Origin of the sequence: Microbispora sp. H10885, from assembly GCF_014161415.1 — a bacterium.
GTDB lineage: Bacteria > Actinomycetota > Actinomycetes > Streptosporangiales > Streptosporangiaceae > Microbispora > Microbispora triticiradicis.
On sequence record NZ_JABBWY010000017.1, the window covers coordinates 1 to 115,343 of the forward strand.

At 71.0% G+C, this 115,343-nt stretch carries 98 protein-coding genes, 3 tRNA genes, 1 pseudogene and 2 riboswitches (1 of these 104 running past the window's edge); of the genes and pseudogenes, 36 read left to right on the forward strand and 66 right to left on the reverse strand.

Going from position 1 to position 115,343, the window contains the following annotated elements:
* The 4 genes from HHX37_RS33380 to HHX37_RS33395 form a co-directional block, all read right to left on the reverse strand.
* A partial coding sequence (locus HHX37_RS33380; RefSeq protein WP_279633920.1) for a Clp protease N-terminal domain-containing protein occupies positions 1–325 on the reverse strand: 325 nt, incomplete at its 3' end.
* A 488-nt stretch (positions 326–813) separates the two neighbouring features.
* A complete protein-coding gene (locus HHX37_RS33385) occupies positions 814–1,158 on the reverse strand; it encodes a histone-like nucleoid-structuring protein Lsr2 (RefSeq protein ID WP_111701811.1) in 345 nt (114 codons plus the stop codon).
* 1,363 nt (positions 1,159–2,521) lie between these two features.
* A complete protein-coding gene (locus HHX37_RS38025; protein ID WP_182887950.1) occupies positions 2,522–3,979 on the reverse strand; it encodes an RDD family protein in 1,458 nt (485 codons plus the stop codon).
* A 146-nt stretch (positions 3,980–4,125) separates the two neighbouring features.
* A complete protein-coding gene (locus HHX37_RS33395) occupies positions 4,126–4,677 on the reverse strand; it encodes an amino-acid N-acetyltransferase (protein ID WP_182887951.1) in 552 nt (183 codons plus the stop codon).
* Positions 4,678–5,102: 425 nt separating this feature from the next.
* A riboswitch (cyclic di-AMP (ydaO/yuaA leader) is annotated at positions 5,103–5,256 on the forward strand.
* A 67-nt stretch (positions 5,257–5,323) separates the two neighbouring features.
* Here HHX37_RS33395 and HHX37_RS33400 point away from each other — a divergent pair.
* A complete protein-coding gene (locus HHX37_RS33400; RefSeq protein WP_182882389.1) occupies positions 5,324–6,364 on the forward strand; it encodes an NlpC/P60 family protein in 1,041 nt (346 codons plus the stop codon).
* A gap of 78 nt (positions 6,365–6,442) precedes the next feature.
* On the opposite strand, the gene HHX37_RS33405 is transcribed toward HHX37_RS33400, so the two are convergent.
* Positions 6,443–6,691, reverse strand: a complete 249-nt coding sequence (locus HHX37_RS33405; RefSeq protein WP_111701819.1) for a LuxR C-terminal-related transcriptional regulator — start codon at positions 6,689–6,691, stop codon at positions 6,443–6,445.
* Positions 6,692–6,763: 72 nt separating this feature from the next.
* Entirely contained in the window at positions 6,764–7,054 is a 291-nt protein-coding gene (locus HHX37_RS33410; protein WP_310740657.1) for a helix-turn-helix domain-containing protein, read from the reverse strand.
* A gap of 13 nt (positions 7,055–7,067) precedes the next feature.
* On the opposite strand from HHX37_RS33410, the gene HHX37_RS33415 reads away from it, so the two are divergent.
* Entirely contained in the window at positions 7,068–8,018 is a 951-nt protein-coding gene (locus HHX37_RS33415) for an NADP-dependent oxidoreductase (protein ID WP_220503362.1), read from the forward strand.
* A 120-nt stretch (positions 8,019–8,138) separates the two neighbouring features.
* Here the strand turns inward: HHX37_RS33415 and lysS are convergent, their stop codons facing one another.
* The 4 genes from lysS to HHX37_RS33435 form a co-directional block, all read right to left on the reverse strand.
* Positions 8,139–9,833 carry a lysine--tRNA ligase gene (lysS, locus tag HHX37_RS33420; protein WP_182887952.1) on the reverse strand — a complete coding sequence of 565 codons (1,695 nt, stop codon included), beginning with the start codon at positions 9,831–9,833 and terminating at the stop codon, positions 8,139–8,141.
* 59 nt (positions 9,834–9,892) lie between these two features.
* A complete protein-coding gene (locus HHX37_RS33425) occupies positions 9,893–10,675 on the reverse strand; it encodes a type III pantothenate kinase (RefSeq protein WP_182882393.1) in 783 nt (260 codons plus the stop codon).
* 7 nt (positions 10,676–10,682) lie between these two features.
* Positions 10,683–13,187: an L-aspartate oxidase gene (locus tag HHX37_RS33430; RefSeq protein ID WP_182887953.1), complete on the reverse strand. Its 2,505-nt coding sequence runs from the start codon at positions 13,185–13,187 to the stop codon at positions 10,683–10,685.
* A 66-nt stretch (positions 13,188–13,253) separates the two neighbouring features.
* Positions 13,254–13,904, reverse strand: a complete 651-nt coding sequence (locus HHX37_RS33435) for a TetR/AcrR family transcriptional regulator (protein ID WP_182882395.1) — start codon at positions 13,902–13,904, stop codon at positions 13,254–13,256.
* 64 nt (positions 13,905–13,968) lie between these two features.
* Between HHX37_RS33435 and HHX37_RS33440 the strand changes: the two genes are divergently transcribed.
* On the forward strand, positions 13,969–14,622 hold the full coding sequence (locus HHX37_RS33440) for a class I SAM-dependent methyltransferase (RefSeq protein WP_182882396.1): 654 nt from the start codon (positions 13,969–13,971) through the stop codon (positions 14,620–14,622).
* Here HHX37_RS33440 and panC read toward each other — a convergent pair.
* The gene (gene panC / locus HHX37_RS33445) at positions 14,612–15,463 is read right to left on the reverse strand and encodes a pantoate--beta-alanine ligase (RefSeq protein WP_111701835.1); all 852 of its coding nucleotides are present in this window, start codon (positions 15,461–15,463) and stop codon (positions 14,612–14,614) included. The two genes, HHX37_RS33440 and panC, sit on opposite strands and share 11 nt — an antisense overlap.
* Positions 15,454–16,344 (reverse strand): Rossmann-like and DUF2520 domain-containing protein, encoded by an 891-nt coding sequence (locus HHX37_RS33450; RefSeq protein WP_111701837.1) that lies wholly within the window; start codon positions 16,342–16,344, stop codon positions 15,454–15,456. The genes panC and HHX37_RS33450 overlap by 10 nt, the downstream gene beginning before the upstream one ends.
* 206 nt (positions 16,345–16,550) lie before the next feature.
* On the opposite strand from HHX37_RS33450, the gene HHX37_RS33455 reads away from it, so the two are divergent.
* Positions 16,551–17,519: an SAM-dependent methyltransferase gene (locus tag HHX37_RS33455; protein ID WP_182887954.1), complete on the forward strand. Its 969-nt coding sequence runs from the start codon at positions 16,551–16,553 to the stop codon at positions 17,517–17,519.
* Positions 17,520–17,528: 9 nt separating this feature from the next.
* Positions 17,529–17,846, forward strand: a complete 318-nt coding sequence (locus HHX37_RS33460; protein ID WP_182887955.1) for an antibiotic biosynthesis monooxygenase family protein — start codon at positions 17,529–17,531, stop codon at positions 17,844–17,846.
* Here the strand turns inward: HHX37_RS33460 and HHX37_RS33465 are convergent.
* Positions 17,826–19,025: a cytochrome P450 gene (locus tag HHX37_RS33465; RefSeq protein WP_310740658.1), complete on the reverse strand. Its 1,200-nt coding sequence runs from the start codon at positions 19,023–19,025 to the stop codon at positions 17,826–17,828. The two genes, HHX37_RS33460 and HHX37_RS33465, sit on opposite strands and share 21 nt — an antisense overlap.
* A 78-nt stretch (positions 19,026–19,103) precedes the next feature.
* A riboswitch (SAM riboswitch) is annotated at positions 19,104–19,219 on the forward strand.
* A 49-nt stretch (positions 19,220–19,268) separates the two neighbouring features.
* On the opposite strand from HHX37_RS33465, the gene HHX37_RS33470 reads away from it, so the two are divergent.
* On the forward strand, positions 19,269–20,543 hold the full coding sequence (locus tag HHX37_RS33470; protein WP_182887957.1) for an aminotransferase class V-fold PLP-dependent enzyme: 1,275 nt from the start codon (positions 19,269–19,271) through the stop codon (positions 20,541–20,543).
* Between the two features lie 36 nt (positions 20,544–20,579).
* On the opposite strand, the gene HHX37_RS33475 is transcribed toward HHX37_RS33470, so the two are convergent.
* Both HHX37_RS33475 and HHX37_RS33480 read right to left on the reverse strand, forming a co-directional pair.
* Positions 20,580–20,927, reverse strand: a complete 348-nt coding sequence (locus HHX37_RS33475; protein WP_182882401.1) for a helix-turn-helix domain-containing protein — start codon at positions 20,925–20,927, stop codon at positions 20,580–20,582.
* A 2-nt stretch (positions 20,928–20,929) separates the two neighbouring features.
* Positions 20,930–21,280: a type II toxin-antitoxin system RelE/ParE family toxin gene (locus HHX37_RS33480; RefSeq protein ID WP_310738249.1), complete on the reverse strand. Its 351-nt coding sequence runs from the start codon at positions 21,278–21,280 to the stop codon at positions 20,930–20,932.
* Between the two features lie 224 nt (positions 21,281–21,504).
* Between HHX37_RS33480 and HHX37_RS33485 the strand changes: the two genes are divergently transcribed.
* Complete coding sequence (locus HHX37_RS33485; RefSeq protein WP_182887958.1) at positions 21,505–22,686, forward strand: NADH-quinone oxidoreductase subunit D; 1,182 nt, start codon at positions 21,505–21,507, stop codon at positions 22,684–22,686.
* Positions 22,687–22,712: 26 nt separating this feature from the next.
* Here HHX37_RS33485 and HHX37_RS33490 read toward each other — a convergent pair whose 3' ends face one another.
* From HHX37_RS33490 to dacB, 11 genes are all read right to left on the reverse strand, one after another.
* Positions 22,713–23,162: a DUF3180 domain-containing protein gene (locus HHX37_RS33490; protein WP_111701847.1), complete on the reverse strand. Its 450-nt coding sequence runs from the start codon at positions 23,160–23,162 to the stop codon at positions 22,713–22,715.
* A gap of 16 nt (positions 23,163–23,178) precedes the next feature.
* Positions 23,179–23,679 (reverse strand): 2-amino-4-hydroxy-6-hydroxymethyldihydropteridine diphosphokinase, encoded by a 501-nt coding sequence (folK, locus tag HHX37_RS33495; RefSeq protein ID WP_111701849.1) that lies wholly within the window; start codon positions 23,677–23,679, stop codon positions 23,179–23,181.
* Positions 23,676–24,041 carry a dihydroneopterin aldolase gene (folB, locus tag HHX37_RS33500; RefSeq protein WP_182887959.1) on the reverse strand — a complete coding sequence of 122 codons (366 nt, stop codon included), beginning with the start codon at positions 24,039–24,041 and terminating at the stop codon, positions 23,676–23,678. The genes folK and folB overlap by 4 nt, the downstream gene beginning before the upstream one ends.
* The gene (locus HHX37_RS33505; protein ID WP_111701853.1) at positions 24,038–24,469 is read right to left on the reverse strand and encodes a nuclear transport factor 2 family protein; all 432 of its coding nucleotides are present in this window, start codon (positions 24,467–24,469) and stop codon (positions 24,038–24,040) included. Before HHX37_RS33505 ends, folB begins: the two co-directional genes overlap by 4 nt.
* Positions 24,470–24,491: 22 nt before the next feature.
* A complete protein-coding gene (folP, locus tag HHX37_RS33510) occupies positions 24,492–25,415 on the reverse strand; it encodes a dihydropteroate synthase (RefSeq protein ID WP_259403085.1) in 924 nt (307 codons plus the stop codon).
* 59 nt (positions 25,416–25,474) lie between these two features.
* Positions 25,475–26,074 carry a GTP cyclohydrolase I FolE gene (folE, locus tag HHX37_RS33515; RefSeq protein WP_310738250.1) on the reverse strand — a complete coding sequence of 200 codons (600 nt, stop codon included), beginning with the start codon at positions 26,072–26,074 and terminating at the stop codon, positions 25,475–25,477.
* Between the two features lie 2 nt (positions 26,075–26,076).
* Positions 26,077–28,083: an ATP-dependent zinc metalloprotease FtsH gene (gene ftsH, locus HHX37_RS33520; RefSeq protein ID WP_111701856.1), complete on the reverse strand. Its 2,007-nt coding sequence runs from the start codon at positions 28,081–28,083 to the stop codon at positions 26,077–26,079.
* 266 nt (positions 28,084–28,349) lie between these two features.
* Positions 28,350–28,907 carry a hypoxanthine phosphoribosyltransferase gene (gene hpt, locus HHX37_RS33525; protein WP_244302458.1) on the reverse strand — a complete coding sequence of 186 codons (558 nt, stop codon included), beginning with the start codon at positions 28,905–28,907 and terminating at the stop codon, positions 28,350–28,352.
* Positions 28,908–28,919: 12 nt separating this feature from the next.
* Positions 28,920–29,930, reverse strand: coding sequence for a tRNA lysidine(34) synthetase TilS (tilS, locus tag HHX37_RS33530; protein ID WP_182887960.1), 1,011 nt, complete (start codon positions 29,928–29,930; stop codon positions 28,920–28,922).
* A 61-nt stretch (positions 29,931–29,991) separates the two neighbouring features.
* Positions 29,992–31,044, reverse strand: a complete 1,053-nt coding sequence (locus tag HHX37_RS33535; protein WP_182877855.1) for a zinc-dependent metalloprotease — start codon at positions 31,042–31,044, stop codon at positions 29,992–29,994.
* 61 nt (positions 31,045–31,105) lie between these two features.
* Positions 31,106–32,491 carry a D-alanyl-D-alanine carboxypeptidase/D-alanyl-D-alanine-endopeptidase gene (gene dacB / locus HHX37_RS33540; RefSeq protein ID WP_244302459.1) on the reverse strand — a complete coding sequence of 462 codons (1,386 nt, stop codon included), beginning with the start codon at positions 32,489–32,491 and terminating at the stop codon, positions 31,106–31,108.
* Positions 32,492–32,577: 86 nt separating this feature from the next.
* Between dacB and HHX37_RS33545 the strand changes: the two genes are divergently transcribed.
* Positions 32,578–33,081, forward strand: coding sequence for an inorganic diphosphatase (locus HHX37_RS33545; RefSeq protein ID WP_182887961.1), 504 nt, complete (start codon positions 32,578–32,580; stop codon positions 33,079–33,081).
* A 19-nt stretch (positions 33,082–33,100) separates the two neighbouring features.
* Here the strand turns inward: HHX37_RS33545 and HHX37_RS33550 are convergent, their stop codons facing one another.
* Both HHX37_RS33550 and HHX37_RS33555 read right to left on the reverse strand, forming a co-directional pair.
* Positions 33,101–34,267, reverse strand: a complete 1,167-nt coding sequence (locus tag HHX37_RS33550; RefSeq protein WP_182887962.1) for an NlpC/P60 family protein — start codon at positions 34,265–34,267, stop codon at positions 33,101–33,103.
* A gap of 81 nt (positions 34,268–34,348) precedes the next feature.
* Positions 34,349–36,004 (reverse strand): hypothetical protein, encoded by a 1,656-nt coding sequence (locus tag HHX37_RS33555; protein ID WP_182887963.1) that lies wholly within the window; start codon positions 36,002–36,004, stop codon positions 34,349–34,351.
* A 189-nt stretch (positions 36,005–36,193) separates the two neighbouring features.
* Between HHX37_RS33555 and HHX37_RS33560 the strand changes: the two genes are divergently transcribed.
* Entirely contained in the window at positions 36,194–38,257 is a 2,064-nt protein-coding gene (locus tag HHX37_RS33560; protein WP_182887964.1) for an NACHT domain-containing protein, read from the forward strand.
* Between the two features lie 6 nt (positions 38,258–38,263).
* Here the strand turns inward: HHX37_RS33560 and HHX37_RS33565 are convergent, their stop codons facing one another.
* From HHX37_RS33565 to HHX37_RS33575, 3 genes are all read right to left on the reverse strand, one after another.
* Positions 38,264–39,373: a saccharopine dehydrogenase gene (locus HHX37_RS33565; RefSeq protein ID WP_182887965.1), complete on the reverse strand. Its 1,110-nt coding sequence runs from the start codon at positions 39,371–39,373 to the stop codon at positions 38,264–38,266.
* Between the two features lie 47 nt (positions 39,374–39,420).
* Complete coding sequence (locus tag HHX37_RS33570) at positions 39,421–40,212, reverse strand: hypothetical protein (RefSeq protein WP_182887966.1); 792 nt, start codon at positions 40,210–40,212, stop codon at positions 39,421–39,423.
* Positions 40,213–40,286: 74 nt separating this feature from the next.
* Positions 40,287–41,897 (reverse strand): ABC-F family ATP-binding cassette domain-containing protein, encoded by a 1,611-nt coding sequence (locus HHX37_RS33575; protein ID WP_111697810.1) that lies wholly within the window; start codon positions 41,895–41,897, stop codon positions 40,287–40,289.
* Positions 41,898–42,073: 176 nt separating this feature from the next.
* On the opposite strand from HHX37_RS33575, the gene HHX37_RS33580 reads away from it, so the two are divergent.
* The 6 genes from HHX37_RS33580 (at position 42,074) to HHX37_RS33605 (ending at position 47,215) form a co-directional block, all read left to right on the forward strand.
* Positions 42,074–42,616, forward strand: coding sequence for a hypothetical protein (locus HHX37_RS33580; protein WP_220503363.1), 543 nt, complete (start codon positions 42,074–42,076; stop codon positions 42,614–42,616).
* Positions 42,613–43,077, forward strand: coding sequence for a hypothetical protein (locus HHX37_RS33585; RefSeq protein ID WP_220503364.1), 465 nt, complete (start codon positions 42,613–42,615; stop codon positions 43,075–43,077). Before HHX37_RS33580 ends, HHX37_RS33585 begins: the two co-directional genes overlap by 4 nt.
* Before the next feature lie 93 nt (positions 43,078–43,170).
* Positions 43,171–43,461, forward strand: coding sequence for a hypothetical protein (locus HHX37_RS33590; RefSeq protein WP_182887968.1), 291 nt, complete (start codon positions 43,171–43,173; stop codon positions 43,459–43,461).
* 136 nt (positions 43,462–43,597) lie between these two features.
* Positions 43,598–44,698: a phenazine antibiotic biosynthesis protein gene (locus tag HHX37_RS33595; RefSeq protein ID WP_182887969.1), complete on the forward strand. Its 1,101-nt coding sequence runs from the start codon at positions 43,598–43,600 to the stop codon at positions 44,696–44,698.
* Positions 44,698–46,068: an aldehyde dehydrogenase family protein gene (locus tag HHX37_RS33600; RefSeq protein WP_182882411.1), complete on the forward strand. Its 1,371-nt coding sequence runs from the start codon at positions 44,698–44,700 to the stop codon at positions 46,066–46,068. The genes HHX37_RS33595 and HHX37_RS33600 overlap by 1 nt, the downstream gene beginning before the upstream one ends.
* Positions 46,069–46,099: 31 nt before the next feature.
* Complete coding sequence (locus HHX37_RS33605; protein ID WP_182887970.1) at positions 46,100–47,215, forward strand: alpha/beta hydrolase family protein; 1,116 nt, start codon at positions 46,100–46,102, stop codon at positions 47,213–47,215.
* On the opposite strand, the gene HHX37_RS38030 is transcribed toward HHX37_RS33605, so the two are convergent.
* On the reverse strand, positions 47,202–47,936 hold the full coding sequence (locus HHX37_RS38030; RefSeq protein ID WP_182887971.1) for a GNAT family N-acetyltransferase: 735 nt from the start codon (positions 47,934–47,936) through the stop codon (positions 47,202–47,204). The genes HHX37_RS33605 and HHX37_RS38030 overlap by 14 nt on opposite strands.
* Positions 47,937–48,398: 462 nt before the next feature.
* Between HHX37_RS38030 and HHX37_RS33615 the strand changes: the two genes are divergently transcribed.
* Positions 48,399–49,052, forward strand: a complete 654-nt coding sequence (locus tag HHX37_RS33615) for a class I SAM-dependent methyltransferase (protein WP_182882414.1) — start codon at positions 48,399–48,401, stop codon at positions 49,050–49,052.
* Positions 49,053–49,300: 248 nt separating this feature from the next.
* A complete protein-coding gene (locus HHX37_RS33620) occupies positions 49,301–50,410 on the forward strand; it encodes a hypothetical protein (protein ID WP_182887972.1) in 1,110 nt (369 codons plus the stop codon).
* Positions 50,411–50,501: 91 nt separating this feature from the next.
* Here HHX37_RS33620 and HHX37_RS33625 read toward each other — a convergent pair whose 3' ends face one another.
* The 3 genes from HHX37_RS33625 to HHX37_RS33635 all read right to left on the reverse strand — a co-directional run bounded on the left by HHX37_RS33625 (position 50,502) and on the right by HHX37_RS33635 (position 54,958).
* Positions 50,502–50,885 carry a nuclear transport factor 2 family protein gene (locus tag HHX37_RS33625; RefSeq protein WP_182887973.1) on the reverse strand — a complete coding sequence of 128 codons (384 nt, stop codon included), beginning with the start codon at positions 50,883–50,885 and terminating at the stop codon, positions 50,502–50,504.
* Positions 50,886–50,956: 71 nt separating this feature from the next.
* The gene (locus HHX37_RS33630; protein ID WP_220503365.1) at positions 50,957–52,495 is read right to left on the reverse strand and encodes a DUF11 domain-containing protein; all 1,539 of its coding nucleotides are present in this window, start codon (positions 52,493–52,495) and stop codon (positions 50,957–50,959) included.
* A gap of 216 nt (positions 52,496–52,711) precedes the next feature.
* Positions 52,712–54,958: an ATP-binding protein gene (locus HHX37_RS33635; RefSeq protein WP_220503366.1), complete on the reverse strand. Its 2,247-nt coding sequence runs from the start codon at positions 54,956–54,958 to the stop codon at positions 52,712–52,714.
* Between the two features lie 164 nt (positions 54,959–55,122).
* Between HHX37_RS33635 and HHX37_RS33640 the strand changes: the two genes are divergently transcribed.
* A complete protein-coding gene (locus HHX37_RS33640; RefSeq protein ID WP_182882418.1) occupies positions 55,123–55,578 on the forward strand; it encodes a carboxymuconolactone decarboxylase family protein in 456 nt (151 codons plus the stop codon).
* Positions 55,579–55,634: 56 nt separating this feature from the next.
* Positions 55,635–56,093 carry an iron chaperone gene (locus HHX37_RS33645; RefSeq protein ID WP_182887975.1) on the forward strand — a complete coding sequence of 153 codons (459 nt, stop codon included), beginning with the start codon at positions 55,635–55,637 and terminating at the stop codon, positions 56,091–56,093.
* A gap of 15 nt (positions 56,094–56,108) precedes the next feature.
* Here HHX37_RS33645 and HHX37_RS33650 read toward each other — a convergent pair whose 3' ends face one another.
* Positions 56,109–57,161, reverse strand: a complete 1,053-nt coding sequence (locus HHX37_RS33650; protein WP_220503367.1) for a serine hydrolase domain-containing protein — start codon at positions 57,159–57,161, stop codon at positions 56,109–56,111.
* A gap of 241 nt (positions 57,162–57,402) precedes the next feature.
* Between HHX37_RS33650 and HHX37_RS33655 the strand changes: the two genes are divergently transcribed.
* Positions 57,403–57,672, forward strand: coding sequence for a hypothetical protein (locus tag HHX37_RS33655; protein WP_182882421.1), 270 nt, complete (start codon positions 57,403–57,405; stop codon positions 57,670–57,672).
* A gap of 98 nt (positions 57,673–57,770) precedes the next feature.
* Here the strand turns inward: HHX37_RS33655 and HHX37_RS33660 are convergent.
* Positions 57,771–57,849: transfer RNA gene (locus tag HHX37_RS33660), tRNA-OTHER, on the reverse strand.
* A gap of 403 nt (positions 57,850–58,252) precedes the next feature.
* On the opposite strand from HHX37_RS33660, the gene HHX37_RS33665 reads away from it, so the two are divergent.
* Entirely contained in the window at positions 58,253–60,334 is a 2,082-nt protein-coding gene (locus HHX37_RS33665; RefSeq protein WP_182887976.1) for a PQQ-dependent sugar dehydrogenase, read from the forward strand.
* A 184-nt stretch (positions 60,335–60,518) separates the two neighbouring features.
* Here the strand turns inward: HHX37_RS33665 and HHX37_RS33670 are convergent.
* Positions 60,519–60,595: transfer RNA gene (locus tag HHX37_RS33670), tRNA-Thr, on the reverse strand.
* A gap of 369 nt (positions 60,596–60,964) precedes the next feature.
* On the opposite strand from HHX37_RS33670, the gene HHX37_RS33675 reads away from it, so the two are divergent.
* A complete protein-coding gene (locus HHX37_RS33675; protein WP_182887977.1) occupies positions 60,965–62,566 on the forward strand; it encodes an alpha/beta hydrolase in 1,602 nt (533 codons plus the stop codon).
* A gap of 7 nt (positions 62,567–62,573) precedes the next feature.
* Here HHX37_RS33675 and HHX37_RS38035 read toward each other — a convergent pair whose 3' ends face one another.
* Positions 62,574–64,757 (reverse strand): helicase-associated domain-containing protein, encoded by a 2,184-nt coding sequence (locus HHX37_RS38035; protein ID WP_182887978.1) that lies wholly within the window; start codon positions 64,755–64,757, stop codon positions 62,574–62,576.
* 52 nt (positions 64,758–64,809) lie between these two features.
* Entirely contained in the window at positions 64,810–65,139 is a 330-nt protein-coding gene (locus tag HHX37_RS33685; protein ID WP_182887979.1) for a winged helix-turn-helix transcriptional regulator, read from the reverse strand.
* Positions 65,140–65,253: 114 nt separating this feature from the next.
* Between HHX37_RS33685 and HHX37_RS33690 the strand changes: the two genes are divergently transcribed.
* The gene (locus HHX37_RS33690) at positions 65,254–66,189 is read left to right on the forward strand and encodes an alpha/beta hydrolase (RefSeq protein ID WP_220503368.1); all 936 of its coding nucleotides are present in this window, start codon (positions 65,254–65,256) and stop codon (positions 66,187–66,189) included.
* Positions 66,190–66,196: 7 nt separating this feature from the next.
* On the opposite strand, the gene HHX37_RS33695 is transcribed toward HHX37_RS33690, so the two are convergent.
* The 4 genes from HHX37_RS33695 to HHX37_RS33710 form a co-directional block, all read right to left on the reverse strand.
* Entirely contained in the window at positions 66,197–67,045 is an 849-nt protein-coding gene (locus tag HHX37_RS33695; protein WP_111697829.1) for a PSP1 domain-containing protein, read from the reverse strand.
* Between the two features lie 86 nt (positions 67,046–67,131).
* Positions 67,132–68,325, reverse strand: coding sequence for a DNA polymerase III subunit delta' (locus tag HHX37_RS33700; RefSeq protein WP_111697830.1), 1,194 nt, complete (start codon positions 68,323–68,325; stop codon positions 67,132–67,134).
* 3 nt (positions 68,326–68,328) lie between these two features.
* Positions 68,329–70,392, reverse strand: coding sequence for a dTMP kinase (gene tmk / locus HHX37_RS33705; protein WP_111697831.1), 2,064 nt, complete (start codon positions 70,390–70,392; stop codon positions 68,329–68,331).
* A 158-nt stretch (positions 70,393–70,550) separates the two neighbouring features.
* Positions 70,551–71,921: a metallophosphoesterase gene (locus HHX37_RS33710; RefSeq protein WP_310740661.1), complete on the reverse strand. Its 1,371-nt coding sequence runs from the start codon at positions 71,919–71,921 to the stop codon at positions 70,551–70,553.
* Positions 71,922–72,200: 279 nt separating this feature from the next.
* Between HHX37_RS33710 and HHX37_RS33715 the strand changes: the two genes are divergently transcribed.
* On the forward strand, positions 72,201–73,352 hold the full coding sequence (locus HHX37_RS33715) for a cellulose binding domain-containing protein (RefSeq protein WP_182887980.1): 1,152 nt from the start codon (positions 72,201–72,203) through the stop codon (positions 73,350–73,352).
* A gap of 89 nt (positions 73,353–73,441) precedes the next feature.
* On the opposite strand, the gene topA is transcribed toward HHX37_RS33715, so the two are convergent.
* Entirely contained in the window at positions 73,442–76,153 is a 2,712-nt protein-coding gene (gene topA / locus HHX37_RS33720; RefSeq protein ID WP_182877917.1) for a type I DNA topoisomerase, read from the reverse strand.
* Between the two features lie 293 nt (positions 76,154–76,446).
* Here topA and HHX37_RS33725 point away from each other — a divergent pair, with 293 nt between their 5' ends.
* A complete protein-coding gene (locus HHX37_RS33725) occupies positions 76,447–76,638 on the forward strand; it encodes a DUF5703 family protein (protein ID WP_220499497.1) in 192 nt (63 codons plus the stop codon).
* A gap of 233 nt (positions 76,639–76,871) precedes the next feature.
* On the opposite strand, the gene HHX37_RS33730 is transcribed toward HHX37_RS33725, so the two are convergent.
* The 3 genes from HHX37_RS33730 to HHX37_RS33740 form a co-directional block, all read right to left on the reverse strand.
* Positions 76,872–78,932 (reverse strand): chaplin family protein, encoded by a 2,061-nt coding sequence (locus HHX37_RS33730; protein WP_182887981.1) that lies wholly within the window; start codon positions 78,930–78,932, stop codon positions 76,872–76,874.
* A 208-nt stretch (positions 78,933–79,140) separates the two neighbouring features.
* Complete coding sequence (locus HHX37_RS33735) at positions 79,141–79,776, reverse strand: hypothetical protein (RefSeq protein WP_310740662.1); 636 nt, start codon at positions 79,774–79,776, stop codon at positions 79,141–79,143.
* A gap of 109 nt (positions 79,777–79,885) precedes the next feature.
* Complete coding sequence (locus HHX37_RS33740; RefSeq protein ID WP_182877919.1) at positions 79,886–81,181, reverse strand: M20/M25/M40 family metallo-hydrolase; 1,296 nt, start codon at positions 81,179–81,181, stop codon at positions 79,886–79,888.
* A gap of 220 nt (positions 81,182–81,401) precedes the next feature.
* Between HHX37_RS33740 and HHX37_RS33745 the strand changes: the two genes are divergently transcribed.
* Positions 81,402–81,487: transfer RNA gene (locus HHX37_RS33745), tRNA-Leu, on the forward strand.
* Between the two features lie 57 nt (positions 81,488–81,544).
* Here HHX37_RS33745 and HHX37_RS38040 read toward each other — a convergent pair.
* From HHX37_RS38040 to HHX37_RS33785, 8 genes are all read right to left on the reverse strand, one after another.
* Positions 81,545–85,264, reverse strand: coding sequence for a CHAT domain-containing protein (locus HHX37_RS38040; RefSeq protein WP_182887982.1), 3,720 nt, complete (start codon positions 85,262–85,264; stop codon positions 81,545–81,547).
* 31 nt (positions 85,265–85,295) lie between these two features.
* Complete coding sequence (locus HHX37_RS33755; protein WP_182887983.1) at positions 85,296–86,060, reverse strand: hypothetical protein; 765 nt, start codon at positions 86,058–86,060, stop codon at positions 85,296–85,298.
* A gap of 30 nt (positions 86,061–86,090) precedes the next feature.
* Positions 86,091–86,243 (reverse strand): hypothetical protein, encoded by a 153-nt coding sequence (locus HHX37_RS33760; RefSeq protein ID WP_182887984.1) that lies wholly within the window; start codon positions 86,241–86,243, stop codon positions 86,091–86,093.
* Positions 86,240–86,635 carry a hypothetical protein gene (locus HHX37_RS33765; RefSeq protein ID WP_182882433.1) on the reverse strand — a complete coding sequence of 132 codons (396 nt, stop codon included), beginning with the start codon at positions 86,633–86,635 and terminating at the stop codon, positions 86,240–86,242. The genes HHX37_RS33760 and HHX37_RS33765 overlap by 4 nt, the downstream gene beginning before the upstream one ends.
* Positions 86,616–86,960: a DUF2637 domain-containing protein gene (locus tag HHX37_RS33770; protein WP_182882574.1), complete on the reverse strand. Its 345-nt coding sequence runs from the start codon at positions 86,958–86,960 to the stop codon at positions 86,616–86,618. Before HHX37_RS33770 ends, HHX37_RS33765 begins: the two co-directional genes overlap by 20 nt.
* Before the next feature lie 176 nt (positions 86,961–87,136).
* On the reverse strand, positions 87,137–88,051 hold the full coding sequence (locus tag HHX37_RS33775; RefSeq protein WP_182887985.1) for a sugar phosphate isomerase/epimerase family protein: 915 nt from the start codon (positions 88,049–88,051) through the stop codon (positions 87,137–87,139).
* On the reverse strand, positions 88,048–89,202 hold the full coding sequence (locus HHX37_RS33780; RefSeq protein ID WP_182887986.1) for a dihydrodipicolinate synthase family protein: 1,155 nt from the start codon (positions 89,200–89,202) through the stop codon (positions 88,048–88,050). Before HHX37_RS33780 ends, HHX37_RS33775 begins: the two co-directional genes overlap by 4 nt.
* Entirely contained in the window at positions 89,199–90,344 is a 1,146-nt protein-coding gene (locus tag HHX37_RS33785) for a Gfo/Idh/MocA family protein (RefSeq protein ID WP_259406946.1), read from the reverse strand. Before HHX37_RS33785 ends, HHX37_RS33780 begins: the two co-directional genes overlap by 4 nt.
* A gap of 155 nt (positions 90,345–90,499) precedes the next feature.
* Here HHX37_RS33785 and HHX37_RS33790 point away from each other — a divergent pair, with 155 nt between their 5' ends.
* On the forward strand, positions 90,500–91,588 hold the full coding sequence (locus HHX37_RS33790) for a LacI family DNA-binding transcriptional regulator (RefSeq protein WP_182887987.1): 1,089 nt from the start codon (positions 90,500–90,502) through the stop codon (positions 91,586–91,588).
* On the opposite strand, the gene HHX37_RS33795 is transcribed toward HHX37_RS33790, so the two are convergent.
* The 6 genes from HHX37_RS33795 to HHX37_RS33820 all read right to left on the reverse strand — a co-directional run bounded on the left by HHX37_RS33795 (position 91,528) and on the right by HHX37_RS33820 (position 97,342).
* On the reverse strand, positions 91,528–92,352 hold the full coding sequence (locus HHX37_RS33795; protein WP_182887988.1) for a sugar phosphate isomerase/epimerase family protein: 825 nt from the start codon (positions 92,350–92,352) through the stop codon (positions 91,528–91,530). The two genes, HHX37_RS33790 and HHX37_RS33795, sit on opposite strands and share 61 nt — an antisense overlap.
* The gene (locus HHX37_RS33800) at positions 92,349–93,107 is read right to left on the reverse strand and encodes a ferredoxin-NADPH reductase (protein ID WP_182882438.1); all 759 of its coding nucleotides are present in this window, start codon (positions 93,105–93,107) and stop codon (positions 92,349–92,351) included. Before HHX37_RS33800 ends, HHX37_RS33795 begins: the two co-directional genes overlap by 4 nt.
* On the reverse strand, positions 93,107–94,003 hold the full coding sequence (locus HHX37_RS33805; RefSeq protein WP_182887989.1) for a carbohydrate ABC transporter permease: 897 nt from the start codon (positions 94,001–94,003) through the stop codon (positions 93,107–93,109). The genes HHX37_RS33800 and HHX37_RS33805 overlap by 1 nt, the downstream gene beginning before the upstream one ends.
* Positions 94,000–94,920, reverse strand: coding sequence for a carbohydrate ABC transporter permease (locus HHX37_RS33810; protein ID WP_182882440.1), 921 nt, complete (start codon positions 94,918–94,920; stop codon positions 94,000–94,002). Before HHX37_RS33810 ends, HHX37_RS33805 begins: the two co-directional genes overlap by 4 nt.
* Before the next feature lie 77 nt (positions 94,921–94,997).
* Positions 94,998–96,212 (reverse strand): ABC transporter substrate-binding protein, encoded by a 1,215-nt coding sequence (locus tag HHX37_RS33815; RefSeq protein ID WP_220503369.1) that lies wholly within the window; start codon positions 96,210–96,212, stop codon positions 94,998–95,000.
* A gap of 113 nt (positions 96,213–96,325) precedes the next feature.
* Positions 96,326–97,342, reverse strand: a complete 1,017-nt coding sequence (locus HHX37_RS33820) for a hydroxyacid dehydrogenase (protein ID WP_310740663.1) — start codon at positions 97,340–97,342, stop codon at positions 96,326–96,328.
* Between the two features lie 264 nt (positions 97,343–97,606).
* On the opposite strand from HHX37_RS33820, the gene HHX37_RS33825 reads away from it, so the two are divergent.
* Positions 97,607–99,559 carry a DUF2264 domain-containing protein gene (locus HHX37_RS33825; RefSeq protein ID WP_182887991.1) on the forward strand — a complete coding sequence of 651 codons (1,953 nt, stop codon included), beginning with the start codon at positions 97,607–97,609 and terminating at the stop codon, positions 99,557–99,559.
* Here HHX37_RS33825 and HHX37_RS33830 read toward each other — a convergent pair.
* A complete protein-coding gene (locus HHX37_RS33830) occupies positions 99,519–100,454 on the reverse strand; it encodes a substrate-binding domain-containing protein (RefSeq protein WP_259406947.1) in 936 nt (311 codons plus the stop codon). The genes HHX37_RS33825 and HHX37_RS33830 overlap by 41 nt on opposite strands.
* A 24-nt stretch (positions 100,455–100,478) precedes the next feature.
* Positions 100,479–100,664, reverse strand: a pseudogene (locus tag HHX37_RS38330) (DeoR family transcriptional regulator); the annotation flags it as partial.
* 635 nt (positions 100,665–101,299) lie between these two features.
* Here HHX37_RS38330 and HHX37_RS33835 point away from each other — a divergent pair.
* On the forward strand, positions 101,300–102,781 hold the full coding sequence (locus HHX37_RS33835; RefSeq protein WP_220503370.1) for an RICIN domain-containing protein: 1,482 nt from the start codon (positions 101,300–101,302) through the stop codon (positions 102,779–102,781).
* 271 nt (positions 102,782–103,052) lie between these two features.
* On the opposite strand, the gene HHX37_RS33840 is transcribed toward HHX37_RS33835, so the two are convergent.
* Positions 103,053–103,787: a GbsR/MarR family transcriptional regulator gene (locus HHX37_RS33840; RefSeq protein WP_111697849.1), complete on the reverse strand. Its 735-nt coding sequence runs from the start codon at positions 103,785–103,787 to the stop codon at positions 103,053–103,055.
* A 222-nt stretch (positions 103,788–104,009) separates the two neighbouring features.
* Here HHX37_RS33840 and HHX37_RS33845 point away from each other — a divergent pair, with 222 nt between their 5' ends.
* The 3 genes from HHX37_RS33845 (at position 104,010) to HHX37_RS33855 (ending at position 107,790) form a co-directional block, all read left to right on the forward strand.
* Complete coding sequence (locus HHX37_RS33845) at positions 104,010–104,681, forward strand: DUF4097 family beta strand repeat-containing protein (protein WP_182887993.1); 672 nt, start codon at positions 104,010–104,012, stop codon at positions 104,679–104,681.
* Between the two features lie 75 nt (positions 104,682–104,756).
* Positions 104,757–105,869 carry a serine hydrolase domain-containing protein gene (locus HHX37_RS33850; RefSeq protein ID WP_182887994.1) on the forward strand — a complete coding sequence of 371 codons (1,113 nt, stop codon included), beginning with the start codon at positions 104,757–104,759 and terminating at the stop codon, positions 105,867–105,869.
* Between the two features lie 283 nt (positions 105,870–106,152).
* Complete coding sequence (locus HHX37_RS33855; protein WP_182887995.1) at positions 106,153–107,790, forward strand: hypothetical protein; 1,638 nt, start codon at positions 106,153–106,155, stop codon at positions 107,788–107,790.
* Between the two features lie 47 nt (positions 107,791–107,837).
* On the opposite strand, the gene HHX37_RS33860 is transcribed toward HHX37_RS33855, so the two are convergent.
* Positions 107,838–108,239 carry a hypothetical protein gene (locus tag HHX37_RS33860; RefSeq protein ID WP_182887996.1) on the reverse strand — a complete coding sequence of 134 codons (402 nt, stop codon included), beginning with the start codon at positions 108,237–108,239 and terminating at the stop codon, positions 107,838–107,840.
* Positions 108,240–108,686: 447 nt separating this feature from the next.
* On the opposite strand from HHX37_RS33860, the gene HHX37_RS37410 reads away from it, so the two are divergent.
* The 4 genes from HHX37_RS37410 to HHX37_RS33880 all read left to right on the forward strand — a co-directional run.
* Positions 108,687–110,147 carry an arabinofuranosidase catalytic domain-containing protein gene (locus HHX37_RS37410; RefSeq protein ID WP_182887997.1) on the forward strand — a complete coding sequence of 487 codons (1,461 nt, stop codon included), beginning with the start codon at positions 108,687–108,689 and terminating at the stop codon, positions 110,145–110,147.
* A gap of 153 nt (positions 110,148–110,300) precedes the next feature.
* Positions 110,301–113,192 carry a glycosyl hydrolase family 95 catalytic domain-containing protein gene (locus tag HHX37_RS33870; RefSeq protein ID WP_182887998.1) on the forward strand — a complete coding sequence of 964 codons (2,892 nt, stop codon included), beginning with the start codon at positions 110,301–110,303 and terminating at the stop codon, positions 113,190–113,192.
* Between the two features lie 246 nt (positions 113,193–113,438).
* Positions 113,439–113,759: an STAS domain-containing protein gene (locus tag HHX37_RS33875; protein WP_182887999.1), complete on the forward strand. Its 321-nt coding sequence runs from the start codon at positions 113,439–113,441 to the stop codon at positions 113,757–113,759.
* A gap of 418 nt (positions 113,760–114,177) precedes the next feature.
* Positions 114,178–115,343, forward strand: the 5' end (the start) of a protein-coding gene (locus HHX37_RS33880; RefSeq protein WP_220503371.1) for an RICIN domain-containing protein. The gene runs 1,471 nt beyond the window's last position; only the first 1,166 of its 2,637 coding nucleotides appear in the window; the start codon lies at positions 114,178–114,180; its stop codon lies beyond the right edge, outside the window.

Here is a 115,343-nt window from a genome sequence, read left to right on the forward strand (position 1 = left end):
GGATGTGCTCGGTGCCGATGTAGTTGTGCCCAAGCTGCAACGCCTCACGAAGCGACAGCTCGAGCACCTTCTTGGCACGCGGAGTGAAGGGAATGTGCCCCGACGGCGCCGACTGCCCCTGGCCGATGATCTCCTCGACCTGCTGGCGCACCCCCTCGAGGCTGATCCCCAGGCTCTCCAGAGCCTTGGCCGCCACACCTTCGCCTTCATGGATCAAGCCAAGAAGAATGTGCTCGGTACCAATGTAGTTGTGGTTGAGCATCCGGGCCTCTTCCTGGGCCAGGACCACAACCCGCCGCGCACGGTCGGTGAACCTCTCGAACATGTCGTCGCTCCTCACAGAGCGGTCAGGCGAATCCGGGAGATCCGGCACGCCGTCCCGCACGGTAGCCCCGACCCAGCGACCCGGTCCTCGGCGGAAGGGTTCCCCAAGCGCAGGGCGTTCACGCTCTATCCAACCCCCTGCCGGGGGTGACATGTTCCCGATACGCCGCAAGCGAACGAGGTTTTAGGGAGCGCAAACACAATCGCGCGGTTATGCGATCGTCAGGTCCTCCGACGAACCGGATAACCGCGCGATCGAAGATGCGGTTACGGACCATCCCGCGGATCACGCCACACCGAGGACCGGCCTGGCGGGATGCATCACAATGCGACGGAGGAGCCCAAAGCAGAGCAGAGGGCCACTCCGGTCCCGCGCGAACTCCGCGCTTCACCCGCGGCATTCGCCGTCGGCGCCTGGCGAGGCGCCACCCGGCCGGCCGCGACGGGTGAAGGTCCGGCAGGTGCGACCCGGATCGCACCCGACCCCGCCTAGTGCGCGTCCTCGTACGCCTGGACGATCGAGGCGGCGATACGGCCGCGCTCGCTCACGGGGTGTCCGTGCGACTTGGCCCACGCGCGGATCTCCGCGCTCTTCTCGCGGGTCATGGCTCGCTGACCCCCGCCGCCCGCACCGCGACGGCGGCCGCGGGCCTGCCCGCTGTCCGCGCGCCGCGCGCTGCCGACGAAAGGCGACAGCGCGTCGCGAAGCCGCTTCGCGTTGCCGTCGCTCAGGTCAATCTCATATGACGTGCCGTCAATCGCGAAGGTGACCGTCTCATTGGCCTCGCCGCCATCGAGATCGTCGATGAGAATCACCTGCGTGTGCTTGGCCATCCGGCAATCCTTTCGCAGCCCATAGTTTGATTCGCCAGCCAAACATATACCCGGTTTCCCCCGGCTGACAATTCAAGATTGCGGATTCTCAGGAACTCCTGAGTCCGGTGACTTCTCGCGTGGCTCCCGAGCCGGGCGGAGACCCGCCGCGTCGGAACGTACCAACTTTACGATGCCGTAGACGACCGCGCCGGCGACGACCACGGAAGGTATCAAGGCGGACAATACCTCTGACATTCTGCCTCGCTCGTGCCGGGGTGTCATTAGGTGCACCCGAGGAAATTCCGAGGACGCGCCGAGGTCCCGGGCCCTCTTGCCGGGCCGGTCGCCCTCATACGACCATAGCGCCGGGAGGGTCAGGCGCGCCTTCCGGGGTGCCCCGGGGGTGGCAGCCTAATCCTCGTCTCTCCAGCGGCCTTACCGGATGCTCCACGAAATCGTACCCAAATGTCGGGCCGGACGGTCACCGGAAGCCGTCCGGCCCGATGTTTCGGCCGCTCCCGGCCACTACTCAGGGTTGGACGGCAAGGGCTCCCACTCGGCCGGACGCTTGACTCATAGCGGCGAAGCCCCAGGTCAGAGCGTTGCCGACCAGCGCCACGAAGGCGCGGCGACAAGGCTGAACCGGCAATCCGCCACTCTGTCAGCCACTCTGTCCGCCTCTCCTTCCGGCTCTCCATCCGACTCTCACACAACTCTCACACAATAGGTCCGTCCCGGCACGCCGCACCGTTGATGAGCGTCACTGAAACGAGGGGACGCCGCGTCCCCCGGCACTCGGATCTTCATGACCACCGTGACCCTTCTGGTACGACCGGCGCACCCTTGACGGGATATACGCGCGTCTAAAACAGATCCTCGGTGCCGGGAAGGCTCGCAAAAAGAGAGGACCGCACCGCATCCCGACAAGATCCACTGCTCGGGCGGCCCGAAGATCGATTTAACCGGCCGCGCCACAAACGCATGGCCACCCCCGCCGGCCGGGCCCGCCTAAGGTTTCGCGCGGCCAAACGGCCCGCCGTTTCGGGCGTCGGCACCGGGGCTCGCGGGGGACGGGCGGGCGGAGGAGCCCATAAGGTCCGGTGCGCCGCCTTCGGGCCCATAAGAGCGTCGAGCGGGTTCCATAAGCCGCTCCGGCCGGATATGGCCCGGAGCGGGGTGACGGCGGTGGACCGGAAGGATTGACGCGGCGGTGTCGCGGTCATTGCCATCTCTCGGGCGGGTCCGCCGGTCCGCCAAGCATGGCATGTCCGGGTGGTCCCGTTACCGAATTTTCCGGAGTAGGCGCCGTCGACGCCCGGAACCGTCACGCCATACGAAAAACGGGGCCGATGGTCCACGCCATCGGCCCCGTCCGCGGTCATTACTTGACCTTGACCACCACGGTGTTGGCGACCTTGTCGTGCAAAGCCTGCTGCAGCGGCTTGTCCCACAGCAGCCAGAGCACGTTGAGAAGGGCGGCCAGGTTCGCGAGGTACTTGATGAAGGGAATCCACGACAGGAACTGGAAGGCGAAGAGCACTCCGGCGCGCTTCATCGCCGCGTCCTGGGGCAGCCCCGCCGCGGTCAGCGTTCCGCCGACCGGGACGACCTTGATGCCCATCGCCATCTTGCCGAGGGTCTGCCCGCGTGAGCGCAGCATGAAGAACTCGTAGACGGCCATCACGACGCCCCCCAGCACGGCGACGAGCAGCGCGGCCAGGAAGGCCCCGCTCTCCAGGGTCGTGACGCCGGTCGTCGGGTCGATGCTGGCGGCGGTGAACACCAGGCCCCCGATGACGGCGCTGAGGATCATGTAGGGGATCCCGACGACGACACCGTCGATCAGCCGGGCGACGAGGCGCTGCCACCACTCCGCCAGCGGGGCCGGCGCGCCGGGCGGGATCGCCCCCTGCGGCGCGTACGACTGCCCGTAGGCGGGCTGGCCGTACCCCGGCGTGGCCTGCCCGCCGCCGTAACCGGGCTGGCCGTACTGCTGCTGGCCGTACTGCTGCTGACCATAGCCCTGCTGCGGAGCCTGCTGGCCGTACCCCTGCTGCTCGTAGCCCTGCTGGCCGTACGCCTGCGAGCCGGATGCCTGGGGGCCGGGCTGCTGGCCGTACTGCTGGTAACCCCCCTGCGACTGCTGGCCGTAGCCGCCCGTCGGCTGGCCCTGCTGCTCGCCGTAACCCTGCTGCTGGCCGTACCCGCCCTGGGAGGACTGGCCGTACTGCTGCTGGCCGTAGCCCTGCTGCGGAGCCTGCTGACCATACTGCTGGCCATAGCCCTGCTGCGACGCCTGCTGCGGGGCCTGCTGGCCGTACTGCTGGCCATAGCCCTGCGGGCCCGTCTCCTGGCCATAGCCCTGCTGGCCGTACCCGCCCTGCGAAGACTGGCCGTACTGCTGCTGGCCGTAGCCCTGCTGCGGAGCCTGCTGGCCGTACCCCTGCGGGCCGGTGTCCTGGCCATAGCCCTGCTGGCCGTACCCGCCCTGCGAGGACTGGCCGTACTGCTGCTGACCATAGCCCTGCTGCGGAGCCTGCTGACCGTACTGCTGGCCATAGCCCTGCGGGCCCGTCTCCTGGCCATAACCCTGCTGGCCGTACCCGCCCTGCGAAGGCTGGCCGTACTGCTGCTGACCGTATCCACCCTGGCCCGAGTCCTGGCCGGGGGTCTGGCCGGGAGTCTGCTGCGGGCCCGTCTGCTGTGCCCGATAGCCGACGACCGTGGCCTCGGGGTCGTAGTCCTGGGAAGGTCTGTCCGGGTTGTACCCGTGGTTCGAAGGCGGCGGTGGCGACCCGTCCGACTCGTCCTGGGGGTACGGCGGCTGTCCGGTGCTCACCGTGTCACCTCGTTTCGAAGACGCATGCGCCGCATCTCAGTAGCACACGCTGATACCGCCAAAAGTAGCGACACGCGTATCAACAGTCACCTTTGCAGCGACTGACCATGACCGTCAAGATCAGCCACCAATGTCGGCATTATGACTCAATGGCGATCGAGATGCAGCAGCATTCGCGTGTTGCCCAGTGTGTTCGGCTTGACGTGCTCCAGGTCGAGGAACTCGGCGACGCCTTCGTCGTACGACGCGAGGAGTTCCGCGTACACCTCGGGCGACACGGGGGTGCCCTGAATCTCGATGAAACCATGGCGCGCGAAGAACTCCACGGCGAACGTGAGGCAGAAGACCCTGCGTACGCCGAGGCCGCGCGCGGCGTCGATGAGCGAGGCGACGATCCGGTAGCCGACGCCTCCACCGCGCACCGCCGGATCCACCGCGACGGTCCTGATCTCGGCCAGGTCTTCCCAGAGCACGTGCAGCGCGCCGCAGCCGACGACCTCTCCGCCGATCTCCGCGACCCAGAACTCCTGGACGTCCTCGTACAGCGTGACCGTGCTCTTCTTCAGCAGGCGCGGCCCGACGCCCGAGTACGCGTCGACGAGGCGGCGGATCGCCCTGACGTCCGGGGTCCTGGCCCGGCGCACCATAACGCCCCTGGCGCCGGATCCGCTCGGTGTCTGTGCGGCGACCTGCTCCATGAACGGCCAGCCTAGTGCCCCTCCCGCCGTCCCCCTCGCCCGTCGCGCGCGGATCGGCGAAGGCGGCTCCGATTTACGGTCAACCCCAAACAGTCCGTCCGACATCGCGCCTGACGTTCTGTAGCCACCGGAATACGGATCGACGCCGGATCGGACCCCGTGACGCACGTCTGGCCGCGTATCGATTTTCTCTGCTTCCGACCAGCACCTCATACGTCACCAAAGCACCACAAACCCAGGTAGACCAGCCGGTATCACTGATCAACCCGTGACCCTAGCGTGATCATTTGGTTGTCAAACGTAGACGGGTTTGCGAGTTCTGGTTGAGCAACAACTCAGGGTGCACTATCGTCCAGCGACGATGCCGATCGTCGTGAGCGATCTCGACGATCGGGCGCCGAATCCTCGAAGCGCCGGTGCCCGAACCCTGTCGGGGGCCGGGTGCGGAGAGGAGCCGGGGACCCAATCCATGGGATCAGGATCGGTTCAGGTTCAGATCGTCCAGGGGTGAATCCGCAAGGTAGGGCTGCTCCGGCCCGAACCCGTCAGCTAACCCGGCAGGCGCTCGGCAGTGCCCAGCCGCACGACCCGTCACGACGACGCCGGCCGGTGCGGGGGCACCTATGGGAGAGGAGCTCGGTTGCGCATGCGTGGAGGACGGCAGGCGGGCAGGCACGCCCGTCGCCGACGGCCCGGATCCGGCCCGGCCGGTCCGGGTGCCATCCGGCGGTTCACCTTCGTCGGAGTCGCGCTCGCCGCGGTCACATTCGGCGCTCCGGTGGTCCGCGCGACCGCCGACCCGAAGCCGAGCCTCAAGGAGCTCGCCGCGGAGGTGGAGGACCTCTACAGCGAAATCGAGACACTCACCGAGCAGTACAACGGCGAGCGGGTGCGTCTGAAGGCGGCCGAGCGGTCCGCCGATCTCGCCAAGAAGAACCTCGCCAAGAGCGAGGCCGAATTGGAGACCCGCCGGCAGAGGGCGAGCGCCCTCGCCCAGCACTCCTACATGACCAACGGGCTCGGCAACGCCCTGGTGCTCGTGAAGTCCACGGACCCGCGGCAGTATCTCGACCAGGCCTCCACGACGTACGCGCTGGAGTTACAGCAGAGCCAGGAGGTCGCGGAGGTCAGCAAGGCGATGGACGCCGCCGCGCGGGCCAAGTCCAGCGCCGCCGCCCGCCAGAGCGAGGTCAGGAAGCTGCTGGACGGCCTCGACTCGCGGCGCGACAAGATCACGAAGCTGATCAAGAAGACCGAGAGCAGCCTCTACCGGCAGGTCTCGCGAGAGGTCGGCACCGAGACGCGCAGGAAGATGTCGTTCCCCATCGTGGGGGGCGGCAAGGCCGCCCAGGCGGCGCGCTGGGCCCTCGCGCAGCAGCTCAAGCCGTACGTCTGGGGCGCGGAAGGGCCGCGCTCGTTCGACTGCTCCGGCCTGGTGATGGCCGCCTACCAGTCCGTCGGCATCAGCCTGCCCCACTACACGGGCGACCAGTGGACGGCCGGCACGCACATCTCCCGCGACCAGCTCCGCCCCGGCGACCTCGTGTTCTTCTACTCCGACCTGCACCACGTCGGCCTCTACATCGGCGGCGGCTACATGGTCCACGCGCCGCGCACCGGTGACGTCATCCACATCGCGAAGATCGCCGGACGGCCGTTCGCGGGCGGCGTGCGCGTCGCCGACTGATCACACGGATGGTCGGCGTGCACGACCGCCGTTCACCGGCCGCGCCCGCGTGCGCGGCCGGACGAGTTCGGGACGTGCTCAGATGAGACGGCGGCGGGCGGCCCAGGCGACGGCCTCGATGGCGGTCGCCACGCCGATCCGGTCGCAGATGCAGCGCAGCCGCCGCCGCACCGTACGGCCGCTGACGTCGAGGCTGCGGCCCACCCGGTCGGCGGTGACGCCCTTCGCGAGCTCGGCGAGCAGCAGTAGGTCCTCCTCGGTGAGACCGGCACGCTCAAGGTCCGAGGCGAGATCCTCACCCCGGTAGACGACCTCCGGATAACCCATCGTCCGCCCTCCCCACGACGATGATTCGTCGGCCCACCCTCCAGGGACGGTAAACGCCTTTGCTGAAGGCCGTCAAGGTGCGGCGGCGGGCCGCCGGTCATAGGCCTCCCTTGCGGCCTCCACGTCCTCCATGTGGATCTCCGCCCAATTCTTGATCGCTTCCAGTAGCGGCATCAGGTTCTCGCCCAGGGGAGTGAGCCGGTAGTCGACACGTACCGGCACCGACGGGGTGACCGTACGCGAGACCAGTCCGTCGCGTTCCATCGTCCGCAACGTCTGCGTGAGCATCTTCTGACTCACCCCGGCGATCGTCCTCGCCAGTTCGCTGTAGCGGAGGGACCCGCGGGCGAGCGCGGTCAGCACGAGACTCACCCACTTGTCACTGAGCGCGTCGAGCAACTGCCGGGACGGGGTCGTACGGGTGGCCGAGGTGCCCGAACCCGAGCCGGGGCCGGGACAGGTGCGGATCCGGGTGGAGGCGGCGGCCGTCAACCCGATCGACCTCTTCACGGTCTCCGGCGCCCTTCCCGATCACGGACTCACGCCCCGGCTCGACACGTACGCCATGGGCTGGGACGTGGCAGGGGTGGTCGACCGGGTGGGACCGGGGGCGACGGCGGCCGGCCCGGGTGATCGGGTCATCGGCCTGTCGGACCGGCTGACGGACCCGATCAAGGCCCAGGCCGAACTGGTCGTGCTGGACGAGCACGCCGTCGCGGCCGCGCCCGCGGGGATGCCCGCGATCGAGGCGGCGACGCTGCCGCTCAACACACTGACCGCCGTGCAGGCGCTCGACCTCGCCGGGCTCGCCGAAGGTGAGAGCCTGCTCGTGACGGGGGCGGCCGGGGGCCTCGGCGGTTATCTGGTGGAACTGGCGGCCCTGCGGGGCATCAGGGTCGTCGCCGTCGCCGCACCCGGAGACGAGGCGCTGGTCCGCGGCTTCGGCGCGGAGTGGTTCGTCGCGAGGGGCGCCGATCTGGCCGGCGCCGTACGGGCCGTCGTCCCGGGCGGCGTGGACGGAGTGGTGGACGCGGCCGTCGTCGGCCTGCCCGCGCTGGACGCGGTGCGGGGCGGTGGCGTGTTCGTCGCCGTCGGCGCGGGGCAGGCCCCGCTCCCGCTGCGCGGAATCCGCGCCTCCACGGTGTTCGTCCGGGCCGACGCGGCGCAGCTCAGGGACGTCGTCAAGCTGGCCGAGGCGGGCCGGCTCACGACACGGGTCGCCGGTGTCTACCGGCTGGACCGGGCGGCCGAGGCCCACGAGCGGCTCGTCCGGGGCGGCGTGCGCGGACGCCTGGTGCTGACCCCGCCCGGCACCAGATCGGGGTGAGGCGACGGGGGCGAGTGGCCGGGCCGGACGGGGATGCCGTCCGGCCCGGCCGCCCACCTCCGGAACACGTCCGGAACGGCGTTCAGCACAGCGAGCGAGCGCGCCCGGCCAGGCGGGAGGTCAGGAGGCGCGGCCCGCGTCGAGCAGCTCGCGGATCCGGTCGCGGCCCACCGCCAGCAGCAGCGTGGGCAGGCGCGGGCCGGTGTCGCGGCCGACGAGCAGCCGGTAGAGCAGGGCGAAGAACGCGCGCTGGGCGGCCTTCAGCTCCGGCGTGGCCGCCTTGGCGTCCATCTCCAGCCCGGCCAGCACCTTCGGCACGCCGTAGACGAGCGTGGTCAGGCCGTCGAGCGACCAGTGGTCGTCGAGACCGTCGAGCAGCAGGCGCAGCGACTCCCGCTCCGCCTCGCCGAGCGTGTCGAGAAGCTCCTTGTCGGGCGTCTCGCGCACCTGCGTGCGCTCCTCCGCGGGCAGGTAGGTGTTCACCCAGTGCCGGGCGCGGTCGAGCCGCGGCCGCAGCTCGTCCAGCCCGCCGATCTCCGGGTCGAAGGCGCGCAGGATGCGCAGCGTCTGCTCCTCGTGGCCGGTCGCGATGTCGACCACCGAGGCGAGCGTCCGGTACGGCAGCCGGCGCGGCGTGTCGGGCAGCGTCGCGGACGCGGTGCTCGACGCCCGGCGGTAGGCCGACTGGTCGGCCGGCAGCGCCGTCCCCTCCGTGACCTTCCTGGTGAGCGTGTCCCACTCGTCGTACATCCGCTGGATCTCCTGGTCGAAGGAGATCTTGAACGACTGGTTGGGACGGCGGCGGGCGTACAGCCAGCGCAGCAGCGCGGGCTCCATGATCGACAGAGCGTCGGCCGGGGTCGGCACGCCGCCCTTGGAGCTGCTCATCTTGGCCATGCCGCTGATGCCGACGAAGGCGTACATCGGCCCGATCGGCTGCTGCCCGCCGAACACCTCGCGGATGATCTGGCCGCCGACGACGAACGACGAGCCCGGCGAGCTGTGGTCGACGCCCGACGGCTCGAAGACCACGCCCTCGTACGCCCAGCGCATCGGCCAGTCGACCTTCCACACCAGCTTGCCGCGGGTGTGCTCGGACAGCAGGATGGTCTCGCCGTGCCCGCAGACGCAGGTGTACGACAACGCGGTGGTCTCGTCGTCGTACGACGTGACCGTGGTCAGGTCGCGGTCGCAGAACGAGCAGTACGGCTTGTAGGGGTAGTAGCCCCCCGCGCCGGAGCCGTCGTCCTCGCTCGCGGCCCCCGAGCCCTCCAGGGCCGCGGCCTCGTCGGCGTCCAGGACCTCCTTGGCCTTGGCCTTCTTGGTGCGGTACTGGTCGAGGATCGCGTCGATCCGCCGCCGCTCCCGCATGGCGAGCAGCACCTGCTCCCGGTAAGCCCCCGAGGTGTACATCTCGGTCTGGCTGATGCCGTGGAACTCCACGCCCATCTCCGCCAGCGCGGCGATCATCGGCGCCTTGAAGTGCTCGGCCCAGTTCGGGTACTCGCTCCCGGGCGGAGCCGGGACGGTGGTCAGCGGCTTGCCGATGTGCTCGTTCCAGGCGGGGTCGACGCCCGCGGGGACCTTGCGGAAGCGGTCGAAGTCGTCCCACGAGATGATGTGCACGCACTCGTGCCCGCGCCGCCTGATCTCGTCGGCCACCAGGTGCGGGGTCATGACCTCGCGCAGGTTGCCCAGGTGGATCGGGCCGGACGGGCTGAGGCCGGACGCGCAGACGACGGGTTTGCCCGGTGCGCGCCGTTCGGCCTCGGCGATGACCTCATCGGCGAAACGCGCCACCCAGTCGGCGTCCATCACGTCAGTCCTCTCGAAACGGGATCCTGCCTTCTATGGTCCCGTACCCGAGGGAGTCGTCAGGACGTGTTGCGGACGTAGACCAGCCGCAGGCCGATGAGCGTGAGCCAGGGCTCGTGCACGTCGATCGTGCGGGCCTCGCCGATGACGAGCGGCGCGCCGGTGCCCGTGGCGACCACGGTGACGTCGTCGGGGTCGGCGGCCAGCTCGGCGGTCATGCGGTCCACGATCCCGTCGACCAGCCCGGCGAAGCCGTAGAGGATGCCCGACTGGAGCGCCTCCACGGTGTTCTTGGCGATCACCGACCTCGGCCGGACCAGCTCGACCTTGTGGAGCTGCGCCCCGGCCGTGGCCAGCGCGTCCACCGATATCTCCAGGCCGGGGGCGGTCACCGCGCCGACGTACTCGCCCCGGGCCGAGACCGCGTCGAAGGAGGTCGCCGTGCCGAAGTCGACGATCACGCAGGGCCCGCCGTACAGGGTGGTGGCGGCGAGCGCGTTCACGATGCGGTCGCTGCCGACCTCCTTGGGGTTGTCCATCCGGACCGGCACGCCGGTGCGGACGCCCGGCTCGACGACCACCGCCGTGACGTCGCCGTAGTAGCGCCGGGACATCTCCCGCATCTCGTTGAGCACCGACGGGACCGTGGAGCAGATCGCGATGCCGCTGATGTCGGCGTCCTTGAGCAACGGCGACTGCCCGAGCAACCCCTGCAGCACCACCGCGATCTCGTCCGCCGTGCGGCGGGAGTCGGTCGCGATCCGCCAGTGCTCGATGACCTCTTCACCCTCGAACAGGCCCAGCACCGTATGGGTGTTGCTGACGTCGATGGTGAGCAGCATCCCCCGATTATGCCTCACGAAGATCTAGACCCAGGTCGAGTGCCGGGGCCGAGTGGGTGAGCGCGCCGACCGCCAGGTAGTCGACCCCGGTCTCGGCGACCGCGCGGGCCGCTTCCAGGGTCAGCCCGCCGCTCGACTCCAGCCTCGCCCGGCCGGCCACCAGGCGTACGGCCTCGGCGAGCTGGTCCACCGTGAAGTTGTCGAGCAGGATCTCGTCGGCTCCCTCGGCGAGGACCGGCTCGATCTGGTCGATCCGGTCCACCTCCACCTCGATGGGCAGGCCGGGGAAGGCCTGCCGTACGGCGCGGAAGGCCTCCGCGACGCCTCCGGCGGCCACGACGTGGTTGTCCTTGATGAGCGCGGCGTCGTGCAGGCCCATCCGGTGGTTCACGCCGCCGCCCGCCCGTACGGCGTACTTCTCCAGGACGCGCAGGCCCGGCAGGGTCTTGCGGCTGTCGCGCACGCGGGCGCCGGTGCCCTCGACGGCGTCCACCCAGCGCCGGGTCTGGGTGGCGACGCCGGACAGGTGGGTGAGGAAGTTGAGCGCGGTGCGCTCCAGCGTGAGCAGGTCGCGGGTGGCGCCGCGCACGGTCATCACCACGTCGCCGGGGCGCACGCGGTCGCCGTCCGCCGCGTGCCGCTCGACCTCGGCTCCCCCGGCGGCCTGGCGGAAGACGGCCTCGGCGACGGCCAGGCCGGCGACGACGCCCTCCTTCCGCGCCACCACGTCGGCGACCGCGCGCTGGTCCGCCGGGATCGTGGCGACCGAGGTGACGTCCTGTCCCCCGGCCAGGTCCTCGTCCAGGGCGGCGCGGACGAGGCCGAGCACGGCGTCCGGGTCGAGGCCGTTCTCGTCCAGTTCGGTCCGCAGGGCCTCGTGGGGCGTGTACGTCAAGGTCAGTCCCTCCGCCGTCAGGGCGATGTCGATGTGCGCCCGCCAGCGGGCGTCGTCGCGGTCGGGGTGGTCCTCCCGCCAGTGCGAGCCGCGCGTCTCCTCGCGTACGGTCGCCGCGGCGACCAGCGCGGACGCGACCGTGAGGAGGTTGGTCGCCTCCCACGACTCCGTGCAGGGCTCGACCGCGACCGGGGTCCAGCGGGCGTCCGAGAGCGCGCGGGCGACCTCCGCGAGGCTGCGGTCGCCGCGCAGCACCCCGGCGCCGCGGCTCATGTGGCTCTGGATCCGGGCGCGGGTACGCGGGTCCACCAGCCCCTCCGGCCGGTCGTCCCGTCCGGCGGGCTCACGCGGCTCCAGGTCGCGCGCGGCCAGGTCGGCGGCGATGCGCTCGCCGTAGACGAGCCCTTCGAGCAGGGAGTTGGAGGCCAGCCGGTTGGCGCCGTGGACGCCCGTGCAGGCCACCTCGCCGCAGGCGTACAGGCCGGGCACGCTGGTCCTGCCGTACAGGTCGGTGCGCACGCCGCCGCTCGCGTAGTGGGCGGCCGGGGCGACGGGGATGGGTTCGGTGACGGGGTCGATGCCGTGCTCGCGGCAGACGGCGAGGATCGTGGGGAACCTGGAGCGCCACTTCTCCTCGCCGAAGTGGGTGGCGTCCAGGTAGACGTGGTCGGCGCCGGTCTCGTGCATCCTCCGCATGATCGCCTTGGCGACGACGTCGCGGGGCGCGAGGTCGGCCAGTTCGTGGACGCCCCGCATGAAGCGCTCGCCGGCCGCGTCGGCCAGCACCGCGCCCTCGCCGCGCACGGCCTCGGAGACGAGGGGCTGCTGACCGGTCGAGCCCTCCCCGAGCCACAGGACCGTGGGGTGGAACTGCACGAACTCGATGTCCCTGACCACCGCGCCGGCCCGCAGGGCCAGCGCGACGCCGTCCCCGGTGGACACGACCGGGTTGGTGGTGGCCGCGTAGACCTGTCCCATGCCGCCGCTGGCGAGCACCACGGCCCCGGCCCGTACGGCGCCCACGCCGTCGCGGGCGCCCTCCCCCATCACGTGGAGCGTGACCCCGCAGGCGTGACCCTCGGCGTCGAGGAGCAGGTCGAGGGCGAGGGCGTGCTCGATGACCTCGATGCGGGGCTCGGCGAGCACCGCCTCGGCCAGCGCCCGCTGCACCTCGGCGCCGGTCGCGTCGCCGCCCGCGTGGACGATGCGGTTGCGCCGGTGGCCGCCTTCGCGGGTGAGCTGGAGCCCGCCGTCGACGTCCCGGTCGAACTCGGCGCCGTGGCTCATCAGCCGCTTGAGCGCGTCGGGGCCCTCGGTGACCAGGACGCGTACGGCCTCCTCGTCGCAGAGGCCGACCCCCGCGAGGAGCGTGTCCCTGAGGTGCTCGTCGGGCGTGTCCTCGGGGTCGAGGACGGCGGCGATCCCGCCCTGGGCCCAGCGGGTGGACCCGGCGGACAGGACGTCCTTGGTGACCACCAGCACCCGCGCCCGCGGGTCGAGCTCGACGTGGCGCAGCGCCACGGTGAGGCCGGCGATGCCGGAACCGATCACGACCGCGTCGGCCTCGACGGTCCAGCCGGGTGCGGGGGCGGTGAGTCTGCGTGCGAGCGCCACCATGAGGGGATCCCCTTTCGTCATAATGACGATAACGCCCCCCGCCGAGTGGTGCCGCCCCGCCCCCTCCTAGAAGGGGGGTGCCGCGGGGCCGGTGCAGAGCTGGGCGGCCAGAGTGGCGTACGCCCATTCCTCCCACCTGTCCCGCGACCAGCCGCGGTCCTGCACGAAGAGCAGGTACAGCTGCGGGCTGAGCAGGCAGAACAGCAGGTCCGCGGCCATCGCGACGGAGACGTCCGGGCGGGCGTCGGGCTTGCCGGCCAGCGCCTGGGCCACGGCGTGCAGCACGGTGTAGCGCGGGTCGGGGCCGTCGGGCCACTGCGCGGCGATCTGCGGGTCGGCGGCCCCGGCGGACGCGATCATCGGCATGATCGGGGCGACCCGGCCGAGGATCTCGCCGGTGCCGCGCACGTGCGCGCGGAGCTGGCCGGCCGCGGTGGGCTCGGCGCAGGCGGCGCGGAACCACTCACGGTCCATGACGGCCACCGGCTCGGTGTCCCCGGCGATGGACGTGTCGACGACGTCCTTGAACAGCGTGCGCTTGTTGCCGAAGACGAAGTAGACCGTCTGAACGGCCACACCCGCCCGGTCGGCGACCTCCTGCAGGCTCGTCGCCCCGTAGCCCTGCGCGACGAACAGCTCCCGCGCCGCCTCGATGACCTTCTCCCGCGTACGGCGTGAGCGCTCGGCCCGTTTGTCCGGCCGCTTGACGGTGTCCATTGCGCGAGTATATCTCTAGAGTTTATCACTAGAGTTCAACTCTAAGAACGGGGAGCGAGAGCCGATGGACAAGCCGAACACCCTCCGGGACGCGGGCGGGGCCGAGGCCGGACGGGATCAGGAGGAGGCGGTGCGCCGAGCGCTGGAGGAGTACTACCGCGCCGGGAAACCGCCGTGGGACACCGGCGTCACACCGCCCGAGCTGGTCGCCCTTGTCGAGGGGCACGGGGAGGGACACGATGCGCTGCCGCCCGGCCGCGCCCTGGAGCTCGGCTGCGGCACCGGGACCAACGCGATCTATCTGGCCCGGCACGGCTGGGAGGTCGTGGCCGTCGACCTGGTCGGCCGCGCGATCGAGCTGGCCCGGGAGAGGACGGAGGCGGCGGGAGTGGACGTACGGCTGCTGCACGGAGACGCCACCAGGCTCGACGAGCTGGACGCGCCCGGCCCCTTCGAGCTGTTCTTCGACCTGAGCTGTTACTGCGGCATCCCGCCGCACCGCCGCGACGCCTACGTCGCCGGACTCACCCGCCGCGCCGCCCCCGGCGCACGGCTGCTGATGTTCGGGTACGGCCCCGGGGCGTTCGACGACACGTTCTCCGGCGTCACCGCCGACGAGCTCCGTGCCCGGTTCGGCGGCTGGGAGCTGGTCGACACCACACCCGGCACGAACCCGGTGCCCACCTTCTGGTTCACCCTGCGCGCGCCTACAGGGTGAGCACCATGTTGTCGATCAGGCGGGTGGTGCCCACCTTGGCGGCGACGGCCAGGACCGCCTCGCCGCGGTGGTCGCCGCCCACCGGCGCGAACGTCGCGGGATCGGCCAGGATCAGGTAGTCGAGCAGCAGCGGCGGGTCGAACCGGGCCGCCTCCTCCAGCACGGCCCTGGCCGCGTCGAGGACCCCGGCCGGCCCGGTCCGGGCCCGCGCCGCACCGGCACTCAGCGCCCGCGACAGCGCGAGGGCCGTACGGCGGTCGTCCTCGGAGAGGTACCGGTTACGGCTCGACAGCGCCAGCCCGTCGGGCTCCCGTACGGTCGGGGCGGCCACGATCGACACCGGGACGTCGAGGTCGGCCGTCATCCGCCGGATCAGCGCGAGCTGCTGGGCGTCCTTCTGCCCGAAGACCGCGACGTCCGGCCGCACCAGGTTGAACAGCTTGAGCACCACGGTCAGCACGCCGTCGAAGTGGCCCGGGCGGAAGGCGCCCTCGGCCGTCCCGCCCATGCCGCCCGCCGAGACCTCCACCTGCCGGTCGGGCAGGTACATGTCCTCGGCCGAGGGCGCGAAGACCACGCCCGCGCCCTCCTCCTCGCACACCCGGAGATCGGCGTCGAACGTGCGGGGATAGCGGGAGAAGTCCTCGTGGGGACCGAACTGCAGGGGGTTGACGAACACGCTCACCACCACGTGGTCGGCGTGCTCACGCGCCAGCCGGACCAGCGACCGGTGGCCCTCGTGGAGCGCCCCCATCGTGGGGACCAGGGCGATCCTTCCCGGCCCGAGAGAGTCCCTCGCCTTGACGAGGGCGGCCCGGTCGGCGGCCACGGTCACGTCCATATGTTCCCTCCCAGGGCGTCCAGCAGGCGTTCGGCCGCCTCCGGCTTGAGCAGCCCCGCCGCCAGCGCCCGGTCGGCGGTGAGCCGCGCCAGGGCCACGTACGCGTCCGCGGCCTCGGGGGCGGCCAGGATGAGCGCGTCCACGTGTTTGCGCACCGTGCCCGCGTCGCCGCGGACGACCGGCCCGGTGAGCCCGCCGATGCCGAGACGCAGCACGTTGTCGAGGGCCGCGCCGAGCAGCGGCCCGAGCATGCGGCCGGGATGCTCGACACCGATCTTCGCGAGCAGCTCCTGCGACTCGGCGATGAGCGTCACCATGTGGTTGGCCGCGCCGGCGATCGCGGCATGGTAGAGCGGCCGGTCCTGGTCGGCGATCCACACCGGCTCGCCGCCCATCTCGATGACCAGCGCCTCGGCCACCGGCCGCAGCATGTCCGGCGCGGTGACGCCGAACGAGCAGCCGTTGAGCTTGGTCAGGTCGTCGCTCCGGCCCGTGAAGGTCATCACCGGATGCAGCGCGAGCGGCAGCGCCCCCGCCTCGGCGGCGGGGTCGAGCACGCCGAGGCCGTACGCGCCGCTGGCGTGCACGAGCAGCTTGCCGCGCAGGTCGGCGCCGGTGGCCGCGAGGCCGGAGACCAGGCCGGGCAGCACGTCGTCCGGCACGGTCAGCAGCACGAGCTCGGACCTGGCGATGACCTCCTCCGGCCTGCTGAGCGCCTGGCCGAGACGGTCGGCTGCGCGGCGGCGCGACGCGTCGGACACGCCGCTGGCCGCCACCACACGATGACCCGCGAGCATGAGCGCGGCCCCGAGCACGGAGCCGACCCGTCCCGCGCCGAGCACTCCCACGGCGAGCCGCGCCGGGCGGTCACTTGTGTCCATGACGCCTCCCCTCGGTTCAGCGTAGCGGCGGCGCTCCCGCCGGCCCGGTGCCAGGTCGTGCCTCACGGATCAGGCCATGCCGAGCATGACCACGACGGGCCCGACGGTCGGAGTTTGTCCCGTTTCTAACGGGCCTATGTTGAGCTACAGGTACGAATGTGACTGATTTTCGCCACGGCCCGTGCGTGTCGGTAGCGTGATGCGGTGTGGAGGTGACCTGGCGGGAGGCCGTCGAGCGCGCGCTCTACGGCGCGGAGGGCTTCTACCTGCGGGAGCGCCCGGACCGCCATTTCCGCACCTCGGTCCATGCCTCACCGGTCTTCGCCGAGGCGGTGCTGCGCCAGCTGGAACGGGTCGACGCGGCCCTCGGGCGCCCCGGCGTGGTCGACTTCGTGGACGTGGGCAGCGGCGACGGCCTGCTGGCCGCCCGCGTCGTGGCCGCCGCACCGCCGGACCTCGCGGCGCGCCTGCGGGCCGTCGCGGTGGACCTGTCCCCCCGGCCCCGCGGCCTCGATCCCCGGGTCGCCTGGGAGCCGGAGGTCCCGTACGGGGTCACCGGGCTCGTGGTCGCCAACGAATGGCTGGACAACGTGCCCCTCGACGTCGCCGAGGCGACCCCCGCGGGCCCCCGGCTGGTGCTCGTCGACCCGGCGACCGGAGCGGAGCGGCACGGTCCCGTCCCCGATCCGGAGGACCTGGCCTGGCTGGACCGCTGGTGGCCGCTGGGCCCGGTCGGGGACCGCGCCGAGATCGGCCGCCCCCGCGACGAGGCGTGGGCCGGGGTGATCGCGCGGCTGGCCCGCGGCACGGCGGTCGCCGTGGACTACGCCCATCTCGCCGGGCGGCGACCCGCCCTCGGCACGCTGGCCGGCTACCGCGACGGCTCGCCGGTGCCCGCCGTGCCGGACGGGTCGTGCGACGTCACGGCCCACGTCGCGCTGGACGCCTGCGCGGCGGCCGGCGAGCGGGCGGGCGCGGCGGCGACCACGCTCACGACGCAGCGGGAGGCCCTGCGCGACCTGGGGGTCACCGGCGCCCGGCCGCCGCTCGCGCTCGCGTCCGCCGACCCCGCCGGTTACGTACGCGCGCTCGGCCGGGCCTCGCAGGAGGCCGAGCTCATCGACCCCGCCGGTCTCGGCGGCTTCGGCTGGCTCAGCCAGTCCCGGTGTGGATGAGGAGACATCATGATCGCGAGAATCTGGCGCGCGAGCGCGACCCCGCAGGGCGCCGACGGCTACGAGCGGCACTTCACCGAGGCGGTCCTGCCCTCCCTGCGCGGCGTGGCCGGGCACCGCGGCGCCTACCTGCTGCGGCGCGACACCGGCGGCCGGGTGGAGATCGAGGTCATGACCCTGTGGGACTCGATGGACGCGATCCGCCGCTTCGCCGGGGAGGACCCCGCGACGGCCGTCGTCGAGCCCGCGGCCCAGGCCGTCCTGCTCGGCTACGACACCACGGTCACCCACCACACGGTCAGCGTGTCAGACGGCGACCTTCAGTGACTCCAGGCCGCGCATGATGTAGCTGGGCTTCCAGGTCGGCTCCTCGGCGAGCTCCAGGCGGGGCGCCAGGCGCAGCAGCGCGCCGAACGACTCCGCCATCTCGACCCGCGCGAGCGGCGCGCCCAGGCAGAAGTGGATGCCGGCACCGAACGAGATGTGCGGGTTCTCCACCCGGCCGACATCGAGACGGTCGGGGTCGGCGAAGACCTCGGGATCCCGGTTGGCGGAGCCGAACAGCAGCGCGATCTCCGCACCCCGGGGGATCGTCACCCCGCCGGCCTCGACGTCCTCCAGCACCCACCGCTCGAACATCTGCGCCGGGGTGTCGTAACGCAGCAGCTCCTCGACCGCCGCCGGCATCAGGCCGGGGTCGGCGCGCAGCCGCTCCAGCTCGCCGGGGTTGCGGAACAGCGCCCACCACCCGCTGCCGGTGGCGTTGACCGTGGCCTCGTGCCCGGCGTTGAGCAGCAGCACGCAGGTGCCGATCAGCTCGTCCTCGGTGAGCCGGTCCCCGTCGTCCACCACCTGGGCCAGCGCCGAGATCATGTCGTCGCCCGGACGCTCCCTGCGCGCCCTGGCCAGCCCGCGCAGGTACTCGGCGAACTCCGTCGCCGCGCGTACGGCCGTGTGCTGGACCTCAGGCGACGGGTTCAGCTCGTACATCCCGCAGATGTCGGCCGACCAGGGACGCAGCAGGTGGCGGTCGGCCTCCGGCACGCCCAGCATCTCGGCGATCACGGTGACGGGCAGCGGCTCGGCCACCTCGGCCAGCAGGTCGCCGCCGCCGCGCTCGACCAGCCCCTCGGTCAGCTCCGTCGCGATCCTCCGTACGCGCGGGCGCAGCGACTCCACCATCCGGGGCGTGAACGCCTTGGACACCAGGCGGCGCAGCCGGGTGTGGACCGGCGGCTCCACGTCGAGCATCCCGGCCCGGATCACCCGCCAGAAGGGCTCCTGGAAGTCCGGCTCGGGCTCCCGGCCGAACTCCTCGTGCGTGGCCGTGTGCAGATAGGACCGGCCCAGGCGGCGGTCGCGCAGCAGCGTGTTGACGTCGGCGTGCCGGGCGACCAGCCACTGTCCGGTCGGCTCGAAGAAGCTGACCGGATCGTTGTCCCGCAGGTCGCGGTAGGCGTCGTACGGGTGAGCCACGAATTCCGGATTCCAGGGATCAAACCTCACATTGGACACCATAACGGTAAAGCGCCTCTCGCCAGGGGACTTGCCGGATCGCCGGTTCTCCGGGTTATAGTGCGCTCAGGTCATGAGTGCCAGCGTCAAGCCCCGGCTTGCTGGCCGGCAACCCTCGCGCTCGCGGCGGGGTGCCCCGGGTGAGGACCAGGCCTGGCACGCGGTGTGCCGGGCAAGCGCGGGCTCCGCCGTACGACGCCATGGCAGGGGTCCCCGACCCGAGGAGGCCTGGCGTTGTCCGCTCTCACCTTCGTCCCGCAGCAGCCCGCCAACCCCGTGTCCGAGCCGGTGCGCGTACCGGTGGTCGTGGGCGCCGACCTGGAGGTCCCGGTCCGGGGCGGCCGGCTCGTGCCGTACGCGAACCTCGACTACGCGGCGAGCGCGCCCTGTCTTGAGCCGGTGAACGCCGCCGTCGCGGCGGCGCTGCCGGCCTACTCCAGCGTGCACCGGGGCGCGGGCTACGCCTCGCAGCTCACGACCCAGCGGTACGAGCAGGCCAGGCACACCGTGCGGGCCTTCGTGGGCGCCCGCCCCGGCGACGCCCTCGTCTTCGTGCGCAACACCACCGACGCGATGAACCTGCTGGCCCGCAGCCTCCCCGAGGGCACCACGGTCGTCGTGTTCGGCACCGAGCACCACGCCTCGCTGCTGCCCTGGACCGACGTCGTACGGCTCGCGCCGCCCGCCTTCCCCGGCGAGGCCGTCCGGGCCGCCGACGAGGCCCTTGCGGCGATCGAGGGCCCGGCCCTGCTCGTCGTGACCGCCGCGTCCAACGTCACCGGAGAGCTGTGGCCGATCGCCGGGCTCGCGCACATCGCGCACCGGCACGGCGCGCGGATCGCCGTGGACGCCGCCCAGCTCGTCCCCCACCGCGGGCTCAACCTCGCCGCGCTCGACCTCGACTACGTCGCCTTCTCCGGGCACAAGCTCTACGCGCCGTTCGGCGCGGGCGTGCTCGTCGGCCGGCCCGACTGGCTCGCCGCCGCCGACCCGTACCTGCGCGGCGGCGGAGCCGTACGAGCCGTGGGCGAGACCACCGAGTGGAGCGACGACCCCGAGGCGCGGCACGAGGCGGGGACGCCCAACGTGCTCGGCGCGGTCGCGCTCGCCGCCGCCTGCGACGCCCTCGCCGCGACCGGCTGGACCCCGCTGGTGCGGGAGGAGGAGCGGCTGCTCGCCCGCCTGCGCGCCGGGCTCGCCGCGATCCCCGGCGTACGCGAACTGTCGCTGTGGGGCCCGGACCACCCGCGGGTCGGGATCGTGTCGTTCGTCGTGGAGGGCCGCCCGGCCCGGGAGGTCGCCGAGATCCTGTCGGCCGAGCACGGCATCGGCGTCAGGGACGGCAAGTTCTGCGCCCACCCGTTCGTCCGCCACCTCCTCGGCGGCGCCGAGGACGAGGGCTGCGCGGACGGCACGGTGAGCGCCGTACGCGCCTCGATCGGCATCGGCACGACCGAGGAGCACGTCGACCGCCTCATCGCCGCCCTCCGCGAAATCGCCCCCGCCTGACCCCGACCGCCGTCACGCAGGAGACAGCGGGACCGCTCAGGCGGCATCCAGCGACTTCTCGCTGACAGGCAGTCTCAGCGTCCGGTCACCGAAATCGACGACCAGGTCGAGGCGGGCCCCGAGCGCCTCCACATAGCGGGCGATCACGTCGAGGGAGGTGACCTCCCCATGCTCGATCTGCGAGACGCGGGCAACGCTCAGACCCATCGCCGCCGCGACGTCCTTCTGGCCGAGCCCGAGTTGCCTGCGCGCTTCGGCGAGCTGGCGACCGCGGGTCTCAGCGAGGAGTTTCCTCGCACCCTCCTCGATCACCGAAGGGGAGACGCCGGCCTCGTGCAGTTCCCGCTCGAGGTCGGCCCATTCCCCCGGTGTCCTCTTCGGCATGTTCACTCCTCTTCCTCGCTGACGTAGTCGAGGTAAAGCTGTATGGCCAGAGGGATGTTCTCCTTATACCACCCGTTCCAGTTGCCGGCTTTGTCGCCGCCCAGCAGCAACAGCGCGGCCCGAGTGGGGTCGAAGGCGAAAATGATTCTGATCTCTGATCGCCCGCGTGACCCTGGACGCAGTTCCTTCAAATGGTGCAGAGAGCTTCCTCTGAGCCGGTCGACGAGGGGCCTGCCCAATGCCGGCCCCTCCTCCCGCAGGGCGGCTACAGCCTGAGCCACCTGGGTCGCCGAGCCGAGATCCTCCTTGAGGAGTGTCCTGAACCAGGCGGCGTACTCATCCGTGACCTTCACGGTCCACACCGAAGAGACCTCCCCGAATTCAAGGCTAGCCTTAACTCGAACGCCAGGCTAGCTGTCGCGGGATCGCGGCTCTTTGGGTTTGGGCAACTCCACTGTGTGATCGGACCAAGCGAGCGGCGAGCCGGGGCGGGCGGGACCGGACGATCGGAGGATCCGGGATGGCCGGCTTGCCGTGGCTTTCGCCGGTGGGTGACGGGCGTGAAAGCATGGACGGTATGACCGAGCAGGACGGCCCGCGTGTCGAGCGAGTGGTGGGCATCGGGGCCGGGGCGGACGCGGTGCGGCCGGGAGGGCTCGCGACGGAGGACCTGATCCTCGACATCGGGCCGCAGCATCCGTCCACGCACGGGGTGCTGCGGCTGCGGCTCGTCCTCGACGGTGAACGGATCGTGGCCGCCGAGCCGATCGTCGGCTACATGCACCGCGGTGCGGAGAAGCTGTTCGAGGTGCGCGACTACCGGCAGATCATCGTGCTGGCCAACCGGCACGACTGGCTGTCGGCGTTCGCCAACGAGCTGGGCGTCGTGCTCGCGGTCGAGCGCATGATCGGCATGCAGCCCCCGCCGCGGGCGGTGTGGGCGAGGACCCTGCTGGCCGAGCTCAACCGCGTGCTCAACCACCTGATGTTCCTCGGCGGCCATCCGCTGGAGCTGGGCGCGGCCGGCCCGGTCTTCCCCGCCTTCCGGGAGCGGGAGACGCTGCAGTACGTCATGGAGGAGATCTCCGGCGGCCGCATGCACTACATGTTCAACCGGGTGGGCGGGCTGAAGGAGGAGCTGCCCGAGGGCTGGCTCGACCGCGTGACCACCGCCGTGGCGGCCGTGCGGCGGCGGCTGCCCGACATCGAGGAGCTGGTCACGGGCAACGAGATCTTCGTGGCGCACACCCGCGGCGTCGGCGTGCTCGACCGTGAGACGATCATGCAGTACGGCGTGAGCGGCCCGGCCGCGCGGGCGTCGGGGGTGGACTTCGACCTGCGGCGCGACGAGCCCTACCTCGCGTACGGCGAGCTGCCCGTGAAGGTCGTGACCCGTTCGGCGGGAGACTGCCAGGCGAGGTTCCAGGTGCTGCTCGACCAGGTCAAGGTGTCGCTCGACCTGGCGGACGCCTGCGTGGAGCGGCTGCGCCACCTGCCGCCCGGCCCGATCAACCAGCGCCTGCCGAAGGTGCTCAAGGTGCCGGAGGGCCACACGTACGCCTGGACGGAGAACCCGCTCGGCCTCAACGGCTACTACCTGGTGTCACGCGGCGAGAAGACCCCCTGGCGGCTCAAGCTGCGCAGCGCCTCCTACAACAACGTCCAGGTGCTCCGCGAGATGCTGCCCGGTCACTCGGTCGCCGACCTGATCGCGGTCCTCGGGTCGATGTTCTTCGTGGTCGGCGACATCGACAAGTAGGCCGGCGGGCAGCCTGGAAGCAGGGGTCAGCTCTCCCCGTTGGGCTTGCCGGGCACCCGGCAGCAGTGTTCGAGGAAGAGCGCGGCGCAGATCAGGATCACGCACGCCACGAACGACCCGCCGCCGACGATCGCGTCCTGGCGGGGCTTGTCCAGGTCGAGCAGGTCCAGCACACGCAGGACGAAACCGGCGAAGACCCCGGCGAACGCCGCGCCCGCGTACGCGGTGGCCTGGGCCAGCGCCGCCAGTCGAGCGACGGCGAGCGGCTCGACGGGCTTGGTGTCCGGGCGGCGCAGGATCCTCGCCCGGGTCAGCCAGCCCGTGTACGCCTCACCGAGCGCGAGCAGCAGCACGGTGGGCACCGCGGTCCACGGCAGTGTGGGCACCACGGAGTAGGACTGCCGCAGCAGGCCCCAGGTGATCACGGCGAACACGACCACGAGACCGACGAGCACGCCGGGATTGCTGGGCTTCACGCGGGGTCTCTCCTCGTCAGGCCGGGGGTTCGAGCACGAGGTCGGTGCGCAGCCGCACCCCGCTCTGGTCCAGGTCGGCCAGCAGGGCCGCGACCGACCCGCGCCCGGGCAGCACCGCCGAGGGGTCCGCCTGGGCCCACGGCACCAGGACGAACGCCCGCTCGTGCGCGCGGGGATGCGGGAGGGTGAGCTCGGGGTCGTCCGACATCAGCGTGCCGACCGCGATCAGGTCCACGTCGAGGGTCCGGGGGCCCCACCGCTCCGCGCGCTCACGGCCGAAGGCGTTCTCGACGCTGTGCGCCCGGTCGAGCAGGGCGCGGGGGTCGAGCATGCTCTCGGCGACGACCACCGCGTTCAGGTACGCGCCCTGGGTGGGTCCGCCGACCGGTTCGGTCTCGTAGACCGGCGACGCCGCCACGAACGTGAGCCCGGGGGCGTCGAACAACGCGTCGACGGCGCCCTGGAGGTTCTCGATGCGCCGGCCGAGGTTGCTGCCGAGTGCGATCACGACCCTCATGCGCGCCCCCTTCTGATCGTCACCACCACGTCGTCGAACGGCAGCGGGATGGGCGCCGCCGGTTTGTGCACGCTGACCTCCGCCTCCTCGACCATGTCGTGGGTCAGGCAGGCCGCCGCCAGCCGCTCGGCGAGGGTCTCGATGAGGTTGACCGGCTCGCCCTCCGCGATCCGGACGAGTTCCAGTGCCAGCGCGCCGTAGTCGACCGTCAGGGTGAGGTCGTCGGCCGCCGCCGCCGGGGCGGTGTCGAGACGCAGGCAGACGTCGATCACGAACTCCTGGCCGAGCTCGCGCTCGGCCGGCAGGCACCCGTGCCTGCCGCGCGCCCGCAACCCCGTCAACCGCACCGCGTCGCGGCTCACTGCTCCTGGTCCTCCTCCTCGTCCTCGTCGTCGCTCTGCAGGACCGGAGATCCGTGGTAGAGCCACAACCGCCACCCCCCGGAGGTCCGCACATAGGTGCTGGAGGCGACCACCCGGCCGGCGGCGAAACCCGGTTCGTCGCTGTCGGCGGCGGTGAGGATGTTCTCCGCGCAGGTGACCACCGCGACGTCACCGAGCACGGTGGTCTGCACGTCGGTCAGCACGAACTGGATGTACGTCGTGTTGGCCATGATGAGCGCCCACGAGCGCAGCACCTCCGACCGCCCGCTCAGCATGGGCCAGCCGGGGTGGACGCACAGCGCCGGACGTCCCGGGACGTCCTCGATCCATATCTCCGACATCCTGTCGAGGTCGCCCGCCTCAATGGCGTTGTAGAACGCCTGGTTGAGCTCCTCGATGTCCTTCATGGGCGTCCCTGTCGGCATATCCTCACCGGCTCTCGTCGGCATGTCGCGCGGCTGAGTGTCGTGCGGCTACTGCGTCCCGTCCGCCTGCCGCGTGTCGTACGCCTGCTGCCCTCCAGACGGCGGCGACGCGCACCGCGTCGGCGTTCGGCCGCACCCGGTGGACCCGGACGCACCACGCCCCGGCCTGCGCCGCGAGCGCGGTGACCGCGACGGTGGCGTCGTCGCTGCCGTCGAAGGGGCGTGGCTCGCCGTCCGGCCCGGCCAGCAGCCGGCCGAGGAACCGCTTGCGCGACGCCCCGACCAGCAGGGGATGGCCGAGCCGGTTCAGCTCGGCGAGGCCGGCCAGCACGGCCCAGTTGTGCTCGGCGTTCTTGGAGAAACCGAGGCCGGGGTCGAGCACGATCTGCTCCTCCCGCACCCCCTCGGCCAGCACGGAGTCGACCCGCTTGCGCAGTTCCTCCGCCACCTCGGTCAGCACGTCGCCGTAGACGGCCCTGTTGTCCATGTCGCGGCTGTGCCCGCGCCAGTGCATCACGACGTACGGCACGCCGGTCGCGGCCACCACACGCGGCATCGCCGGGTCGGCCAGGCCGCCGCTCACGTCGTTGACCAGTCTGGCCCCGGCCGCGACGGCCGCCTCGGCGACCTCCGCCCGCATGGTGTCGACGCTGACCGTGACGCCCTCCTGGGTGAGGGCGCGGATCACCGGCTCGACGCGGCGCAGTTCCTCCTCCAGCGAGACCCGGGCCGCGCCCGGGCGGGTGGACTCGCCGCCCACGTCCACGATGTCCGCGCCCTCGGCCACCAGGTCGAGGCCGTGCCGGATCGCGACGTCGGGATCGAACCACTGCCCGCCGTCGGAGAAGGAGTCGGGGGTCACGTTGACCACACCCATGACCAGACAGCGCTCGGCCTCCGGCATGCCGGGCACGCTCGACGTGGTCATGGGGTCCAGCCTAGTGCCCGGTTCGGCAGGGCTCGTCCGGCAGGAGCGCACCCGCCCACTCAACCACGCAGGATCAGCGACATGGCCTCGGCCCGCGTCGCCTCGCTGGTGCGGAAGTCGCCCCGGACGGCCGAGGTGATCGTCTTGGCGCCGGGCTTGCGCACGCCGCGCATGGTCATGCACATGTGCTCCGCCTCGATCACCACGATCACGCCGCGCGGCTCCAGCACCTGCATCAGGCCGTCGGCGATCTGCGAGGTCATCCGCTCCTGCACCTGCGGCCTGCGGGCGTAGACGTCCACCAGCCTGGCGAGCTTCGACAGGCCGGTGATGCGCCCCTTCTCGTTCGGCGTGTACCCGATGTGCGCCACGCCATGGAACGGCAGCAGATGGTGCTCGCAGGTGGACATCACCTCGATGTCCTTGACGAGCACCATCTCGTCGTGGTCCGCGTCGAACATCGTGGTCAGCGCGTCTTCGGGACGCTGCCCCAGACCCGCGAACTGCTCGGCGTACGCCCGCGCCACCCGGGCGGGGGTGTCGCGGAGCCCGTCGCGATCGGGGTTCTCCCCGATCGCGATCAGGATCTCGCGTACGGCCTTCTCGATCCGGCCGTGGTCGAATCCGGAAGGCGGTTCCGCCGCGTGCGGATCGGCCACGGTCAGGCCTCGTCCCGCTGCGCCGGCTGGTCGTTCACCCACGGGGCCGAGCCGGAGCCCCCAGCGGGGAGCGCCGAGCCGTTGCCGTTGGCCCGCTCCTTCGGCGTGATGACCGGAGGACGGTCCGACGGCAGGCGCTTGCCGTACCCGGCGTAGGAGGGCCGCTTCTCCTTGGTCACCACGGGCGAGAAGATCTCGAGGACCTGCTCCCGGGAGAGCGTCTCCTTCTCCATGAGCTCCAGCACCAGGTTGTCGAGCACGTCGCGGTACTGGACGAGGATCTCCCACGCCTGGTCGTGCCCGCTCTCGATGAGGCGGCGGACCTCCTCGTCGATCGCCGAGGCGATCTGCTCGGAGTAGTCGCGCTCGTGGCCCATCTCGCGGCCGAGGAAGACCTCGCCGTTGCCGCTGCCGAACTTGCGGGCGCCGAGCCGCTCGCTCATGCCGTACTCGGTGACCATGCGGCGGGCGATCGAGGTCGCCTTCTCGATGTCGTTGGACGCGCCGGTGGTGGGCTCGTGGAAGACGAGCTCCTCCGCGGTGCGGCCGCCGAGCAGCATGGCGAGCTGGTCCATCATCTCGGACCGGGTCGCGAGGAACTTGTCCTCCATCGGCAGCGTCATCGTGTAACCGAGGGCGCGGCCGCGCGACAGGATCGTGATCTTGTGGACCGGGTCGGAGTTGGGCAGCGCGTGGGCCACCAGGGCGTGCCCGCCCTCGTGGTAGGCGATGATCTTCTTCTCCTGGTCCGACATGACCCGCGACTTGCGCTCCGGACCGGCCATCACGCGGTCGATCGACTCTTCGAGCGTCGACATCGTGATGAGCTTCTGGTCCTGCCGGGCGGTCAGCAGAGCCGCCTCGTTGATCACGTTGGCGAGGTCGGCGCCGGTGAAGCCGGGGGTCCGGCGGGCGATCACGTCGAGGTCGACGTCCTGCGCGAACGGCTTGCCGCGGCCGTGGACGCGCAGGATGCCCTTGCGGCCCTCCAGGTCGGGCCGGTCGATGACGACCTGGCGGTCGAAGCGGCCGGGACGCAGCAGGGCGGGGTCGAGGATGTCCGGCCGGTTGGTCGCGGCGATGAGGATCACGCCGCCCTTGACGTCGAAGCCGTCCATCTCGACGAGAAGCTGGTTGAGCGTCTGCTCACGCTCGTCGTGGCCGCCGCCGAGGCCCGCGCCGCGGTGCCGGCCGACGGCGTCGATCTCGTCGATGAAGATGATCGCGGGGGCGTTCGCCTTGGCCTGCTCGAACAGGTCACGGACGCGGGAGGCGCCGACGCCGACGAACATCTCGACGAAGTCGGAACCGGAGATCGAGTAGAAGGGCACGCCCGCCTCGCCGGCCACGGCCCGGGCGAGCAGGGTCTTGCCGGTGCCGGGCGGGCCGTACAGCAGGACGCCCTTGGGGATCTTGGCGCCGATGGCCTGGAACTTGGCCGGGGCCTGCAGGAACTCCTTGATCTCCTGGAGCTCCTCGATGGCCTCGTCGGCGCCCGCCACGTCGGCGAAGGTGGTCTTGGGGGTGTCCTTGGTGATCAGCTTCGCCCGCGACTTGCCGAAGTTCATGACCCGGGAGCCGCCGCCCTGCATCTGGTTCATGATGAACAGGAAGATCAGGACGATGACGATGATCGGCAGGAAGCTGGCGAGGAGGCTGAGGAGGAAGTTCTCCTTCGGCACCTCGACGGTCCAGCCCTCGGACGGCTTGGACGTGTCGAGCGCCTGGGTGAGCTGGACACCCTGCCCTTCGACCCAGGGCGCCTGGATGCGGGTGACGCTCTTGTTCTGCACCGTGATCGGCTGCTTCAGCGTCAACTCGACCCGCTGGTCCTTGTCGACCACGGTCGCGCTCTTGACATTGCCCTGCTGGATCTGCTGGACGACCGTCGAGGTGTCGGCGGTGGTGTAGTTGCCGTCCCCGCCGAACATCGTGGTGACGAGCAGGAGAAGCAATACGATGCCCAGGATCCACAGGAGTGGGCCACGTGTAAATCGCTTGAGATCCATCCGTTGCGGAACCCCGGCGGGCCCGTCCCTTCCTGACCAAGGCCTGCCCCGGGCGGACCCGGGGTCGCGGCATCCGTTACCGCTCCTTCTGGCTACCGAGGGACGCCGAACGGCTCCCCACGGATATCCGAAGGTACACCCGGCCGCCGCGTCGGGTAACTGCCCGAGCGGCTCCGGCTTTGCCTTTCCAACGTACGTCAGCCAACCCCGTGTTCCCCGACCTGGCGCCCAATAACGCACGATCGGCGGGGCACTTCGCTAAGGGCTTACTCCCCTCCGTACACATGCGGCGCAAGAGTCCCGATGAACGGCAGGTTGCGATAGCGCTCGGCGTAATCGAGCCCGAACCCGATGACGAACTCGTTGGGGATGTCGAAGCCGACGTATCGGACGTCCATCTCGACCTTCACCGCGTCCGGCTTCCGGAGCAGCGTGCAGATCTCCACGGACGCCGGGCTGCGCGACCTCAGGTTGTTCAACAGCCACGAAAGGGTGAGGCCCGAGTCGATGATGTCCTCGACCACGAGCACGTGCCGGCCGGCGATGTCGGTGTCGAGGTCCTTCAGCACCCGCACGACGCCCGACGACTTGGTCCCCGCGCCGTACGACGACACGGCCATCCAGTCCATCTGAACGGGCACGTGCAGCGCGCGGGCGAGGTCGGCCATGACCATCACCGCGCCCTTCAGCACACCGACGATCAGCAGTTCCGTGCCGGCGTAGTCGGCGTCGATGCGGCCGGCCAGCTCCTTTATCTTCGCCTGCAGCTCCTGCTCCGAGATGAGGACGCGGGAGAGGTCCTTGCCCATGTCTGCTGCATCCACCTGGGGTTTTCCTTACGCGAGCGAGACGTTGTCCACAGCGAAGACAAGGGTGCCACAGCGCCTGACCACAACCACCCCCCCGGGTAGGTCCACCCCCTTCTGCCCGTGCCAGCCGGTCACCAGCCGGTCGACCGCCTCGATGTGCACCGCCGCGAGCGCGGAGGCGTGCGCGCCCGCCTCGACGGCGGCGCGCCTGATCACCCGCCGCCGCACCGCCGCCGGCACGTCCGCGAGATCGGGCACCCGCAGCTCCCCCTCCGGTCCCCGCGACCGCGCGTGGACCTCCGCGGCCCACCCGTCCAGGGCGTCCGCGTCGTCCCGGCACAGCCGCGCCGTACGGGCGAGCGCCTCCGCGATCCCGGGTCCCAGCGCGTCCTCCAGCACCGGCAGGACGTCGTGCCGCACGCGGACCCTGCGGTAGACGCGGTCGTCGTTGTGCGGGTCGTCCCACGGCCGCAGGCCGAGGGCGGCGCAGGCCTGCCGGGTGCGCTCCCGGCCGAGCCACAGCAGCGGCCGCCGGTAGATCCCGGAGACCTCCGCCATGCCGGACAGGGACCGGGAGCCGCTGCCCCGGGCCAGCCGCAGCAGCACGGTCTCCGCCTGGTCGTCGAGGGTGTGGCCGAGCAGGACCGCGGCGGCGCCCAGCCGGTCGGCCGCGGCCGACAGCGCGGCGTAACGCGCGTCCCGCGCCGCCGCCTCGGGGCCGCCGGCCGTCCCCACCGTGACGGTCAGCGCCTCGGCCGGGCCGAGGCCGAGTGCCGGCGCGAGCCGTACGACGTCGCGGGCCCGCCCGGCCGAGCCCTCCTGCAGGCGGTGGTCGACGGTCAGCAGCCCGGCGCGCAGGCCGAGGCGCGGGGCCGCGAACCCGGTGGCCGCGGCCAGCGCCAGCGAGTCGGCGCCGCCGCTGCAGGCCACCAGGACCAGCGGCCCCGGCCCCGCGTCCGGTTGCGCGCGGGCGGCGAGGTCCGCGAGCGACAGCCGTACGGCACGGCGGACGTCGGCGACGGCGGGATGCGGGCCCATGCGCCCATTCTCGCGGTGTCCCGCGCGAGCGCGGGTCAGCACGGGTGAGGAGGAGCGCGGGTCAGGAGGAGGTGGCGAGGACCCGGGACATCCAGGCGTGGGGGTCGGCGATCTCGTCGCGGTCGGGCAGCGTCTCCGGCGAGGTCCAGACCTTGTTGAACCCGTCCATCCCGGCCTCGTCCACCACCGTGCGGACGAAGCGGGAGCCCTCGGCGTACTGCTTCATCTTCAGCTCGATGCCGAGCAGCCGGCGGACCAGCTGGTCGACGCGGGAGCCGCCCTCGCGGCGGCGCTGGAACTTGGCGCGGATCTCGGCGACCGACGGCACCACGCTGGGCCCGACCGCGTCCATCACGTAGTCGCCGTGCCCCTCGACCAGCGTCATCACGGCCGTGACCCGGTCGAGCACGGCCTTCTGCTCGGGCGTCTGGATGGCCTCGATGAGATTGCCCTCGCCGCCCTTGAAGGCGTCCGCCACCGCGTCGGAGGCGGCGCGCAGGCGCTCCAGCAGCGTCGCGAGGTCCATCTCGGAGGCGAGGAGGAACTCGGTCATCTGACCGCGCACGTACTCCCGCAGCCAGGGCACGCCGGTGAACTGCACCCGGTGGGTCTCCTCGTGCAGGCACACCCAGAGGCGGAAGTCGCGCGGGTCGACGCCGAGCTCGCGCTCGGCGTGCACGATGTTCGGCGCGACCAGCGTCAGCCGGCCGGTCGGCGCGACGCCGGACGGGTCCGGCGGGAGGAACAGCTCGTACTGCCCGAGCACCCGGGAGGCGAGGAAGGCCAGCACCGCGCCCACCTCAAGACCCGTGATGCGCGAGCCGACGGCGCCGACGATCGCCGGCACGTTGGACATCTTCTGCGTCAGCGGCTCCAGCACGACCCGGAAACCGTCGACGTTGGCGCGGATCCAGCCGGGGCGGTCCACCACCGTCGCCGCCTCCGGCGGGGCCGAGTCGATGCGGGTGAACTCCCGCACGTGCCCCTCGGCGTCCCGCGACAGCCGCCGGAGTTCGAGGACGGCCTGCCTGGCCTCCTCGCGGCTCACCTGCGGGCCCGGTCGCACGAGGCGCACTCCGGTCGTGACGGCCAGATCCCAGTCGATCACCTGCATACTCACCACCGTACGTTCTCCGCCTGCCCGCCGCGCGGGCAGCCGAGCGGGATCCGACACCTCAGCTCTGGGAGACGATCGTGGCCATCTTGTCGAGCGCCGCTATGGCCTGCGTCGGGTCGGCCACCTGATCGGCCATGAACGCGAAGGTCAGCAGCCGGCCCTCGGATGTGTACGCGATCCCCGCCAGGGTGTTCACGCCGTTCAAAGTGCCCGTCTTCGCGCGGACCAATCCGGCGCCGGCCGCCGAGCCGGACCTGCCGTACCGGTTGTGCAGGGTCCCGGTGAAGCCGGCGACCGGCAGCCCGCTGATCAGCGAGTGCAGGCCGGGGTGCGCCGGGGACGCCGCCAGGGCCAGGATCCGGGCGAGGCCGCCGGGCGTGATCCGGTTCCTGGTGGAAAGGCCGCTGCCGTCGTGGACCTCCACGCCCTCGGCCACGCCGAGACGGGTGAGCACGCGGCGGACCGTCGCGGCCACGCCCTCGAACGTGTGCGGCTGGCCCTCCTTCACGGCGGCCTGGCGGGCGAGCGCCTCGGCGAGGTCGTTGTCGCTGTGCGTGAGCATCCGCTCCACCAGGGCGTAGACCGGCCCCGACTCCACCCGGGCCAGCTCCTGGGCGGCGGCCGGGGCCCGGCCCGGGCCGACGTCCCTGCCCACCTTGACGCCGTTCTTCCTGAGCAGCGCGGCGAACGCGCCGGCGGCGGTCTGCGCCGGGTCGGGCACCCGCGCGCCGTTCGCCGCCCGGCCCTCGTCGATCATGAGCGCGGACACCGGTGCGACGCTGCCCTCGGGGATGTACGTCGGCTTCCAGCCCGGCGCCGTACGCGGCCCGCCGAACAGGGACGCGTCGTACGACAGGTCGGCCGAGGTCACGCCGGCCGCCTTCAACGCCTTGGCCGTACGGGAGGCGAGCTGGTCGAGCGACGCCGGCCTCGGGTAGGCGTCCTTCCGCTCCGCGGCGCTCGTCCCCGGGCCGGCCAGGGTGGGGTCGCCCCCGCCGACCAGGACGATCGAGCCCGGGGCGGTCCCCTTGACCACCCGGGTCGCCAGGCGGGCGTCGGGGCCCACCGAGGCCAGCACGGTCACCGCGGTGACGACCTTCGTGGTGGAGGCGGGGGTGATGGGAGTGCCCGAGCGGCCGTCGAACACGGTGGCGCCGGTCGTCACGTCGAGGACGATGCCGGCCACGCTGCCACCCAGGGCGGGGTCACCCATCGCAGCGGCGAGCCGGGTGGTCAAAGTACCCTTGGCGGGGAGAGCCCCATCCCCCACCGCGGCCAGAACCGGACCCGCGGTCACCAGGGGGATCGGGTTCGGCTTCGGGGACGCGACCGGAGCCGGGGTCCTGTCGGCGTCATGGGCGATCAGATAGCTGCCCGCGAGGACGACGAAGATCTGCAGCAGGGCGAGGGTGGACACCACCACCCAGCGCTCACGTCGCACCACGTCACCCTCACTTCGCGCCGACCTTGAACACGCTTACGAGACATTAACGCCAGCCCGGGAGACCGGGGACTCATGCGGAGGAACGAGTGGAGTTCGACGTTGTCGTTGAGATTCCCAAGGGACAACGGAACAAGTACGAGGTGGACCACAAGACCGGCCGCATTCGCCTGGACCGCATGCTCTTCACGTCGACCCAGTACCCCGCTGACTACGGGTTCATCGAGGACACGCTGGGCGAGGACGGAGACCCGCTCGACGCGCTGGTGCTGCTCCAGGAGCCGACCTTCCCCGGCTGCCTCATCAAGTGCCGGGCGGTCGGGATGTTCCGGATGACCGACGAGAAGGGCGGCGACGACAAGGTGCTGTGCGTCCCGGCCACCGATCCGCGGATGGAGCACATCCGCGACATCCATCACGTCGCCGAGTTCGACCGGCTGGAGATCCAGCACTTCTTCGAGGTCTACAAGGACCTCGAACCCGGCAAGTCGGTCGAGGGCGCCAACTGGGTCGGACGCACCGAGGCCGAGGCGGAGATCGTCGCCAGCATCAAGCGGTACGAGGAGATCGACCACCAGGACGAGGACCACTGAGCCGGTGCCGCGGGGGGCACTAGGCGGGCCGGGTGGCGCCGACGAGATCATGGCGCCAGATGGGTGAGATGCGGACCACGTCCCCCGTCTGGGGGGCGTGGACCATCAGGCCGCGCCCGATGTAGAGGCCCACGTGATGGATGGTGCCGGGGCTGCGGCTCAGCCTGCCGTAGAACAGCAGGTCGCCGCTGCGCAGTTCCCTGAGCGGGACGTGCCGTCCCGAGGTCCACTGGGTGCCGGTCCAGTGGTCGAGTGAGACCCCCGCCCGCTGCCAGGCCCGCATGGTCAGTCCCGAGCAGTCGAACCCCGACGGGCCGGCCGCGGCCCACACGTACGGTTTGCCGATCTGTTTGAGCGCCCATTGGGCGGCCTCCCCGCCCCGGCCGGACGGCAGCCGGGCCGCCCAGCCCGGGATCGCCATGCCGCTCCGCGCGGGGGGAGCCTGGCGCCGGGATCTCTGCCTGGCCGCGCTCCTCGCCTGTCTCAGCTCGTCGACGCGGGCGCGAGCGGCGTCCAGGCGTTCGGAGATCTCCTCTTTCTCCCGCTCGATCAGCCGGGTCTGATCGAGCTGGTCCGCGACGGCCCGCTGCGCCGCGTCCCTCGCCTGCCGGACCTGGTCGGCGGTGCGGGACTGCTCGGCGTACGCGCGGGCCGCCTGTTCTCGGAGGATCTCGTAGATCTTCCGCGCGTCGTCCATCTCCGCGAGCGTCGCGTTCTGTTCGTCGCCGAGTTGCGTCAGCACGCTGGCTCTTCGCAGGAACCCGTCCGCGTCGTCCCAGCCGCCGAGCACGGCCGCGGCGGACGGCGCCAGCCGCAGCCGGCCGTACCCCTGGGCCACCCGGGTCATCACCACGCTCCGCAACCGGTCGAACTCGCCGGCCGCCTGGCCGACCCGCCGCTCCGACTGCTCGTAGGCGGCGCGCGCCTGCTCCAGGCGTACGAGCTCTCCGTTGTAGGCCTCGACCAGCCGCTCGGCGTCGGCGTCCAGCGCGTCCCGGCGGGCCTGGGCGGTGGCGAGATCGGCCGAGGCTCTGCCCAGCTCCCGCGCCCGCTCCTGCACCTGCTGCCGCGCCCTGGCGACGTCCTTCGACGACGGCTTCGGATCGGCTCCCGCCGGGGCCCCCAACGTGAGGACCAGACTTGACCCGAGCCCGGCGACCAGCCCCGATGCCCTGAGGAGTGGCATTCCTTCCCCTTCCCTGCTCCACTCCCCTCAGTTCCCAGCGACTACTCTCCGTACACATCTAAGGTACGCCCAGTAATTGGCCTATGTGATAGGTCGTCCTTTTTGCCGGAGGAAGAGGGGGCCGGGTGCGGGCTCGGAAGCCGGCGGGCAGTCCCCTCCTCCACGCCGGTGGCCCGGCGTGCGCGGATAGTGGAAACGTCCTTCGTGATGATGCTGGTGCTCACGGTGGGGCGGGCGGCGTCCCGGCCAGTGCGCCGGCGGCGGCCCGCCCCTCGGTGGGCCGCCGGTGGGCGGATCCGTGGGGTCGTCGCCGGAGCCGCCGGGGTCGTCCGGGCCGCCCGGGCCGCCAGAACCCGGACCACCGGAACCCGGACCGCCCGAGCCGGGGTCGTCGCCGGACCCGGGGTCCGGCGGCGTGGCGGTCTCGCCGGGCGGCGACGGCGCGGAGCCGGAGGGCCTGGTCGTGGGTGGGGTCCTGGGCGGGGTCGTGGGCGGCGCCGCCGGGCTGCGCGTCGGCTCGTGGTGACGCGGGGGCCGGACGGTGGCCGGAGGCACCGGAGCGGGCAGGGGCGCCGGCCGGGGCAGGACGACCGGATCGGCACGCCGTACGGAGCCACCGGGCTCGGCCTTGTCCCCCGAGTCCGAGGGCTCGGGTGAGCGGCCGTCCCCGTCGTCCGAAGATCCAGGGGAGGCCGTGTCCCCGGCGTCCCCGGCCGGGCCGGAACCGGTCACGGCCGGGGCCTCGGCCGCCGGAGGCCGGTGGCCGACGAACGAGTCGGCGGCCCGCTCACGCAGGTCACCGGCGAACTGGGCGAACACGAGCGCGATCGTCGCCACCGCCGCGACCGCCGCCACCGCGCCGGCCACGGCCTGGGCGAGCCGCCCCTCGCGCCGCGCCCCCGCCCTGGGGAAGCCCGCCGCGCTCAGCCCGCCGACGCGTTTGGCGACGTACCGCCGGTAGGGCACGAGCTCGGGATCGATGAAGCTGCTGAGCACCCGCACCCGCAGCGTCTCGGGCAGGGCGACCCGGGGCAGCAGGGAGAACACCTTGGCCGGGGAGACCTGCCGGACGCGGTGCCGCGCGCAGGTCTCGCAACGGGCGATGTGACGGGTGAGCTGTCCGCGCGTCTGCGGGGTGAGCTCACCGGAGAGGCCCTGGAGGATCGCCGCCGCCCGCTCACAGTCGTGCGAGGCTCGCCGGGCGAGGATCTCGGCCGTCACCGTCTCACGCAGACGTTCGGTGGCGGCGTCGAGGAGGGCCCGGGCGTACCGGTCGCCGGTCCCGAGCACGGCGGCCAGGTCGCCGGTGTCCATGTCGTGCCGGGCGACCAGTTCGAGCACCTCGCGGTCCTCCGCGGACAGCGCGGCCACGGCGCCGCCGGCGGCCAGGCGCAGGTCGGTGTCGCCCTCGCCGTCCCCGGCGCGGGGGAAGGGCGCGGTCGGCACAGGGGTGGCCCCCGGCTCCTGGCCGCCCTCCTCCCCGGGGGTGCGGCGGCGCACGCACTCACCCCTGGCCAGGGCGTACAACCAGGGGCGCAGCATGCCCGGATCGGCGAGCGACCCGACGAGGGCCTCCGCGGCGATCAGCGTGTCGCGCAGGGCGACCTGGGCGGCGTCGGGCCCGGCCAGCAGCGCCCTGCAGTATCGGTAGAGCCCTTCGGCGTAGGTGTCGTAGAGAGCGGACAGCGCCCCCGGATCCCGGGCACGCAACGCCTCCACCAGGACGCCATCATTCATATACGGAGAGTAAATGCTTGGTAACTACCCGCTCCACCCATTCGGCCGAAGTCGTTTCCTCCGTCCGTCCGTCTGACGGACGAACATCCTTCTCATCACCATTTGTGTTCATCGGCCCGCGCAGCGGCGCCGACGGGAGACGATGCGTGGGTGAACGGGCGCAGATCGTGGTGGCCGATCCTGTTTGCTGTGGCAGTGGTCGCCGCACTCGCCGTCGCGGTGAGCATGGTGGGGCATGTGCTCGACCCCGACGACAGGGTCAACCGGGCCGATCTCGGGGCCTTCGTCGTGGCCGCGCTGGCGTTCGCGGCGCCGGTGATCCTGTGGGCCAGACGTAAGGCCACTCCCGCACCACCTGTAGGTGAGGAGACCATCACCGCCGCGAAGACGACCTTGACCAACCTGGTCGCCGAGCAGTGGCGCACCGAGGCGACGATCCGGTCGCTTGGCGATCCCGAACCGATCCCCGTCTCCTGGCACCTGACCGACGACCCGGGCCTGATGGACCATCCCCGCCTGATCGGCCACCAGCCGCTGACCTTCACCGCCACCGGCGACCGGATCCCGCGGCTCGCCGAGAACTTCCGGGCTCTGCATCGCCGCCGGCTGGTCATCACCGGCGGCCCGGGCAGCGGCAAGACCACACTGGCGGTGCAACTGCTGCTGCGCCTCGCCGACGATCACCGCCCCGAGGAACCGGTCCCGGTGCTGTTCACCATCGCCGGCTGGGACACCACCGCGCACCCGCGACTGCACGACTGGCTGGCCGCCCGGCTGGCCCAGGACTACCCGGCCCTGACCAACCCCGCGTACGGGCCCGACGCGGCCGGGACGCTGGTCGGACGCGGCCACATCCTGCCCATCCTGGACGGCCTGGACGAGCTGCCCGGCGACGCCCGCGCCTCGGCGATCGCCGCGCTCAACGGCTCCCTCGCCGAGCGTGACCAGTTCATCCTCACCAGCCGGACCGGCGAACTGGCCGCCGCCCTGGACCAGGCCGGGGACGTGCTGACCGCCGCCGCGGTCATCGCCCCCCGCCCCCTCACCCCGCAGGCCGCCGCCGGCTACGTGCGCACCTGCCTGCCGCCACGCCCCCGCCACGACTGGACTCCCGTCATCGAGGCGCTGGAGAACGCCGACCGGCCGGGCCTGGCCGAGGTGGCCTCCACCGCGCTCGGGCTGTGGCTGATCCGCACCGTCTACATCACCCCCTCCACCGACCCGGCCCCACTGGTCGGCCCCCTCGCCGACGATCCCGGCAGGCTGCGCGCCCACCTGCTCGACCACCTGATCCCCGCCGCCATCCACGCCCGGCCCCCCACCCGCAACCCCGCCGAGCACTTCCGCCCCCGCCAAGCCTGGGATCCCGGCCAGGCCCGCCACTACCTGGCCTACCTCGCCCGCCAACTGACCGCGCACGGCACCCGCGACCTCGCCTGGTGGCACCTGGCCGACCTCACCACCACCCCCGCCCAGCAACGACGTACCGCCGGCGTGGTCGGGCTCGTGGCGGGGCTCATGGCCGGGTTCGCGGGCGTGCTCATCGGCGCGCGCTCGTTCGGGCTCGTGATCGGGTTCATAGCCGGGCTCGTGACCTGGCTTTCTGTCCAGCAGTGGTTCACCGAGACACCTGGCCATGCCGATCTGCGACTCCCTGGACGAACGTCGAGCCTCATCAGACACGTCAGGAGAAAGTTCGTGGTTGAGCTCGTGTACGGGCTCCTGGTGGGGATCTTTGGCGTGCTCATCGGCTGGCTCGTGGTCGAGTTCCTGGGCGTGCTCGTGCTCGGGGTCGTGTTCGGGCTCTTCGGGGTGCTCGTGTTCGGGCTCCTCGACTGGGCGGAACAACCCACGTCGACAAGCATGGCGATCACGCCCCAGTCGATGTGGAACGCCGACAGAACCCTCACCCTTCTACGAACGACAACGTTCGGGCTCGTGAGCGGGCTTGGGGTCGGATTCGGGCTCGGGCTTCTCGGGAGCGCGTTCGGGAGCGCGTTCGGGAGCGGGCTCACGATCGGGCTCATGGGCGGGCTCGTGGAGGGAAAACATCATGCGTGGTTGGGCGCCGGAATCATCATCCGACGTCTGGCCCGGGCGGGGCATGTGCCCCGCAGGCTGATGGCGTTCCTCGACGACGCCCACCGCCTGGGGCTGCTGCGCACGGTCGGGCCTGTCTACCAGTTCCGCCACGCCGACCTGCACGACCATCTCGCGGCCCTGCACACCGAAGCGCCCGAATCCGGGCGATAGGAGGGGTCAGGCCGGTTCGCGTACGGTCATGCCGGCGGCGGCGCATCCCCGGGTGAGCGCGTCGAGACCGAACGCGTCGACGGGGCCGAGGGCGCCGGTGCCGCGCACGCCCTCCGCGAGCGCCGTGGTCGCGGCCCAGGCGAGCATGCCGGCCGTGAACTCGTACGGGTCCCCGCCCGACAGATGGACGGCCGACAGGCGGCGCCCCCGCGCGTCGTAGGCCTCCGCCACGATCCTGGACGACACACCCGCCGCCGGGGCCGGCGTCCCGGTGCCCGTACGAAGCGCCCGGTCGGCCAGCGCCTCGGTGACCCGCCTGGCGCCGGGCAGCGCGGCGATCACCGGGGTCGCCCGGGCCAGCACGCCCGCGGCCTTGGTCAGCCCGCCCAGCCAGCCGAGGTAGACGTTGACCTCCCGCAGTCCGGCGTGCACTGGCGGCAGCGTGAAGTGCTCGGTGGCGCCGATGGACAGGCCGTGCCGCGGCCGGCCGTCCACCAGGAAGCGCCGGGTGCGGCCGTGCTCGGGGACGATGCGGCCCTCGCGGAAGCCGTACATCGGCTCCAGGAGCATCCCCAGCATCGAGGCGCGGGTCCCGGCGCTCGCGCGGCGCGCCATGTCGCCGCCCACGAAGTAGCCGACGTCGACGCGGACGGCGTCCGCGCCCGCCTTGCGGAGGGCCAGGGCCGCGGCGAGGTTGCCGGGGACGTAGTCGTAGCCGAAGGCGGTGATCAGGGCCGCGCCCCGGGTCGCCGCGGCGGGGCCGTACCGCTGGAAGATCCGCTTGATGAACGTGGGCTCGCCCGTGCTGTCGAGGTAGACGGCGCCCGCCTCGGTCGCGGCGGCCACCGCGGCCTCACCCCAGCGGGCGAACGGCCCGACGGTCGAGATCAGCACGTCGCCCGGCGTGACGAGGGCCCGTACGGACTCCGGGCGGCCGACGTCGGCCACCGCGATCGGCACGTCACCGCCCAGTGAGCCGGCGAGCGAGCCGGCGAGGGCGGTCAGCCGCGCCTGGTCCCGGCCCGCCAGCAGCGGCCGGGCCCCGCGCCGGGCGAGCGCCTCGGCGGTCAGTCCGCCGGTGAAACCGGTGGCTCCGAAGAGCACGATCCTGGCCATTCCGCTACGGTAACCCGCCCCTCCTGCCGCTATCGGCGGTGGGCCGCTCACTGGCGCCGATCGTTGTACGGCGGATAGCCGCGGTCCTTGGTGAACGGCGCGGTGGTCGGCGGGATCGTGTGCAGCGGAACCGCCCCGGCCCGCGCCAGATCCTCGTACGCCCGGGCGGTGGAGCCCCAGGTCGTGGCGTACACGTCGGTCGCGCCGACGGCCCCGCGGACGCCGTCGACCGTGATGACGAACCTCCGCTTCGTGCCCGGCCGCACGTCGTCCACGTACGACGTGCGGCCGGCGACCAGCCGGCCCGCGTCGTCGCGCAGCAGGGCCGTCACGGCGAGGGCGCCCGCGGTCCTGCGGAACGGGTCGAGCACGTAGCCGGTGACGAGGTAGGAGCCGTCCGGCTGCTTCTCGGTGAGCACGTCGGAGATCGGGAACCTGAGGAACGCCGACGGTGGCCGCGACGCCGCCCGCCACGAGGCGGGCCGGTAGTCGATCTTCACGCGGACCGGCTGCCCGCCGGTCGTCACCTGACCGCCGAACGCCAGCGGGCGGCCCGGAGGCGCCGCGTCCAGCGGCTGCTCCAGGTGGACGACCTCCTTGCCCGCCGCGTCGACGGCCGTGACCACCGCGACGGCGTTCTCCCCGAAGTGCCCGCGGTTGGGGTTGCTCAGCACCCCCGCCCAGGTCACCGCGTACCCGGCTCCGGAGCGTACGACGGAGGACACCTGCTCCTTGAGGGCCAGCGGCAGCGGGCCCTCCTGCTTGTGCTTGCTCGCGCACGACGCCGTCGCCAGTACGGCGAGGGCGAGGGCGGCGGTTATGCGGCAACGTCGCGTCACTCAGCCGTCATAACCGCTGAAAGGGACGTCCCCTCCCGGACACGCGCGCCCCCGCCGGTATCTTTACCGGCCGCTCAACGCGGGCGGACCACCCGCGTCTCGTCCCACACCGGCTCGGGGGACTCGTACACCCGCCCGTCGGAGCCGAAGACCAGGTAGCGGTCGAAGTCGGCGGCGAACCAGCGGTCGTGGGTGACCGCGAGCACGGTGCCGTCGAAGGCGTCCAGGCCCTGCTGCAGTGCCTCGGCGCTGGCCAGGTCGAGGTTGTCGGTGGGCTCGTCGAGCAGCAGCAGCGTGGCGCCCGACAGTTCGAGCAGCAGGATCTGCAGCCGCGCCTGCTGGCCGCCCGAGAGCGTCTCGAACCTCTGCTCGGCGATCCGCCCGGCCAGCTCGTAGCGGGCCAGCGCCTTCATCGCCTCGTTCTTCAGCCGGGCGTGCTCGGTCATGACGATCTCGCAGGGCGTGCGGCCGAGCAGTTCGGGGCGGGCGTGGGTCTGCGCGAAGTGGCCGGGCACGACCCGCGCGCCGAGTCTGACCACCCCGGCGTGGCGGACCTCCTCGCCCGCCAGCAGCCGCAGGAAGTGGGACTTGCCCGAGCCGTTCGAGCCGAGCACGGCCACCCGCTCGCCGTACCAGACCTCCAGGTCGAACGGCTTCATCAGGCCGGTCAGCTCCAGGCCCTCGGAGATCACCGCCCGTTTGCCCGTACGGCCGCCGCGCAGGCGCATGCTGATGAGCTGGTCCTTGGGCGCGAGCTCCGGCGGCCCGGCCTCCTCGAACCGGCGCAGCCGGGTCTGCGCCGCGTGGTAGGCGGAGGCCATGCCGTCGTTGTAGGTGGCCTTCTGCTTGAGCATGACCACCAGGCGCCTGAGCTTGGCGTGCTCCTCGTCCCAGCGCCGGCGCAGCTCGTCGAGCCGCTCGCTCCGCTCCCTGCGGGCCTGCGCGTACGTCCCGAAGCCGCCGCCGTGGATCCAGACGTTGCCCGACTCGACCGTGACGATCCGGTCGGCGGCGTTGGCGAGAAGCTGGCGGTCGTGGGAGACAAGCAGCACGGTCTTGGGCGTCTCGCGCAGCGCCGTCTCCAGCCACACCTTGCCCGGCACGTCGAGGTAGTTGTCGGGCTCGTCGAGCAGCAGCACCTGGTCGGGGCCGCGCAGCAGCGCCTCCAGGACCAGCCGCTTCTGCTCGCCGCCGGACAGCGTGCCCACCTCGCGGTACTTCACCCGGTCGTACGGCGCGCCGAGCGCGGCCATCGCGCAGGCGTCCCACAGGACCTCGATGTCGTAGCCCCCGGCGTCGCCGTAGTCGGTGATCGCCTGGGCGTACCGCAACTGGGTCTTCTCGTCGTCCCGCTCCATCATGACGAGCTCGGCGGCGTGCAGCCGCTCCGCCGCCGTCCTGACGCGTTCCGGCGCGACGCTCAGCAGCAGGTCCTGGACCGTGCTGCCGTCCCGGATGTTGCCGACGAACTGCCGCATCACCCCGAGGCCGCCCGAGTGCGCGACGGTGCCCTCGACCGGCTGGAGGTCCCCCGCGATCATCCGGAGCAGGGTGGTCTTGCCCGCGCCGTTCGGACCCACCAGGGCCGCCTTGACGCCCTCCCCGACCCGGAACGAGACGTCGTTCAGGAGCATCCTGCCGTCCGGGAGGACATGGGTCAGATGCCCGATCTCAACGTGTCCCACCGTGGGTCTCCTGCCGGGATGTGCTCGTGCGCTTCCCGCGCAGGCTACCTATCCTTTTACACCCGCGGCATCCCGTTTTCCGCCTGTCAACCCAGCGGTATGCGATTCCTGCATAGTACTATTCACCTATGCGGGAACCACCGCCTCCGCTCCTCCCTCTGCTGCGCAGTGCGGCCATGGGAGAGCTGCTCGCGTGGTTGTTCCTCCATCCGGAGAACGAGTACTCGACCACCGACCTCGCTCAGCGGACGGGAGTCTCCCAGTCCACGGTGAGCCGCGAGATGGACCGCTTCGCCGCCGCAGGGCTGACCTCTGAACGACGTCACGGCAATCTCCGCTTGATCCGGGCGAACACCGAAACCATCGTCGCGCGACCGCTGATCGATCTACTGGCGGTCACCTTCGGGCCGGCCGCCGTGCTGCCTCCGCTGCTCGAGGACGTCACCGGTATAGATGAGGCCTACATCTACGGCTCCTGGGCGGCCCGGTACGCCGGACGAGCCGGTCCTCCCCCGCGCGACGTGGACGTACTCGTGATCGGTACCGCAGACTTGGACGACCTGTACGAGGCGGCGCGTACGGCCGAAAACGTCCTTGGACGCGAGGTGAACATCAGCAGGATCTCCACGGATGCCTGGGCGGATCACAACGATCCGTTCGTCGCCGCGCTCAAGGACAACCCCCTCTTTCAACTGTCGGCTGAGCGGAGCACACCGTGAGATGGGCTCAGGGTCGCGACCGCATCGACACGATGCTGTCGGCGGGTCAGCTGGAGCGGGTGCCTCCCAGCAGGAAACACTCGGACGCGATGCTGAGACAGGCAGAGCGACACATCGATCTCGCCAGAATCGGCATGCACGCCGATCCTGTCGGGGCGTATCAACTCCTCTACGACGCGAGCAGGAAGGCTCTGGCATCGATCCTGGAGAACCAGGGCCTACGCGCCACCAGCAGGGGAGGGCACCTCGCCGTCCTCGACGCGGTGACCGCGCAACTGGATCCGCCCCTCGGCCGCGTGCTGCGTTCCTTCGACCGCATGCGTCGCCGACGGAACGGAGCCGAGTACCCCAGGCCGGAGACTCCCGACATAACGGCCGAGGACGTGGTCGAAGACTTGAGACGAGCCGAGGAGTTCCTGGCCCTCGCCCGCAAGGTTCTGGACCAGATGAGCCCGTACTGATCCCGGCCTGGGCTTCGGCGGGCCCATGCTGGTGGGTTCGGCTCGGGCCGTACGGGAAGCATGGGGCGGAGGCGGGACGGAGGGAGGCGGGCGATGGCGCGGGGGGAGCCCTCGGTTGCGGCCACCGGCGAGTGGCGGGACGAGGACGGGGTGCGCAAGCCGGCGGGCGAGGCCCACGCCTGGTGGCCAGGGACCAACCAGACCGTGTGCGGCCTCGCGCTGAGCCGCTCGGGGCTGTACCGGTTCCACCACGTGCCGTGGCCCGACTCCTTCCCCGAGTCCGGCGGGGCCGCCGACGAGGTGCGGCGGGTCTGTCCCCGCTGCCGGGCCGCGACCGGGAAGGGCAGGGGACGCCTCTGGCAGCGGACCTCCCCCAGGCCGTGACCCGTCACCGTGACGCGGAGGCCTCGCTCCGGTCGGGGCGCATTCTTTTCCTCGACCGCGAAACGTCTTGACTCGACGGCGCATCACTCGGAAATAGCCTGACATTTCACGGGATTGCCACGTCGAAGGGGCGGATATGTCACCGCGCACCGATCCCATCCTCGACTGCCCGATCGACCAGGTCCCGGACAGCCGGGAGTTCGTCGAGGCCGCCATGTGCTGGCATTTCAGCCCCGAGACCGGCTCGCCGTTCTGGCTGGAACGGGCGAGGACGCTCGGCTTCGACCCGCGCGCGGACGTGCACTCCTTCGAGGACCTGCGGCACTTCCCCAACGTGACCAACGAACTGCGCGAGGTCCGGGTGGAGGACCTCATCCCGAGGGGATACGGCCCGGACGCGGCGGTGGCCGGCGTGTTCGAGAGCGGCGGCACCACCGGACCGCCCAAGCGGGTCGTCGTCCTCCGCGACTGGCTGGACCGGCTGATGCACCGGCTCGAACAGGACCTGGAGGCGAGGGGCTACCCCGAGAGCGGCAACTGGCTGTCGCTCGGCCCGACCGGGCCGCACATCTTCGGAGAGCTGGTCCGCCGGCAGGCCGAGCGGCGCGGCGGCATCCGGCTCACCGTCGACATGGACCCGCGCTGGGTGAAGAGGAGCATCGCCGAGGGCCGCGCCGAGGAGGCGGAACGCTACGCCGAGCATCTGATCGACCAGAGCGCCCACCTCCTCCACACCCAGGACGTGCGGGTCATGGTGACCACCCCTCCGCTGCTGACCCGGCTGGCCCGCAGGGACGCGCTGGTCAGTCTGGTCAACGAGAAGGTCTCCGTGATCGGCTGGAGCGGCGCGCACATGGACCCCGACACCCACTACCTGCTCCGTACGGAGGTCTTCCCGGGCGTGCGGCTGTACGGCATGTACGGCAGCACGATGATCCTGGGCGGGCTGCCCGAGCGCGTCGTGCCGCCGGAGCAGGACGTGGTCGTCTTCGACGGCCTCTCGCCGTACATCGCCTTCCAGGTGGTCGACCCGCGGACCGGGGAGAGCGTGCGGATCGGCGACCGCGGCCAGGTCGTGATGCACCACGTGAGCAAGAGCTTCCTGCTGCCCAACAACCTGGAGCGCGACCTGGCCACCCGCGTGGCCGCGCCGCCGGGACAGACGGGGGACTCCGTGGCCGACGTCGGGCCGCTCCCCACGTTCGAGGACGAGCCGGTCATCGAGGGGGTGTACTGATGGACGAGCCCATCCAGCTCGACGCCCTCGGCGCGGGCGGGCCGTACCGCAGCCGCAGCCGGCTGCCCATCCGCGAGCTGGGCGGGCGGCCGGTCGCCGAGCTGAGCCTGGTGCCGCGGCTCTACGTGCAGCGGACGATGGCGGCCCTGCACCGGGCGCGCACCATGCCGGCCGACGAGCGTGTGTCGGCCCTCACCCGCGCGGGACGGCTGTTCGAGACGGGCGTCGTCGGCGGCCTCGGCGCCGAGGAGTACCGGCACATCGTCAGCCGCGTGTCGGGGATGCCGATCACCGTGGTCCGCTCGGCGGCGTCCGGCATCGCGCACCGGGCGGGCGAGGCGTACCGCACGACCCGGTACGCCCGGCCCGAGGGCGCGGTGGACGACTGGCGTGACCCGCTCACCCGCAGTGGGCAGGCGGTCTGGACCCGGCGCGGGGACGTCTTCGCCGTGCACGCGGCGGGCAATCATCCGGGTGTGCACACGCTGTGGCTGGAGGCCCTGGCGATGGGCTACCGGGTCGCGGTGCGCCCCTCCCGGCGCGAGCCGTTCACTCCGCACCGCCTGATCACCGCGCTGCGCGAGTCGGGATTCGGCGAGGACCAGGTGGCGCTCCTGCCGACCGACTACAGCGTGGCCGACGACGTCATCAGGGACGCGGACCTCGCGATGGTGTACGGCGGCGAGGAGGTCGTGAGCAAGTACGGCGACGACGTGCGGGTGCTGCCGCAGGGCCCGGGGCGGTCGAAGATCCTGCTCACCGAGGACGACTGGGAGCGCCATCTCGGCACGATCGTCGAGTCGGTCAGCGCGTTCGGCGGGACGGCCTGCGTGAACACCACCGCCGTCTTCGTCCGGGGCGATCCCGCGCCCGTCGCCGCGGCCGTCGCGGAACGGCTGGCCGCGATCCCGAGCCTGCCGCCGGAGGACGACGCCGCGGTGCTGCCCGTCCAGCCGGTCGCGGATGCGCGGGCGGTCGAGAAGTACCTGCTCGACCACGTGGACGGCGCGACGCCGCTGCTCGGCGGGGACGGGATCGTGCACGACCTCGGCGACGGCAGCGGGGTGCTGCGGCCGGCGGTCTTCCTGGTGGACCGGCCCGACGCGCCGCAGACGGGCATCGAGCTGTCGTTCCCGTGCGTGTGGTTCGCGCCCTGGAGCCCGGCCGACGGCGTCGGGCCGCTCAGGAACACGCTGGTGCTGACCGCCGTGACGCGGGACGACGACCTGGTCGACCGCCTCGTGGACGACCCGTCGATCAGGAACGTCTATCTGGGCGACGCCCCCACGTTCTGGATGCCGCAGTGGGTCCCGCACGACGCCTATCTCGGCGAGTTCCTCATGCGCACGAAGGGCGTCATCCGCGCTTAAAAATGTGGAAACCGCCCAGTAGATTCTGGGCATGCACGGCAGATCCCGCTGGCTGCGCCGCCTCCTGTGGACGCTCGCCGTCGTCGTGACGCTCGGCCTGGCCGCCGTCGGCGGCGCCGGCTGGTACTACTCGGGCTTCGTGATCGACCCGGTGCACGAGGCCGGCTATCCGCTGGAGGTCACGGCCGTCCGCGGGGACGAGGTCACGATCAAGGGCGGCACCGACACGGCCTCCCCCGGCACGTACGGCCTGACCTGGTCGGACGGCAACGCGCTGCTGGGACCGGCGACCGCGGCCGGGGCCGGCGCGGTGACCAGGAAGGTCACCCGGGTCGTCCGCGGCGAACTGCGCCCGGGGGTGCGCGCCTACCTCGACCGATGGCTGTGGGGGCACGCGACCCCGGCCGCCGCGGGCGTTCCGTACACGGACGTGACGATCCCCTCGCCGCTCGGCGGTTTCCCCGGCTGGCGCACCGAGGGCGTCTCGCGGACCTGGGTGATCGCGGTGCACGGACGGAACGGCGGCCCCGGGGAGGCGCTGCGCGTGCTGCCGGTTTTCCACAGCCTGGGGATGCCGGTGCTGGGCATCACCTACCGCAACGACGAGGGCGCCCCGGCGAGCCCGGACGGCAAGCTCCACCTCGGCGCCACCGAGTGGCGTGACGTGGCCGCGGCGATCGCCTACGCCCGGCGGCAGGGCGCGACCGGCATCGTGCTGTACGGCTGGTCGATGGGCGGCGGCATCGTGCCCATGACCGTGCGGAAGCTGCCCGGCGAGCCGATCAAGGCGATGATCCTCGACAGCCCGGTCGTCGACTGGCGGGCGCCCATCGCCCTCGGGGCCGAGCAGATGGGCGTCCCGGGCTTCCTCGTACCGGTGGGCGAATGGGTGGTCGAACGGCGTACCGGCCTGTCGTTCGACGACCTGGACCACCTGCGCCACGCCCGCGAGTTCAAGGTCCCGGCCCTGGTCTTCGTGGACGACGACGACGCGACCGTGCCGCCCGGTCCCGCGCTGCGCTTCGCCGAGGCCCGGCCCGACATCGTCAGGCTCGTACGGACCGCCGGGGGCGGGCACACCGGATCGTGGAACGCCGGCCCCGCCCGTTACGAGCGGGAACTCAAGGAGTTCGTCACGTCCCTGTGACGGCGGGGATCGCGACGGTCATCGAGGTTTTGACCAGGGTGAAGCCCAGCCGCTCGTAGACGCGCCTGGCCGGGTTGCCCTCGGTCACGGCCAGGCCCAGCCGGTCCCATCCCGTGGCGCACGCCCTCTCGCGGACCGCGGCCAGCATCCGGGCGCCGAGGCCGGACGGCGTACGGCCGGGGTGCCGGAAGACCTCGGTCACCCAGGCCAGGTCGCCGAAGCGGTTGACCAGGACGCCTCCGGCCACCGTGTCGCTCTCGTCCACGGCCAGGACGCTGCAGGGCAGGAGCTCGCCGAGCATCTCCCCCGTCAGCAGCGGGACGAGCTCCTCGCGCAGCGCCGTGGCCTTGTCCTTGCTCCGGTGGTCCACATGGCCCGGAGGATAGGCCGCCCATATGGCCGGGAGCAGGTCCTCCGGCGCGCGGTCGCAGGAGACGAACCGGTAGCCCTCGGGAGCGGCGGAGTCGGCGGGTGGCGCCGTACGCAGGTCGCAGGTCATCTGGTGGGCGTGCCGCATCAGGCGGGCGCCGTGCGCGAGCAGTTCCCGGCCGAGATCGGGCGGCCCCGCCACGGCCCACCCGGGCAGCTTCTCCAGGATCGCGCTCACCGGGTCCGGGCCCAGCACCTCCACCTGGTCGGCGCACGGCAGGCCGTACCTCTCGCCCTCGGTGTAGCTGATCGCCGGGGAACCGCCGGGCCCGGCCAGAGTCACTCGTCGCACGAAGCAGAGGTTCGCGCGGCATCCCCTGGCAGGCAACCCTTTTTTCCCGGAGCACGCCCTCTTGCTCCGGGTCCTCCCGGAGAACGTCCGGGAAAAAGATGGCGCGGCCGGGAACAACGGGCCCGGGCACGTGGTTTGATGAAGCGTGGCCGGTGTGCAGGTGTCCCCGGGCCTCACCTAATTTGCCTTCGCGGACTACCGTTCGGCTGGAGCCGCGTTGTGCCTTTCGCCGAGAGGCGACCCGGCACCGGCACCACACGTGCGGGACCCCGGCAGGAGATCCTCCTGCCGGGGTCCTGGCGTGTTCGGGGAGCATCGGCGTGTTCCGGAAGCACGAGCGTGTTCCGCGAGCACAGGCGCGTTCCGGAAGCACGAGCGTGTTCCGGAAGCACCCGGCCCATGGGCATCCCTTCCCCCTGCCGACCGCGTGGAATTGTCGGTGACGGATGTCACGATGCGTTCATGCCCGTACCGGATCGCGAGTCGATCTCCTCCTACTGGGACGCGGCGGCGGACACGTTCGACGACGAAGCCGACCACGGGCTTCGTGACCTCGGGATCCGCGCCGCCTGGGCGGGGCGGCTGCGCTCCTGGATGCCGCGGCCCCCGTCCGACGTCCTCGATCTGGGCTGCGGCACCGGCTCGCTGACACTGCTGCTGGCGGAGCAGGGACACCGGCCCGTCGGGCTGGACCTCTCACCGAGGATGGCCGAGACGGCCCGCCGCAAGCTCGCCTCGGCGGGCTTCGCGGTGACCGTCCTCGTCGGGGACGCGAGCGACCCTCCCGCCGCCGGCGCCTCCTTCGACGTGGTCCTGGCCCGGCACCTGGTGTGGACCCTGCCCGCGCCGGAACGCGCGCTGCGCACCTGGATGAGCCTGCTGCGCCCGCACGGCCGACTGGTCCTGATCGAGGGCAACTGGCGGTCCTCCGACGACGGCCCGCCGTACGTCGCCGGAGCCCACGCGCTGCCGTGGCTCGGCGGAGTGAGCGCCGGACCGCTCCTGGACGTCCTCCGGCCGTACGCCGCGAGTGTGCGGGTGGAGCCGCTGACCGATCCCGTGCTGTGGGGCAAAACGATCCACGACGAGCGCTACGCCGTCATCGCCCGCCGCTGACAGGAAAGCGGGGAAAACTCGCAACACCGGAAACGTAATAGTGCCGGAAACGGCTGATCGCATCGGCGTGGACAGGGCAGGGCAAAACGCGGACCGGTCATCCCGCCGTTCAATGGCACGGATGCTCATCAGGTCATACGGAATTACGCCGTGAACGGCCCGGGAGGGGTCAATTCGCCTGGACGGGCTCCGGCGGGGGTGCCAAGGATTGAGATGCACCCGATCGCTGATCGGAGAGGAGTATCTCTATGCACGGCACTCGATTCTCATTACTGCTGGGTCCGGCAGTCCTTACCGCTGTATCGCTCTGGCCGGCCATCGCCTCGGCCTCCACCGTCCACCCGTCCGGCGCCCTGGCGGCCGCCGCGCTGAGCGCGCCGCGGGCCGAGGAGCCGGGCTACCTCGGCGAGGAATCAGAGGAGGCGGCGGAGCAGAGCGTACGCGCGTACGAAGAGAGCGGGTTCGGGCGGGAGAGCGAAAGCGCCCTGGAAAGCGGTTCGAGCGGTTCGAGCGAGGAGTCGGAAGAGGCCGAGGAGTCCGAGGAGGCCGGGGAGTCGGCGAGCAACCTCGCCCTCCACTCCCGGTCCTCGCTGGGGGCGTCCTCACTGCGTGAGTCGTCCCTCAGGAGTCCGTCGCTCAGGAGTTCCTCGCTGCGCGAGGTCTCCTACAGCCGTCCGCTCAGCTACAGCCGGACGATCACCTATCAGCGGCCGGTCACCCAGATGCGCATGGTGACCGAGAGCCGCCCGGTCACCTACACGCGTCAGGTCACCTTCCAGCGGCCGGTGTCCGAGACGCACATGGTCACCCGGATGCGCCCGGTCACGGAAACGCGCCAGGTCAGCTTCCAGCGGCCGATCCAGCAGACGCGGTTCGTCACGGAGAGCCGCCCGGTCACGCAGTACGTGTCCTACCAGCGGCCTATCCAGCAGACGCGGTACGTCACCGAGAGCCGCCCGGTCACCCGGTACGTCAGCTACCAGCGGCCGGTGGTCCACTACGTCACCGAGCAGAAGGCGGTGACCGAGCAGCAGACCTACCAGCGGCCGATCAAGGAGACGCGGTACGTCACCGAGAGCCGCCCGGTGACCAGGCAGGTCAGCTTCCAGCGGCCGATCACCGAGACACGGTTCGTCACCGAGAGCCGTCCGGTCAGCTACACCCGGATGGTGCCGGAGACGCACCCGGTGACCAGCACGCACATGGTCAGCGAGAGCCGTCCGGTCAGCTACACGCGCATGGAGACCTTCCAGCGCCCGATCGCGGAGACGCACTACGTCACCGAGAGCCGGCAGATCGCCTACCAGCCGTCGCTCGGCTCCAGCTCGTCCAGCTCGTCCAGCGAGGAGTGCGAGTAGTGAGGTGAGAGTTGAACCCGGCGCGTCACCGGCCGGGTCGACGAAGGGCACGGGCCATGCCGCCCGTGCCCTTCCACACGTCCGTACGGGCTCAGGCCTCGCTGGCGTGGGCCGCCAGGATGCGCCAGCCGTACTCGTCGGAGTGCACCCACGTGCGCGTGTAGCGCAACCGGCCGCCGAACGGCACGCCCGCGAACTCGCCCTCCAGCGTGCCGAGGAAGCAGGTCACCCCGGTCGTCCCCGAGACGAGGACGGTGAGGTCCTCCTGGACGACCTTCTTCATGACCTGGGTGCGCGAGCGGTGGTTGTGCAGGTCCAGCTCCTTGGCCTCCGGGTACAGCCGCCCGTCGGGAGGCCCGGTGAAGACGAGCCGCTCGTCGAGCAGCCGGTCGAGTTCCTCAACGTCACCGTTGAGCTGGGCGTTCTGCAACCTCCGCTCGGCCTCGTACAGCTCGTCCAGAAGAGTGCCTGCCATGTCGGTCCTCTCCGTCGTGGCGCGTCTTCGACGGCACAACGGTAGTCCCGGAGGCTTCCGGTTTCAGCGGATTACTTCCCGGTGTCCGGCTTGCTCCCGGGTGTGCAGTAGGGGCAGAACGGCTCGCGCTGCACGCAGACCTTTACCGCGTCGCTGTCGTTGGCCGGGTCGAGGTCGAGCTCCTTGCCGCCGACAGTGGCGGTGTTGATCGTCTCCCCGACCGCGGTGGCCTTCGCGCGGACGACCAGCGTGGCCGTCGCGCCGCCGGCCAGCGTTCCCACGGTCCACGTTCCACCGGCGTACGTGCCGGTCGACCGCGTGGACGACAGGAAGGCGAGGTTGGCCGGCAGGACGTCCTTGACGGCGACGCCGGTAGCGTCGTTGGGCCCGGCGTTGGCGACCGTGACGCGGTAGATGACGGTCTCGCCCACGGTGACCTCGGTCTTGTCCGCGGACTTGACCACGCTCAGGTCGACGGCCGGGTTGACCTCGGTGACGGCGTCACCGCTGATGGAGGTGAGCGTCTCGGGCTCGGGGCCGAGCCGGTTCTCGTAGGCCACCGCGCCGCTGTTGACGACCTGCCTGCCCGCGACCGACCGGCCGACCTTGACCCGGAACTCCACGGTGGTGCCGTCCGGCAGCGTGGTGTCGTTGGCCAGCCGGCCCCCTGCCGTGCCCGTGGCGCCGTCTCCCAACCTGAACGAGACAGCACCGGTGGCGGCGTCGAACTCGGCCCGGTCGTCGCCGGCCTGGTCGGTCATGGCGCCGCTGCCCGGGCCGCCCACGACGCGGAGCGAGCCGGGGACGTAGGTGGTTCCGGCCGGGACCTTGTCGGTGAGCCGGACGTTCTGCGCGACGTCGCCGCCCTTGTTGACGGCGGTCAGCCGGTAGGTGATCTCGGCGCCGACGTCCACCGGCCCCTGCGGGCTCGCGGACTTGGTGACGACGACGCACGGCGGGGTGCCGAAGAAGACGTCGTCGAGGAAGTTGCCGACCGACGCGTTGCCTCCGGCGGCGGAAATGGAACGGAAGGCGAACCTGGTGGTCGTCTGCCCGGGGGGCACGGTGTAGCTGCCGTGGTAGGTGCCCCACTTCCCGGTGCCGTCGGACATGGTCCCCTGCTGGGCGGGGCCCGAGGGAGCGCCGATGTCCAGCGCCATCTGGTCGGTGCCGAGACGCCCGCGGTGGGACAGCCGCCAGTACAGCTTCTGGCCCGGGGTCGTCGGACGGTCCTGGTAGAGGGTCGAGACCTGGTTGGCGTTCAGCTCCGCGAACTGCGCGCCCTCGACCGCCGGAACGTTCATCCGGGGGCTCCAGATCTCGATCATGTGATCGGTGGCGGTCGTCCGCCAGCCCGGCACCGCGTTCGGGTTGTTCTGCGAGGCGTCGGAGAACGGAGCCCACGTCCCGGCGACGACGGGCTTCTCGAACCCGCCGTTGACCAGCGCCACCTGCTCGGGACACGACGCGGGGTTCGGCGCCGCCGTGGCCCCGGCCTCGGCACGGGCGGCCGCGGCGTCGGCCGGGACCGCTCCGGACAGCGTCAGGGGGACCACAGCCGCCACCAGGGCGGCGACGGGGTAACACATCCTGTGGATGTGCCTCATCATGGGGATCCTCTCGTCGGCGGTAACTCACCAGGCCGTACGACCGGCGCTGGCACCGAGCGAGAGACTCACCCGGAGAGCGCGGGTGAGGTGGGCTGACACGTGCGGCCGTGCCAACAGTTGGCCGGATCTTGTTCTCTCCCGACTCTGTGCAGGCGAGATCTGGATCTTCCGGGTAATGATCAGGCGAAGCGTGCAGACGGTGGAGGTGGAGGTGGCTCAGCGGGCGGCGCGCACGGTCTCACGCGCCGCGCGGGCGAGCTTCTCGTCGAACGGCCGGCCCAGCTCACGCGCGAGCTCGATGGTCCGGCCGAGCAGCGCCAGCGCCTCGTCCCAGAGGCCCGCCGCGCGGCACGTCTCGGCGTAGGCGTGCAGGACATCGATCTCCAGCTGTACCTCGGCCAGCGGTTCCAGCAGCTCGAAGGCCCGCCGGTGGTGTTCGAGCGCCTTCTCGGGTGAACCCGTGATCCGCAGCGCGACACCGAGACAGTTGTGGCACCACGCCTGGTTGTGCAGAAGATCGTGCTGCTCGGACAGCCGCAACGCGTCATGCAGCGTTCGCAGCGACTCCGCCGGGTCGTCCGGTGCCAGCGCGAGACCGAGGGTGACCAGCCCGGTGATCCGTGCGGGCCCTTCCGCCAGGGCGAGGGATGCCTGGGCGAGTTCGACGGCTTCGCCGCGCCGCCCGAGGTGAAGTGTCACCCATCCGTCGAAGGCCAGCGCCTGGGACTGCCCCGCGTGGCGCCCTATTCTCTCGAACAGCTCGCGTGCACGCCGGAAGTGCGCCTGTGCCGCGTCGAGGTCGCCGAGATCCCGGCGCACCATGCCGATACGCAGCGCCAGGGCGGCCGCGGTGTCGTCGTCCGGCCCCGACCGCTCGGCCAGTTCGTAGGCGGAGAGCGCCTCGGTGAGGCGTCCGGCGGTGGCACGGACGTAGCCGAGGTCCGCGAGCAGCGAAGCCCGCTGCCGGTCGCGGCCGAGACGCGCCGCGGCCGTCGCGGCGGCTTCGAGCATGCGTGCCTGGTCATCGGTTCCGCGGTGCCGGAAGAACCAGACCCGCATGGCCTGCGGCAGCTCGGCCACCACCTCGTCCATGCCGAGGCGTACGGCGGCGTCGAAGCAGGCCACCAGGTTGACGTACTCGAGGTCGAACCAGGCCATGGCCCTCGCGGGATCTCCCGGCGAGGGTTCCTTGCGGTCCGGCGAGGGCAGGGCTCGATCGTTGGCGACGGCCTGCGCCAGACAGTGCGCCAGGACCCGGCGCAGGCCGGCTTCGGCCCGCGGCTCCTCGTCGGCGGCGATGTCCGCCGCGTACTGCCGGATCAGATCGTGCATCCGGTAGCGCCCGGGCGAGGGCTCCTGGACCAGGTGGGCGTCGACCAGCTCCTCCAGCGCGGCGCCGGCCCGGTCGGGCGGCATGTCGGTGAGCGCGCCCGCCACCGCCGCGTCGAAGTCGGCGCCCGGCAGCACGCCCAGCAGCCGGAACATGCGGCGCTGGACCGCGTCGAGCTGCTGCAGCGACATTCCGAACGCGGAGTCGAAGCGGCCGGGAGTGGCGCGCAGCCGCTCGGCCAGCACGGCCACCGTCCAGCCCGGGCGGTGGCGAAGCCGCGCGCCCGCCATCCGCAGCGCCAGCGGGAGCCCGCCGCACTGCCGCAGCACCTGGTCGACCGCTTCCTCTTCGGTGAGCGATAGCCCGGCCGCCCGGCCGAACAGGTGCACCGCGTCGTCGTCGGTCAGCGGCTCCAGGGAAACCGGCGGCACTCCGTCCAGGCTGACCAGCCGGTGTCGGCTGGTGACCAGGACCGCGGACTTCCCCGCGCCGGGGAGCAGCGGACGCACCTGCTCCGCGTCGACCGCGTTGTCGAGCACGACGAGAATCCGCCTGCGGGACAGCTCCGACCGCCAGAGCGCCGCGCGATCGGCGGTGCCGGCCGGGGGGTGCGTGACGTCCAGCGCGCCCAGCAGCCGGCCCAGCGCGGCGTGCGGCTCCAGCGGTTCCTGACCCGGGGTGAAGCCCTGGAGGTCGAGATAGAGCCCGCCGTCCGGATACGCGGGGACGAGCCGATGGGCCACGTGCACGGCCAGGCTGGTCTTGCCCACGCCCGCCATGCCGTCGATCGCGGCCGCGCCAGTGGTGCGCAGCAGCTCTTCGACCAGCGCGGACTCCGCTTCTCTGCCGGTGAAGTCGAACAGGTCGGCCGGCAGGTCGTTGCGGCGTCGGGCGGGCGCCGCGCCTGCTTCGGCCGCCTCGGCCCACAGCGCGCGCAGTGGCCGGGGATCGCGTCCCACGGCCCGGCACAGCGCCACGACGGCCTCCCATGGCGGCACGAGCCGGCCGGTCAGATACCGCGACAACGACGAGCTGCTCAGATTCGTCTGGCGGGCAAGGGCGCGCAGGCTGAGCCCGCTCAGCTCCTTGATCCGGGAGAGCTGAGCCACCAGTCGCTCCTGGGGGCCGGACACGTGCAACACCGTACCCGTCCCGGCCCACGCAGACGGATCGGCGATGCGTTCGCGCAGTTCAATCGGGTTCTGCCTGTCCCACGGTGTCCCACGGACCAGGCGGGCCCCGGCACGCCGATGGTCGGATAGCACCTGTCGGAAACACCCACGACGAAGGAGAAGCGATGTCGACCGAGCGCATGCCGAACCCGGCGGCTTTGATCCCCGAGGCGATGGAGGCCCTGATGGCGGTCAACAAGGCCATCGCGGGTGCCGGAGCGGACGGCAAGCTGCTGGCGCTGAGCCACCTGCGGGCCAGCCAGATCAACGGCTGCGCTCCGTGTGTGGCCGGGGGCGTCCACCAGGCCCAGCGGCACGGGGCGACCGCAGACCAGGTGCACGCCGTCGCCGCGTGGCGGGAGACTCCGTGGTTCAGCGACGAGGAGCGCGCCGCGCTGGCCCTGACCGAGGCCGTGACCCGGCTCGCCGACCAGGCAGACCCGGTGCCGGACCAGGTGTGGGACATGGCCGCCAAGCACTTCGACCAGAAGGAACTGGCCGCACTGCTGCTCAACATCGCGATCGCCAACGCCTTCAACCGGCTCAACGTGCCGACCCGCCGGCAGGCGGGCACGTGGTGACACCGTTCCCGATCAGCACCACCCCAAGCCGTACGTCGCGGAAAGAGGAAGTCGTCATGTCGAACACCAGGAAGACCACCACCGCCGAGGGCCAGAAGCACGACGGTTTCACCGTGGAAGAGCGCGACGCGATGAAGCAGCGCGCCAAGGAGCTGAAGACGAGCGCTCGGCGGGGCGCCAAGGCCGACACGGAGAGCGAGGTGCTCGCGAAGATCGCCGAGATGGCGGAGCCCGACCGGGCGATCGCCGAGCGGTTGCACGCCCTGATCAAGGCCGGCGCGCCCGACCTCACGGCGAAGCTGTGGTACGGGATGCCCGCGTACGCCCGCGACGGCAAGATGATCTGCTTCTTCCAGCCCGCGGCGAAGTTCAAGGCCCGTTACGCGACACTCGGCTTCAGCGACGAGGCGGCCCTCGACGAAGGCACCATGTGGCCGGCCTCGTACGCCCTCACCGAGATCACCGCCGACGCCGAGGCGAGGATCGGCGCGCTCCTGAGGCAGGCGCTGAGCTGAGGATCGGGCGCCGGTCTAGTCGGGAACCGGGCCCAGCCCGAGAACGGCGCGCAGAGCGTTCTCCAGGTCGGTGGCGCGGTCGAAACCGCCGGCATGGCCAGTGAGGAAGGCGAAGGTGTAGCCGGCGGCTCCGGCATAGTTGCCGCCCAGGCCGCCCATCCCGTAGTCGTCACCCTCGACGCCGAAGCCCAGCCCCCAGCTCGCCTGTGCCCCGAAAACCGCGTCCGGCCCCGAGCACTGGGCGGTGGTGGCCTCGGCGAGCAGGTCGGCTGACAGCAGCCGCGGCAACGCGGAGTAGAACCCGGCGGCCGCGCGGGCGGTGCCGTGGCCGTTGACAGCGGGGATCTCGGCGGCCCGCCAAGTGGCGGAGTTGACCACAGCCGGGTCCTGGGCACCGAGCGGATTGCCGATCGCCCGGTGGTAGAGGCCGGGTTTGCCGTCCAGCGCGGCGGCCCGGAACGCTGGGGTCAAGCCGGTCAGCTCGATCGCCCGTTCCTGTTCGGCGGGGCCCAGGCCGATGTGAAAGTCCAGCTCGTGTGGGCCGCAGACCTCCTCGGCGAGAAAGCGGCCGAGCGTCCGCCCGTCGGTGCGCCGGACCAGTTCACCGACCAGGTGCCCGTAGAACAACGCCGACTCGCCGTGCGCGGTCCCCGGCTCCCACGACGGCTCCTGCGCGGCGAGAAGCGCGCACAGCCGGTCCCAGTCGTAGAAGGTCTCTGTGGGTACCGGCTGGTCCAGTGCCACCACGCCGGCCTGGTGCGACAGGACATGTCGTACGGTCGCCGGCGCCGTGAACTCGGGCCAGTAGCGCTGCATCGGGGCGTCCAACTCCAGCACGCCCCGATCCACGAGGAGCAACGCACAGACCGCCGCGAACGGTTTGGTCACGGAGTACGGCATGACGATGCTGTCGCGTGACCAGCCGGGTCCTCCCCACAGGTCGACGATCCATCGGCCGTCCAGCTGGGCGGCGACCGCTGCCCCCGCTCCTCCGGCCTGCCGCTTCAGCACATCGGCGAAAACGTCCCGTACCTGTTCGAAACCCGGTTCCACCGTTCCGCTGATCACGGCCACTCACCCTAGGAACAAAGGTCAGCCGGAGGCAATCGGGATTCGGTGACGACAGATCGGCGATGCCACGTCCCCCACGCAGATGCACACGCGAAGGCCCTCGGGGGCGGCCATCGGCCGAGGGCGACGTCTCCCAGGAGGAGGATGTCCCGACCGCGGAGGATCACCCCAGAGGGGGACATGGAATCAAGGACCGCTTTGACGACCGGGAAGGGGGACCACTTCTACCGTTCGATCCATGATTTTCAACACGAACTCATTCCGCCGCACGGCAGCCGGGGTTGGTCTTGTCCTCGCCGCCCTCGCATTCCCGGCCGCGGCACAGGCGGCCACGACGCAGACCTCCGCCGCGACGGCCGGCAACACGCCCCAGCTCTACGGCATCTACTCGACGTCGGACGCATGCCTGCGTGCGGCTGCCGAATACACCGCTGCCGGGAAGTCCGCTGTCTGCCGTCCGAGCAGCATCTATGCGAGGCCGCCCCTCTGGATGCTGTACGTCTCGTAGACCGCATCGAGGTAGAGGTAACCGATGTAACGGTTGCCGCCGAGCTGCCGTATGAAACGCAAAAGGCCCTCCCGGAACTCCCGGGAGGGCCTTTGTGGTGGAGCCGCCTAAGGGAATCGAACCCTTGACCCCTTCATCACGAGGAAATTTGAACGCTCATTCCGATCAGATGGCGGCGCTTCCGACACGGTGTGGATCATGTCCGTCGCGATCTCGCGTTTTGGTCTGGTTCGGGCAGAGGGGTTCGGGGAGCGGGCGGGCGGTGAATGTTTCATCTCGGGATCGATGATCTTCAGGTGGCGTCCCATGTGAGGCAGAGGCACCACCCGCGGCCGAGCCCCACGTCAAGGCGCGGTCACCCGCGTGAGGCGCCCCCGTCGCCGGACCTGGCGTGCCGCCCGCCATCGGACGGCTTCGGTGAGCGGGCAATCCGATATGCCACATTCGTCGGCTGTCGTGACAATATTTCTGACAACATTGTCAGACTCGGTGGTGACCGCGCACCGCGGTCCCGCCGGCGCCGCGCCAGACCCCTTCCCTGGCAACCCCCCTCGAACGACCCCGGTAAGGACTGATACGAATGTTCGCCTTAACCACCCGTGGTCGGCCGTGGCCGCGCGCTCTGGCCGCCTTCGTGGCCGCGCTCGCCTCGGTGGCCGCCATGATCGTGGCGAGCTCGACGCCCGCGTCGGCGGCCACCTCGACCGTGGTCGGCGTGGCGTCCGGCCGCTGCCTGACCGTGGCCGGCAACTCCACGACGCCAGGCGCCCGCGTCACCATCTACGACTGCAACGGGCAGGCGAGCCAGACGTGGACCTCCACCACGGCCGGAGAGCTCCGGGTGTACAGCTCCCCGAGGTGCCTGGACGTGGTCGGTCAGGACACCACGCCGCCGGCCACGCTGCAGATCTCCACCTGCACCGGGGCGGCCAGCCAGAAGTGGCGGATCAACTCCGACGGCAGCATCGTCGGCGTGCAGTCCGGCATGTGCCTGGACGTGAGCGGAGCCCGGACCGCCAACAACACCCCGGTGCAGTTGTGGACGTGTAACGGGCAGAGCAACCAGAAGTGGACGACGTCCACCGGAAGCGCCGACACCCAGCCTCCGACGGTGCCGGGCAACCCGCGGGTGAGCGGCCTGGTGTGCGACTCGGTCACGTTCGCGTGGAGCGCCTCCACCGACAACGTCGGAGTGGCGTTCTATGACGTCTACCACGACGGCCAGCTGATGAAGTCGGTGAGCGGGACCACCCTGTCCACCACCCTCACCGTGGTCCCCGGTTCGACGTGGGGTCTGTACGTCAACGCGCGCGACGCGGCGGGCAACGTCTCCCAGGCGAGCGCGACGGTCACGATCACGCCACCGCAGTGCCAGTCCGACACTCAAGCGCCCACCGCCCCGAGCCAGCTCACCGGCTCCGCGTCCGGCACCACGGTGACGTTGCAGTGGACCGCGGCCACCGACAACGTCGGGGTCCGCGCCTACCTCGTCTACCGCGGCGGCACGCTGGTGGGCACGGTCACCGGCAACCCGCCGGCCACCACCTTCATCGACAGCGGGCTGTCGGCGAACACGAGCTACCAGTACTACGTGGTGGCCCGCGACGCGCAGTCCAACGTCTCGTCGCGCAGCAACACCGCGACCGTGACCACCGGCGGGGGGTGCGCCGACTCGGTGTGCGGGGTGACGCAGATCGCGACCGAGACCGACCTCCCGTGGGGTCTGCTCACGCTGCCCGACGGCACGATCCTCTACAGCCGCAGGGACGTCCACGACATCATCCACCTCGACCCGGCCACCGGGGCGAAGACCAACATCGGCACGGTGCCGAACGTCGACGACACCGACGGCGAGGGCGGCCTCATGGGGCTGGCCATCGCCCCCACCTTCGCCAGCGACCACTGGCTGTACATGATGCACACGACGTCGACCGACAACCGGATCGTCCGCATCAAGCTGGAGAACGACCAGCTCACCCTCAGTTCTGAGCAGATCCTGCTCACCGGGATCCTGCGCAACAAGTACCACAACGGCGGCCGCCTGCGGTTCGGCCCGGACGGCAAGCTGTACGCCAGCACCGGCGACGCCCAGAACGGCGACAACGCGCAGAACCTGAACGGCCTCAACGGCAAGATCCTGCGGCTCAACCCGGACGGCACCGTGCCGTCGGACAACCCGTTCGGCACCTACGTGTGGAGCTACGGGCACCGCAACCCGCAGGGGCTGGCGTTCGACTCGCAGGGCCGGCTGTGGGAGCAGGAGTTCGGCAACTCCATCATGGACGAGACCAACCTGATCACCAAGGGCGGCAACTACGGCTGGCCGGCGTGTGAGGGGACGACGGGCACCTGCGGCACCGCCGGGTACATCGCGCCCAAGCGCACCTACCCCGTGGCGGAGGGCTCCTGCTCCGGCATCGCCATCGTGAACGACGTGATCTACATCGCCTGCGAGCGCGGCACCCGGCTGTACCGCGTGCCGATCAGCGGGAGCAGCCTGCCCAGCGCGCAGGTGTTCTTCAACGGCACCTACGGCCGGCTGCGCACTGTGGAGCCCGCTCCCGACGGCGGCCTGTGGCTGACCACCAGCACCCAGGGCGACAAGGACGGCATCCCGAACAACGGAAACGAGAAGATCTTCCACGTCACGCTCGGCTCCTAGCTGTAGCCGGCACGACGGCGCGGCCGGTGGTCTTCGCGAACACGCGGACCACCGGCCGTCCGGGCGCGGCCTGGTCCGCCGCGGCGGCCGGTGCCGAAGAGATCTCCCGCCTGGTCGGCCACAAGCGTAGTCACGCAGTTAGTCACGCAGAAGCCCTCTGGATCTCTCCAGAGGGCTTCTGAGGTGGAGCCGCCTAAGGGAATCGAACCCTTGACCCCTTCATTACGAGTGAAGTGCTCTGGCCGACTGAGCTAAGGCGGCAGGCCGCGTACGGCTTCGCACAGTCTACAGGGTCGGCCGGGCTCTCGTGCACCGGTCACCGTCCGGTGTGCCGCGCCCGCACGGGCTGCCGCCGTACGCGGGAAAGGGGCCGGCTCGGACGGCGGGCGGGGAAGATCGGCGAGACCGGGTAAATTCTCCCTCGCCGCCTCGGGATCGTCCCTTTACCGGGAGACGGGACAAGCCCGGCGCAGGTGTCACAGGAAGAGCGCTCCGTCTCTCCCGGCCAGGTCATCCGGCCGGAGGGCGCCGCATGACATTCTCCGGAACCGCTCGCGTCCGGTGGCCGCTCCCGCCGGCAGGCGGCATGCTGGTCCTCGTCACGCAGACGACGGCAGGGGAACGACGAGCATGCGACTGGCCGGCCAGACCGCGAAGGTCACACACAGGACGAAGCGGCGAAGCGATGGCCCGGGCCGGCGCCTGGCGGCCGCGGCAGTGATCGCGCTGCTGCCCGTCAGCGCCTGCTCCGCCCGCACTCCGGCCCCGTCGTCCCAGCAGCCCGGTGTGACCAAGGCGCTCCCGGCGATGCGGACGCCCGCGTCGGAGCTGCGCCCCTTCTACGAGCAGCGGCCCGACTGGAGCGACTGCGGCGACGGCTTCCAGTGCGCCAGGATCCAGGTCCCTCTCGACTACACCAAGCCCTCCGGCGAGCGCATCGAGCTCAGCGCGATCCGCCTCCCGGCCTCCGGCACGCGGGCCGGCTCGCTGCTCATCAACCCCGGCGGACCGGGCGGATCGGGCATCCAGTACGCGCGGGCCGCCAAGTCCGTGGTCAGCGAGCGGGTACGCGAGCAGTACGACGTCGTCGGCTTCGATCCGCGCGGCGTCGGCGAGTCGACTCCCGTCCACTGCATGACCGGCGCCCAGCTCGACAAGTACGTCGGCATGGACTCCAGCCCGGACAGCCCGGCGGAGGTCACCGAGCTGGACGATGCGTCCAAGCAGTTCGCGGAGCGGTGCGAAGCCCAGTCGGCCCGCCTGCTGCCGCACGTGGGCACGGCCGACGCGGCCAGGGACATGGACGTCCTGCGCGGCGTCCTGGGCGACGCCGGGCTCACCTACCTGGGCAAGTCGTACGGCACCTACCTCGGCGCGATGTACGCCGAGCTGTTCCCCAAGAACGTGCGGGCGCTGGTGCTCGACGGCGCGGTGGACCCGGCCATGTCGGCCATCAAGTCCAACGAGGTGCAGGCCAAGGGCTTCGAGGTGGCGCTGAGGGCGTTCGCCGAAGACTGCTTCCTCGACGGCGCCTGCCCCTTCACGAGCCGTACGGTCGACGGCGCGATGAAGGAGATCAGCGACCTGCTGGCGAGGGCCGACCGGCAGCCGCTGAAGAACGATCTCGGCGACGGCCGGGTCGTCAACGAGGCGTGGACGGTGCTCGGCATCGCCACCCCGCTCTACGAGCGCACCGCGTGGCCCCAGCTGCGGCAGGCCCTGGGCCAGGCCATGACCCACGGCAACGGCACGTCCCTGCTGCGGATGGCCGACCTGCTGGTCGACCGCCGGTCCGACGGGACGTACTCGAACCAGACCGAGGCGAACATGGCCGTCAACTGCGTGGACCACCGCTATCCCACGTCGCTCGACGCGTACGGCAAGGCCGCCGACGCGGCCGGGAAGACGGCCCCGCACTTCGGGCCGTTCGTGATGTGGGGTTCGCTGCCCTGCGCGTACTGGCCGGCGAAGTCGGCCGAGGCCGACAAGCCGATCAAGGGCGCGGGCGCGCCGCCCATCCTCGTGGTCGGCACGCTGCGCGACCCCGCCACGCCGTACGAGTGGGCGCAGGGGCTCGCGAAGGAGCTGACCTCGGGCGTGTTGCTGGGCTACGACGGAGACGGCCACACGGCCTACCGCAGCGGCTCGACCTGCGTGGACACCGCGGTCGACGACTACCTGCTCACGCTGCGCGCGCCCAAGAACGGCACGGTCTGCCCGAAGGCGACCTGACAAGCGGTTACGAACGGGCCGGTACGCGACGCGTGCCGGCCCGTTCGACGACCGTCGCCCCGGTCTCCGACTCCAGCGCCGGGGCGTACCCCGCGGCGCGCAACCGGGCGAGGGTCTCCTCCTCGCCGGCGGCGCTGATCAGCACGGTGGGCGCGATCTTGCGCAGCCCCAGCGCGCGCAGCGCCTGCGCACGGGCGAGTTCCTCGATCAGCGCCTCGTCGTCCGCGCGGAGGCAGCACCCGGACCGCACCACCCGGATCCGGCCGTGCACCCGGGCCGTGTCCTTGACCAGGTATTCGAGGGTCTGCGGCAGCGGCCCCTCTGCGGCCTCGGAGAGCCGCGCGAGCAGGTCGTCGGCCTCGTAGCCCTGGTCGAACGCGCGGCGCACGGTCGCCGCGCTCAGCCGCCAGACCACCGCGTGCCCTTCCGACTCGCGCTCCGCGACGCCGTCCAGCAGTTCGGCGAGGGACGGGTCGGGCATCCCGGGCACCACCGCCGTCAGGTCGGCCTGGAACCGCGCGGTGGCCTGGGCGGGCGGCAGCATGGCCGACAGGGCCGTGGTCAGCGCGGCCTCCGGCGACCGCCATGCCTCACCGCTGACCAGCAGGTCCCGTACGGCGTGCCCGACGGCCGTGAGGGCGCCACCGGCGGTCACGCCGAGCAGCCCGGCCTCGCGCAGGATGGCGCCCGCCTGCTCGGCGCCGAGACGCGCGGCCGAGACGTGATGGGGACGATGCCAGGCGGCGCGGAGCATCAGGTAGGGGAGGCCGTCCGGCGGAAGGCCCTTCCCTGGAGGCACCGCGGCGAGGGCTTCGAGCAGGGCGTACCTGAGGCTGACCGCGTGCGGATCCGAGGGCTCGGTGAGGGCGACGGGCGTCCCGGCCTCCGCGGGCCAGTGGGTGTAGGTCGCGGGCAGGGTCGCCCAGGTGCCGATGATCCTGGCCAGCCGCTCGACGGGCGACCGCTTGAGCCAGGTGTCGTACTCGGTGGTGGGCAGCAGGTTCACCATCGGTTCGGGCAGCCTGCCGCGGTGGCCCTTCGGGCGCGGCACCGGCTCGGCGTACAGGCCGAGCAGCTCCGCCTGCGTGGCCAGGTCGATCCAGAACCTCGCGAGGTCCTCGCCCACGCCGGCGGCCTTGGCGATGCGCCTGGTGTCCCGCACCGCCAGACCGCCGGCCTTGCGCAGGGTGGGCGGCTGATCGACGCACGCCGCGAGCAGACGTTCGATCTGGGAGAGCGCGGAGGTGGCGGCCGCCTGCGCGGTCCCCTCCGCCCCGTCCGCACCGGGGAGGTCGTCCGGGGGCGGCGGCGGATCGGGGGTGAACGGCACGCGCGGCCCGCCGAGGACCGCCGTGGCCACCTCGAACGGCACCTCCGCCACGTCGGGCGGCCCCGCCGGGAGCAGCAGGCCGTGCGCCACCAGCCAGTCGGTGGCCGGGTCGCCGGAACCCCCGGGGCGGACGACGTACCTGACGTTGTGCTGGTAGCCGTACCCGCTGTGGACCTGGTAGGCGTGGGTGCGCAGCCGTGATCCGTGCCCGACGAGGCGGAGCAGCCAGTCCCGTACGGACGCGGGGGCGCCCGCGACCAGGGCCCGCACCCGCTCGGGGTCGCCCAGCAGGCCGAGCACGTTCCGTTCCGCGACCTCCCGTACGCGGGCGTTCGGGAACCCCAGGACTTCGGCGATCGCGTGGACCTCCGGGGGGTTGAAGTGCGCGGCGAGAAGCTCGGCGGCGGGACGCCCGAGCCCCGTCTCGCCGGCGAGGTCCATGTGGACGGCGCCGGGCACGATCACCTGGTCGCCGTGCGGCGGGAGCACCAGCGCCATGCCCGCCAACTCGTCCAGTACGGCGTCGGCGGCCGTACGGCGGTCGAGGCCGGGTCCGGCCAGCAGGTCGAGCACGTCGGCGCGGGGCACGGCGCGGGAGGCCGGATCGTCCCCCTCCAGGTGATAGCCCAGCGGCCCGTGCCGCTGCGCCGCCAGCCAGGCGACGGCCGCGAGCGCCTGCCGCTGGGGCAGGGTGCAGAACCTGACGAGCGGCACCACCGCCTGCCGCCGGAGCAGCAGCCGGGCCAGGTCCTGCGGCGGGATGTCCTCGTCGACGACGAAGCCCACCCGGGCGAGCAGCAGCCGCCGCTCGTCGGGCGACCTGGTTCTCAACCACGTGGTCAGAAGCCGGGGCGTGCTCACCACGGCACCCTACCCGCGGTCCACCGGCCGCCGGCCCTTCACCCGGAGGTCCTCAGCCCGCGTGCTCCACGGCCCAGGCGCAGATGGCGGCCAGCGGTTCGCGCAGCGTACGGCCGAGATCGGTCAGCGCGTACTCGACGTGCTGGGGCGCGGAGTCCTTGACCACCCGGCGTTCGACCATGCCGTCCGCCTCCATGCCGCGCAACGTCTCGGTCAGCACCTTCTGGGTGATGCCCGGCAGCCGGCGGCGCAACTGGCCGGGCCGCTGGGGCCCGGCCAGCAACGCGTAGATCACCAGCACCCGCCACTTCGCCGCGAACCGCTCCAGCGCCTGCCGCGTCGCGCAGCTCTCCTGCAGTACGTCCGGAATCACCGGGTCCATCTCGTCTCCCTGCCCTGTGGGATGGGTACCTGGAAGTGCCTTCTGGCGCCGTGGTTCAGGCACGCCTAGCCTCACGCTCACCGCGAGATCACACACTAGGACGGGGACGCGGGCATGAGCGATATCACGAATCATCCATATACGACGGCCGGTCGGGGCCTGCCCGGCGCGCCGATGACCGCCGTACGGACCGAGCGGGTCACGTTCTCGGCGGGCGGTGTCGATCTCGTCGGGGATCTCCGGCTGCCGGATCTGCCGGGGCCCGCCCCGGCCGTCGCGCTCACCGGGCCCTTCACGGGAGTGAAGGAGCAGGTCACCGGGCTGTACGCGGAGCGTCTCGCACGGGCGGGGCTGGTCACCCTGGCCTTCGACCACCGGGGGTTCGGCGAGAGCGGCGGGCGGCGGGGCCATGAGGACGGCGAGGGCAAGCTCGCCGACCTCCGCGCCGCGGTGAGCCTGCTCGGCGGCCGGCCCGAGGTCGCCCCGGGCCGGGTAGGGCTCGTCGGCGTGTGCCTCGGCGGCGGGTACGCGGTGCGGGCCGCCGCCTCCGATCCCCGGGTGCGCGCCGTCGCCGGGATCGCCGGCGCGTACAACAGCCCGGTCTGGTTCGCCGAGCGCATGGGCGTCGACGCCTACAGGGGCGCGCTCGGCGGCTTCCTCGACCGGTACGACGAACTCCTGCCCGCGGTGACGCCCGGCGACGGCGAGGCCGCCATGCCCGGCGCCGAGCCGTACGCCTACTACGGCACCTCCCGCTCGGCGTCACCACACTGGGTGAACGAGGTGACCCGGGGGTCGCTCCACTCGCTGATGACCCTCGACGCGCTCGGGGCCGCCCCCCTTCTCGCCGCCACGCCGCTGCTCGTCGTGCACGGCCGGGCCGACGCCTACTGCGCGCCGGAACTGGCGGCGGAGCTCGTCGACCGGAGCCCGGGCAAGAAGGAGGTGATCTGGCTGGACTGCCGGGAGCACATCGATCTCTACGACGTGGAGCCCTACGTCACCCGGGCCGCCGACGCGACGGCCGCCTTCCTGCACGACCACCTCTGACCGGGTTTCATTCGGCGTCGCCGGCGGTGGCCGTCCGCGCCTCCCCGTACGTCGCGTCGTGGGCCTTACGGGGGGCGCACACGCTGGCCCGGGAGCAGGAGCAGCGGCGGCCGCCGTCGTTGAGGCGGACCACGACCGAGTCGGAGGGCACGTTGTGCCCGACCACCGTGCCGGGACCCTCGGGGGTGTCCACGGCGAGACCGGCGCGCGGCGCCGAGGCCCGGAACTCCTGGTAGAGCGGGTGCTCGTACTTCAGGCAGCACATCAGCCGGCCACAGGCGCCGGCGATCCTGAGCGGGTTGACCGGCAGGTCCTGGTCCTTGGCCATGCGGACGGAGACCGGCTCGAAGTCCTTGAGGAACGTGGCGCAGCACAGGTCACGGCCACAGGGGCCGATGCCGCCCTGGATCCGGGCCTCGTCGCGCGGGCCGATCTGCCGCAACTCGACCCGCGCCCGCAGGTTGCGGGCGAGGTCGCGCACGAGCGCGCGGAAGTCCACCCGGTGCGGGGCGGAGAAGTACACGGTGTAGACGTTGTCGACGTCCAGGTAGTCGACGCCGATCACCTTCATCGGCAGCTCGTGCCGTTTGATCAGCCGCTTGGAGACGCTGCGGGCCTCCGCCCTGCGACGGCGGTTGACCTCGTCCCGGGCCAGGTGCTCCTCACCCGCGACGCCCTGGCACACGGGCAGGCCCTCGACGTCCTCGCTCACGTACTGCGGCGCCCACACGCACTCGGCGACCTCCGGACCGGAGTCCGTCGGCACCAGGACCTTGTCGCCCACCTTCGGCGAGTGCGCACCGGGATCGAGGTAGTAGAGCCGTCCGTAGCGCGTGAAGCTCACGGCCATCATCATGCCCAAGAGCCGGCCCTCCTCGGTTCTGTACGGCGGTCGCACGCCGAGCGCCCGGAACCACCATACGTCCCGTCCGGGACTGGCAATCATCCCCTGTGGACGACTCCGGGCGAGCGGAGGGCGAGAGTCATGGCCTCGACCGCGATCTGCGGGTGGACGTTGGCCGCGAGCCGCTCCCGGCACTTCATGATCGCGTCCGTACGGCGGAGCGTGTCCTCGGGCGAGGACGCCCGCGCGACGGCCTCCACCTCGTGCCTGCGGTCCTCGTTGGCCAGTTCCACCGAGGCGCCGAACTGCACGGCCAGCACGTCGCGGTAGAACGCCATCAGTTCGAGCAGCGCGAGGTCGAGCGAGTCGCGCTTGATGCGGGTCGCCCGTGACTTCTGCATGGTCTCGAGTTCCTTGAGCGCCCCGGCGCCACCCCGCACCAGGCCCTTGTTGAGCCCCTTGCCGGTGGACCCCTCGCCGTAGACCCGGCGCAACTCGGCGGTCTCGACCTCGTTCAGCGCGGTCGTGGCCGCGTCGGCGTCCTCGGTGGAGGTCTTCACCAGGCGCTCGGCGGCGGTGACGCACTCCGCCACGCCCGTCAGCGAGCGGGGGATCGACAGCACCTCGGCGCGGCGGCGCCGCGTCTCCTCGTCCAGGGCGAGGCGGCGGGCCCGGCCGACGTCCCCCTGCGCCGCCCGCGCGGCGTCGAGCGCCACGTCGTGGGGCACCCCGTCACGGGTCGCCAGCACGTTCGCCACGGCCTCGGTGGAGGGCGTGCCGAGCGTCACGACCCGGCAGCGCGACCGGATCGTGATGATCATGTCGTCCGCGGACGGCGCGCACAGCAGCCACACCGTCCGCGGCGGCGGCTCCTCGATCGCCTTGAGCAGCGCGTTGGCCGCCTGCTCGGTGACCCGGTCGGCGTCCTCGAACAATACGACCCGCCAGCGGCCGAGCGTGGGCGCCCCCGCCGCCTTGAGCACGAGCTCACGCGTCTGCCGCACGCCGTACGACAGGCCCTCCGGCCGTACGAACGTGACGTCGGGGTGCGAGCCGACCTCGACCTGGTGACAGGCGTCGCAGTGGCCGCAGCCCTGCTCGGGGCAGAGCAGCGCGGCGGCGAACGCCTTGGCGGCGGTGGACCGCCCGGAGCCGGGCGGGCCGGTGAACAGCCACGCGTGGGTCATGCCCGCGCCACGGCCCCCGGCGACGGCCTCGGCGGCGGCGGAAGCCGCCCGCCGCAGCACGCCGATCGCCCGGTCCTGCCCGATCAGATCCCCGTAGACGGTCATTCGCTATCCGAAGTCACGGATGGCGGGCATCGTGCCGGTGGCCTCCTCGGCCTCGTACGGCACCGGATCGGGCAGGATGTCCCGCACCCGGTCCTGGATCAGGAGCGTCACCTCCCGCTGCTCCAGCGTGCCGTCCACCAGGAGATACCGGTCGGGGTCGGCGGCGGCCAGCGCGCGGAACTCCCGGCGCACCCGCTCGTGGAACTCCAGCGGCTCGGCCTCGATGCGGTCGGCCGGCGAGGCCATCCGCCGCAGCCCGACCGACGGCGGCACGTCGATGAGCACGGTGAGATCGGGGACGAGCCCGCCCGTCGCCCACTTGTTGATCTTCGCGACGTCCTCGGGGTCGAGCGACCGCCCCGCGCCCTGGTAGGCCAGGGAGGAGTCCACGTACCTGTCGGTGATCACCGTCGAGCCCCGCCGGAGCGCGGGCACGATCACCTTCTCCACGTGCTCGGCCCGGTCGGCGGCGTACAGCATCGCCTCGGCACGGGCGGAGAGCCCCTGGTGGGCGGCGTCGAGCAGGATCGCCCGCAGCCGCATGCCGACCTTGGTCGAGCCCGGCTCGCGGGTCTGCACGACGTCGAAACCCTGGTCGCGCAGCCAGATGGCGAGCAGCCGCGACTGGGTCGTCTTGCCCGAGCCCTCGCCGCCCTCGAACGCGATGAACAGCCCGCGTGCGGGCTCCGCCTCGTCGGGGACGAACCGCCGTCCCCGGAGGGCGGCCAGCAGGTCGGCCCCGATCGGCACGCCCGGCCGGTCGTCCATGTGGCGCAGCGCCAGCACGCCGACGGCCACGGCCAGCAGCGCGCCGAGGAGCAGCACGAGGTTGGCCCCGTCGAAGCGGTAGGTCAGCTCGGAGATCCGCAGGTAGTGCCGGCCGAAGAGCGCGGCCAGCGCCGAGGCCACCGCGACGACCAGCAGCAGCACGACCCGGCCCAGCGACTGCAGGAAGGCGAACGTACGGCCGCGCAGCCCGTCCTCGACCTCCAGGCCGATCGTGGTGTAACCGATGATCCAGGCGATGCCGGCGCAGGCGCCCAGCACCACCGTCAGCACCACGACGACGACCAGGTTCTGGATGAGCGCGACGGCGGCCAGCGTGACCCCCGCGCACAGGATCGACAGCCCGAACATCCGCCGCCGCGACAGGCCGCCCAGCAGGCGGGGGCCGAAGAACATGCCGAACGCCATGCCGAGGAAGACGGCGCAGAACACCGTGCCGTACCCCGCGTCGCCGCCACCCATCACCTGCACGTACGCCTTGGCGACGCCGATGACCGCGCCCCCGGCGGCGAACGCGCCGAGCATGCCGATGATCAGCCCCCGCACCACCCGGTTGCCGCCGACGTACCGCCAGCCCTCGGTGATCTGCCTGAGCACCGACGGCGCGGCCACGTGGCGGACGTGGTCCTTGGGGATGGCCCGCAATGTGAAGATCATCACGGCGGAGGCGAGGTAGGCGAGCGCGTTGAGATAGAGCGCCACGCTGGTCGCCGCGACCGTGAACGCCGGTACGGCCGCCGAGATCGTGGTGATGACCCCCGACAGGACCGCGAACAGGGCCGCGGCCACGGGAGCGGTGCCGTACGTCACGAGGAGGTTGAGCTGGTTGGCCTCCTCCAGCCGCTCCTTGGGCACCAGGTTGGGCACGGTCGCGTCCTTGGCCGGCACCCAGAACAGGTTCACGCACTCGACCAGGAGCGTCGCGACGAGCAGCCACTGGTAGCCGCCGATCAGCGGAATCGACAACACCACCGCGAACCTGAGGACGTCGGCGACGACCATCGTCAGCCTGCGGTCGAACCGGTCGGCCACCGCTCCCGCGAGCGGGCCGAGCAGGATCGCGGGCAGCATCTTGGCGACGAAGACGCCGCCGATGGCGAGGCTCTGCGTCTGGAAGCCGGACGGCGCGGTGAGGTTACCGGCGAGGGCGGTCAGCGCGATGATGTTGAGCCAGTCACCGAGGCTGCACGTCGCCATGGCGGTCCAGAGCCTGCGGAACGGCGCGTTCGCCAGCACGTGCGGCTGCTTGCGTCGCGCGGCGGCCCGGGCAGGAGTGCTCATGATGTCAGCGTATCCAGGGTGTTCGCTGGGCTGGGAGACGGACGAGCGGGCCGCTCGGGCCTGCTCGTCGCCTGAGGGTATTACGTCCGCCTCGTCCTCGCTCTCATGATGACGGCAATGCTCTACGCCGATTCCCGCCGCCCGCCCGGCGGGACGGCTCAGGCGCGCAGCTCGATGAGAGTGATCTCGGGTGGGGCGCCCACCCGGACGGGCGGGCCCCAGAAGCCCGCGCCCCGGGTGACGTAGATCTGGGTGTCGCCGCCGCCCTGGCGCGGCACGCTCGCGAGCCCCGCCACCACGGGCTGCTGCAACGGCACGAGCAGGTTGAACGGCGCCATCTGGCCGCCGTGGGTGTGCCCCGAAAGCTGGAGGTCGACGCCGTGCGCGGCGGCCTGTGCCACCTGGACGGGCTGGTGGGCGAGGAGCACGACGGGCCGGTCCGCGTCGCGGCCCCCGAGCGCCCTGCCCATGTCCGGGCCGTCGCCCGAGAGCGCGCCGTTGAGGTCGTTGACGCCCGCGAGGTCGAGCACGGCTCCCCCGTGCGTGATCTCGACCCGCTCGTTGCGCAGCGGCCGGACGCCGAGCGAGCGCAGCTCCTCGATCCACTCCTGGGGGCCCTCGGCCGTGTAGTACTCGTGGTTGCCGGTCACGAAGTACGCGCCGTACCGGGATTCGAGGGACTTGAGCGGGGTGGCGAGACGGCCGAGCTCGGCCACCGTACCGTCGACCAGGTCGCCCACGATCGTCACCACGTCGGCCCCCAGGCCGTTGATCATGCGGACGATCCGCTCGGTGTGGCCCCGGCCGGTGAGCGGCCCGAGGTGGATGTCGCTGACGGCCGCGATGCGCAGCCCGCTCATCCGCGGATCGAGCCGCGGCAGGCGGACCGGCACCCGCTCGATCACCGGATCGCCGAGAGCCCGGGTCACGCCGTAGCCCACGGTCGCGAGCGCTCCCGCCGCCACGACGGCGGAGGCCGTACGCGAGATGAACAGCCGCCGGTCGATCGCCGGCGCGTCCGCTCCGGGTCCTCCCCCGGCCGGTCGGCCCCCGGAAGCGGAGCCGCCGGAAGCGGCCACCGGAGTCGTGGAGTCCGGCGCGGCCGGCCCCGGGACCGCGGCGGACTCCCCGGCCGCCGTACGGGCGAGGACCGACGCGTCCTCGGCGTCGTCCACCGCACCGTCCACCGCACCGTCCACCGGGGCCGTGCCCGGGGTGGTGCGGCGGCCTCTCGCCAGGGCGAACGCCGCGATCGCCCGGGGCACCTCCGCGACCAGGCCGAACACGAACAGGTAGAACATCAGGGCCAGCCACAGGTAGCCGGGCCAGGCGACGACGCGCACGACCTCCACGCCGGAGAGCCGGCTCCCCGCCATGGTCACCACCATCAGGGCGGCCAGGACCACGAGCGCCCACGTCAGCACCCGGCGGAGGCGCGAACCCGGCGTCGTCGACGCCCGGACCAGCCGCCGCCACAGATAGACGTGCACGACGGCCACCGCCGTCAGGATCATGACCAGGAACCCCACGAGAACTCTCCTCGACCGGCTGACGATCAGGGGCCGGCTGACGACGATGCTACGAGGAGCCACCGGCGGCCGCGTTCCCGGGAGCCGTGGCGAGAACGATCACCGGCAGGCCCGCCCGGTGAAAGTTTCACCTCCGAGTCGGCCCGATGCCGCGCCACCATCGGCGATCTTTGCCCCTGACCAGGAGCAAGCGGACGATCGCGGCAGAAACGTCCCTCAGACGTGGCCCCGGTGACTCCCCCGGGTGCCGACACCGACCGAACGACAACGAGGTGACACATGAGAAGTCCCCGCTACCTGGCCTGGCTGGCCGCAGGGGCGGCGGTCGCCGCGGCGATCGCGCTCTCCGGCGTGCCCGCCGGAGCGGTGGCCGCCACGCCCACCCCCAGCCCGAGGCCGTCCGCGGCCCCGTCGCCGAGCGCCGAACCCGGCGCGCCGACGACACCGTCCAACGTGCAGCTGTGCCCGCCGCCGGTGCCGACCGGCACCACCCAGGGGTACGTCGGCCTGTGCTGGAGCGCGTCCACCGACGACGTCGGCGTCACCGGCTACGAGGTCTACCGGCTCACGGCCGACGGCTTCGTCAAGGCGGCGTCGACCACCAGCACCCTCACCGTGTTGAGCGGGCTGGTCTACGGCAAGGTCTACACCTTCTACATCGTGGCCAAGGACGCCGACGGCCACACGAGCCCGCCGACGGCGCTGATCAACACGCGGGCCGTGTCCGGCATGGTGGTCAGCCCGAGCCCGATCCCCGGAGACAGCACCCCGCCCAGCAAGCCGACCGGGCTGCGCGACAACTGCGTGGCCGACTTCCCCGGCACGGCGTTCTGCTGGACGGCCTCGACCGACGACGTCGGCGTCACCGGCTACGCCATCTACCGGCTCACCTCGACCGGCTGGCTGCTGGTCGGAACCCGGACCTCGCCCTACTTCATGGAGGGCAACCTCACGACGTACGCCAGGTACACCTACATCGTGGTCGCCAGGGACGCGGCCGGCAACGTCAGCGTGCCGTCCGACCCGATCACCACCACCGCCCTGCCGGGGTTCCCCACGCCGAGCCCCTCCGTAAGCCCCACGCCGACGCCGAAGTCCACACCCACTCCCAACTGCAAGGTCGCCTACACCCAGTCGACCTGGTGGACGGGCTTCTCCGCCAGCGTGTCGATCACGAACACGGGCAGCACGCCGATCTCGGGCTGGACGCTGCGGTTCGCCTTCCCGTCGGCGGGCGAGCGGATCACGCAGGGATGGTCGGCCGACTGGAACCAGGGACCGGATAACACCGTCACCGCTTCCAACATGGCCTGGAACGCCAACATCGCTCCCGGCGCGTCCGTGAGCATCGGTTTCAACGCCTCGCACACCGGCGTCTCCGACGCGCCGAGCACTTTCTCGCTCAACGGCGCGCCCTGCGCCGTGGCCTGACCACTCCCCGGGCGCAATCCGCGCCTGGATCCGACGCTGCACCCCGGTGGCGGCCATGCCGCCACCGGGCCGCCACCGGGGTCATGCGGTCAGGACTTGGCGGCGGGCTTCTTCGTGGTGGTCCTGGCCCGGGTGGTGGTCCGCTTGGGGGCGGGCGCCCGCTCCCGCCGGTCGGCCAGCAGCTCCGCCGCCCGCTCCAGCGTGATCTCCTCGACCGTGTCGCCCTTGCGCAGCGACGCGTTGGTCTCGCCGTCGGTGACATACGGGCCGAAGCGGCCCTCCTTCACCACCACCGGCTTCTTGGAGTTCGGGTCCTCGCCCAGCTCCCGCAGCGGCGGAGCGGCGGCGGCACGGCCGCGTCCCCGCGGCTTCGGCTGGGCGAACAACTCCTTGGCCTGCTCGATCGTGACCGTGAGCAGGTCCTCCTCCGACGCGAGCGACCGCGAGTCGGTGCCCTTCTTGATGTACGGCCCGAACTTGCCGTTCTGCGCCGTCACCTCCTCGCCGTCGATCGCGCCCACCACACGCGGCAACTGGAGCAGCTTCAGCGCCTGCTCCAGCGTGATCGTGTCCAGGTCCATCGTCTTGAACAGCGAGCTGGTGCGCGGCTTGGGGGCGTCGGCCTTCTTCGTCCGCTTCCTGCCGTCCGCCGGGGCCGGCTCCTCGGGCAGGATCTCCGTGACGTACGGGCCGAACCGGCCGTCCTTGGCGACGATCCTCCGGCCGGTGGCCGGGTCGACGCCGAGATCGCGGTCGCCGCTCGGGCGCGAGAACAGCTCCTCGGCCTTCTCCGCGGTGAGGTCGTCGGGCGCCATGTCCTCGGGGATGTTCACCCGGGCGCCGTCGCGGTCGAGGTACGGCCCGTAGCGGCCCACCCTGATCACGATGTCCGTCCCCTTGATCGGGAACGAGCTGATCTCCTTGGCGTCGATCTCCCCGAGGTCGGTGACCATCTCCTTCAGGCCCTCGTCGCCGTCCCCGGCGCCGAAGTAGAACCTGCGCAGTTCCGGCACCCGCTCGGCGCGGTCGTTGGCGATGTCGTCGAGGACCTTCTCCATCTCGGCCGTGAAGTCGTAGTCGACCAGGTTGCCGAAGTGCTGCTCCAGCAGGTTGACCACGGCGAACGCGAGGAACGACGGCACCAGGGCGGTGCCCTTCTTGAACACGTAGCCCCGGTCCAGGATCGTTCCGATGATCGACGCGTACGTCGACGGCCGGCCGATCTCGCGGTCCTCCAGCTCCTTGACCAGCGACGCCTCGGTGTACCGCGCGGGCGGCTTGGTCGAGTGCCCGAGCGCGGTCAGTTCGGCCGCGGTGAGCCGGTCGCCCTCGGTCAGCGTGGGCAGGCGCTTCTCCGAGTCGTCCCGGTCGGTCGCGGGGTCGTCGGCGCCCTCGACGTACGCCCGCAGGAAGCCGTGGAACGTGATCGTCCGGCCGGTGGCGCTGAACTCGACCTCCACCGGGTCCGCGGCCGTCCCGGCGGAGCCGTCGCCGCCCGCGCCGGACGTACCGGCCACCTTGACCGACACCGACTCGCCGACGGCGTCCTTCATCTGGGAGGCGACCGTACGCTGCCAGATCAGCTCGTAGAGCCGGAACATGTCCCCGGCGAGCCCGGTCTCGCCCGGCGTGCGGAACTCCTCCCCGGACGGCCGGATCGCCTCGTGCGCCTCCTGGGCGTTCTTGACCTTGCTGGTGTAGGCGCGCGGCTTGTCCGGCACGTACGCCGCGCCGTACAGCTTGATCGCCTGGCTGCGGGCCGCGGCGACGGCGGTCTCCGACAGCGTGATGCTGTCGGTACGCATGTAGGTGATGAAGCCGTTCTCGTACAGCCGCTGGGCCACCTGCATCGTGTACTTGGCGGAGAAGCCCAGCTTGCGGCTCGCCTCCTGCTGCAGGGTGGTCGTCCGGAACGGCGCGTACGGCTTCCGCGTGTACGGCTTGCGCTCCACCGAACGCACCGCGTACGAGGCGCCGGCGAGCCGTCCGGCGAGGGCGGTCGCGGCGGCCTCGTCGAGGTGCAGGATGTCCGGGCTCTTGAGCCGGCCGGTGGAGGCGAAGTCGCGGCCCTGGGCCACGCGCCTGCCGTTCACCCCGGTCAGGGTGGCGGAGAAGGTCCGGGGGTCGTCCCCGGCCCGGCCGGTGTCGAACAGCGCCTGGAGGTCCCAGTAGGCGGCCGCGGTGAACGCCATCCGCTCCCGCTCGCGCTCCACGACCAGGCGGGTGGCGACCGACTGCACGCGCCCGGCCGACAGCCGCGGCTTGACCTTCTTCCACAGGACGGGACTGACCTCGTAGCCGTACAGGCGGTCGAGGATGCGCCGGGTCTCCTGGGCGTCGACCAGGCGGAGGTTGAGGTCGCGGGGGTTGGACACCGCATCCCTGATCGCGTGCGGGGTGATCTCGTGGAACACCATGCGATGCACCGGGATCTTGGGCTTCAGCACCTCGCGCAGGTGCCAGGCGATGGCCTCGCCCTCCCGGTCCTCGTCGGTGGCGAGGTAGAGCTCGTCGGCCTCCTTGAGAAGCTGCTTGAGCTTGGAGACCTGTGCCTTCTTGTCGGGGTTGACGACATAGAGCGGCTCGAACTCGTGGTCGACGTTCACCCCGAGGCGGGCCCAGGCCTCGCTCTTGTACTTCTCCGGGATGTCGTCGGCCTTCTCCGGGAGATCACGGATGTGGCCGATGCTCGACTCGACGATGTAGCCGCGCCCGAGGTACCCGGCGATCGTCTTCGCCTTCGCGGGCGATTCCACGATCACCAGGCGGGTTCCGCCGGCGTTGCCGTTGTTGGCTGGCACGCTGCTTCCTACCTCGCTGTCCGCTGTCGTTCCCCGTGTATCCGGGAGTTTCCGGGTGTTTCACGTGTTTCCGGGTTTCGTGCGCTCCGGCTCACTGACACCCTCGTCGCCCGGGGCGGGGGTGCCTACCCCCACCGGGCGCCGTGGAGGCACCGCTTTGAAGGTACCTGCCGCCGCACGTTCCTCCCCCTCGGGCTACCCGGTTCTGTCCGGGAATGTAACTCGCCTGGCGCTGTTATCCACGAGGACGCAGAATAGAGCCCATCGAGTTCCCTAGCACGCCCCGGAGACCAATGGCTGTGCTCGACTACTCCTACCTGGACCTGTATCTGCCGCGTGGCACCCCTCGGGAGGTGGCGCGACAGATGCTGACGGAGCATGCCGAGCACGGAGACTGGGAACTGGAGCGGCTGCGCCTGTATCCCGACGGCAGCAGGCGCGTCCGGCTGCGTCGGAAGATCATACGGGCGGCTCGGACGATGTGAGCCGCGGGAGCGGCGACGCCACGGTCAAAAAGAGCTTTGCCCGCCCCGGGCCGCGCCCCCGGAACGGGCAAAGCGTCGATGCCCTCCTCCACTGGCCGGGAGGCGGCGTCCTGGTGGCCCGCGCCGGGCCCGTACGACGAGCGGCTGGTTCGCCGCCGTCAAGCCCGGCGCGAGCGTGATATCCCTCGCGTCCTCAGCCGGGCGCGTGGTTCTTCACGCGCCCGGCCGTCCGGCTACCTGCGGCCGAAGCGGAAGCGGCGGGTGACGGCGAACAGGCTCGCCGAGACGGCGAACATGGCACCGAGGACCAGTGCGGCGAACGAGCCGGCGTTCATGCCGGTCAGCCCGACGGGCTGCTCGGCGCTCATGAGACCGAGCTTGCCCAGCGGGAGCACCTCGGTGGTCTTGCCGAGGTCGCCGGTCGGCAGGTTCCGCGTGGCGTCGGCCACGGGCAGCGAGGCGGTGGCGTCGTCCAGCGTCCGCTGGGCGGGCAGCGTGCGGGCCGTGTCGTCGAGCGAGCCCGCGGCCGGCAGCGCGCCGGTGGCCTTGGACACGACGGCGGCGGGGTTGCCGGCGGGGACCACGCCCTTCACGCCCTTGCCCGCCGGGACGGGCGGGGCGGCCGGCAGACCCGGCGCCTCCGGCAGGCCGAGCATGTTCGGCAGGTTGCCGATCACCGGCCCCGAGGGCGCTGCGGGGGCGCTCATCGGCTGCATGGTGTGGGCGCCCGACAGCACCGGCATGGCGGGCGTGGCGGGCACCATGGCGCCGCGCGCGGCCCTGTGCTGGGGGTGCGGCCGGTAGCCGTGGGGACCCCAGCCGCCCACCTTCGCCCCACCCAGGCAGCCCGCGGCGGCGTCGCCCAGCACGGCGACAGCGTTGCCGCAGACGTTGACCGGCGCTGTGATCGGCGCGACCACCTGGTTGCCCGCGACGATCCCGTGGCGACCGGAGGTCACGTTGCCGCCCGCACCGGCGCCGCCGCCGACCACCGCGGCCCCGCCCCGGCAGCCCGCGTGGGCCTTGCCGAGCGCGGCGACGGCGTTGCCGCAGACGTCGACCGGCGCCGTGATCGGCGCGACCACCTGGTTGCCGCCCAGGATCGAGGAACGGCCGGAGGTGACGTTGCCGCCGGCGCCCCAGCGGCCGCCGTGCCCGCCGCCGATCACGCTCGCGCCGCCGCGGCAGCCCGCGAAGGCGTCGCCGACGACCGCGATGGCGTTGCCGCAGACGTTGACCGGCACGGTGATCGGCGCGACCACCTGGTTGCCGCCGCCGACGCTGTGCGTGCCGCTGGTGACGTTGCCGCCCGAACCGCCGGACCAGCCGCCGTGACCCCCGTGACCCCCGTGACCGCCGTGGCCCGGCCTGGACCCGCCGTGGCAGCTGCCCGAGCCGTTGCCGCACACCTCGACCGGTGCGGTGATCGGCGCGACCACCTGGGTGCCGCCACCCACGGAGTAGCGCCCGTCGGTGTCGTGACCACCCGAACCGGGACGGGGCCGGTGGTGACCGCCGTGGCCGTACCCGCCGTGCCCGCCGTGCCCACCGTGACCGCCGGGGCCGCCCACGGACGAGCCGCCGCGGCAGCCCGAGAACGCGTCACCCAGGACGGCGACGGAGTTGCCGCAGACGTTGACCGGGGCGGTGATCGGCGCGACCACCTGGTTGCCGCCGAGGACCGAGGAGCGGCCGCTGGTGCGGTTGCCGCCGGCGCGGGCGGCCGGACCGGCGCCACCGACGTAGGCGCCGCCGCGGCACCCCGCCGTGGCGTCGCCGAAGACGGCGATGGCGTTGCCGCACAGGTTGATCGGCGCGGTGATCGGCGCGACCACCTGGTTGCCGCCGCCGACGCTGTGCGTGCCGCTGGTGACGTTGCCGCCCGCGCCGCCGCCGCGACCTGGGCCCTTGGCGACCGCGCCGCCGCGGCAGCCCGCTCCGGCCTTCCCGAGGACGGCGACCGCGTTGCCGCAGACGTCGATCGGGGCGCTGATCGGCGCGATCACCTGGTTGCCGCCCAGGACGCTCCCCGCACCGGAGGTGCGGTTGCGCCCGGCGCCCTGGCCCGCGCCCTGTACGGCCGCGCCGCCCAGGGATGAGCCATGGGACTCTCCCGCGACCGCCACCGCGTTGCCGCTGATGTCGATCGGCAGGGTCACCGGGATGTCGACCTGGTTGCCGCCGAGGACCGAGTTGCTGCCGTCGGTGTCGGCGAAAGCCGTACCGCTGCCAAGGGCCATGACGCCGACGGCGAGAAACGCCGCGGAGGCCGAGCCCTTCGCCCACGTTCGCATGATGAATGCTCCTAGTGGTTCTTCTTAGGGGGTTACCTGACAGCTCGCGACTTCTGTCCACGCCGAATGAGCACAGCGGAGCGGTGGACGGTCACGAGGATGGGAGATTCCGCGTCACCCGCGCGGGAGCCTGCCGCCTGGGCACCACAGGTCAGGGCAGGCGGTGGCACCGGTCGCCGTACCGAGGCGGACCGGCGCGAAGGCGGGATCAGTCAGGAGAGAAAGACGGGTCGTCCGCCGCTGTGCGGACCACCGGGGGAACAACCGCCGCCAGTGGGGCGGGCAGGGTGGTGAGACGCGGCTCGAACACAGGCCGCGCGACATCCCCGAACAGGATGCTTCCACCGCTTGTCTGCGGGACCAGGCCCTGGTCTGCGGGCGCGTGGTCCGCGGTGGACGGCGGAGGGAGCATAGGCTTCGACTGGCTGGTCAGCCCGTCGACCGTGCGCCCCGCCATCGCCTCGGCGTTCACCGAGGTGTCGTCAGCCGCCGTGGGGAAACCGTCGGCACTCTTCCCGTGAGACCTCGCCACGCCTGCGGCGCCCGGCGAGGGCGGCAGGCCGAGGTCCGGACCGGAGACACGGTCGGGAAGAACCGACCCGGCGGCGTCAGGTGAGGGTGCGGCCCCGGCGGCGGAGGTCGCCGTGCCGAAGACGCCGAGAAGCACACCGAGCAGCCATGCGGCGGCGATCAGCCCGCCGACGACCAGCAGGCGGCCCGATCGGGAGCCGGCCGCGAACCGCGCCATCCGGCTCCGCTCGTGGCGGCCGGGAGACGTGACGGGCACGCCGGGAACGGCGACGGGCGAAGACGCCCCCCGCTGCTCCTGCGACGTGCTCGTCACGCGACCTCCCCATACCGCTGAGCCGACATCCGGCCGACTCGACCCGGAGCGGATCAACCCTCAACGGAGAGTTACTGTAGCGGCACGGCACGTGATCGCAACAGCTTTCTCAGCAGTATTCGAGGAAACGGTCAAGGACCCGGACGCCAAACTGGAGCGAATCCACCGGAACCCGCTCGTCGATGCCATGGAACATCCCGGAGAAGTCCAAGTCCTCGGGAAGCCGCAGCGGCGCGAAGCCGTACCCGCTGATGCCGAGGCGGCTGAACGCCTTGAGGTCGGTGCCGCCGCTCAGCGTGTACGGCACGACCCGCGAACCCGGGTCCTCCTCATGCAGCGCGTCGGCCATGGCCTTGACGAGCGGGCCCTTGAAGGGCGTCTCGACCGCGACGTCGTGGTAGACGAACTCCCGTGTCACGTTGGGCCCGAGCAGCTCGTCCACGGTCTGGAAGAACTCGTCCTCGTACCCGGGCAGGAACCTGCCGTCCACGTGCGCGGTCGCGGCCTGGGGGATGACGTTCGCCTTGTAGCCGGCCTGGAGCATGGTCGGGTTGGTCGTGTTCTTGAGCGTCGCGCCGATCATGCGGGCGAGCGGGCCGAGCGTGGCCACCGCCGCCTCCGCGTCCTCGGCCTTGACCTCCGTGCCGAAGACCTCCTCGAAGAACGCCTGCACGGTCGGCGTGAGCCGCACCGGCCACTTGTGGCGGCCGATCCGGCCGACCGCCTCGGCGAGCTCGGTCACGGCGTTGTCGTCGTTGAGCATCGAGCCGTGGCCGGCCCTGCCCTTGGCGGTCAGGCGCATCCAGGCGATGCCCTTCTCCGCCGCCTCGATCAGGTACAGCCGCCCCTTTTCCGTGGTCACGCTGAAGCCGCCGACCTCGCCGACGGCCTCGGTGCAGCCCTCGAACAGCTCCGGGTGCCTGCCCGCCAGCCACTGGGCGCCGTAGTGGCCGCCGGCCTCCTCGTCCGCGGTGAAGACGAGGACGACGTCCCTCGGCGGCCTGCGTCCCTCGCTCAGCCGCCGCCGTACGACGGCCAGGATCATCGCGTCCATGTCCTTCATGTCCACGGCCCCGCGGCCCCAGACACAGCCGTCGGCGACCTCGCCGCTGAGCGGGTGGTGCGTCCAGTCGGCGGCGTCGAAGGGCACGACGTCCAGATGGCCGTGCAGGAGGAGGGCGTCCCGGCTCGGGTCGGCGCCCTCCACCCGGGCGACCACGTTCGCCCGGCCCTTGTCGGACTCCAGGATCCGCGGTTCCAGGCCGACCTCCGCCAGCTTTCCGGCCACGTACTCCGCGGCCTCGCGTTCCCCGGGGCCCGTGTTGTCCCCCGCGTTCACCGAGTCGATCCGGATCAGGTCGCGGCACAGCTCGACGACCTCGTCCTCCCCGAAGCGTGGGGTCATTGCGCCTCCTCCTACCGGACGGCCGCCCAGGGGCCGGACCCGCCCGTGTCTGTCACGTCGTACGGCTCGCGCCTCCATCCTGCCGCCGTACAGGCGTGTCCTTCACCCCCGGGCCGCCGCACGCCGTACGGAGGGGGCGGAATCCCGGTATGAAGCAGGGCGGAGACAGTGCTAACCTGTATCAGCCGACGCGGGATGACGATCCTGCGTGAGGCACCACGTCCGGGTGGCGGAATAGGCAGACGCGCTAGCTTGAGGTGCTAGTGCCCAGTGATGGGCATGGGGGTTCAAGTCCCCCCTCGGACACAAACCACATGTGGAGGCTGGGGACAACCCAGGCCTCCACAAGTCATTTGGCGGCCACTAGGTTCCCACGAGGTGGAAGGCCGCCCAGTAATAGGGGCTCTGGAAGGGCCGGCCCGTGGGACGGCCGGAACGGGACCGTCCGCGGGACTGACGGCGGGCCCCGGAGTCGAGGCCGGTGAGCTCGGCCACTGTGACGTCGCGCAGCCAGAGCTGGGCCTCGCGCATCGCTTGCACGGGAGATCTGCCCTGGCCGATCATGAGTGCGTAGAAACGCCGCATGAACAGCGCCGTCGACTCGTCCTCCACGCTCCACAAGGTGGCGACCACGCCCGGCGCGCCCGCGCTCAGCAGCCCGGCGGCCAGGCCGATGTGCTCGGCCGAGCGGCGGCCGATCGTCCCCGGCACCCCGGTCTGGCAGGCCGACAGCACGGCCAGGCGCGTGCCGCCGAGGTCCAGGCCGCGCAGGTGGGCGGCGGTCAGGAGGAAGCCGTCCGCCAGCGTGATGTGCGAGAAGTCCGGCTGAATCCAGTTGACCCCCGCGTGGCAGGCGAAGTGCAGATAGGTGGCGCCCGGGGAGAGAGCGGCGACCGCCTCCCAGGTGACCGCCGGGCCGCGTACGACCCGCGCCATGCCCGGGGAGAACTGCTCGACGATGCCATCGGCCTCCGAGGAGGCCCAGGGCAGGTCGCCGAGGGGGTCGCAGAAGACCGTGAGGCGTTGCTCTGCGGGGTCCATGCGGGCGGCCCGGCGGGTCGCTCCGCTCAGCACTCCGGCGCACGGTATGTAGGCGATCGGATGGTCGTCGAGCAAGGTGCGCCCACGGCCTTCGTCATGACACCTCGCGGCGTGGACCGGCAGGTGCCGGCTCAGCTCCGAACCGGCCAGCCACAGCGTCGTCCCTTCGGGGACGCCGAGGTCGCGCAGCGCCTGTGTCAGCGGGCCGGCGACGGCCTCCCACAACCACGCGGTGATCGCGCCGATCTCCGCCGCCCACATGGCGAAGGGAACGTTCCCGAGCTCCCACTGACTGCTCGTCTTGAGCCATCGCGACTCGGCATCCCTGAGCTTCGCCAGGTTGACGCCCGGGAGCCGGACGACGTTCGCTTCGGCCGGCTCGGGTGTCCCGGCTGGGATGACGAACATGGCCGCTTCCTCGTCACCGACGATCGGCATCACCAGCACGCCGCCCTGGGGAACGGCGGCGCAGACGGAGGCTCCGGTCGGCTCGGCGGCCGTGCGCGACGCCGCCGGCGTCGTACCGGCCTGGCACAGTGCCGCGGCCAGTTCGGCGCGCGCCACGGCGAGCCGGCGGTTGATCTGCGGACCTTCGCCGTTCTCGGCGGCCTCCGGCGTCCGGAGTGCCGCCTCCAGCCCGCGCACCTCCTTCCGAGCGCGGACCACACGTGATCGGACGGATTCGGGAAGCCCGGTGAGGTCCGGGTCAGGGTCCGGCGCGTCGGCGACGGTCCAGGATTTGCTGCGTTCGAGCAGGGCGAGCGCCCGCGACCAGGCGCCGTCCGCCAGCGCCCAGAGTGCCAGCATCTGATGGAGACCGCTCACAGAGTCGATCAAGTGGTGTTCGCCGTACCCGGACCCCGCGGAAGCCAGCAGCTCCTCCCCCAACCGGGCGCCGGTCAGACAGAGCCTCACGGCCTCGGCGCGCTCGCCACGGCGCCGGCGCAGCAGCGCCAGATGACGATAGACGTCCAGCAGGCCCGCGTCGGGCGGGCGCACGACCTCAAGGGCCTTGGTCAGGTGCTTCGCAGCCCGCGCGTGGGCTCCGGCGTCGAAGTCCAGCAGCCCGAGGGCACGGTGCACCCCGTATCGCTGTTCGGCGCTCGGGAACCCCCGGAGGATCCTGGCGCTGTGCCTGCGAATCTTGCCGGCGAGGTCGGGGGTGGCGACCCCCCGGATGAGCGCGACGGCGCCGATGCTCACGAGGTTGCGCCGCACCAGCGCGACCGCGTCCGGCCTGTGCTGACGCTGGAACGCGGCGAGCGCGCATTCCAGGTGATCGATGGCCTGCGGCAGGTGACCCGGTTCGTGGTCCGCCATCGCGGGCGAGGCGTGCGTGAAGCCAATCCTCTCCTGCATGTCGGCCCAGGACCGCTCGTCTCCGGCCTCATGGTAGAAGCCGGCCAGCTCCGTGTAGTCCGCGAGCGCGTCCCGCGTGTTGATGAGAGGGTGGCCGCGCAGTGACCGGCGCAGCCCGTCCGCGCGCAGGCTGAGCGCGCGGGCCCACTCACGCGGGAAGTCCTCGCGGGTGAACACGCTCAGCGCCTTCTCCGCGTGCTCCACCACAAGTGCGAGATCGGCTTGTTCCTCCCCCGACCGTCGCCATCGATAGGCCTCCCCTAGGGCCGCGTGCACGGCCGCCCAGGCGGCCGGGCGGCGCACCGGATCCACGCGGGTCAGAGCCTCGTTCAGGATCGTGATGGCGGTGACGACGTCTTCCTGCGGGCGTGTGTGGTCCCGCTCGAGATGGAGACGGGCCAGGTCGACGCTGACCGCCACCCAGATGTCCGGCTCGTCGCTGGCGAGAGCCGTGCCGCGGGCGCGTTCCAGATGGCCGATGGCCCGGATGTTGCCGTAGTCGCGGCCGGTGGCCTCCGCGATCAGTCCCAGTGTCCGGTGTATCTCGGCCAGTGTGCTGCGGGCCGTTCCCGCGCCCGCGTGCCGCAGGGCGGCCTCGGCGTGCCGGCGAGCGCGGCGCAGGTCACCGGAGGCGGCGCGGCCCAAATAGGCCGTCGCGGCGGCGGCGTGCGCATCGACCCTGACGCGGGCGCCGGCTCGCGGGTCCGCGTGGCGCTCCCGGTCGAGGATGTCCACCGCGGTGTCCGCCTCCGCCACGGCTCGATCCAGGTTGTCCGTACGGCTCCCGCGGATCCGCTCGCAGAAGGCGGTGGCGAGCAGTGCCCGCATGGTGGCCTCCGTGAGGGTGTCACCGTTCTCCACGGCGTACCTCGCCACCTCGGCCGCGTGCCCGACGGCGTCCTCGATCGCGGCCGCGCGGTCGCGGGACTGGGAGAGGAGCAGAGTCCTGGCCAGCCTGCCCTTCAGCGCGGCCCACGCGAGGGTGCCCGGCTCGGCCTGGGCCAGCCCCTCCCCGCACAGCGCCACCGCGCGCTCCGGCGACACCGAGGACTCGGGTTGCAGGAGCTCGGCCAGCAGCACGCGAAGCTCCGCCGGAACCTGATCGGCATAGTGGTCCGGCGCCGGTCCGAACATGTGGGTCAGCGCCGCCTCCACGCCTTCGGTCCGGGCCCGGGCGAGGAAGTCGACGTGCTCCTCGGGGAGACCGCACATCCGCGCCCAGTATTCGGCGAGCGGGGTGAGCAACAGGGCCCGGTCACGCTCCAGGATCGCCTGTTTCCCCGCCCGGTCGGTCGCGTTGCGCAGCGCGGCGACGGCCCGGGTCGTCAAGTGCCGTACGCCGGGACGGAAGAGGAGGAACCTCAGCAGGTCCGCCTCCTGCGACAACGTCGCCATGCGGTCCAGCACCCCGGGAGTGAGCTCGGCCCGCTCGTCGGGGCGCATCCGTCTCGCGAAAGCCTCCGCCACGCCCACCGACCGGCAGTCCGTGAGCAGCGCCCGATGCCACTCCAATCCGGACGTGACGTCCGGGCCTGTATCCCCTCCGTCCTCCTCGGCCTCGGCCAGCGCGTTCCGCAGGACGATGTCCGCGTACTCCCCCAGGAGTTCGGCGGAGTGGCGCTCGACCATCAGCCGTTTCTCCTCGAGGTCCCACTCGTTGACCAGGTCCTCTACGATTCTCACCACGTCAGCCGGGACGAATGCCCCTTGCTCGTCAGGGGGTGCCATGAGCCGACGGCTCCTGATGCCGGTAGACGGTCGGGACGACGACCCCCTGCCGCCACTGCGCGGAGAGGTCGGCCGCCTGCCGCACCTCGGCGTCGAGGTCGGCGGGCAGCGGCAGGCGCAGGGCGGCGATGAGGTCCAGGCGGTGCAAGTCGAAGGCGACCTCCACCGACTCGCAGTACGCGAGGGCCGCCTCGATCACGGCCCGGTGAGCCAGCAGCCCGACGCCCGCCGGGACGAGCGTCAGCCAGAACCACCAGCCGGAGCCGGCCAGCAGCGCCCCGGCGGCGACGGCGCTGAGCAGGGACATCACCTCAAGGCGCACCGTGGCGTCCAGCGTGTTGCGGCGGTCGTCGACGATCTGCCGCATCCGGTCGCCGATCACCGGGTACAGCCGGGGCCAGGCCACCACGGCGTCCCAGCCGGACGCCGCCCCCGCCCGGGCCTCGCCCGCCGCCAGCACGTTCCCCAGCGCCGTCGGCCGCACCCGGTCCTCGGCGGGATAGCGCAGGAGGAGCTCCGTACCCGCCTCGCCGAGCCGGTTGAGCCGCTCCGCCGGGACGTCCTCCACATGCGCGGGGAGCTCGGCCGCCCGGGCGAGCGCACGGCGCCGGCGGCGATGCCGGCGGCGGAGCGGGGCCGCGAGCCGGTCGAGGCGCGCGGGCCAGTAACCCTCCAGCAGCCGGACCAGCCGCAGTTGAAGCGGCTGGGCGACCAGCGCGGCAAGGGTGATGGCCAGGATCAGCAGCAGCACCTGCCCGACATCGAGATCCGCCGCGGTCTTTCAGGCCCGGCTGAAGCGGAGCTCTCCGGGGGCTCCGGACCACAGCAGCACCAGCAGGAACAGCGCGGCGGCGTAGAACGGGAGGTAGCCGACGAGGAAGAAGCGCCCGCCGAAGACGTCACCCACCGGCTTGGCCGCTTCGCCGATCCTCATCGCGGACGGTCCAGCGGTCCGTGACCGTTCACGCAGGTCGGGGGGTCCCGTGGGTCCACATGGATGCGGTAGGTGATCTGCGAGCACTCCCGGCAGACGTACCGCAACAACTCATAGGCGGCGGAACGGCCCGGGAGCGAAGCGCCGTCTCCGTCCCCCACGCCGCGGAGTCGCCCGGGAGGTTCGACGGCATCACGGCTTGCCACCCCTACGGCGAACGTACCGGCCACCACCGCGATCTGGTCGATGCCGTCATTCGCCGCGAACAGCGCCTCCAGCACCTCGGCCGCATCCACAAGGGGAAAACCGGGGGGCAGCTCCAGCCTCGGCGCGTCAGCCGACGGCGGTCCGGGTCCGAGCAGGACCGAGTAATCACCCGGCTTGAGCGTCACTGAACCTCCCGGCCCGACGCCGATTTCTTTCTGAGGCGGTCTCATCGTCGCCCAGCCCCGACGGCACCGCAACCAGATCGCGCCTCCCCGAAACGCTAGGCACGGTGCGGACTGGATCACAGCTTTTATCATTCGCTGGAAGACACCGGATACCGCCCAGTACCGGAACCGATCGTGACCGTGAACCACGACCAGTACTGGGCGGGCGCGTCCCACCACCGTCGACGGCGAGCGGGATGAGCACCGCCGCCAGATGGTCCTCACCGTGTCGCAGGCAGAGTTCGTGCATATGACGGAACGGAACGACCGCCGCGATCAGCGCCAGTAGCGCGACGCCGCAGCGTGGCCGGCGCGGTGAAGGCCGAGACTCCGGAGCCGACCACCACGGTGCGCCGGCCGGCGCAGCAGGCGCGTACGGCCGGGTCGCGCAGGTCGGGGACGCGGCAGGAGATGAGGCTGGTCATGCTGTGAGTCGGCCCGGTCTCGCCCCTGCTTCGCGGCTCATCTCGATGCAGTTCGCCGGCCAGTCCTGCCTTCGTGACCGGTGCTTCTTGTCGTCTTCTCAGCGCTCCCAACACATCCGCTGACGTACCGCGCGAACTGTCGCTTCATCGTGGACAACACGTGATCGGGGTCGGCGGCCCAGATGTCGGCGTTGAAGATTTCGACCTCGATGTCGCCGCGGTAGCCCGCGGCCTCGACAGCGGCGGTGAGTGGGTGGAAGTCGATCACACCGTCGCCCATCATGCCGCGACCGAGCAGCGTGTCGGCGGGGAGCGGCACGAGAAAGTCGCTCACCTGGTAGCTCGCGATCCGGTCACCGGCCCGCTCGATCTGCGTCAGCACCTCGGGATCCCACCAGAGGTGGAAGGTGTCGACCACCACGCCCACCTGTGCGGCCGGGTGGGGCTCCGCCAGGTCGAGCGCCTGCCCGAGGGTGGACAGCACCGCGCGGTCGGCACAGTACATGGGGTGCAGCGGCTCGAGCGCGAGCCGTACGCCACGCTCGGCGGCGTACGGGACCAGGGCGGTGAGTGCGTCGGCCACGCGAGCCCGGGCATCGGCGAGATCCCGGCTGAAGCCGGGTCCGCGCGCGCCGCCGGGTGCCATTCCGGGCAGGCCGCCGACCACGAGCACCAGGCAGGCGGCGCCGAGGGCGGCGGCCTCGTCGATCGCCGCGCGGTTGTCGTCGAGTCCGCGGTCGGGGCCGGTCAGGAAGCCGCCCCGGCACAGGGAGGAGACGCGCAGCCCCGCGTCTGTAACCAGCGTCGCGGTCTCCGCCAGGCCGTGCTCGGCCACGGCTTCCCGCCACAGCCCGATGGCGGGAATCTCATGACGTACGCAGCCGTCGACGGCCTCGCGCAGAGACCAGCGGCGGGTGGTCCACTGGTTGAGGGAAAGGCGGGCGGGGGTCATGCGGCGACTCCGGCGGTGTTGAGCAGGTGGCGCATGCGTGCGGCGGCCAGGTCGGGGTCGGGCAGGAGCCCGGCCTGGTCGGCGAGGCGGAACACCTCGGCCAGGTGGAGGATCGAACGGGCGCTGTGCGCGCCGTTCACCATGACGAAGGCGTCCTGGTGCCCGGCGAGCCAGGCCAGCAGGACGATGCCGGTCTTGTAGTGGTAGGTCGGGGGTTCGAAGATCTTGCGGGCGAGTGGCACGGTCGGGGCGAGAACGGTCTCGAACCGTTCGCGGTCTCCGGCGTCGAGCGCCTGGAGGGCGGCCGCCGCGGCGGGGGCGATCGGGTCGAAGATCCCGAGCAGTGCGTGGCTGCCGCCCGCGATCAGCTCCGGGTAGTTGAAGTCGTCGCCGGTGTAGAGCCGCACGCCGTCAGGGAGCCGTTCGCGCAGGCGCACCTCGTGTTCGGCGTCGAGCAGTGACACCTTCACCCCGTCCACGCGGGAGGCATGGTCGTGGACGAGCGCGAGGAACGCCTCGGTGGCGGCCGGAAGATCGCGCGACCCCCAGTATCCGGCCAGCGCGGGGTCGAACATCTCGCCGAGCCAGTGGAGGATCACCGGCCGGTCGGCCTGGCCGAGCAGCCTGCCGTAGATCTTGTGGTAGTCCTCGGGGCCGCGGGCGAGACGGGCGAGTTGCCTGCTGGCCATGACGACGACCCGGGCACCCGCGTCCTGGACCGTCTCCATCTGCTCCAGGTAGCCGGACACGACCTCCTCCAGAGTGGCCGCTTGGGGCAGGTGGTCGGTGCCGGCACCGCAGGCGAGCAGGTCGGCCGGGTCGCCGAAACCCCGGGCCTCCGCGGCGCTGCGCCGGATCAGTTCGGTTGTGGCCGTCCAATCCAGGCCCATGTTGCGCTGGGCGGTGTCCATCGCGTCGGCCACCCGCAGTCCGTACGACCACAGGTGGCGGCGGAAGCGCAGGGTCGCGTCCCAGTCGAGGGCCGTACGCGAGCCGGGGGCATGATCGGCGAGCGGGTCGGCCACCACGTGCGCGGCGGCGTACACGACTCGACTGGTGGGTGGTGACGGCGGCGGAGCCCAGGCGACCGGCTCACGCATCCGGTAGGTCTCCAGCCGGCGATCCGGTCCGGGCAGCGTGACGGCGGTCATGCCCCCGCTCCCGGCACCTCGACCCGCACGCCCTCCGCCGAGGAGCGCAGGCCCAGCTCGGCGATCTGCACCCCCCGGGCGCCGGAGGCGAGGTCGTACGGGAACGGCGCGTCCTCCACGACATGGCGCACGAACATCTCCCACTGCGTCTTGAAACCGTTGCCGAACTCCGCGTTGTCCGGCACCTCCTGCCACTGCTCCCGGAACGGCTCGGTCACCGGCAGGTCGGGGTTCCACACCGGCATCGGAGTGGCCGACCGGTGCTGTACGCGGCACCGGCGCAGCCCGGCCACGGCGCTGCCGTGGGTGCCGTCCACCTGGAACTCCACCAGCTCGTCGCGGTTCACCCGCACCGCCCAGGAGGAGTTGATCTGGGCGACCACACCGCCGGCCAGCTCGAAGATCGCATACGCGGCGTCATCGGCGGTCACCTTGTAGGGCCGGCCGTGTTCGTCCACCCGCTCCTCGACGTGCGTCACCGCCCGCGCGGTCACCGCCTCGACGCGGCCGAACAGGTTCTCCAGCACGTACGCCCAGTGCGGGAACATGTCGAGTACGATGCCGCCGCCGTCCTCGGCCCGGTAGTTCCAGGAGGGCCGCTGGGCCGGCTGCCAGTCGCCCTCGAACACCCAGTAACCGAACTCCCCGCGCACCGACAGGATCCGGCCGAAGAAGCCGCCGTCGATCAGCCGCCGCAGCTTCAACAGCCCCGGCAGGAACAGCTTGTCGGCGACCACGCCGTTCTTCACCCCCGCCTCGCGCGCCGCCCGCGCCAGGGCGACCGCGTCGGCGAGGTTCTCCGCGACCGGTTTCTCGACGTAGACGTGCTTGCCCGCCTCGATCGCCTGCGTGACGGCCCCGATCCTGGCGTTCGTGATCTGGGCGTCGAAGTACACCGCGTTGCGGTCGTCGGCGAGAGCCGCGCCCAGGTCGGTCGTCCAGTCAGGGATGCCGTGCCGGGCCGCGATGGCCTCCAGCTTGGCCGCGCTACGCCCCACGAGCACCGGCCTGAGCGCCACCCGTCGTCCGTCCGACAGCTCGACTCCGCCCTGATCGTTGATCGCGAGGACCGACCTGACCAGATGCTGGCGGTAGCCCATCCGCCCGGTCACCCCGTTCATGACCACGCCAAGGGTCTCCATCCGTCCTCCTCCACCTACGGACTCTGACGCGGAAAACGCTTTCCGCTGATACGGAAAGCGCTTTCCATTACTTTGGACCGTACGGCGAGGGCCGCGGGGACGTCAACCGGAGTTCGCCGTTCGGAACAGGACGGTAGGCAGGCGAAGATGAGGACATGGGTGCGAAGCGCGGCGCGGTGACACTGGAGGACGTGGCCAGGCGGGCCGGGGTGTCGCTCGCCACGGCGTCGCGGGCCATCAACGGCAGCACTCGGAAGGTCCGTCCGGAGATCCGCGAGCGTGTGGAGCAGGCGGCGCGGGACCTCGACTACGCGGCCAACGCGCAGGCCCAGGCGGTGGCCCGCGGACGCACCGACGTGGTCGGGCTCGTCGTGCAGGACATCGAGGACCCCTACTTCTCCTCGATAGCCGCCGGGGCGATGCGAGTGGCCGAGGCCAACGGCCTGATGGTCAGCATCGCCGGCACCGGGAGACGGCCGGACAAGGAGATCGAGTACGTCGCCGCGCTGCGGCGCATGCGGGCGGCCGCGATCGTCATCGCCGGGTCGCGTACGGACGACCGCGACGCGCTCGCCCGGCTCGGCGCCGAAGTCGACGCCTTCGAACGCTCGGGCGGCAGGACCGTTCTGATCGGCCAGCGACGCCTGCCCGTCGACACGCTGGTCGTCGCCAACCGCTCCGGCGCGCGCGACCTCGCGATCCGCCTCACGGGCCTCGGCTACCGCTCGTTCGGTGTGCTCGCCGGCCCCCGCGGCCTGCTCACCGCGGTGGACCGGCTCGCCGGCTTCACGGAGGGCCTGAGTAAGGCGAGGGTCGCCCTGCCGCGTGATGCCGTGGTGCACGGGGAGTTCACCAGGGACGGCGGGCACGCGGCCATGCTGGAACTGCTCGCACGAGGGCGCGACGTGGAGTGCGTGTTCGCGGTCAACGACGTGATGGCGGTGGGCGCCATCGCCGCCCTGCGGCCGCTCGGGCTCGAGCGGACCGTGGCCGTCGCCGGGTTCGACGACATCACCACGCTGCGGGACGTCATCCCGGCGCTGACAACCGTGCGCCTTCCCCTTATCGAGATCGGCGAGACGGCGCTGGAGATGGTTCTGCGGGAGCCTTCCGGGCGCCCGCGGTACCGGCGCATCGCGGGCGAGGTGGTCCTGCGGGAGAGCACACCGGGTGTCCGGCCCGCTCATCCGGCCCCTGAGGGGGGCCCGGAACCGCTCCCCACGGGACAGACCTCGTCCACGTAGCGGCGCAGGGTGGCCGCCTCGCCGGTCAGCATGCCCGGGTCGTCGCCGGGGACGAACTCGAGGGAAGCGTCGATCCTCCTGCCGGTCGACGCCAGCACGCCCATGACCGTCCGCCACAGAGCCGCGCGGTGGTCGAGTGGGAGGCGATCCTCGGAGGTGGGCCACCAGCTGAAGACGTGCACCGCGTCCACGTGGTCCAGTACGGCCCGCAGTCCCGCCAGCGCCTCGTCGTCGGGCATGCCGTTCGGCGGCTGCCAGTAGGTCCGCAACCCGGGAACCTCGTCCAGCATCGACAGCGCGGATTCGATCTCGTCGGTGAGCGTGCCGGCGTGGAACTCGGTGGCGACCACGATGTCTCCCGCGCTGTCCACGCACCGCTTCAGTCGGTCGAGCGTTCTGCGGCGATCCGCCGGGCCGGCGGACGCGGAGGCCAGGTCGCCCGCCCAGACCCGGACGCGGGGCGTGCCCAGCGCGCGGGCGGCGGCGAGCACCTGCCGCCACAGGTGCTCGGCCTCCTCCGGATCGGCGGGAACGCCCGCCCGGTAGTACGAGCCCAGGGCCGAGACCGACAGGCCCGCCGCTCTCGTCGCCTCGCCCAGGCGGCCGACCCCTGCTTCGTCGCCCAGCCGCACATGGGCGTCCTGACCCCATTCGATGTGCTCCAGCCCGGCCTGCCGGGCAAGCGCGATGATCCGCTCAGGGGGAAGCGGCCGATAGGTGACGCTGCACATCCCCGCGGTCAGAAGCCGTGGCGGCGTTTTCATCGTGTCCAACCGGATCCCCTGACGGGTGCGTCCGGATGTGCGGTGCAAGAGGGATCGAGGGCTCCGCCCGGGAGGATCGGGGCGATGACGAACCGCATGGTGGCCCAGGCGACGTACAGAAGAGGAGAGCACGCGAGGAAAAGGCCTGCCATCGGCTTCAGCAGGACGACGGCCACGGCCAGGCCAAGCACGGCGATGCTGAGAGCGGACAGATACCAGCGCCGCGCCACGAGGTAGAGGCAGGGCAGCACGAGAGGGCGCAGCCGGACCGCCCCCGGCTCGGCCAGCAGCACCACCAGCGTGAAGACCACCGTCATCACCAGTGCCGACATCGTGACGAAGAACGGGACCAGCGCCGGTCCCCACGTCGTGGGCGCGACGGCGGCCACGTCGACGATCAGCACGCTCACGGCGACGGCGCCGCCCGCCCAGACGAGGAGCGCCCGGGGCGCCGCCCGCCGGTACGAGCGCCAGAATGCGCGCAGCACGTCCGTCGATCCCTCTCCCAGCCCGGCGAAGCATCCGAACGCACCGGTCAGTGCCGGTCCGCACGGCACCGACAGCACGACGTAGAAGGGCCACGACGTGAGTGGATTCCGCGCGGTCGCGAGCGCGGCGAGGAGCGGCGCGCACGTCACGGCGAGCAGGACGTTGGTCATGAGCCCGACGTAGACGGTGGAGAACAATTTCTCGTAGGTCTCCTGCCGGGCGGGCCTGAGCAGGCGCGGCGCCCGCGCGTGGCCGTGGGCGCTCATCACTTGAGTCCGCTCGTCGCGATGCCGCGGATGAAGTACCGCTGCCCGAACAGGAAGAGGACCAGGATCGGCAGCACCGACAGCACGGCGCCCGTCATGATCATCGCGTACTCGGCGTCGTACTGGCCGACGAACGAGCGCAGGCCCAGCTGGACGGTCCACAGCTCGTTGCTCGTCAGGTAGATGAACGGCCCCATATAGTCGTTCCACGTGTTCACGAACGTGAGCAGGGCGAGGCTCGCGAGCGCCGGTTTCGACAGCGGCAGCATCAGGCGCAGGTAGATGCCGTACTCGGTCAGGCCGTCGATCCGTGCGGCCTCGCACAGCTCGTCCGGGATCGACATGTAGTACTGCCGCATGAGAAAGACGCCGAACGCGCCGAAGGCCTGCAGCAGGATGATCGACCAGTAGGTGTTCGTCAGTTCCGCGCGCTGCATCATGATGTACTGCGGCACCATGTACGCCTGCCACGGCACCGCGATGGTGGCGATGTAGGCCAGGAACAGAGCGTCCCTGCCGGGAAAGCGCACCTTGGAGAACCCGTAGGCGGCGAAGCTGCCTGTCAGAAGCTGCAGGAGGGTGATGGCGACCGACAGGAAGACCGAGTTGCCCAGGTAGGTCGCCATCGGGATCCGGTCCCAGATCTCGACGAAGTTCGACCAGCGGAACTCCCGCGGGACCCACTCGACGGGAACGGTGAGAACCTCGTTGTTTCGCTTGAGCGAGGACGACACCATCCACGCGAACGGCACCAGCACGAGCAGGGCCACCGCGAGGAGGCACACGTACGCGAGCGCCGTCCGGACCAGACGCGGTCCCCGGGAACGGGGGCGCGCGGATGGGGCGGGTGGCCGGGGCGGGGCGATGGCCGGGGGAGCATCGGGCAGCGCGGTCATCGGGTGCTGCTCCGTTCGTTGAGGCGGAACTGGACAACGGTCACGGTGAGCACGATGACGAAGAGCACCAGGGCGATGGCCGAGGAGTAGCCGAACCGACCCTCGGTGATCCCCTCCCGGTAGATGAGCTGAGCCAGGACCAGCGTGCTGCGTCCGGGCCCGCCGTCGGTCATGACCACGATGAGGTCGAGCACCTTGAAGCTCTGGATCGTCAGCATGACGACGACGAAGAACGTCGTGGGGCGCAGGCACGGCAGGGTGATTCTCCAGAAGCGCTCCCATGCGTTGGCGCCGTCCACCCGGGCGGCCTCGTAGTACTCCTTGGGGATCGTCTGCAGACCGGCGAGGAAGAGCACCATGTAGTAGCCCATGTCCCGCCACACGCTCGTGACGATCACAGCGGGCATCGCCCAGTCGGTACTGGCCATCCACCGGGGCGGGTCGTCGATGCCGAGCGCGTGGAGGAGCTGGTTGACCGGTCCGGCCGTCGGGTTGAACAACATGCTCCACACGACGGCCACCGCGACCAGAGAGGTGATGTACGGGAAGAACGCCGCGGTGCGGAAGAACTGCACTCCGCGGAGCTTGCGGTCGAGCGCGACCGCCAGGCCGAGCGCCGCAGCCAGTGTGAGCGGGATGTGGCCGACGGCGTAGTAGAGGGTGTTGCGGAGCGCGACGTAGAAGTTCTCGTCACGCAGCAGCCGCCGGAAGTTCTCCAGCCCCACCCATTCGGGCGTGTTGTAGGAGTCCCATTTCAGGAACGCCAGTGCGAACGCCGCGAGCATCGGGATCAGGGTGAACAGCGCGAAGCCGAGGAAGTTCGGGAGGATGAAGCTCCATCCGATGAGGATGCGGTGCCAGGCGGGTCGCCTCCGCGGCGGACTGTGGGGCGCCGATTGGGTTATTGCATGAGCCATAGCCGTCCTTCGTGACCTCCAGCTCTTTCACGGAGATGTGGCGGGCTCTCAGTGCCTCCGGAACCCGCCACCGTTCCCTAGTTGAGCACTTCGCTCTTCACGCGGTCACCCATCGAGCGGATGCCCTCGTCGATCGACTTGTCGCCGACCATGATGAGCTCGTGTTCCTCGTTGAGGATCGTGTCGACGTCGGAGGTGTGCTCGCTGACGGGCATCTCCAGCACGACCTTGTCGGGCTGTAAGGCCTTTTTGGACAACTCGTCGGTGGGCATTCCCGCATTCGAGAAGTACGCCTGAGTGATTTCGGCGGTCTGCAACGCCGGCACCACGCCCACCTTGCTGATCGCCTCGGCGCCGGCCTGGCCCGCCGCGAACTGCACGAACTTCTTGGCCGCGTCCGCATGCGCAGCCCGCTTGTTCACCGCGAAGGCGGTGGGCGAGCCGAACGTTGTAATGCCGGTGGCACCCGGCCGCTGCGGCATCGGCGCCAGGGCCCAGTCGACGTCCGTGGCGCCCTTCTGCTTCTGCCCAAGGATGCCGGAGATGTACCAGGTGCCCATCGGCAACATCGCCGTGGCGCCGGTCTCGAAGATTGTGCGGTAGTCGGACTTCTGTGCCTTCGCCGTGCCGAAGTCGAGGGTCGCGCCGTCCTTCTGGAGCCCGAGCGCCATCTCGTACTGGTCCTTGAAGAAGGAGTAGTCACCGCTGAGCTGGTCGCCGCCGGTCTGCGCGGCGGAGATGGCCTGTACCACCGACCGCCAGGTGTGATGGTAGGTGCCGTAGACCTTCTTGCCCCCCTCGTCGTGCGTGAGGCTCCGGGCGAGCTTGGCGTACTCGTCCCAGGTCAGCTGGGGGGGCATCGTGACGCCCGCCTTCTCGAAGTACTTCTTGTTGTAGTACAGCAGCCAGAAATCCTGCCGGAACGGCAGCGCGTAGTACTTGTCCTTCACGTTGAACGCAGGGAGGCCGGCCAGCTTCGAGGTGTCGGTCGACCTGACCACGTCGGTGATGTCCAGGAGCTGCCCGCGGCTGGAGTAACGCGAGTAGTCCGTGACGTTCTTCATCGTGATGACGTCGGTCTGGTCGCCGCCCGCCAGCATGGTCGTGACCTTGTCTGCGTAGTCGTCGGCGAGGATGTCCACCGGTTTGATCTTGACGCCGGGGTTCGCCCGCTGGAAGGCGTCGAACAGCGCCGTGAACTCGGGGGTCTTGCCGAGGTTCCACACGGAGACGGTCAGGGTGACGTTTCCGTCGCTCGTCTTCTCGCCGGAAGCGCCTCCGCACGCGGTCACCGCCAGCGCGAGTACGACCGCGACTCCTGTGTATCCGATGAAGCGGGGTCGGCCTTGCGCCCTCGCCGCTGAGTTTGAAGCGATCATCTATCCGGTTTCCTTCCTGCGCCGGGTCAGGCACTGACCTTGAATTCGTCTGCGGTCACGATCGCGCGGGGCGGTTGACCGGACAGGTAGCGCTCGAGCTCGCTGAGGGCGCTCTCGCTCATGCGCCGGGTCTCTGATCCGAGGGATCCGGCGATGTGGGGGGTGATCATGACGTTGGGCAGGTCGTACAGAGGTGATGTCGCCGGGAGCGGCTCCGGGTCGGTCACGTCGAGGATCGCGTCGAGGCGCCCCCGGGCGCACTCGCGCTCCAGAGCCGTGGTGTCCAGGACCGCTCCGCGCGCGGTGTTGATCACGGTGGCCCCGTCCGGCAGCTGAGCCAGCTCGGCGGCCCCGATGAGGTGGCGGGTGGACGGAAGCGCGGGCACGTGGAGCGTGAGCACGTCGGAGCGGGGCAGCAGCTCGGGCAGCCGCACCAGGCGGGCGCCGGCAGCGCTCACCCGCGCCGCATCCGCGTAGGGGTCCGCGACGAGCACGTCGACCTCCAGACTGCGCAGCCGCTCGACCACCCGGCGCCCCACTCGGGAGAAGCCGACAATGCCGATCGTCCGCCCACGGTTGGACAGCTCTCCGCGACGCTCGGCATACGACCAGTCCTGCCGATGTGTGCGCGCGTCCTGTGCGAGGAACGGCACCTTCTTGCCGGCGAAAATGATCGCCGCGAGGGTGAACTCGGCGACCGGGATGGCGTTCTCGTCGGCGGCATTGGTGACCAGGATCTCGCGGCGCCAGACCTCGTCGGTGACGAAGCTGCGCACGGTGCCCGCACAGTGGAAGATCGCCCGCAGCCGGGGCGCATCGGACAGCCGCTCGGCCGTCAGCGGCGGACAGCCCCACGAGGTCACGAGCACCTCGACCTCACGCAGCCGGCGCCGTACGCGCGTCGTGTCGAGGTCACCGGTCGCCACCGGATCGCCGAGCTCGACCAGGGTGCGCAACCGGCGCAGCTGTGGCTCCTGGAACTGCACGGTGAAGTGCGCGGGGTCCATGACCAGCAGGGCCTGCGGCCGTCGTCCGTCCGTCACTCACGATCCTTCCGGAAAGCGCTTACCGGTAGGCCGATCATGTCCACTCGGTTCAATCACGTCAATGCCTTGCAATCACTATCGATCAAAATGTTCGATCGTTATTGATCAGATTGACGTCGCCAGAAGCAATACGGCCGGAGCGATCGGCAAGCGTCTTGACCCTGCCAGGCCCGGATGCCACCATCGCGTCGGGTTCGGGTTACGCGGACATCACACAGGTGTGGATGGCGTCGCATTCGACAGCCGGGGAAGGACATGCGGATGTTGCGCGAGCTCGATGACCTGAAGCTCTCCCCCTTCACCGGGTGGACCCGGGCGCACTGGGCGGCACTCGCCGACCGCGTCCTGCTGTCGGCCCGCCGATACGCCTCGGCCTCTCATGCCCGGATCAACTTCCCCGGCGCACCTGGAGGGTACGGACCGGACGTCGACGCGCTGGAGGGCTTCGCCCGCACATTCCTGGCCGCCGGATTCAGGGTGGCCGGAGAAGGCGGGCGCGACCCGCTGAACCTCATGGAGTGGTACGCCGAGGGCCTGGCCGCGGGCACCGACCCTGATTCGCCCGACCGCTGGGTGCGCCTGGACGAACACGACCAGGCCAAGGTCGAGGCCGCCTCGATCGCCTTGGTCCTCCACCTGACGCGGCCGTGGTTGTGGGCCCGCCTGACACCGAGGGTGCAGGAGCGGGTGGTGGACTACCTCGCGCCGGCGATCGGCGCGCACTATCCGCCGATCAACTGGATCTGGTTCCAGATCGTCGTCGAGCAGTTCCTCGCCTCCATCGGCGGCCCCTTCGAACGCGGGGACATCGAGGCGGGCCTCGCGCTGACGGACGGCTTCGCGCGGGAGCATGGCTGGTACGCCGACGGCGCGGAGCGCGCCTACGACCACTACGTCGGATGGGCGTTGCACTTCTACCCGCTCGTCTGGACCGAGATGGCCGCCGGAGACCCCGAGGCGGACGCGCGACGGCCGGTCTACCTGAACCGGCTCGATCGCTACCTACAGGACGCCGTCCACCTCGTCGGCGCCGACGGCTCGCCCCTCATCCAGGGCCGCAGTCTCACCTACCGGTTCGCCGCGGCGGCCCAGTTCTGGCTGGGCGCGCGCGCGGGCGTCGCAACGCCCGCGCCGGGTGTACTGCGCCGCGCCGCCTCTGGTATCGCCCGGCATTTCGCCGACCACGGGGCCCCCGACGAGGAGGGCCTGCTGACGCTGGGCTGGCACGGGCCGTGGCAGCCGATCGCCCAGTCCTATTCCGGACCGGGGTCACCGTACTGGGCGGCCAAGGGTTTCCTCGGGCTGTCCCTCCCCGCCGATCACCCGGTCTGGACGGCGGTCGAGGAGCCGCTGCCGGTCGAGTCCCACGACTACCACCTCATCGTCTCCTCGCCCGGATGGCTCGTCAGCGGAACGCGCGCGGACGGCGTCGTACGGGTGACCAACCACGGCACCGACCACTCCCACCCCGGATCCACCCTGACCGACTCCCCGCTGTACGCACGCCTCGGGTATTCGACGGCCACCTCGCCCGTACTCGCCGGTGAGTACGCCGGCCACCCGCTGGACCAGTCGGTGGTGATCCTCACAGGCAGCGGTGAACCCAGCCACCGCACCGGATTCGAGACCCTTGCCATCGATCGGCTGCCCACCGGGACGCTCGTCGGCGCGTCCCAGTGGCAGGCGCACTGGATCGAGCCCGATCGAACAAGCCCCGACCACGGATACGGACGGGCCGGACGGGTGCGCCTCGGCCCATGGATTCACACGATCTCAGTCGTGCGTGGTCCTTGGGAGATACGCCTGATCCAGGTGTCCGCAGCCGGGGGCGAGCAGGGCGCGCTCCGCGTCGGCGGATGGCCGCTGCCAGGGGAGGGAACGGCCCTGGCGGAGACGGCCACCGTGTCGAATGGCACCGCACATTCGCGGATCGTAGGTGGGGAAGGGCTGAACGCGTCCGGCGTGGTGTCCGCCGAGGACGCCTCACCGCTCGCGGCCCGAATACTCATCCCGTGGAGCGCCACGACTGGACCGGCTCGACCCCACACCTGGTACGACGCGGCGATCTTCCTCGGCGGGCGGGAACCGGGGGAGCCGCCGGCCGTGTGCTGGGAAAGCTCTGCGGCGGTCGTCACCTGGCCGGATGGCATTGTCGACAGGCTGGAAGCCCACCTCACGATGAGGACGAGCGGACGACCAGGCGGGGTTCTATGACGACACGGTGCCTGGGACGGTGCGCATCGTCATCCGCCAAGCGCGCCGAGAGGAGCCCGAAAGCCGCATGCCCGACGGCCGACTTGGGCGGACGGACCGCGGTCAGCGGAGGTTCGCAGAGTTCAGCCACCTCGTCGTCGTACGCGACGACGGCAAGATCCTCCGGTATCCGTATGCCGCGTTCCTGACAGGCTTCCACCAGGGAGATGGCCTCCGGGTCGGAATGGACGAGCAGCGCGGTCGTCCTGGAAGCGCTGCACCGGTCGAGCAGGTCGTTCAGCGCATGCGGCCACTCGGGGTCTCTGCGGTCGACCGTGTTGGCATCCACTGCGTCGTCAGGCCCGAGGCCGAGCTCCTCGCAGGCCTGTCGCCAACCGCGCCGCACATGCGGACTCGTCGGGCTGTCCATTGTGGTGACCACGCCGATACGCCGGTGCCCCAGCCCGGCCAGGTGCCGTACGGCCATGGCGGCCCCGAACGCGTGGTCGCTGACGACGGACTCCATGGCCTCCCGGTAGGGCCCCACTGCGGCGGCGCGCTCGACGAGGACCACGGGCACGTCGGCGGACTGCAGCCAGCGCACCAGTTCCTCCCCGTCCTCCCCGGTGGTGGTCGGCGCCACCAGGAGGCCGTCCACTCCTACCGAGTCGACGAGCCAGGAGAGCTGGCGCCGCTCGTCGGCGGCCTGGTAGGTCGCGCCCCGCAGGACGACGCGCGTCCCGGAGGCGGCCGCGGCCTCGCGCACCCCGCGGATGACGTCGGGCCAGTAGTAGTCCAGCGACGGCACCACCATCCCGACCGTGGCCCGGATTCCGGCCTCGCCGGCGGCCTCCGGCATCGACTCGGGAGGGGGTGAGACCTCGGGCATCTGACTGATCAGCGCGTCGGCTGCCATGGTCGCGCCTGGAAGGGCAGCCCCGCCACGGACGCGCCGGATCAGCCCCTGAGACGCAAGGCGGGCGATGTCACGGCGAACGGTGATGGCCGAGACATCGAGCTCCGACGCCAACTCCGTGACCCGCAGGACACCGCGTCTCCGAAGCAGCGCGATCACTTGTGCCCGCCGCTCATCCGGAAGCGGTGCGGCTGCGCCGGACACCGTCATTCGCCAACCTCCACCCGCACTTGGACAACTCCCTGTGCCGTCTTCGGCAGGATCGGCGCCGGCCGGGTCAGGCTTCCGCTCCACACAGCCGGGAGCATCGGATCACCGAGCAGCGGCCACGCGTGTGGTCCGCCACCTGCTCGCGAGAGCTGTTCGCGGTGCCTGCCATCGTCCTTGTTGTCGTTTGGTGAGCAGTATATCGATCGAATGTGATCAAAGATGATGCGAGTGCCGTGAAACTTTCAGTGCCGTCCAATGGCGACGCGGCGGAGACACCCGGCAGACGCCCCCCACCCGTCAGTGTCCAGTCCCGGGATTGACAGATCATCACGGCCTCATGTTTGCTCCCACCCACCACCACCCAGACCCGGGGGAGGAGCCGTCTGACCACTCTGTGTTAACGCTAACACCTTCCTCCACAGACCCTTCTGATCGACTCGCGGCGGTGGGTATCGCCGCTGACCGAGAACTGCCGGCCGCCCGCTTCCGGGTCGATAACCGGCTGTCCACCCATCAGCCGCGTCACCAACCATCTCCGAGCAGTACATCTAGTGATGGGACATTTCATGGCACTGAGCATGGCGTCTGATCATTACTTATCAGCACCATCGCGGCGCATCCGGCCATTGCGCCGGTTGCTGATCGCCCTTGTGGTGACCACGCTCACCGCAGCGGCGGCCCTCGTCTCCGCGCCGTCGGCCAATGCCGCCACCAGCCAGTTCCGCGGAATGAACTGGGCCGTGCTGGGTGACAACTTCAGCACCGGCCCGCTGGTGGTGCAGGGCCTGAGCCAGTCCGACAGCAATGCGACGGTACGGGCCAAGGCCAACTCGCTCTACGACAGCATGGAATACCTCATGGGGGTCAACACCGTCCGGCTGCCCATCAACACGCACACCGTGGCCAACACGACCTGGTGGAACGCCTACCGCGGCGCCATCGACGCCGCCGCCGAACGCGGATTCAAGGTCATCCTGGCCTATTGGGAGGACGACGCCGCCTCCGGCGGCAGGATCACGAACCTCGCCGCATGGAACGCGATGTGGTCCAGCGTGATCAACACGTACGGTTCGAACGGCAACGTCTACTTCGAGCCGATGAACGAGCCGCACGGCTATTCGTCGTCGGAGTGGCGCAACGTCGCGGCGAACTGGCTCAGCGCCCACCCCTCGGCGGTGCCCGGCCGGGTGCTCATCGGCGGCACCGGCTTCAGCCAGGACCTGCGGGACATCTGCAACGACAGCCGCTTCAACTCGACGCTGCTTTCCTTCCACTACTACGCCTTCTTCTACAGCGCGATGACCTACGACGGTTTCCGAAGCCACATGCAGTCGCTTCTGGGCAACTGCGCCTCCCGCGCGGTCGTGACGGAGTACGGCGCGCCGATGTCCACCGGCCTGAACTACGGCGACCCGAACAGCACCGACAACTTCGTGCGTTACCTCCGCGCCGTGACGCAGGTCATGCGGGACAACCAGATGGGCGGCACCTACTGGCCCGCCGTCGGCGGCAAACCGGGCACCATCGGCTACGACTGGTACTCGATGTTCGCTCTCGGCGGCAGCGGCACCACCCTCAACCTGTCCACCCGCAACGGCTACGGCGCCAACCGGGTCCGCTACGGCTGGGGCGACACCGTCGGCGACTCCAGCCCTTCGCCTTCGCCCTCGTCTTCGCCCTCGTCTTCGCCGCAGCCGGACACGTTCTACCGGATCGACGCGCGCCACAGCGGCAAGGCCATGGACGTCCAGCAAGCCAGCACCAACAACAGCGCGCGCATCGACCAGTACGCCTACAACGGCAACGCGTGGCAGCAGTGGCGCTTCCAGGACGCCGGCAGCGGCTACTGGCGCATCATCAGCCGCCACAGCGGAAAGTGCCTCGACGTGACCAGCGCCTCGACCGCCGACGGGGCCGAGCTCATCCAGTACACCTGCGGCACCGGGAACAACCAGCAGTTCCAGATGGTCGCCAACGGTGGCTACTTCCAGCTCCGGGCACGACACAGCGGCAAATGTGTGGACGTACCGGCCGCGTCCACCGCGGACGGCGTGATCCTCAAGCAGTACTCGTGCAACGGCGGCACCAACCAGCAGTGGTCGCGCACGGCCGTCTGACGGTCGTCTCGACGTGACCGCGGATCCGCGGTCACGTCCTCCCCGGTGCCGAGCTCGTGCTGCGCGCTCGGTGCCGGGGATCCGAAACATGTCGGGCCTGGCCTCGACTGCGACCACCCTCTCCAGGGGGTCGTAGGCGAGGTGCAGGCCCATCCGCATGTGGAGGTCGTTCCGGGCGGCGGGATCCGCCTCCTTCAGGACCTTGGCCATCTCGGCCGGCGATGTCCCGGCGGTGGTCGCCGAGGCTGCCTGCCCACGATCCGAAGACGGCTCAGGTGACGCCGTCCGAGGTCGTTTCGGGTTTCGTGTGGAGGATCTCGCGGGCCTGGTCCGCAGCGCGGGCGATGCTCTCGGAGACGAAGTCGATGAAGCGGGCGATGTTCTCCAGGCGGGCGGCGGCCGGGGTGCCGGGGCCGAGGATGCCGACGCCCTGCCGGGCGACCTCGCCGAGGTGTGCGGTGGCGCGGGCGCTGGCCATCGTGGATTGGTACATGACGTCGTCGTCGACGACGTAGCGTTCGCGGCGGCGTTCGTCGCGTTCCCGGCGGATGAGCCCCTGGCTTTCGAGGAACGTGATCGCTTTGGAGACGGACGCCGGGCTGACCTGGAGGCGCCCGGCGAGTTCGGACGCGGTGAGACTGCCGGTGTCGGCGGTGTAAAGGCCGGCCAGCACCCGGGCCGTCATCTTGGGCAGGCCCGACTGCATGAAGACGGTGGCGAACGTCTCCTCGTACTCGCGCACGGCCTCGGCATCGCGCCCGTGGGCCTGCGGCGGCGTGTTGGGGTCGCGGGGAGCGGCGCGCCTGCGGCGGTGGGCGCGGTGTTCGGTGGCGCGGTGGGCGAGGTCGGCGCGGTAGGCGGTGGGGCCGCCGTTGCGCATCACCTCACGTGTGATCGTCGAGGTCGGACGGTCGAGGCCTCTGGCGATCTCCGCGTAGGCGAGGCCGTCGGCCAGTCCCAGCGCGATCTGCTGGCGTTCCTGCTGGGTGAGTCGGCCTCCCGGCATCGCGGTCTCCTTCGTTGTCTGCGGTGCCTCCAGAATAGCGTTCACTCTCGGTTCATTGCAACGAGCAGAGAGGGTGTTGTTGCGTTAGATTCAAAACCATTGCAACAAAATATCACTCTTCACCTGGGATGATGGCCGTCGTACACAACGAGCTGATTGCCGCATCGGGAAATGCAACGTAGTGTTTCCGCTATCGGAAAGAACGAGCCGCAGGAGAGCACGATGCAGAAGTTCGACACCCCCATCCCGGTGACCGCCGTCCTCGACGTCCCCGCCGGCCGCATCCGGTTCATCGCCGCCGACCGGGCCGACACCGCGGTCGAGGTCCTCCCCGCGAACGCCTCCAAGAGCCGCGATGTGACGGCGGCGGAGCAGACCGAGGTCGTGTACGGCGACGGCGTCCTGCGGATCAAGGCCCCGGAGGCGAAGAACCAGATTCTCGGCCCTTCCGGATCCGTCGAGGTGACCGTCCAGCTGCCCGCCGGCTCCCGCATCGAAGCGAAGGCGGCCCTCGCCGACTTCCGGGGAGTAGGCAGGCTCGGCGACGTCGTCGTCGAGAGCGCGCAGGGCTCGGTCAAGCTCGACGAGGCCGCGAGCGCTCGCCTCACCCTTCAGTCCGGCGACGTCTCGGTCGGCCGCCTGGGCGGCCCCGCGGAGATCAGCACCCTGAAGGGCGACCTCCACATCACCGAGGCCGTGAGCGGCACCGTCACGCTGCGCACCGAGGCCGGTGAGATCTCCGTCGGCGCCGCCCGCGGAGTCTCCGCCGCCCTGGACGCCGGCACCACCTACGGCCGGATCCACAACGCGCTCAGGAACACCGACGGCGCCGACGCCGCCTTGACCATCCACGCGACCACCGCCCACGGCGACATCACCGCCCGCAGCCTGTGAGAGGGGCACCTCTCAGGCGCGACGATCCTGTCCGTTCAAATGAATTCCGTAACAGTTCTCAAGGAGCACGCCACCATGTCCCTCACCCTCACCGACCAGGACCGCCCGGAGCTGCAGAAGGTCATCGAGGAAATGATCGATGCCGGCTTCACCGGGGTGACGATGCGCGTGCACGATGAACGTGGCGAGTGGGTCGGCAGCGCAGGGGTGGCCAAGCTGGGCGAGAACGCCAAGCCGCCGGTCGACGGACATGTCCGGATCGGCAGCAACACCAAGACGTTCACGGCGACCGTGGTGCTGCAACTGGTGGCCGAGGGCAAGGTCGAGCTGGACAGCCCGGTTGCCGACTACCTGCCGGAGTTCGGGCTGGACCGGCGGATCACGGTGCGGATGCTGCTGCAGCACACCAGTGGGGTGTTCAACTTCACCGGCGAGTACTTCGAGGACGGCACGTTCGTGCCGGGGATCCCCGCCACCCCCTCCGGCAAGGAGTGGGTCGACAACCGCTTCACCACCTACCGGCCCGAGGAGCTGGTCCGGCTGGCACTGTCCAAGCCGTCACGGTTCGAGCCCGGCACCGACTGGAGCTACTCCAACACCAACTACGTGCTGGCCCGGCTGCTGATCGAGAGGGTCACCGGCCGCCCGGTCGCCGAGGAGATGCAGCGCCTCATCCTGGGCCCGCTCGGCCTGACCGGCACCGTTCAGCCGAGCACCGAGACCGAGATCCCCGAGCCGCACGCCCACGCCTACTACCGCTACGAGGAGGACGGCCAGACCCATACGGTCGACGTCACCCGCCACAACCCCTCCTGGATCTCCAGCGGCGGTGACATGATCTCCACCACGCGGGACTTGCACACGTTCATCTCCGCGCTGGTGAGCGGCAAGCTCCTGCCGGCCCCTCTGCTGGCCGAGATGTGCACGCCGGAGCCCAAGGTCGGCTACGGCCTGGGGGTGTTCGTGCAGGACGTGGGCGAAAACAGCGGCACCGTCATCACCCACAACGGCGGAGCCGCGGGTCACGCCGCGCTGATGTACAGCACGCCTGACGGCAGCAAGACCCTGACCGCCGCGCTCAACTATGTCGACGACGCCGCACTTTCCCTCGGTGAGGCGTTCCAGAAGGCGACGCAAAGGCTCGTCGAAGAGGTTTTCGGCGGCGGACAGGCCGGGCCGGCTCAGTAAGGGAATGGCGAGCCGTGGGACGTCGATGACGGCTCTGGCCATGTCTCGCCGATCTCGTCGGCAAGGGTGGCGATCTCTTCCCGTGGATCACTCGCCGTACCAGAAGGCGCCCTGGACGAGGATGCCGCACTATGCGAATATACGTTCGATTGATGAAGATCGTCAGAGGAAGCGGGCCCTCCAGTCACGCCAGGGTGCTCGCTTCCCCCCTTCTCATCAGAACGGAGTGCATGTGCGCCCATCGACCTCTGGCCGTGCTCCCCTATCCCGCCGATTAGTCGCCTTGGCCGGATCCCTGCTCGTGATGGCGGGCCTGCTCGCCGCTCAGTCGCCCGCCGCCGCGGCCGCGGACACCGGGGTCGTCGCCGACCTCGGCGTCGCCGCCGGGAGAGGCGGAGACGTGGTGGCCGGCGGCGGCAAGGTCTTCGTCGCAGCCGACGACCGGATCGTGGTCGCGTCCTACGACGGCCGTCCCATCGACACGATCAGCGGCCTGTCCGGCGCCGTCGCCCTGTCCGCACCGGACGGCGCCAGGAAGGTGTACGCGGCGCTGCGCGGTTCGAACGAAGTGATCGAGATCGACCCCGTAGCGGTCGCCATAACCCGGCGTATCGACCTCAGTGCGTACCCGTGCCCGTCGACTCTGACGCAGTCACACGACCGGCTGTGGATCGGATACGGGTGCGGCGAAGCGGGAGAGGGAGGTGTCGTCGGCCTCATCGTGTCGGCGGCGACGCCCACCCCCGTCCGGGTGGGGCCGGGCACGACCCAGCCTCCGCTGGTCGCCGTCGCCGGGGCCACGCTGGTGGCCGGGGAGCCGGGAGTCAGTCCCGCCGTAGTCAGGGTGTACGACGTCAACACCTCCCCGGGCATCCCGCGCGGCGAGATCCGCGGCGACGCGGACGGGCTGCCGCCCCTGCGGGATCTCGCCCTCGCCGAGGACGGGTCGGCGCTGTCGGCGTTGGACGACACCGGCCGGTTCGACGCCTGGGACACGACGACCCTGCTTCACGCCCGTGCCTACGGCGGCAGCGGGTCGAGCGAGTACGGTCTCCCCGCTGCTGTCGCGGCCAGTCCGGACGGCGCGTACGTCGTGGGCGGCTGGAACTCCCCCGCGGGTGACTCGGCGAAGCTCGTGGTGTACGACCCGGCCACGGCGGAGGTGATCTACGAGGCCGACCACCAGGGGAAGGCGTTGGTGGCGGGCAGCATCGCCTTCCACGGCATATACACCTGGGCGGTGCTGAAGGACACCGGCACCGGGCGGATGCACCTCTGGCGGCTGCCGCCTTCGCCCTACCACTCCTCCGCGCTGACCTTGACGGCTCCCTCCGCGGCGACCGCGCTCACGCAGTCGACCTTCAGCGGACGGCTCACGCTGAGCACCGGGTCGCTGCCCGGCGTACAGACGCTCGAGCTGTACCGCCGGCTCCCCGACGGCACCTACAGGCCCTACCAGGAGATCACCACGGCGGCGGACGGAACCTATGAGTTCACCGACACTCCACCGTCCAGCGGGACGTTCCGCTATCAGGTGTACTGGCCCGGCAACTCATGGTTCGACGGTAGCGGCGCCTCGGCGACCGTCACGGTGGCCTTGTACCAGCCGGTGCTCACCGTGACCGGACCGGCGACGGGCGCCGTCGGCGAGCGCCTTGAATTCAACGGAACCTTCGGCGCCGACGGCGTCTCCTTCCCGCGAACGACGATCGTCGTCTCACGCAAGGTCGTCAGCCCGGATGGCACCGTCACCTCGAAAGCCCTGGCAAAGGTGGCTCCCGCCGCCGACGGGTCGTTCGGCTTCGCCGATACGCCGACCACGGCCGGCGAACACGAGTACACCGTCAGGCTGGTTGGGAACTCGGTCATCGAGCCGGCGAACACCAGCCATGTGGTCACCGTCCTCCAACCGGCCACGTAGCATCCCGGCGACCCGGTGACGGCGATCCGAATCGCCGTCACCGACGGTCAAAGCGGTGCCGGCTGCGACGGGGTTCCGGGGGTTCGCAGCGTCGGGGTGAACCAGGTTCTCGCCGGAGGAAGCAGGAGCAGCGTCACGATGAGCGCGGTCCAGGGCGCGGTCAGAACCCACTCGAAAGTGCCTTCGACCAAGAAGTGGACGAAGTCGAGCAGGGGGATGGCGACCTGGACCGCGATGGTGGCGTGACGGATCCGTGGGCGACGGGTGCGCCACTGGTTCGCCAACCAGCCGACGAGGATCGGCGGAAGGTAGAAGGGGGCGTAGAGCAGGTTCTCCAGGACGTCGTTGGAATCGAGAACCAGCTCCAGGATGAGCAGGACGATGCCGAGCAGGGCGAGTGTCGCCTGGAGCCAGATCAGGTTCCGGGCGACCCTTACAGACAGAGGCATGCGGGGGGATCCACTTTCAGCTCTCGGGAACGCGGCGAAGGCGTCCGCGCAGACGGCTCGCCGGACAAATAGTCCCATTTCTATGCGGCAGTTGATCTCGTCCATCTGGGGCCACCTGGTTGTCCACGTGAGCGGGACGGCCGGTCGGATGAGGCGGGTGAGGGCGTGCCACATAGCGGACGCGGGGGATGAAAGTTTCACGACATCTCATCGCAACGGTGCGAACCTGTCGTGGTAAGAGCCCAGGCGGCGCGCCGATGGCACCCGGGCGTCCGAGAGAGGCGATCCACGTGCTTGACGCCGGGACCATCCTTGATTTGACTCCGCACTACCCAGTTAATCATCGAATCGATTCGGACACTCATTAATGTTAGCGCTAACACGCGCCTGGCTAGGCCTGCCGCATCGGTGCCGTCCGGTCATGATTCCTGATTGAGAGAAGAAGGCATGATGCTTTTCGGGAGCCTGAGAAGGGTGCTCACGGCCGGGGCGAGCGCGTTGATCGCCACCGCCTGCCTGACCGGCGTCTCCACGCCGTCGCAGGCTGCGACGCAGGGTCCGTGTGACATCTACGCTGCGGGTGGCACGCCGTGTGTGGCGGCGCACAGCACCACGCGTGCCCTGTACGCGGCCTACAACGGCCCGCTCTACCAAGTCAGGCGCGCCTCGGACAACACCACTCGCGACATCGGCGTGCTGAGCGCGGGCGGAGTCGTCAACGCCGCCACGCAGGACTCGTTCTGCGCCGGCACGAACTGTGTGATCACCATCCTCTACGACCAGTCCGGCCGCAACAACCGCCTCACCCAGGCGCCGCCCGGCTACTGGAAGGGTCCGGCCGCGGGCGGATACGACAACCTCGCCGACGCGAAGGCTGCCCCGATCACCATCGGCGGCCAGAAGGCCTACGGCGTCCGCGTGGAGCCCGGCACCGGCTACCGCAACAACAACACCAACGGTGTGGCGACCGGCGACCAGCCCGAGGGCATCTATGCCGTCGTCGACGGCACGCACTACAACCAGTGGTGTTGCTTCGACTACGGCAACGCCCAGACGGACGGCCAGGCCGACTCCCCCGCCATCATGGAGACCGTCTACTTCGGCGCCAACAAGCAGTGGGGCTACGGGGCCGGGGCCGGTCCCTGGATCATGGCCGACCTGGAGTGGGGACTGTTCTCCGGGGTGAACGCGGGCTACAACAACCTCGCGTCGATCAACCACCGTTTCGTCACGGCCATGGTCAAGGGCGAGCCGAATCACTGGGCCATCCGGGGCGGGAACGCGCAGTCGGGCGGCCTGACGAACTACTTCGACGGACGGCGCCCCAACGGCTACAACCCGATGAAGAAGGAAGGCGCCATCCTGCTCGGCATCGGCGGTGACAACAGCGTCTCCGGCCGCGGCACCTTCTTCGAGGGCGTGTTGACCTCCGGTTATCCGAGCGCCGCCACCGAGGACGCCGTACAGGCGAACATCGCCGCCGCGGGCTACGCGCCGGCTGGCGGCGGAAACCCGCAGCAGGGCGTCCAGATCGTGGGCGGCCAGTCCGGCCGGTGCGTCGATGTGCCGAACTCCAGCACCACCAACGGCACCCAAGTGCAGCTGTGGGACTGCGGGAGCGGCACCAACCAGCGGTGGACGTACACCTCGGGCAAGCAGCTGCAGGTGTTCGGCAACAAGTGCCTGGACGCCTACGGCCAGGGCACCGCCAACGGCACCCAGGTGATCATCTGGGACTGCAACGGACAGGCCAACCAGCAGTGGAACGTCAACTCCAACGGCACGATCACCGGCGTGCAGTCCGGGCTGTGCCTCGACGCCAACGCGGCCGGCACCGCCAACGGCACGAAGCTCATCCTCTGGGCCTGCAACGGCGGAAACAACCAGAAGTGGACCCTGCGCAGCTGATTCCGACCTTCGGCGCATGAGGGCGATCAGGTGAAGCCACGGGCAGAGGTCCGGACACCTGGGTGGGGCCACGGCTCCCCCGGAAACGGTCCTCTGCCCGCACAGGCGACGCTCGGCCGCGGTCATCACCCCAACTCGTCACCAGGAGCTTCGATGAACATGCCGCTGAACCGTCGACGCTTCATCGCCACCACGGCGGCGACCGTCGGCGCCGCCGCGCTTCCTTCGGCGATCTTCTCCAACCGAGCCGCCGCCGCCGTGCCGCCACAGGTGACGCTGCCGCAACGCGGCATCTACGACACGGCCGCGGCCGCGAGTTGGACCGATGCCTTCCTTACCGGCAACGGGGAGTACGGGGCCATGCTCTACGGCGCGCCCACTCTGGAGAAGGTGGTCTTCACGCATCATCGGTTCGTGCTGCCCAACGGCACCCGTAACGTGACTCCGCCGGTTCTGTCGGGCCGGTTGGCGGGGGTCAGGGACAAGGCGCTTGCCGGCGACTTCAACGGTGCCACCGGCGACTTCACGTCCGGATGGTCGCTGCGCTGGACCCAGACCTTCCATCCGGGCTACGAGCTGCGAATCAGCACCCCGGGGATGACGACGGTCGGCAACTACGCCCGGGTCACCGATTTCAGGACCGGTGAGGTCACCTCGTCGTGGACCGACAGCTACGGTGCGTGGACGCGCCGGGCTTTCGCCTCCCGAGCCGACCGGGTGATCGTCCACGAACTCACTCCCGCGCCGGGCCGGACGATCGACACCACGCTGAGCGTCAACACGGCCCTGAGCGGCGTACCAGGGTCCGTCGGCTTCACCACGCTCGCCACGACCGGAAACGGTGAGGGCTACCTGAACCTGCGGGGCACATACCCGGCCGGGCAGGGGGCGTTCGGCTATGAGGGCGTCACCCGGGTGGTCGCGACCGGCGGCTCGGTACGGGTGAGCGGGTCGACCATCGTCGTGGCCGGGGCGACCAAGCTCGTGCTGCTGACCAAACTCGACCGCTACGAGTCGTCCACCGCGTGGGACGCGAAACCCCTGCACACGGCGCTGGCCGCGCTGGCCGCCGACTACACGGCGTTGCTCGCGCGGCACACCGCCCTGCACACCGCGCTGTACGACCGTTCACGCCTCGACCTGAACGTCAGCGCGGCCGATCGGCAACTGCCGACCAGTGAGCTGATCGGCCGGCAGAACTCCAACCGCAACGTCATCGACCTCGCGTTGCTGGAGCGGATGTACGACTCCGGGCGTTATCTGTTCCTCAGTTCCAGCGGCGTCCTGCCACCACGGCTGACCGGCCTGTGGACGGGCGCCTGGGACGCGGCGTGGGCCGGGGACTTCACCACCGACGCCAACGTCAACTTCCAGGTCGCCGGGGGCAACATCCTGTCCCTCACCGAAGCCATGGACGGCTACTTCACCCTGATCCTCGGCCAGATCGACGACTGGCGCACCAACGCGAGAAACCTCTACGGCGCTCGCGGCCTGCTCGCTCCCTCCCGGACCGACGGCGAGTACGGCAAGATGCTGCACTTCGACAGCGGGTTCCCCGGCCACACCTGGATCGGCGGCGCCGACTGGCTGCTCTATCCGCTGCTCGAGTACTACCAGGTCAGCGGTGACGCCACCTTCTACCGCACCAGGCTCGCCCCGGTCCTGATCGAGCTCGCACTGTTCTACGAGGACTTCCTCACTCGCACCGACGCCAACGGCAGGGTCGTCTTCGTGCCGTGCTTCTCCATGGAGAACAGCCCGGGCAACACGGGCAGGCAACTGTCGATCAATGCGACCGGCGAGATCGCCGCGGGCAAGCACGCGCTGCAGGCCGCCATCGACGCCGCCAACTTCCTCGGCACCGAGCAGGGCCCGGGCCAGGGCGTGCAACGCTGGACCGCCCTGCTGGCCAAGATGCCCGATTACCGGATCAACGGAGACGGGGCGCTCGCGGAATGGTCGTGGCCCAGCCTGACCGACCGGTACAACCACCGTCACGTACAGCACATGTACCCGGTCTGGCCGCTGCACGAGATCAACCCCGAGGACAAGCCCGACCTGATCCGCTACGCGAGCCGCGCCCTGGATCTTCGGGGGGACGAGGGAGGGGAGGCCCACGGTGCCATCCACCGCTGCCTCGCCCGAGCCCGGCTCAAGGACGGCGCCGGCGTGTACGGCAACCTGCGGAAGATCCTGGGCAACAACATGGTCTTCCGATCGTTGATGACCTCGCACAACCCGAACCTGTCGATCTACAACGCCGACGCCGCCAATTCGCTGCCCGCGATTCTCGCCGAGGCGTTGATCTACACCAGGCCCGGCGTCCTGGAGTTGCTGCCCGCGCTGCCCGACCAGTTCGCCAAGGGCACGATCACCGGCGTACGCGGCCGCAACCGCATCCGGATCGAGTCGCTCACCTGGGACATCAGCGCCCGGACCGTCACCGCCTCCGTCGTCTCCGACATCACCCAGACCATAACGCTCATCTGCCGGCGCGGGATCGCCTCCTTGACCACCGGTGCGAGCGTCACCGCCTCGCCGTTGGGCAGCCACGCCCGGCAGGTGTCGCTCACCGCGGGTACGACGACCCAGATCACCGTCGAGCTGAGCGCCGGCGGCCCGTCCACGAGCGTCGTCCGCCTGGTCAACCGCAACAGCGGCAAGGTGCTGGACGTCTACGGCGGCTCCACCGCCGACGGCGCGACAATCGTCCAGTGGCCCTGGACCGGCGGGACCAACCAGCAGTGGCGGATGTCGCAGAACTCCGACGGCTCCTTCCGGCTGATCGGTCTCGGCAGCGGCAAGGCTCTCACCAGCCCGAACGCCAACCAGGGCGCCGCGCTCGTCCAGACGACCGACACCAATGGCGCGAACCAGCGGTGGAAACTCGTCCCCGCTGCCACGAGCGGCTACTACCGGCTCGTCAACGTCGGCACCGGACTGTGCGCGGACGTCGAAGCCGGCTCCACAGCCGACGGCGCCCGAGTCATCCAATGGGCCGCCAACAGCGGTACCAACCAGGAATGGCAGCTGGTCACCGTGTGACGGCGTGACCGCGTCGGCGTGGGCCGGGAGCCCGGCGTCAGGTCAAGTGGCAGGCGGAACCGGTGGCCAGGCGTGCGGACTCGCCGCGATCGAGCTGTGGCGGGTGTCTGTGGATCGGGCTGGTCACCGGCCGTCCATTAGCGGTTGCAGTGGCGATCGGGAGGTAACGTAGGGCTTACCGGTGACTCGTCGCCGCCTGACTTGGGCGTATCGACGATTTCTCTCACATCGGGATCGGATACTGCTATGACTGCGCTGTCAGTCACCATCAGGCACGAATCCGCCCACACGATCCTCACCCTCGACGGCGAGCTCGACTTCCTCTCAAGCGTCCGCCTGACCGACGCGGTCGACGCCGCCCTGTACGGCGGTCGGCAGCACCTCCTGGTCGACGTCGCCAGTCTGACGTTCTGCGATTCGTCCGGGCTCTGGGCGTTGCTCAGTGCCAAGCGGACCGTCACCGCCATGGGCGGAAGTCTGGAACTCGTCAACGTTCACGGCATCCTGCGGCGCGTTCTCGACATCACCGGAGCCGCGAAAGCCTTCCCTGCCGCCTCCGGCGGATGACATCAGGCGTCCCCGCTCGCCGAGTCGGACCGTCTTCCCGTAGGGCGCTCGATCTCGGAACCGCTGAGACATCCCATGTACGAGGCGTCCGACGCGGTCTGAAAGTTGCACCACGTAGGGATTTGCCAGAGTGAATCGGCTGTGGTGGAACCGTACAGCCGCAGTGATCCCATCTCCACTCGAAACATGAGCCTTGACAGCAGGGATGCGGGGGCTTACGTGTGGTGTCCGGCCGTACTGTCGAATCGATACGACACTGCCCGTACCAGGAGACAGCGTGCCCCCGTAAAGACGTCGTCGTGGGCGGCGGCCGGATGAGACGCACATCGCACCAGGGATCCACCCGAAAGGATCAGCCATGAAGCGGAGCGGTCCCTCCTCCCGTCCTCGACGTCCGGTAAGCAGGTGGCCGGCTCTGATGGCGGTCTTCCTTGTCGCGATGATCGGGGCTCAGCCGGCTGTGGCGGCACAGCAGTCCGCGCCGTCGGAGTCCACCGCGACGGTTGCCGCCGCTGGGGACATCGACGGCTTCACCGCGGGCAATGCCGCGATCGCCTCGGTCGATCTCGCCGGGACCTGGAGCTTCACCCCGGCGGGCCGGTCGACGACGTCGATCAAGGTGCCCGGAGGTGGCTGGTACAAGCAGGGTTTCACTGATGTGTCCCAGGCGGTGTACTCGCGTACGGTGACGGTGCCGGACTCGGGGCAGCCGCAGTCGACGTGGATCGAGTTCGGCGCCGTGAACCACCAGGCGACCTTGTCGGTGGACGGCCGGGTGGTCGCGACGCAGACCACGGCCTTCACCCCGTCGAAGTTCGACATCAGCGCCTATGCCGCCCCGGGCACCACTCATACCATCACCGTCGACGTGAAGGGCCGCGGCGCGCTGAAGAACCCGGCGAACGGCAAGTACATCGTGCCCGTGGCGGCCGACTGGTCCGAGGCGGTCCCGCAGGGCATCTTCCGCTCCGCGTTCCTGCGGGTGTATCCGGCCGTGTACGTCAGCGACACGTTCATCCGCACGTCGGTCGCGAACCAGACCCTCGGCTACGACGTGTGGGTGACCAACACCTCGAGCAGCGCTCGATCGGTGACGGTGACCGGCGAGCTGTCGTCGGACGGCGGCGGGACGTTCGATTACCCGGCGTTGCCGGCCCGCACCGTGACCGTGGGGGCGCGGTCGACGGCCAAGGTCACGGTCGATTCCGTCGCGTGGAACCTCGGCAGCACCTCGTACTGGTGGCCGAACGTCCCCTACCGGTCGGGGTATCGAGCCCAGCTTCACCGTCTCAAGGTCCGCGCGGCGACCGACGACGGCCGGGCAAGTGACGCGACATACCGGTTCGGGTTCCGTGAGACCACCCAGAACGGCGAGTACTACTACATCAACGGCGTCCGGGTGAACTTCCGCGGCGACAACCTGCAGGGTGCGGACTACGACCGGGTCGACAACGCAGGCAAGGGCGACGCCTACGACACGCTGCCCGGTTTCCTCCCGCCCTCGGCGGGCAACGGCGGCTGGCCGCAGGCCGTGGACAACTATCAGCGGCTCAACTACAACGTGGTGCGCATCCACCAGGAGCC

Bases quoted from the DNA above. Each gene is read 5' to 3' on its own strand.
- HHX37_RS33385 (WP_111701811.1), bottom strand. From the start codon at position 1,158: ATGGCCAAGCACACGCAGGTGATTCTCATCGACGATCTCGATGGCGGC.
- HHX37_RS33395 (WP_182887951.1), bottom strand. From the start codon at position 4,677: ATGGAGCAGGTCGCCGCACAGACACCGAGCGGATCCGGCGCCAGGGGC.
- HHX37_RS33400 (WP_182882389.1), top strand. From the start codon at position 5,324: ATGCGTGGAGGACGGCAGGCGGGCAGGCACGCCCGTCGCCGACGGCCC.
- HHX37_RS33405 (WP_111701819.1), bottom strand. From the start codon at position 6,691: ATGGGTTATCCGGAGGTCGTCTACCGGGGTGAGGATCTCGCCTCGGAC.
- lysS (WP_182887952.1), bottom strand. From the start codon at position 9,833: ATGGACGCCGACTGGGTGGCGCGTTTCGCCGATGAGGTCATCGCCGAG.
- HHX37_RS33425 (WP_182882393.1), bottom strand. From the start codon at position 10,675: ATGCTGCTCACCATCGACGTCAGCAACACCCATACGGTGCTGGGCCTG.
- HHX37_RS33430 (WP_182887953.1), bottom strand. From the start codon at position 13,187: ATGGTGGCGCTCGCACGCAGACTCACCGCCCCCGCACCCGGCTGGACC.
- HHX37_RS33435 (WP_182882395.1), bottom strand. From the start codon at position 13,904: ATGGACACCGTCAAGCGGCCGGACAAACGGGCCGAGCGCTCACGCCGT.
- HHX37_RS33440 (WP_182882396.1), top strand. From the start codon at position 13,969: ATGGACAAGCCGAACACCCTCCGGGACGCGGGCGGGGCCGAGGCCGGA.
- panC (WP_111701835.1), bottom strand. From the start codon at position 15,463: ATGGACGTGACCGTGGCCGCCGACCGGGCCGCCCTCGTCAAGGCGAGG.
- HHX37_RS33450 (WP_111701837.1), bottom strand. From the start codon at position 16,344: ATGGACACAAGTGACCGCCCGGCGCGGCTCGCCGTGGGAGTGCTCGGC.
- HHX37_RS33460 (WP_182887955.1), top strand. From the start codon at position 17,529: ATGATCGCGAGAATCTGGCGCGCGAGCGCGACCCCGCAGGGCGCCGAC.
- HHX37_RS33475 (WP_182882401.1), bottom strand. From the start codon at position 20,927: ATGCCGAAGAGGACACCGGGGGAATGGGCCGACCTCGAGCGGGAACTG.
- HHX37_RS33485 (WP_182887958.1), top strand. From the start codon at position 21,505: ATGACCGAGCAGGACGGCCCGCGTGTCGAGCGAGTGGTGGGCATCGGG.
- folK (WP_111701849.1), bottom strand. From the start codon at position 23,679: ATGAGGGTCGTGATCGCACTCGGCAGCAACCTCGGCCGGCGCATCGAG.
- HHX37_RS33505 (WP_111701853.1), bottom strand. From the start codon at position 24,469: ATGAAGGACATCGAGGAGCTCAACCAGGCGTTCTACAACGCCATTGAG.
- folP (WP_259403085.1), bottom strand. From the start codon at position 25,415: ATGACCACGTCGAGCGTGCCCGGCATGCCGGAGGCCGAGCGCTGTCTG.
- ftsH (WP_111701856.1), bottom strand. From the start codon at position 28,083: ATGGATCTCAAGCGATTTACACGTGGCCCACTCCTGTGGATCCTGGGC.
- tilS (WP_182887960.1), bottom strand. From the start codon at position 29,930: ATGGGCCCGCATCCCGCCGTCGCCGACGTCCGCCGTGCCGTACGGCTG.
- HHX37_RS33535 (WP_182877855.1), bottom strand. From the start codon at position 31,044: ATGCAGGTGATCGACTGGGATCTGGCCGTCACGACCGGAGTGCGCCTC.
- HHX37_RS33550 (WP_182887962.1), bottom strand. From the start codon at position 34,267: ATGCCACTCCTCAGGGCATCGGGGCTGGTCGCCGGGCTCGGGTCAAGT.
- HHX37_RS33555 (WP_182887963.1), bottom strand. From the start codon at position 36,004: ATGAATGATGGCGTCCTGGTGGAGGCGTTGCGTGCCCGGGATCCGGGG.
- HHX37_RS33565 (WP_182887965.1), bottom strand. From the start codon at position 39,373: ATGGCCAGGATCGTGCTCTTCGGAGCCACCGGTTTCACCGGCGGACTG.
- HHX37_RS33580 (WP_220503363.1), top strand. From the start codon at position 42,074: ATGGGAGAGCTGCTCGCGTGGTTGTTCCTCCATCCGGAGAACGAGTAC.
- HHX37_RS33590 (WP_182887968.1), top strand. From the start codon at position 43,171: ATGGCGCGGGGGGAGCCCTCGGTTGCGGCCACCGGCGAGTGGCGGGAC.
- HHX37_RS33595 (WP_182887969.1), top strand. From the start codon at position 43,598: ATGTCACCGCGCACCGATCCCATCCTCGACTGCCCGATCGACCAGGTC.
- HHX37_RS33600 (WP_182882411.1), top strand. From the start codon at position 44,698: ATGGACGAGCCCATCCAGCTCGACGCCCTCGGCGCGGGCGGGCCGTAC.
- HHX37_RS33605 (WP_182887970.1), top strand. From the start codon at position 46,100: ATGCACGGCAGATCCCGCTGGCTGCGCCGCCTCCTGTGGACGCTCGCC.
- HHX37_RS33615 (WP_182882414.1), top strand. From the start codon at position 48,399: ATGCCCGTACCGGATCGCGAGTCGATCTCCTCCTACTGGGACGCGGCG.
- HHX37_RS33620 (WP_182887972.1), top strand. From the start codon at position 49,301: ATGCACGGCACTCGATTCTCATTACTGCTGGGTCCGGCAGTCCTTACC.
- HHX37_RS33625 (WP_182887973.1), bottom strand. From the start codon at position 50,885: ATGGCAGGCACTCTTCTGGACGAGCTGTACGAGGCCGAGCGGAGGTTG.
- HHX37_RS33630 (WP_220503365.1), bottom strand. From the start codon at position 52,495: ATGATGAGGCACATCCACAGGATGTGTTACCCCGTCGCCGCCCTGGTG.
- HHX37_RS33640 (WP_182882418.1), top strand. From the start codon at position 55,123: ATGTCGACCGAGCGCATGCCGAACCCGGCGGCTTTGATCCCCGAGGCG.
- HHX37_RS33645 (WP_182887975.1), top strand. From the start codon at position 55,635: ATGTCGAACACCAGGAAGACCACCACCGCCGAGGGCCAGAAGCACGAC.
- HHX37_RS33655 (WP_182882421.1), top strand. From the start codon at position 57,403: ATGATTTTCAACACGAACTCATTCCGCCGCACGGCAGCCGGGGTTGGT.
- HHX37_RS33665 (WP_182887976.1), top strand. From the start codon at position 58,253: ATGTTCGCCTTAACCACCCGTGGTCGGCCGTGGCCGCGCGCTCTGGCC.
- HHX37_RS33675 (WP_182887977.1), top strand. From the start codon at position 60,965: ATGCGACTGGCCGGCCAGACCGCGAAGGTCACACACAGGACGAAGCGG.
- HHX37_RS33685 (WP_182887979.1), bottom strand. From the start codon at position 65,139: ATGGACCCGGTGATTCCGGACGTACTGCAGGAGAGCTGCGCGACGCGG.
- HHX37_RS33690 (WP_220503368.1), top strand. From the start codon at position 65,254: ATGAGCGATATCACGAATCATCCATATACGACGGCCGGTCGGGGCCTG.
- HHX37_RS33695 (WP_111697829.1), bottom strand. From the start codon at position 67,045: ATGATGATGGCCGTGAGCTTCACGCGCTACGGACGGCTCTACTACCTC.
- HHX37_RS33700 (WP_111697830.1), bottom strand. From the start codon at position 68,325: ATGACCGTCTACGGGGATCTGATCGGGCAGGACCGGGCGATCGGCGTG.
- tmk (WP_111697831.1), bottom strand. From the start codon at position 70,392: ATGAGCACTCCTGCCCGGGCCGCCGCGCGACGCAAGCAGCCGCACGTG.
- HHX37_RS33715 (WP_182887980.1), top strand. From the start codon at position 72,201: ATGAGAAGTCCCCGCTACCTGGCCTGGCTGGCCGCAGGGGCGGCGGTC.
- HHX37_RS33725 (WP_220499497.1), top strand. From the start codon at position 76,447: ATGGCTGTGCTCGACTACTCCTACCTGGACCTGTATCTGCCGCGTGGC.
- HHX37_RS33730 (WP_182887981.1), bottom strand. From the start codon at position 78,932: ATGCGAACGTGGGCGAAGGGCTCGGCCTCCGCGGCGTTTCTCGCCGTC.
- HHX37_RS33740 (WP_182877919.1), bottom strand. From the start codon at position 81,181: ATGACCCCACGCTTCGGGGAGGACGAGGTCGTCGAGCTGTGCCGCGAC.
- HHX37_RS33760 (WP_182887984.1), bottom strand. From the start codon at position 86,243: ATGAGGATCGGCGAAGCGGCCAAGCCGGTGGGTGACGTCTTCGGCGGG.
- HHX37_RS33775 (WP_182887985.1), bottom strand. From the start codon at position 88,051: ATGACCCCCGCCCGCCTTTCCCTCAACCAGTGGACCACCCGCCGCTGG.
- HHX37_RS33780 (WP_182887986.1), bottom strand. From the start codon at position 89,202: ATGACCGCCGTCACGCTGCCCGGACCGGATCGCCGGCTGGAGACCTAC.
- HHX37_RS33785 (WP_259406946.1), bottom strand. From the start codon at position 90,344: ATGGAGACCCTTGGCGTGGTCATGAACGGGGTGACCGGGCGGATGGGC.
- HHX37_RS33790 (WP_182887987.1), top strand. From the start codon at position 90,500: ATGGGTGCGAAGCGCGGCGCGGTGACACTGGAGGACGTGGCCAGGCGG.
- HHX37_RS33795 (WP_182887988.1), bottom strand. From the start codon at position 92,352: ATGAAAACGCCGCCACGGCTTCTGACCGCGGGGATGTGCAGCGTCACC.
- HHX37_RS33800 (WP_182882438.1), bottom strand. From the start codon at position 93,107: ATGAGCGCCCACGGCCACGCGCGGGCGCCGCGCCTGCTCAGGCCCGCC.
- HHX37_RS33805 (WP_182887989.1), bottom strand. From the start codon at position 94,003: ATGACCGCGCTGCCCGATGCTCCCCCGGCCATCGCCCCGCCCCGGCCA.
- HHX37_RS33810 (WP_182882440.1), bottom strand. From the start codon at position 94,920: ATGGCTCATGCAATAACCCAATCGGCGCCCCACAGTCCGCCGCGGAGG.
- HHX37_RS33825 (WP_182887991.1), top strand. From the start codon at position 97,607: ATGTTGCGCGAGCTCGATGACCTGAAGCTCTCCCCCTTCACCGGGTGG.
- HHX37_RS33830 (WP_259406947.1), bottom strand. From the start codon at position 100,454: ATGGCAGCCGACGCGCTGATCAGTCAGATGCCCGAGGTCTCACCCCCT.
- HHX37_RS33840 (WP_111697849.1), bottom strand. From the start codon at position 103,787: ATGCCGGGAGGCCGACTCACCCAGCAGGAACGCCAGCAGATCGCGCTG.
- HHX37_RS33845 (WP_182887993.1), top strand. From the start codon at position 104,010: ATGCAGAAGTTCGACACCCCCATCCCGGTGACCGCCGTCCTCGACGTC.
- HHX37_RS33850 (WP_182887994.1), top strand. From the start codon at position 104,757: ATGTCCCTCACCCTCACCGACCAGGACCGCCCGGAGCTGCAGAAGGTC.
- HHX37_RS33860 (WP_182887996.1), bottom strand. From the start codon at position 108,239: ATGCCTCTGTCTGTAAGGGTCGCCCGGAACCTGATCTGGCTCCAGGCG.
- HHX37_RS37410 (WP_182887997.1), top strand. From the start codon at position 108,687: ATGATGCTTTTCGGGAGCCTGAGAAGGGTGCTCACGGCCGGGGCGAGC.
- HHX37_RS33870 (WP_182887998.1), top strand. From the start codon at position 110,301: ATGAACATGCCGCTGAACCGTCGACGCTTCATCGCCACCACGGCGGCG.
- HHX37_RS33875 (WP_182887999.1), top strand. From the start codon at position 113,439: ATGACTGCGCTGTCAGTCACCATCAGGCACGAATCCGCCCACACGATC.